The following is an 81,210-nucleotide window of genomic DNA, read 5'->3' on the forward strand; positions in this document are numbered from 1 at the left end:
TGTCGGAATCGCTGTCGGAATCGCTGTCGGAATCGCTGTCGGAATCGCTGTCGGAGTCGCTGTCGGAGTCGCTGTCGGAGTCGTTGGGGCCTACTATTGTGTCGTCACCGCTTCCCAGTGCCAGGGCACCCAGCGCTGCGCCGCCAACGGCCGCACCAACGCCTGCGGCACTGCTGCCGCCAGCCAACAAGCCCGCACCCACCAGGCCAGACATGGTGCCCTCGTAGGGGGTCAGGATTGCAGAACTAACCTCGTTGTCGATGTCATAAAGTTCTACGCCTTCACTCAGGGCAACCACTTCAGTGCGCGTTGCACCATCGGCAACAGTGGAGGCAATCTGTTCAAGTTTCGCGGATGCATTTGGTGCCAACTGCAGCAAAGTATTGCCGTGACCGGCCGATACTGCGGGCATAAGCACTTCAACGTTTTGGGCACCAGTGTTGGTCACCACATCGTTCCACTTCAGCGCATCACCTTGGCCAAGTTCAATAATGTTGCCGCCACGCTCTACTTGTAGTGCAGCAGCCGATTTGATAATTCCCACATCGGGATTTGTAGTAACCATAATTCTGTTTCCTCGGGGCTAGAGTATTGTTCAGGTAAATCTACTGCTATACGGGTTTTACTCACGGTGGTTTCGAATGGATTCAGGGTTTATTCAATTATTTGGAGGATCGTCAAATTTTTGATTGATTGATTCTGTAAAAATGTTAAATAAAATTAAACATTTATTTTACGAATACCGTATTTGTTGGTTTTCATGGAAATGAGCCAGTTGAGGCGGGTTTTTTGTGCTGTCGATGTAAGTAGATTGAGAGTGGTTTTTCACCAGGTTTCAGCCTGATTTTGCAGTGGTATTTTCAGTGTTGGGGGGACCAATTTTGGTGGGGTAATTAAGTAATTGTTCTGGTAATGATTCTCGCGGCTGCCTTCCGCCGATTTTGCATGAATTGATCTGTGCGGTTGCAATGTCAATTTGTGCAGTTTTCTCGGCCTTTTGAATGAAAGTGAGGCTTGTGGTGCTCGATGGGTGTCAAAGTAGTATCTTGCTCCGTGGCGGCACGTGGCTTGAAAAGAAGACAAACTTATCTAAGGAATCATGACGAAGTTGTTGATCGCCCGTGAATTGCGGTTTTTGCCATGGCTGGTTGGTGTTGCGTGCTGGGTATTTACTTTCCAGTTTGGTGCTGCAAGTGCGCAAGACACGGTCATGGTGTTCGCCCCGCCCACGGTCAACTATCAAATGCCCGATCAGTTCCGCGATTTGATTGATCAATCCACACGGCAAATTCTGGCCACGGCCCAAGTCAATGACAATGGCGATGCTTGGCAATTGTTCAGGCGTTTGCGCCCAGCCATTCAAGATGCCTTGGGTACGCAGGGTTATTTTTCACCCACCATTTCGCGCGTTGTGAATGACCCGCTTCCGGAAGACCAGGCACCGGCGGTCAACATCACGGTTGACCCTGGCCCACAAAGCAAAGTGGTGTCGGTCGACATTCAGTTTGACGGAGAAATCAACAGCGATGAATTTGCCGCCCGAAGGGAACGGCTGAAAACGCTTTGGTTGCTGGGTACGAACGAACCTTTTAATCAGTCAGACTGGAGCGCGAGCAAAGACAGGTTGCTGCGTGAATTGCTCGACAAAGATTTCGCCGCGGCAACGCTGGCAGAGAGCCTGGCCGATGTGGATCCCGAGAAAAATACGGTGGCCCTGAGCGTGGTGTACGACAGCGGCCCGGTGTTTACATTTGGTGAGCTGAAAATTGAGGGTTTAAACAAATACCCCGCCGACCTGGTGTCGCGGTACAACACCATTGAACCGGGCGACCGCTACGAGCAGGAGCGTTTGTTGCGCTTGCTGGACGAGTTGCAGGGGACCACTTATTTTTCTTCGGTGGATGTGAAGATTGATGCCGATGATCGACAGCCCCGCAATGTGCCGATCGAAGTCACGGTTCTGGAAAGCGACAGCAAGCGTTTGGGCTTGGGTGCGGGTTACAGTTCCAACACAGGTTTTCGTACAGAAGCCACCTATCAATACAACAATTTATTCGATCGTGCGTACTCGCTTGTCACCGGTGTGCGGATTGAGCAGAAGCGCCAGTCGGCCTATGCAGATGTATTTCTCCCCCCGTCCAAACGGGGCATTACAGATTCGGTGGGCGTGGCGGTCGACCACCAGGAAATTTCAAACCTGGAAGTAGATCGATCGTCTGTGGGTGCAATTCGGGCATTCAGCAAGGGTATCAATGCGTATCGCCTGGGTCTGAATTTTCAACTGGAAGAACGCCGGGCGCTTGGTGTTGATTTTGGCGCAACCCAGGCGCTGGTTGCCAGTTCCTCGTGGACACGCAATGCGGTGGATGATCGTTTGAATCCCACCGAGGGCTACATTGCATTTGGTCAGGTTGCGGTGGCTGTAGAGCAGTTGGCGTCAGACCAGGACTTCATCCGTTTGTATGGCCGTGTGCAGAAGTTCTGGTCGCCTTCCCGCGAGAATGTGTTCACGGCCCGGTTTGACCTGGGCACCGTGGTGGCCAGTGCACGGCGCGATATTCCCCAGGATTACCTGTTTCGGGCAGGTGGAACCAACAGCCTTCGGGGCTTTGACTTTCTGGACTTGGGGGTTATTGACCAAGGTGTGCTGGTGGGCGGCAGGCGGATCATGATTGGCAGCCTGGAATACACGCGCTGGTTTGACGGTGGGCCGTTGGGTGCAGCCGTGTTCACGGATGTGGGGGATGTGTCTGATAGCTGGGGCGATTTCGACCCCAAGCCGGCAATCGGCGTTGGCGTGCGGTACAAAACCCCGGCGGGTCCCATCGCTTTTGATGTGGCCAAAGCGGCGGATCAGGACAAAGTACGCATTCACTTTGCGCTGGGGGTGGCATTTTGAAGCGCGTTTTGCTTGCCCTGTTCATGCTCGTGTTTGTTGTGTTGCTCGCGCTGCTTGCAGGTGCGGCATGGTTGATCTACACGGAACAGGGGCTGCAATTTGCGGTGAATAAAACCCAACGCTGGATGGGCAACAACACCACGCAAGAACTTGAGGTGGGCAAGGTTCAAGGCACGTTCTGGCACGGTATTCAGCTTGAATCGGTGCGCTGGCAAAATGGTGAAACTGTGGTGCAGGCCGAGCAACTTCAATTTCAACCTGATTGGGTCGAATTGCTACAGCGCAACGTGGTGATCAGGAATTTGTCTGCGCAACTTGTTCGGGTGCAGGCTCCGCCTTCGGACGACGACGAACCTTTTGCCTTGCCCGATCAAATCAAGTTGCCTGTCGACATTGATCTTCAACAGTTGAAAGTGACGCAGGTGTTCTTCAACGGGCAAGAATTCAAATCGATTGAAGGCAGGGCACGGGTTAAGGGCGGTCGGCTTGATGTTGAACGTTTTGCCGTGAATGCCCAGGACATGCAACTGACGTCGTCGCTAGGTGTGCAGCTTGAAAAGCCATATCCGGTTGATGCGCTTGTGACTGCGCAGCGCAGTTTTGATGACATTGTTCTTGATGCAAAGCTGGTGGCAAGCGGGTCACTTGAGCGACTTGAATTGAACCTGGATGCAGCGGGGAAAAATGCTGCCCGTAGTGATCAATTCCAAACCGTGCAAGCCCATGCGATCGTGACACTTTTCAACCCCGCTTTGCTTGAAACAGTGACCTTGTACGCTGAAAGTTTTAACCCGGCGAACTGGATCAATGGCGCACCGCGCGCGTCTTTGACCATCAACGCGGTAGTTCAACCGAATGCGGACTTCTCGCGAAGTGTTGGAGAAGTTTCGGTGCGCAATGCGCAGCCCGCCACAGTGCAATCGGGTGGCTTGCCTGTGTCTGCCATGCGTGCAAGGTTTGAACTGGCCTTGAAGGAACAGCGACCGCAGCAACTTGACCTGCTGGTCAATGAACTGACCTTTGCCGATGGCAAACGCAAGGCCGGAGATGCCACGGCGACCCTGCAATGGCGTGTGCCTGCGTCCTTGAAAGATGGTGCGCCCAATCCGGATCTGATGGCGGGTGACGCAGACTTCACTATTCAAACCCGCAATGTGGATGCATCGGTGTTTGCCAACTTGCCCCAGCGCCTGGCTTTGACGTCGCGCATTGAAGGCAAGAAAACCGGGCAACAGTTGCGCGTGAATCGCTTGAATGTGCGGGACCGGCAAGCCGTGCTGAACGGAAAACTGCTTGCGGGCCTGACCGGAAAAATGCCGCTGGACGTTCAGTTTGATCTGAAACGCATCAACCCCGGAAACTACATTCCCGATTCGGGGCCCTTGTTGCAGGGCAATCTGAACGGCGATGCGTATTTCAAAGGCGAGCTGGCCCCTGGCGGGAACGGCAAAACCATTGATCCGTTTGGTCAGTTCAGGCTGAACCTGGACAATTCCTCACTGGCCAACGCGCCTTTGACATTGAAGGCGCAGGCCAACGGGGGTTTGTCGCGCTTGACCAATGTATTGCTTGACCTGAATGTGGTGGGCAACACAGCGCACGCTGCTGGAAGTTATGGCACACAAACTGATTTTGTTGAGCTCGATGTCAATCTCGATGAGCTGGCGCGTTTGGGAAAACTGATCAACATGAAGCTTGCGGGAACTGCGCGAATGCAAGGCAAGCTGCGCGGTATTCAAGGCGACTTTTCCGGTGATGGCAACATCGACATTCGTCAATTGAAACTGGACGACAGCGTTCAAATTGAAAAGGCATCTGGTCAATTCAAATTGGGTTCTTCGCCCACATCGCCTTGGGTGGGCGACATCGTGGTCAGCAAAGTCAAGGTGCCGGGAGCACTGGCCAATACGGTGGATGAACTGACCTTGACCCTGCGTGGCGTGCGCAGTCAACACGAATTGAAAGGCGCTTTCTCCAGTGGCTTGCAACCGTTCAGCCGTATTCGCCCCTTGAAAGGGGCGTTCGCACTCAAGGGCGGTGTGAAACCGATTCCTGCCTTGAAATCGGCGATTGGCTGGCAAGGGGCCATCACTGCGCTGAAAGTGGAGGGCATGTGGCTGCCCGCGCGCAGTTTTACATTGCAAGGGCCTGCACCGCTGATACTGGCTGGCGGGTATGTTGAATTGCTTGATTTGGTGATCAAGGGTGAAGACACCTCGCTGATTCGCAACAACACCTTGCGTGTGGCCAATCGGGAAATACGCATTGAAGGCGAAATGCCCCAGTTTGCCTTTCCCCGCATGTCGCCGATTTTTCGCAAACAACTTACCGTGGAACCCAAGGACTTGATTGCGAAAGTGCGCTGGAATTACCTGGCCAATCCGGACATGGTGGATGGTCATGTGGACATCACACACGTGTCTGGTGGTTTGCAGGTGCTTGAAGATTCGCAGGTGGATGTCGACATTCGAACGCTGACAGCCCGGCTTGATTTTGACCGCAAGGCCGCCAGCCTTGACCTGAATGTGTTGGCCGATGAGTTTGGTGCGGTCACTGCCAACTTGCGTGTGCCCGTGGAGCAAAACCCGCAAACCAAGACCTGGGGTATTGCAGGCAATCAAGCCATGGAGGGTGCTGTGGCGGCTGGTTTTACCAAGTTGAACTGGCTTGGCCCCCTGATCAGTGGCGGCATGCGCACAAGCGGCACTGGCCAGGTGGCCATGGCGATTGGTGGCACTGCCAACAACCCGGATGTGCAGGGGCGCCTGTTTGGCATGGATCTGGATGTGTTTCAGCTGGATCAGGGCGTTCGCCTTGAAGACGGCAATGTGGTGGTGGATTTCACAACCGACAAAGCCAGCATCGACACCTTTGAATTCACTGTGTACAACCGCCAGCCACCACGCCGTTACATTGAAGAATTGGGTCCGCTTATTCAGGGCAATGGCAAGATCAACGCCGAAGGGGTGTGGAACCTGACCGGGCTGGATGGTGAAATTCGCCTGAACATGGACAGGGTGCCACTGTTGCAACGCGCGGATCGATGGATGATGATCAATTCCAGCGTGTTGGTGCAACAGCCAAAAAAGGATGGGGATCCCTTGAAAATTCGAGGTGAGCTTGACACCCTGGGTGCGTACTTTGAAATGCCGGAAAGCGGACCGCAAACCCTGGGCGATGATGTATTCATCCGGGGCCGAAGCGAGGTGTCAGGCCCGGGCTTGCCCATCGACCTGCAGATCAGGGCCAATCTGGGCGATCGTTTTTATGTGAATGCTGAAGGCCTGAAAGCGCGTCTTGAAGGTGGTTTGCGTCTGGTCATGCTCGAAGGCGTGGGCGGCAGCGGTCAACGCCGTTCAGGCAGGCGCCTCAGTGCCACAGGCACCATTCAAGCTGTGGATGGCACCTACCGCGCATATGGGCAAGACCTGTCAATTGAACGGGGGGTTGTGAATTTTCAGGGGCCACTGGACAATCCCGGTTTGAACGTTCGCGCAGTGAGAAAGGGCGTGGCCGTGGAAGCCGGGGTGGCCATTACCGGCACTGCACAGCGACCCAAAGTGACATTGGTCAGTGAACCGGCTGTGCCCGATTCTGAAAAATTGTCGTGGATGATCCTTGGCCGGGGCAGTGGTTCCGCAGATCGGGATTCCACTTTGTTGTTGACTGCAGCCGCAGCAATTTTTGGCGACGAAGATGAAAGCACCACCCGAAAAATTGCCAAATCAATTGGCATTGATGAATTGAGTTTGAGCACTGGTTCGCTAACCGCCGCTGATTCCCGTGCCGTGGGCAGCAAGGTGGCCATTGCACCGGGAGCAGACGCGTCTGCCAACATTGTGGGGTCAGACGACCCCTTGCTCTCGCAGCGGATTGTGTCGTTGGGCAAACGTTTCAGTGATCGCGTGTACCTTAGCTTTGACCAGTCTGTCACCACGGCAGCCAGTATTTTGAAACTGAATTATCAGTATTCCCGGAAGCTTAGTTTTATCGCAAGAACGGGGGCTGACAATGCAGTGGATGTGCTTTATCAATTCTCTTTTGATTGAAGTCAAGAAACATGCCAATTGCCAACAGACTTGAATCGATTCGTGCATATTTTGAGCGGTCGAATGCGACAGCCGCACCGTGTGTGCTCATGCTGTCGCATTCGGATGGCAGTACACGCGCGGTGGTACACACTTTTCGCGCAGCCACTTTTGATCAGGCCTGGCCTTTGCTGCATGAATTTGCCGCTCAGGCATTCGCGGAACCTGTTGCTGAGCCTGAACATTTGCGCGTTGATCGTGTGTGCAATATTGAACCGGCCAGCTGGGCAGAACTGACGAATCGGCTTTCAACAAGCAAGCGGAATTATTTCACCCGTGGCATTGCCCTGGATGCGCAATTCGAACACAGCTTTTTGTGGGGCGAACTTAATGGAAACGCCATGTTGTATGGCGGTGCCGATGTTGAATTTGCCCAATTGAATGTGGGGAATTTCGAAAAATATGCACGGAAAAAATACGGCAAAAAATTCACGCTGAACCACGCAGGGCAACAGCCTGTTTGGCTGTTTGATGCACAAGGGGCTTACTGCAGTGAAGATGCAGTGTTGTATCCACTTGAACAGGAAGGTGTTGCCACAGGGTGCCGTGTGTTGCCACCGCTGGATGCGGCGTTTTGTGTCGATCTTGTTACCACTGCCAGCGAATTTCTGGCCAGGCAAGTCAAGGAAAGTGGTCTGTTTGTGTATGGTTTGTTTCCTTGTTTCAACCGGGAAATTCCAAGCTACAACACCTTGCGGCACGCCAGTTCCACGTACGCCATGATCGAAGCCTGGGAACTGACACAAAGCGAATTTCTGAAAGCATCCATTGACCGTTCTTTGTTGTGCCTGACCAGCGAGCTGATCAAGAAAGTCACCTTGCCCGGTGGAATCGAAGCCGCATTTCTGGTCGATACCAACAATGAAATCAAGTTGGGTGGTAACGCAGTGTGTATTCTGGCCCTGGCCAAATACACCGAGTTGACGGGCAATACCCAATACATTGGGTTGATGGAACTGCTTGCGCAAGGCGTTGTGGCCATGCTGAATCCTTCCACGCGGCAATTTGTGCATGTGCTGAATTTTCCTGACCTGTCGGTGAAAGAACAATTCAGGATCATTTACTACGATGGCGAAGCCGCATTCGCGCTGATGCGCCTGTACAAAATTACACGCAGGGCACGCTGGCTTCAAGCGGTAGAACTGGCTTTTGAATACTTCATTGAAGCGCAGCACTGGAAAGCAAACGACCACTGGCTAAGCTACTGTGTGAACGAGCTGACCCAGTACCGGCCCCGGCGGGAGTATTTTGAATTTGGCATTCGCAACTTTGCAAATCACCTTGATTTTGTGCTGACGCGAATCACCACCTTCCCAACCCTGCTTGAATTGATGATGGCTGCCGAGCAAATGCTGACACGCTTGCAAAGCCTGCCCGAATTTGCAGACCTGTATGCACAAGTGGATCGGGAAAAGTTTGACCGGGCTTTGCACTGGCGTGCCAACTACCTGTTGACCGGTTACTTCTGGCCAGAATGGGCCATGTATTTCGCAAAACCTGATTCTGTAGTTGGTGCGTTTTTCATTCGCCACCACGCATACCGCGTGCGAATTGACGACGTGGAACACTATGTATCGGGCTTGGTGGCGTATCGCAAGTTGCTGCAGCGAATGCCTGCGCCGGTGCTGCTGTCAGGGCCAGTCCGCTTGAATGCAAGGTTGACAGAAGTCACCGTGTGGTTTTTGAACCAGAACATGGCGTTTCAGCGCAGCGGGGTTGAAAATGCAGCCTTGCTGCGCAACCAGATTTTTACCCGTGAATTGCAGGTGCAACCTGTGTTGCTGACCTGCCGTTACAACCCGCGTTTAAGCGAGTCGATTCAACGTTTGGTGGCAGACGGTGTGCTGCCAGCTACGCAAAAATATCAATCCGTTTATGATTTTTTGCAAAATGCCGAACACATTCCTGCTGTGTTGAACACGGGCGAATCCATCTTGAGCAACCCTGCGTTTCATGCGCAGCCCGTTGCGAACAGGCGCGATGTACGGGTTGGTGACAGGCACGGCCACCTGTTGATGTACCTGGTGCGCAACCCTGACAATGATGCGCTTGAACACATCAACCATTTTTGCAATGGTGTGAAGTTTAGAAAAGATCACTACGACGCACGGGGCTTTTTAAGTCGCATTCAATACCTGCACGAAACCATGGCTTTGCCTGCCTATGAACATTATTTGCGCCTGGATGGCAGCTTGGCCATTGCCAAGTTTTATCGCTGTGTTGAAGGCAAAATGGTGTTGCAGAATATTCGCCTGCACAATGCAAAGGGCGATGTGCTGGAATCTTTTTCAAGCGAGCAGGCGTTGATCACCCACGCGCTGATTGCCATGCTGAACAGGCAGGGTGGAAAACATGTGCTGATCGTCGACAAAAACCGCTTGCTGTACAAACCCGCAATTGCTGCCCAAGACCACATTCACCGCAACACGCCCAATCATGTGGCGGTGGTGCCCGTCATTCACGCGCTGCACACGCAGACCGCCAGCGACATGGACAGCAGCCCGACAAACTCCAATTTTCGGGACATCTTGCATGGCATTGAACGACCCGATGCAATTGTCACGTTAACTGAACAGCAAAAAGCAGACATCCAGGCGCGTTACGGACCGGGGCGCGTATTTTGCATCGGTCATTCCTACGAAACGGATGTGCCCACAACGCCGTTTGCCCAGCGGAATCGTTTTCGAATCGTGTCAATGGCGCGGTACAGCAGCGAGAAAAACCAGCATCTGGCCATTGAGGCATTTGCGCAGGTGCTGCAGAAATATCCCCAGGCCACCCTTGATTTTTACGGGTTCGCCGTGGCGGGCGACCCATTCTTGGCTGCCTTGAACACCCGCATTGAATCTTTGGGTTTGCAAGGCAAGGTGCGCTTGAATGGTTGGGCAGACAAGCCGGCGTTGCACTATGAGTCAGCGGGACTGTCCTTGTTGACCAGCCAGGGTGAGGCCTTTTCGCTGGCCATCATGGAAAGCCTTTGCCATGCCTGCCCCCCGGTGGCTTTTGATGTCCCCTACGGGCCTTCGCATTTGATTGAACAGGGGCAAACCGGTTTGCTGGTGCCTTTCGGCGATGTAAATGCTTTGGCGGGCGCAATTCTTTCCGTGTTGGACAACCCCGCCTGGCACCAGCAGTTAAGCGAACAAGCCCGCGCAAATTCTTCGCGTTTCAGGCATTCTGAACATGCGCAACAGTGGCGTGCCCTGTGTTCCTCGGTGGGCGTGTCGTAATGCGTGCTTTAACCGTCCCAACTTTCACAACAAGACAAACAACATGACCGCATTTCAAACAGCCTTTTCCTTGTTGACCGTTTTCGATTGGCTCGCCGTGGCATTTTTCGTCATTTGTTTTCGCGGGTACAACTATGTGTTTGATGGCTCACGGCGGTTTGGCCGTCGCGGCCTTGCCCAGAAAACCCATGAATTCCGAAAGCTGTGGGCGCGTGAACTGATCAAGCGAAGCAACCGCGTGGGCGACACCGCCCTGATCGGCAACCTGGTCAACAGTGTCACCTTCTACGCCAACACCACCATTTACATCATTGCAGGCCTGTTTGCCTTGTTGGGAACGCTCGACCAATTGGTGAACATCACGTCCGATTTGCCGTTCAGCAGAGAGGTCAGCCGTGGTTTGATGGAAATCAAAGTGCTGCTGGTGCTGGCTGTATTTGTGGTCGCGTACTTCAAGTTCACCTGGAGCTTGCGTCAGTTCAATTTGCTGACCATTTTGGTGGGCGCTGCGCCCGATGGAAATCCCGATCAGGATTACAACGAAGCCTATGTGTCGCGCATGGCGCGCATCAATAGCCTGGCTGGTGATGAATTCAACCGGGGCTTGCGCAGTTATTACTTTGGAATTGCATCGGTGACCTGGATGATTCACCCCGGTTTGTTGATGGCTTTCAGTGCGCTGATTGTTTTTGTATTGATCCGCAGGGACTTCTATTCAGAAGCCCTGGAGATCATGTCGAAGTAAAACGGAATGCGACTTACCAGCTACTGGTTTCGCGTTCGGGGCTTGCACTGATTTTGTGAATGGTCAGGTCGGCGCCGTTGAACTCTTCCTCGTCGCTCAAACGAATGCCCACGGTCAGCTTCAGCAGGCCATACACCACCAGTCCACCAGCCAGTGCAAACACCACGCCCGCCAGTGTGCCGATCAACTGGCTCATGAAGGAAACGCCACCCATGCCGCCGAAGGCCTGCTGGCCAAACACACCGGCCGCAATGCCGCCGAATGCACCGCAAATGCCGTGCAATGGCCACACACCCAGCACATCGTCAATTTTCAAACGGTTTTGGGTGAAAGTGAACATGTACACAAACAGCACGCCAGCCATCGACCCCACAGCCAGTGAACCCAGCGGGTGCATGATATTGCTGCCCGCACACACCGCCACCAAACCAGCCAACGGGCCGTTGTAGGCGAAGCCCGGGTCGTTGCGGCCTGCAAGCAAGGCACCCAGTGTGCCGCCCACCATGGCCATCAGGCTGTTCACGGCCACCAGGCCTGAAATGCCTTCAATTTTCTGGGCACTCATTACATTAAAACCAAACCAGCCCACTGCCAGCACCCAACTGCCCAGGGCCAGAAAGGGGATGGATGAGGGCGGGTGTGAACTGATGCGCCCGTCTTTCGTGTAGCGACCACGGCGCGAACCCAGCAACAACACTGCTGCCAAGGCGATCCATCCGCCCACTGCATGCACCACCACGCTGCCTGCGAAGTCCATGAACGGCGCGCCAAAGCTGGCAGTCAACCAGTCTTGAAAGCCGTAGTTGCCGTTCCAGACCATGCCTTCGAATACCGGATACACCAAGCCCACCAAAGCGGCTGTGGCCACGAGTTGGGGAACGAACCGTGCACGTTCGGCAATGCCGCCCGACACAATGGCCGGAATGGCTGCAGCGAAGGTCAGCAGGAAGAAGAACTTGGTCAACGCGTAGCCGCTGCCCTGGTTCAACACGGCAGCGGGTTCATAGAAACCTACGCCATAGGCAATCGCGTAGCCAATGAAAAAGTAGCTGATGGTGCTGACCGAGAAGTCGGCGAGAATTTTAACAAGCGCATTGACCTGGTTTTTGTGGCGCACTGTGCCCACTTCCAGGAATGCAAAACCAGCGTGCATTGCAAGCACCATGATGGCGCCTAGAAGCACAAAAAGAGTGTCCAGTGCGAGAGTAATTTGTTCCATTTTGGTGAATTTTCTGGGTTTTGGTTAAAAGTGGGGCATTAGCAGCAAAAACAATGCCCGCTTTTTGGTCCAGAAAATGCACGTTAATGGTGCGCCTGTTGGTCCGGTTAATGATGCCTGGACGGATGATTTCGCCGATTCTTTTCTTTTGAATCTTGCGGTGTCAGCGTGTGACCAAACCAGAAGCTGTTGATGTGGTGGTTGCGCAATGGTTGGTGCGCCACTTCGCCGCGAAGTTTTCCAACCCGTTCTATGGCCTGTTGCAGGCTGGGTGTGGGTTGGTTCAACACATGTTTCGGGTTGGCGTGGGGCGGCACCAGCCCAATGTCCTGAAATGCTTTCATGATGTGCAGTGCAAGGTTTTCTTGTGGTTTCAGGCGCACTTCGGTGTAGTCGTCATTGAACTCCAGGCACTGTTCCAGATCAATGCTTTGCCCGAACTCGGCTTGGATGGCGCGGCGCAGTGGTTCGGTTTTCAGCGCTGCCGCCGGAATGCCTTCGCGCAGCCCCGGTGCGGTTTGGCTGATCAATGCCTGCCCCAATTGTTCGGCCACATTGTTTGCCAATGCGGCCGGGGTAATGGTTTGCGCCAGCAGCGCACTGGCCATTTCCCCGGCCTGTGCCTGGTAACCGGACGTGGCGTATCGGTCTTCGCGTACGGCAAGGCCCCATTGACCGGCAACATGGTTTTTCAACGCCTGCACATGGTGAATTTCCAGGTCATTGGCCAGTTTGTTCGGCAAGTGCATGCCATCTTCGTGTTTGACCAGTTGCTGAAGGTACTGGTCGATCAGCTGGTTCTTGGTGTGCACCAAAAGCCCGACCAAGCCTTGTTGGCGGTTGCAAAGCTGCTGGGTGCTGTCAAGAATGTTCAGTGTTTCACCTTCCGTGCACACGCCCAGCCCTTTGCCCAGGTCAAGGGCCGCAACCAGTTTCTGGTCGGTGGCAATTGCGGGGTTGTTCAGTTGTTGTGCAAACACATACAGGTTTCGCCGGTTCTCGTTGATGGTCAATGCAGAAAGGTTGCCGGGCTGGCAATTGACTTTGGTATTCAGGTAATGCTGGAGATTGCTCAGCGCTTTTTGCTGTTCGGCACCCTGCTTGGCATGCGAGGCGATGAATTGATGAATGCCTTTGACGGACTGGTTGAGTTGTGCAATGTGCGGGGTGTGCTGGCTTGTATCGGTTTTGAACGTGGACCAGACTTTTCCGCCGGGTGCAATGGGCGGCAAAGGGTCGCCGCCGTGGTTTGCCGATTGCACATTTTCACTGGCTGCCAGTTCACCCAACGTATGCCAGGTCGCAGCATTTGAATACTGAACAGGTAGTGCCATGTGGTTAAGCGCGCTTGTTGATTAATATTGAGTGACATCAACAGTCGGCTGGTTCCATTTCAATTGGCTTTCAATGCCCCCCACAGAATGGCAAACAGGCCGTCGAACTGATCAATCAGGCGGTCTTGTTCTTTGCGCAGAAAATGCATTTGTGCCACCCGGCCGAACACGCCCATGAACACATCCAGCAACATTTTGCTGGACACGGTGTTGTTGAACACCCCTTTTTGCTGCCCCGCCTTCAGCATGCCCAGAAAGGCGCCCATCAGTTCCGGGCTTTCGTACACGGGCAGGTCCTGGTAGCGGCTTGCAGGAATGGCAACAGTCAGCAACAAAATCACCTTGGGGTGCTTGTCGAAATAATCCAGCATCACCCACAGCGTTTTGCGCAAGCGTTCGCGGTAGTCCTCAATGCCCTCCAGGTGGTCAATCATGCGGCTGGCCAGGCGGCGTAGTGTGGTGTCCAGCACATAGGCCACCAGTTGTTCTTTGCTGCCGAAATACTTGTAAATGGTTTGCAGGGAAACGTTTGCGCTGCGTGCCACCTCAATCAGCGCCACGTTATTGAAATCGCGGGTGGTAAACAGTTCAAGTACCGCATTCTCAATGCGGTCCAGCGTGGCTTTGCGCATGGTGGCGGGGTGTGCGTTTGCGTCAGGTTTTGCTGTGGTTGGTGTTTTTTTCATTGGCTTTGGTTTACCGGGTCAGGAGTGACCGGACCCTGTGTGATTTGTATCGGGTGCTTGCATCTAAAAGTGAATCAGATGGTGCTATTGTTGGTTCGACTAACCATTGGACCTGTGTATGAGAACCACTGTCAATCTGGATGATGAATTATTAAACAAAGCCCAGCAGCTTTCCGGGCTGGGCGAGCGAAATGAACTGCTTCGTGAAGCACTGCGTGCCCTGATTCAGCGGGAAAGCGCGCGCAGGCTGGCTTTATTGGGTGGAACACAGCCTGATTTGAAAGACATTCCACGCAGGCAATGGCAATTGTGAAAGTGCTTGTTGACACCTCCGTGTGGGTGGATCACTTTCACCAGTCCGAACCCCAGCTGGTGCGCCTGCTCAATGATGGCAGTGTGCTGGGGCATCCTTTCGTCCATGGCGAAATGGCACTGGCCAATCTGGCCCGGCCCGACGAGCGGGAACGGGTACTGACATGGATGGCCGATCTGGAGCCCACGGTACTCGCTTCGCCCAGCGAAGTGCTTGAACTGGTTGATCTTCGTCAGTTGCACGGGCAGGGCTTGGGGTACGTGGATACCCACCTGCTGGCCTCGGTATTGCTGTCGCCGGGTACCACGCTGTGGACCCGGGACATCCAGCTGCTGCGCGTGGTCAAAGAACTTGGTTTGCAGCCCCCCATTCAAGACCGTTTTTTCATGCACGACACCGGAGCATGCTATTCAACGGAAACCAAACGGTAAGCCAAATTACCATATGCATAGAGCTGCTACTCTAAAGTAACTTCTTGGGTTGATTGTGCGTTTGCACATCGCCATTCTGGACTGTGAAGAATTCACGAGACTTTCGGTAATTGCGGTTACCGAATCCAGAAAATCCAGGAGGCACAGATGCCATCGGCACTGATATTTGACGCAGTAAGAACCCCACGGGGCAAAGGTAAGAAAGACGGCAGCCTGCACCAGGCCACACCAGTGTGGTTGCTGAACAACCTGCTGACTGCTTTGCAGCAGCGCAATGATCTCGACACAAGTTTGGTCGACGACGTGGTGCTGGGTTGCGTAACCCCGGTGGGCGAACAAGGCGCTGACATTGCACGCACCGCGGTGCTGGACGCAGGTTGGGCCGAAACAGTGGCCGGTGTTACGCAGTCGCGTTTCTGTGCTTCCGGTTTGGAATCGGTGAACCTGGCTGCTGCCAAGGTGGGTAGTGGTCTGGAAGACATGGTGGTTGCCGGTGGCGTGGAAAGCATGAGCCGCTGGACCATGGGCAGTGATGGCGGCGCGTGGTTCATGGACCCCCGCATCAATGACAAACTGGGCTTCATTCCCCAAGGTATTTCTGCCGACTTGATCGGTACGCTGGAAGGCTTCAGCCGCACTGACGTAGATACTTACGCTGTTGAAAGCCAGCGCCGCGCCGCCAAAGCGCAAGCCGAAGGCCGTTTCAACAAAAGCCGTGTGCCGGTAAAAGACCTGAACGGTTTGATCATGCTGGACCACGATGAATTCATTCGCGGCAACGCCACTGTGGAAAGCCTGGCCACGTTGCAGCCCTCGTTTGCGATGATGGGCAGCATGGGCTTTAACGCCACAGCGCTTCGCAAGTACACCACCGTTGAAAGTATCAACCACATTCACCACGCCGGTAATTCGTCTGGCATCGTGGACGGTGCGGCCTTGGTGTTGGTGGGTTCCGAAGAAGCAGGCCGCAAAGCTGGCTTGAAGCCTCGTGCGCGCATTCGCGCCGCGGCCGTAATCGGTTCCGAGCCCACCATCATGCTGACTGGTCCTACAGCCGCCTGCTTGAAGGCGCTTCAAAAAGCAGGCTTGAAAGCTTCCGACATTGATTTGTGGGAAATCAACGAAGCCTTTGCGGTGGTACCCATGCAAACCGCACGCAACCTGGGCGTGAGCCTGGACCGTGTGAACGTGAACGGCGGATCGATCGCCATGGGGCACCCACTGGGTGCAACCGGTGCAATTATTTTGGGCACTTTGCTCGATGAGCTTGAGCGGCAAGACAAAACCCTGGGCCTGGCCACACTGTGTGTGGGCGGCGGCATGGGTATTGCCACCATCATCGAACGCATTTAATTGGCCGAAGGAGAAACAACAATGAGTGCAGTGAAATTTGAACTCGGTCAGGATGGGATTGCAGTGGTAACACTGGATATGCCCGGCCGTTCCATGAACGTATTGAACGAAGAACTGATGGGCCCCTTCGCGGAAGCCCTGGCATGCATTGAAACCGATGCAACTGTAAAAGGTGTGGTGCTGACTTCTGGGAAGCCGGAATTTTTGGCTGGCGCTGATCTGGACACGGTTTACAAAATCACCGACCCACAGCAAGCCTTTGATTTGGCAGAAGCCTTCAAAACCTTGTTGCGCCGCATGGAAAAATGCGAGAAACCAATTGTGTGTGCCTTGAATGGCACGGCATTGGGTGGCGGCCTTGAACTGGCCATGGCCTGTAACCACCGCATCGCATTGAACAATCCCAAAGCCAAGTTCGGTTTGCCCGAAGTGAAGCTGGGCCTGTTGCCCGGTGGCGGTGGTACACAGCGTTTGCCCCGCATGATCGGCATTCAAGGCGCGCTGGAAATGATGACCCAGGGTTCAGAACTGCGCGTAGAGCAGGCGGTGAAAAAAGGCATTGTTCAAGACACAGCCGACAGCACTGAAGACATGATCTCCAAGGCCCGTGCCTGGTGTGTGGCCAATCCAAAAGCTTTGCAGCCTTGGGATGTGAAAGGTTTCAAATTCCCCGGTGGCGATTCCAAGCACCCAGCCATTGCACAAATTTGGGCGATTGCACCTTCCATGGCCAACGCCAAGGCATTCGGCAACTACCCGGCGCTGACCCACATTGCAAGCTGCGTGTTTGAAGGCGGTATTACCGACATCGACACTGGCCTGAAAGTGGAAAGCCGTTACTTCGCGGCTTGTGTGTTGTCGCAAGAAAGCAAGAACATGATGAACACGCTGTGGTACCAGCTCAACAGCATCAAGAAAGGCCAAAGCCGCCCAAGCGCACCTGCAAAAGGCAAGGTCAAGAAAATTGGCGTGCTGGGTGCAGGCATGATGGGCGCCGGCATTGCTTATGTAAGCGCGAAAGTGGGTATTGAGGTGGTGTTGATCGACGCTACGCAAGAAGGCGCTGACAAAGGCAAGGCCTACAGCATCAACCTGCTGGACAAAGCCATTGCCAAGAAGCGCAGCACACCTGAAAAGAAAGAAGCACTGCTGCGTTTGATCACCGCCACCACCGACTATTCCAAACTGGAAGGTGCGGATTTGGTGATCGAAGCCGTGTTCGAAGACCGTGCCGTGAAGGCCGATGTAACGGCCAAAGCAGAAGCTGTAATTCCAGCCACTGCGGTGTACGCATCCAACACCTCCACCTTGCCTATTACTGGCTTGGCGCAAGCGTCCAAGCGCCCCAACCAGTTCATCGGTTTGCACTTCTTTTCACCCGTGGACAAAATGCCGCTGGTTGAAATCATCATGGGTGAACAAACCGACGATGAAACACTGGCCAAGGGCTTTGACTACGTTCAACAAATCGGCAAAACACCGATTGTGGTGAACGACAGCCGTGGCTTCTTCACCAGCCGTGTGTTTGGCACCTTCCTGATGGAAGCCGCCGCCATGGTGGGCGAGGGCGTACACCCTCGCTCCATCGAAATGGCAGGACTGGAAGCTGGCATGCCCATGCCACCTTTGGCGCTGTACGACGAAGTGTCACTCAGCCTGAGTTTGCTGATCATGAAGCAAACCAAAAAAGACATGGAAGCCGCGGGTCAAACCTTCCCTGACCACCCCGGTTACAAAACGCTGATTACGGTTGCTGAAAAGCACGGTCGAATTGGCAAAAAAGACGGCAAAGGTTTCTACGATTACACCCCCGCAGGCAAAACACTGTGGAAGGGTTTGAGCGAAGAATTCCCGCTGGCCAAAGAGCAGCCCAGCTCACAGGAAATTCAGGATCGTTTGATGTTCATTCAGGCCAATGAAGCCGCACGCTGCTTGCAGGAAAAAGTGCTGCGTTCTGTGGCCGACGGCAACATCGGTTCCATTTTCGGTTTGGGTTTTTCGCCATTCACCGGCGGCATGTTGCAGTTCATCAACGCCATGGGTTTGCCCCAGTTTGTAAAGCGTTGTGAAGAACTGGCCACCAAGTATGGCGAACGTTTCAAGCCTGCCAGCATGCTGGTGGAAATGGCCGCACAAGGCAAAAAGCTTGAAGACAATTTGAACTAATTCATTTGAATCACAGGAGCAGTACCATGGTATTCAAAGCAATCATGAATGGCTTGATCAAAGCCAAAGCCATGCCGCAAATTTCCGCCACCGAGCGCCAGGCGCTTGAAGCGGGCACGGTGTGGATTGACGGGCAGGTGTTTTCCGGTAAGCCCGATTTTGCAAAAATGTTTGCCGAACCGTATTCGAAACTGAATCAGCGCGAGCGCGATTTTATCGACGGCCCCGTGCAGCAGTTGTGTGAAATGTGCGATCCGCATGAAATTGCGACCACGCGCATTATTCCGAAACAGGCAGTCGACTTTTTGGCATCCTCAGGTTTTTATTCCTTCCTGATCCCACAAAAGTTTGGTGGCCTGGAATTCTCGGCCAATGCCATTTCCACCATCATGTCGGTGATTACGGCGCACAGCCCCTTGCTGTCAACTTTGGTGGTCATTCCCAACAGTTTGGGTGCAGCAGAATTGATCAAGCATTACGGCACACAGGCGCAGAAAGAACACTACCTGCCCCGTTTGGCAACAGGTGAATACCTGCCGTGTTTTGGGTTGACCGAACCCACAGCGGGTTCCGATGCGGCCTCTATTTTGGCGCGTGGCTTGGTGTTTAAGAACGCAGAAGGCAAGGTTCAAATCAAGCTGAACTTCCGCAAGCGCTATATCACTTTGGCACCTGTGGCCAACCTGATTTCGCTGGCATTCAAACTGCACGATCCAGAAAACCTGTTGGGCAAAGGTGCCGAGCCCGGTATAACTGTGGCACTGGTACACCGTGGCACACCCGGCCTGCAAATGGGCAAGCACCATCAGCCCATTGGCGATGCGTTTTACAATGGCCCCATTCTTGGTCAGGATGTTGTGATCGACGCCGACGAAATTATTGGCGGCGCTGACTGCGCGGGCCAAGGCTGGCGCATGTTGATGGAACAACTGGCCGGTGGTCGTGCCGTTTCATTGCCTGCCGGCGCAGTCGGTGGTGTGCGCGCTGCGGCGGCAGCATCGGGCGCATATGCCCGTGTGCGCCAGCAGTTCGGCATGCCCATTGCTGAAATGGAAGGCATTCAGGAAAAGCTGGCTGAAATTGCAGCCATGGCTTACCTCAGCGAAGCTGCGCGTGTGTACGCGCTGAGCGCGCTGGACAACGGCGAGCAGCCCCCCGTGGTGTCGGCTGTGTGGAAGGCCTACCTTACCGAGCTTTCACGCGAACAGGCGAAAAATGCCATGGACGTGATGGCTGGTGCTGGCGTAATGCAAGGCCCCAACAACGTGATTGGTCGTGGCTATTGTTCAGCCCCGGTGGCCATCACGGTTGAGGGCGCCAACATCATGACCCGTTCGCTGATCGTTTTTGGCCAGGGTGCTGTGCGCTGCCACCCCTATGCCTTCAAAATTGCGAATGCACTGGAGGCCAACGACCTGCCCACATTCAGCAGCGCGTTGAAAGGCTGGATTGGTCACATGGTGGTGAACACCAGCCGTTTGGTTGGTCTTACATTGACACGTGGCCACATGGCCAGCACACCGAAAATTGATGGCGTAACACCTTACCTGCGCAAGCTGGCTTGGGCGTCTTCACGCTATTCATTCCTGACCGACATGGCACTGATTACGGTGGGTGGCAAGCTGAAAGCACGTCAGCAGCTTACTGGTCATTTCGCCGATGCCTTGGGTTGGCAGTTGTTGGCTATTTCCACCATTCGCCGTTATGTGGCCGAAGGTGAGATCAAGGAAGACCTGCCACTGGTGCAGTACGCCTGTGAATACGCCTTGGCGAAAGTTCAAAAGGCTTTCGAATCCATTTACGCAAACTTTGGTAACAACGCTGTGGGCTTTGTACTGCGCACTGTGGGTTACTTCAGCCTGCGTGTGAATCCGATTGTGGGTTCGGGCCTTGATCGCTTGGTGCCCACCGTGGCCAAAACAATCACCAAGAGTGGCGCACAGTTGGGTCGCATTACTGGTGACCTGTACATGCCCAAGTTCAACCTGGCCGATCTGGACAGCGACGAAGTGCTGGCCAACACCACAGGCGTGAAGCGCTTGATGGCAGCCTTCCAGGCCGTACAAGAAGCCGAAGTGGTGCAAATGAAAGTCATGCAGGCACGCCGGTCCAAGCTGGTTGACAAGGGTTCTGTGCAGGAAATGTCCGAAGCTGCGTTGGCCAAAGGCATCATTACAGTGGCTGACAAAAAGCTGTTGGACCGTGCCAACCGTTTGGGTCTGGAAGCGATTATGGTGGACGAGTTCACGCCGCAGGAATTCTTCGGTGACAGCTCGGTAACCTACGCACCAGGCTTTGAATGTGCCAACGTACCGAATGTTGGCCATGGCGCTGCGCCACAGGGCGAGCGTTTGCGAGTGGTCAACTCGTAAGGCGCAGATATCCTGGTCGTAGCCAAGGATCGTGAAGGCATTGCTGCCTTTGCGGTCCCCGGTAATTTTCCTTAACGCTCAACGACAATAAATTCTTCGAGGCCATTACCCATGTCTCCCATTCAAGACCCCAGCTTGCTCGAAGGCATCACCGTGCTGGATTTGTCGCGCAACCTGCCGGGGCCAGCCACGTCACTGGTCTTGCAGCAAATGGGTGCAACAGTGATCAAGATGGAACCGCCACATGGCGACGATGCCAAAAGCATGCCCATGCTTTACGCCGCCTTGAACAGCAGCAAACGAATTGTGACCGCCGATTTTCGCACAGCCGAGGGCATTCAGGCGCTGAAAGACCATGCAGCCAAAGCCGATGTGCTGATCGACGGTTTTCGCCCTGGCGTGATGGCCGACATGGGATGTGGTTACAACACCCTGAAAGCATTGAACCCGAAATTGGTGGTGTGTTGCATTACAGGCTATGGACAAAAAGGCGCACTGGCTGAAAAGGCTGGGCATGACATCAATTACATGGCACTCAGTGGTGTTCTTGATGGGCTGCAAACGGCAAGTGGCGACATTCCGGTGCCAGCCGTTCAGTTTGGTGATTTGTTTGGTGGCACCTCTGCGGCCGTGCAGGGCATTTTGGCCGCCTTGCTGAAAGCGCAGCGCACAGGGCAGGGTACTTTTGTCGATGTGTCCATGACCCACAACCTGTGGAAGCAAAACATCATGCCTGAGAGCATGGAGCAAATGTGGGTCATGTTGAGTGGCAAACCAGCCCGCCACCAGGACGATTTGCTCAGCGGCGGTTTGGCCTGTTACAACGTGTATCGAACTTCTGACAATCGCCACCTCGCTGTGGGTTCGCTGGAACACAAATTCTGGAAAGTGGCCTGCGAAGCCATGGGCAAACCGGAATGGATCAACATTCACTGGAGCCGTGGTGCCATGCCCGGCACGCCGGCGGCTGTTCAAATGCGAAGTGTCATGGTGCAATTTATTGCATCACAGTCCTTAAGCCACTGGGAACAGGTGTTTGGAAACGTAGACGCCTGTATTACGCCGGTGCTGACCCGGGCAGAAGTGAAGGCCAGAAAAATACTGGAAGGGTGAATGTCATCCCCTACAGGTCATTGTCGTTAGCATTGGTGGTACCCACTTTTACAGGCTGAGTTTGTTGGCCTGCATAATCAATGACCTATTCGGTAATTATCCGCGCACATGAAGCAACGCCTTTGGTTTTTCGTGCGGTTCAGTGCCTGCGTGCGCAATCTCTGCCCCCTTTGGAAATCATTGTTGTCGATTCTTCCCGCAAGCCGGAGGCTCAGGTTGCATTGCGCGCATTGGCAGATGTTCATGTGCCCTACGGTGAGAGCGAATTCAATTATTCACGTGCTATTCACCTGGGCGTTGCAGCAGCTCAGGGCGAGCATGTGCTCATTCACAGTTCACATGTTGCCTTGTTGGGTACGCAGTTAATTGAGCAGGCGTTTAAACAGGCAAAGGCCATGCAATGCGATGTGTTCTACTGCCGCAAAGGCACTGAATTGGCATGCGACAGAATTGAAGAAAATACATTTGATGGGCGCAATGGATTGGCGAATTCGTGCGCCATGATTCCGCGAAGTTTGCTGTTGCAACGTGGATTTCGCGAAGACGTGTTTTCAGCAGAAGATCAGGAATGGGCAGCATGGTTTATCCGAGAACGGCAAGGCAGCGTGTTGCGTGTTACCTCGCCTTTTTGTTCCTATGAAAATCCACACTTGAATATTCAGAAAAAGGTTAACGAAGATTTGGCTGTTGCATATTTTGTGAATCGGCGCGAACGCTGGCCACACAATATTGTTGCAAGGCTTGGGCGTGCGGCGCTTGCGTTTGTTCGGCGCAGGCCCGACCGTGCTCGCCTGCATTGGTTGGTGGCCACGGGCTTGCTTGCCAGTTATGTCAGTTCGCCACAGCGAAAGTCGAAGTACTTTTAAAGGGCAGTGGCACATTCAAGGGCGCATGCAACACTCTTGAATCAGCCAGCGCGCTAAGTGGTTGATTCAGGTTGAAAACTTACATGTTCCTTACCCAAATCGAGTGAAGAATGATATCGTTACGACTGTCTGAAGACTTATACAACACTTATAAAAAAGTCAGGGCTATACGCTTGGTCAGGGAGGCAGCACCAAAACCCGGCACCATTGCGCGTCAGCTTTGATTTGCATGGAGATTAGCCACATGTCAGCACGTCCCGATGAGGCCGCCCCCAAGGTGTCGCCCGATCAATTCAATGGTTTTGTCAGTAAAGAAGCACAAGAACTTTTCGAGTCCCATTACTGGACCAAAAGCTATCCCCCCGGTGTATCTGGCGACATGCCTCCCCTGCGTTATAACAGCATGCTCGAACTTGTTCAGGAAAGCTTGATCAAGTATGCGGATCGCCCCGCATTTGTATCTGCAGGTACGGAATTTACTTACAAGCAGGTTGATGATCTGGCTGACCAGTTCGCCGGGTATTTGAAGTCAATTGGCGTAAAAGCTGGTGATGTGGTTGCCATCATGTTGCCCAACTGCGTGCAGTTTCCGGCGTGTTTTGTTGGTGCCATGAAGTTGGGTTGTACATTGACCAACGTCAATCCCTTGTACACCGTGCGTGAACTGAACCACCAGTTGAAAGATTCAGGTGCAACAACCATCGTGGTGTTCGAGAACTTTGCCAATACCTTGCAACAGTCGCTTGATGGAACCAAGGTCAAGAACATCGTGATCACGCAGCTGGGCGACTTGCTGGGCGGCTTGAAGGGCCTGATCGTCAACTTTGTGATGCGCAAGGTCAAAAAAATGGTGCCCGCGTACAACCTGCCTCAGGCGATGCCTTTGAAAAAAGCGCTGGCTGTGGGCAATGGCGTGGCTTACCCCAAGCCAAGTCCAACGCTGGATGATGTTGCTTTGCTGCAATACACGGGGGGTACCACCGGTGTGTCGAAGGGTGCCATGCTGACCCAGCGCAACCTGATGAGCAACATGGAACAAGGCCTTGCCTGGATGAGCGAAGCCATCGGCAAAGATCCGATTTGCGTGGTTACCATGCTGCCGCTTTACCACATCTATGCCTTGGCCGTGAACTGCATGTTGTTCATGACATTTGGCGCGCGCAACATTCTGATTGCCAACCCGCGTGATGTAGGCACTGTGATGAAAGTGCTGCGCAAGGAAAAATTCCATGTGATCACTGCGGTGAACACCCTGTTCAATGCATTCCTGAACAACGAAGAGTTTTGCGGTCGTGATTTTGCCGACATGAAATTTGCGATGAGTGGTGGCATGGCTTTGCAACAGCCCATCGCCGAGCGCTGGTACAAGGTTACTGGTTGCGCCATATCTGAAGGGTTTGGCATGACCGAAACCTCTCCCGTGGTCACGGTACCGCCATTGCACGGCGGTGAACGCCCGGCATTCCGCGCCAACGTGGGCTTGCCCATCCCCGGCACGGAAGTGCGCTTGAAGCGTGACGATGGGTTGTGGGCTGGCTTGAATGAACCCGGCGAAATTTGTGTGCGTGGCCCGCAGGTCATGTTGGGTTATCTGAACCGCCCCGAAGAAACCGCAAAGACCATCGACAAAGATGGCTGGTTGGCCACAGGCGACATCGGTACGATGGACGAAAATGGTTTTGTGAAAATTGTGGATCGCAAGAAAGACATGATTATCGTCAGCGGCTTCAACGTGTTCCCCAACGAAATTGAAGACGTGGTGGCCCAGCACCCAGGCGTGCTGGAATGTGGTGTCGTGGGTGTGCCCGACCCCGTGACAGGCGAGAAAGTGAAGTTGGTGGTGGTGAAAAAAGACGCCAGCGTAACCAAGGAAGACTTGATTGCACATTGCCGCCAAAACCTGACCGGCTACAAAATTCCATCGTTTGTGGAATTCCGTGACGACCTGCCCAAAACACCGGTGGGCAAAATTCTGCGTCGCGAGTTACGCGACAAGCCGAAAGAAACGGCGTAAGTATTCAAGCCACAAAAAAGCCACCTCGCAAGGTGGCTTTTTTTATGCTGCAAACATTTAGTTGCGGACGTACATTTCAACACGGCGGTTTTGTGTGCGGCCTGTCTCGGTGTCGTTGGTCGCAACCGGGAAGCGTTCACCCAGACCGGCGGCCGTCAATCGACCACCGTTAATGCCCTTGTTGGTCAGAAAGCTGGTGACTGATTGCGCACGGCGAACCGACAAATCCTGATTGTATTCGTCACTGCCAGTGCTGTCGGTGTAGCCGATCACGCACACAATGGTGTTGGGGTTGTCGCGCAGTGTGGCGGCGATTTGGTCCAGCGTGCCGGCAAATTGGGATTTGATTGCGGTTTTGTTGGTGTCAAACAAAGCTGCGCCGGGAATGTCCAGCATCACTGACCCATCGCGCTGTTCACGCACCGCAATCTGGCTGCCCACCAAATAGCCGAACAGGCCACCCAAGGCAGCACCACGCACAGTGTCCTTGCCGTCAATCGTGTTGCCAACAATCGCACCACCTATTGCACCCACCGCAGTACCAATTGCGGTTTTGGTGTTGTCGACCTTGCGTTCAGGTGCAATTGGGCAGCCCGCCACTGCAACCGGGGAACCTGGTGCGGGCTGTGACGGCGCTTGTGGTTGCTGGATCACGTTTGCGCAGCCTGCGGCAAACAAGGCCAATGCAACTGCAGTTAATTTGAATGTATTCATCTTGTATTCCCCTTGGATTTATTCTTCAAAGCTTACTTTTAAGGTTCCATTCTAACGCCTGAGCCACTTTCAGGTTGACTATAAAAAAATCATGGGGCTACACTGCCACATGCTTAAATCATTGACGATACTTCTTGCTTTTCAGGCCTTGGGCGAGTTGCTCAGCTTTGCGCTGTTTCCCTCCATCCCCGGCCCAGTGTTGGGGTTAATCTCGCTGTTGGCATTCTTTTTTGCCAAAGGAGGGGTGCCAGTTGACATTCAAACCACGGCCAATGTATTCACGGCCAATCTGGGCTTGCTGTTCATTCCGGCGGCGGTGGGTGTGGTGGTTTTTTGGCCTGTGTTGGCTGAATTCGGCGTGGTTATTCTGCTCACCTTGCTGGTCAGCGTGGTTGTAACCCTGGTGGGCACGGCCTTGGTGTTGGACCGTTTGGCGGCCCGCTTCATGCCGGGAGATGTTAGCGAGGCACCGAAAAATGACTGATACCACCCGCCGTTTGGTTGAACTGCCAGAAATCTGGGTTTACCTCAGCGGCAACCCCTTGAGTGCCTTGTTTCTCACCTTGCTGGCCTATCAAATTGGCCTTTGGTGTTACAGAAAAAGCGGGCAACATCCATTCACCAACCCGGTGATGATCGCGGTGCTGTTGCTGGCCATTTTTTTGCAGCTTACCGGTTTAAGTTATCAGCAGTATTTTGAAGGCGCGCAGTTTGTGCACTTTTTGCTGGGTACCGCCACTGTGGCACTGGCCGTGCCAATTTATCAAGGGTTGACGGCGGTGAAAGGCCAAACCATCCGCACCCTGGTGTTGTTAAGCGTGGCCTTACTGGTGGGGGGCGCGCTTTCCATTTCAAGTGCATTGGGTGTGGCGTACCTGCTGGGTGCCAATATGGACATTGTGCAAAGCCTGTGGGCAAAATCCGTTACGGCGCCGATCGCCATGGGCGTGAGCGAACGCATTGGCGCGTCACCTACGCTTACAGCCTTGTTCGCGATTGTGACCGGAATTTTGGGGGCGGCGGTGGGCACTGTGCTGTTCAATTCAATGGGCATGAAGCGCTGGTGGGTGCGTGGCTTCACGATGGGGTTGGCCGCGCATGGCATTGGCACTGCACGTGCGTTTTCAGTGCACCCTGAGGCTGGGCGCTACGCCAGCCTGGGCATGGGGCTGCATGGCATATTTGGCGCGCTGTTAATACCGTGGATGTTCGCGCTACTCGCGTAGCTGTGTCAAAAACAAGCTGCCCATGCGGCCACATACACCGCCCGCATGTCCGGGCTGGCGTAACCCAGCGTGATCAGCAGGGCGACTACCAGCAGGGCCACTTTGGCCCAGCGTGGCATCAAACGATTAACGCTTTCAAGCGGTTTGTGTTGCGGGTTCATTGTGTTGTGCGCTTTTTTCCTCAATAGGCCAGTTTACCGCAGCCGCAATCACACTCAAAGCCACGCAAAGCCACCACACCAGTTGGTAGCTGCCTGTGGCATCAAACAACAACCCGCCCAGCCAGCCGCCCACGAAAGCACCAATTTGATGGAACATGAACACCAGGCCACCCAGCATGGACAGGTTTTTCACGCCGAACATGGCTGACACCGTACCCGTGGTCAAGGGCACAGTGGAAAGCCACAGCACGCCCATGCACGCCGCAAACAAATACACGCTCCAGGTGGTGAGTGGCAACAAAACAAATGCCACGATCAGCAAACCCCTCAAGCCATAAATGCCGCTGAGCAACATGGGCTTGCGAAACTGCCCACCCCAAAGCCCAGCCAGGTAACTTCCCAGAATGTTGAATAAGCCAATCAGCGCCAATGCATTGCTGCCCGCACTGGCGGGTATGCCGCTGTCTTGCAGGTAGCTGGGCAGGTGCACGCTGATAAACAGAATCTGAAAGCCGCACACGAAATAACCCACACTCAGCATGATGAAAGCCTTGTGTTGCATGGCTTGCGCAAGCGATGCCCACATGCCCAATTCTTTCTGGGGGGGCATGGGCAATATTTCGTGGTGGGAAGCGGTATTCGGGCATTCCGCACTGCAGGGTGTTTCGTCCACCAGTACGGTTTTTGCTTTTTTTTCTACCAGCGGCCAGGCCAGTGCCAAAATCACCACAGCGATACAACTCAGCACGGTGAGGGCCGATGACCAGCCAAATTCATTGATCAAAAAAAGACCGCCGGGCAGAAAAGCAAATTGCCCAAGCGAACCGAGTGCCATGGAAATGCCCATGGCCATGCTGCGTTTTTCTGGTGGCATGGCACGGCTGACCGCGCCGAACACCACCGGGAAGGTGGTGCCGCTCAAACCCAAACCGATCAAAATGCCAGCACTCAAAGTCAACATGCCGGGGCTGTCAACCGTACTCATCAAGAACAGGCCCAGTGCATACAGCATGCCACCCAGAATCATGGTGATGGCTGAACCCAGCCGGTCGGCCATTCGGCCAACAAAGGGTTGGGCCACGCCCCACACCAGGTTTTGCATGGCAATGGAAAAAGCGAATATTTCTCGCCCCCACTCATTGCTCAAGCTGACTGGTTGCAAAAACAGGCCAAACGAATGGCGGATTCCCAATGAGATGGTCATGATGAAAGCCCCACACCACAACACGGTGAGGGGCGATACAGACTTGTTTGAATTCAAGTACATGGCAAATTGATATTAAGGTTTGAGGTAGGCAAAGCCCTGTTGGGTTTGTAAATCGGCAATGCGCACCACTCCCGAGGGTGTGAACTCTGCTTCCATCACAAACTGGTCTTTTTTCAGGTTACGGTTCTTCAATGTGATTTCACACACCTCGAACCGCACTCCACGGGCTGTTAGTGCACTCACCAATGGCGCGTATGCGGTGCCGGTTTTCTCATGTTTGGCGCCTTCCATCAGGAAATCCACGCCAGTGGCATGGCTAACCACAATGATGGTGGTTTTGGGAGACACATCCAGGTGATTGCGCAAGTTTCTCAATGCCCCCAAGGCTTGGGTGTCGGCATCATTGATGTGATACACCACTTTGGAGGTGATGTCTTGCGTGTTCATTCGTTTCTCGGGTTCCGCGCTTTGGGTGCTGGCAGTACCTGCCAACATAATGCCCGCAATCAGGGCCAGCGCGGCTTTCTTGGGAAAAATCAGCTTCATAAGTGTCTCCTTGGTTTCTTGGTGGATTCCGGGTTATCCCACGAAAAGGTGGGGTCGACGAGGTGACTCCTTAGAGGGATGTTTAACCCACCCCACATCCGGATACTCAACTGTACCGATTTAACAGGATGAGCAACAGTATGAAATCCAACACCGCATTAAACACCGCTTTAACGGTGAGTAAAATTGGTGTTTACGCGGCTGTCGCCCTGGGCGCAGTGGCTTGCTCATCCTTAAGACCATTTGGGCAGGAAGACGAGTTTCGTGCCAAGTTGAAGGCGCCGGAAATTACCGGGGCCAGTCAGGCGGCACCCCAGATGACCTTGCCTATTGAGCGCTTGCCTTCCGATACCTTCTGGGTTCGTCCACAAATTTCCGAAGGCGAGTTGCCAAACCGCATGGTCGAGAACTTGTCGGTGACAGAGCGCGGTTTGTTTGATGTGCTGCAGCTGATTTTCGCCAGCACCAATATGCCATTGAGTTTTGAGGGTGGGGCGGATGCAGCGTCCCGGTATGGGGTGGTCACGCTGAACAATCTCAGTGGCACTTTGCCGCAGGTGATGAACAAGCTGGGCGAGATCATGGGGTTTTTCTGGACAGTGACTGAGTCGGGCGTGTTGAGGATCATGCCTGAACAACAGTTTGTCGTCACAATGCCGCCGGTGCTGAATGAGGACAGCATGGCAGGCATTACCAATACCATGCAGTACCTGGGCGCGCGTGATGTGTATCTGGACCGCATTAACCGGTCGCTGGTGTTTCGCGCCAACCGCCGCGCATTGGGTGACATTCAAAATTATCTGGAGAGGGCGCGGGCCACGCGATCGTTGATTGTGTACGACATGAATGTGTTGCAAGTTGACTTGAATGACTCCAACAACATGGGTGTGCGTTGGGAGCTGTACAAGACGGGCGGCGGCATTAACACAGCACCTGATTCATCCATTGCTGGTGCATCCAGCACAGCAGACCGAATTACGCAATTGACTCGCACAGCCTCGGGCATTGAAACCCTGATTTTTGGTGAAAACTTTTCCACCAATTTTCTGATTGATTTTTTAAAGTCGCAAGGCGATGTCAAAACATTGAGCCAGCCAAAAATTGGTTTGATGAATGGCACCAATGGCAACATTCGCGTGGGTCAGTCCACCACATTTGTCTCGCGTGTGGGCTCGCAAATTGTGAATGGTGTAGCGCAATCCACCGCTGATACGCAAAACCTTCGTACGGGTCTGGAGGTTTCGCTGACTGGCGAGGCGCACGATTCAACAATCTACACCCGCATCAATATTTCAATCACCGAGCTGTTGGCGCTAAAGCGTTTCACCGCCTTGGGCGTGGACTTGAATTTGCCTGAGGTGGCTGACCGTGAATTGAAAACCCAGGTGCGTTGCCGCCCTGGCGACACGATTTTGCTGGGCGGCATTACGGTTTCGCGGGCGCAAGATGATTTTCAAAGCGGATTGGGTACACGTAGCCGCACCGAGAGCACCAAGCAAACCGAACTGGTTGTGACCATTCGCCCGCGCCTGTTGTTGTTCGGGGAAGTGGCCAAGCTGCAGCAACCTGCAGAGCAGTTGCCCGTGTCGGAAACACCCGCCCCAATCAAACGCAGAGTTGAACCAAAGGCACCCAGTGTGCTCGAGCCAGTGGCGGCAGTAGGCGGCCCCTTGCGTTTGTCTACAAGGCTGGGTTTTGTGCCGTCGCAGATTCAAATGATCTCGAAACTGACCCCGTTTCAGGAGCAGTGAGTCATGCAAACTTTCCAACAACGACTCCTGACGCAAGGCTTGGTTGCGACTCTTGTGGTGTGGTCGGGTGGGGTTTTGTCGCAGCAAACAATTGCAAACCCATTGGTTCGCCCAGCCATGTTGCAGGGTACGCCTGCGGCCAGTGGGTCAGAGTCTGCAGAGGCCTCCCAGCGCCAGGCAGCCACCGGCGATGCTGCCGAGCTGCGTCGGCAGGCGGAGCGGCGAATTACCCAGGAAGACTTGAACATTCGACAACAGGCCTTGAATTCTCCTGTGTTGCCGGTTCCGCTCATCAACCTGTTTGCCAACATGCAGGTCACGGCCTATTTTCAGGGCGCAATTGTAATGCGCCGGGTTGAAAACGATTTTACGCCCCAGCAAGTTAGTCAGCCTGTCGCTGTTCAGCAATCGGGTAACAGCCGTGGCGAAACCCCCACTGCCGTTGTTGTGCCTCGCCCCGTGTCGCGCTCATCGGGGGCACTTCGTTTGCGGGTGGGTAAAACAGAAAATGTCAGTGGTTATCCCCTGCGGGCCATGGTCAATGGCCAGGACATCACAGTCGATTGGCGGAGTGAAAACGGTACTTGGGTCAATGTGTTTTATGGTGCGCTTGAGTCGAGTGCTGGTGGCCTGCCACAAGTACCCAGCGATTCACAGTTGTTGAAGGTGGAAACCAATCAGTTTGATCATTTGGTGCCGGTGTTGCGAACACAAACATTTTCGCCTTCCGGCGCTTTGGGTGGCCAGCAAGGCGGCAACTTTGGCTCCGGGTTTGGCGGTGGCAATGGCGGTTTCGGTGGTAACCAGGGTGGCAACAATCAACCAGGTTTTGGCACGGGCTTTCCCAACTGAAGGAAACATGCAGCATGAAATCACTTGAAGCGGATTTGGTGCAAGCCGGGCTGGATGACCACCAGCTCAATCTGCTTCGCCAGCAGCATAGTCACCTTCGTGGAGAAGGACGGTCTGCCGAGCTTGGCAGTCTGGCATTGCGCTCCCGGTTTATTAACCTGGATGACCTGTTAGATCAGGGCTCTCCGGAAGACTCCAATGTGATTGGCGATCATTTCACATTGCAAACCATTTTGCCGCTGGAATTTTGTCGTCGCTTTGTGTGTGTGCCCACCGAGTTTTCAAAGGGTGTGCTTACTCTGCGTTGTGCCCAACCGTTGAAGGCAGCGCAACAGGATCGCATCCGCCAAATTTTGCGTGCCCCGGTTTCTGCATTGAAATTTTTGCCATCCAGTCGCCAAGAGGTGTGTGACTTGTTGTTGCGAATTGAGCAGTCGGGCTCAGTCAACGGCTTGATCACGGTTCTTCGGCATGAAGGGCTGGAGGCCGGGCGCTTGCGCAGCCTGGTTTACGCGGTGCTGAAAGAGGCCTTGTCCTTGCGTGCCAGCGACATACACCTGAGCCGCAAAGGCGACCCGGATGCCTGGATCGCCTACCGGGTTGATTCGGTGATGCGGCAAACCCATTTGTTGCCCGAGCTGCTGATGCAATCGCTGGTAGCCCGTATCAAAATTGAAGCAGGCATGGATGCATCCAATAGCCGTACGGCCCAGGATGGTCGCCTGACCGTGGAGCATGAAGGGCGCGTGGTGGACTTTCGTATTTCCACGCAACCGTTGGTGGATGGTGAGTCGGTGGTGCTGCGTGCATTGGACGCCTCGCTATTGCCCAGTCTGGGTGCCTTGTTTCCGGGGCAACCGAAAATGATTGAGTTGATCAAAAGTATCACCAACCAAACCGGAAAAACGGGGGGCTTGGTGTTTATTTCGGGTGCAACAGGCTCGGGTAAAAGTACCACGCAATACACCGTGGCTTGTGGTTTTCGGCGTGATGCCATGAATGTGATTACCGTAGAAGATCCGGTTGAATACATTTTGCCGTTTGCCAAACAAATTCAGTTGCAGGCCTTGGTCAAGCAAAAGGCGATTGAGCTTGAGCGTTCAATTTTGCGCCAAGACCCGGATATTTTAATTTTTGGCGAGGTGCGCGATGCTGACTCCGCCCGCGCCGCGTTGGCTTTTGCCGAGAGTGGTCACTTGGTCATTTCCACCATTCACGCCAACAGCGTGTTGCAGGTCAGCGAACGTTTCTTGTCCATGATCGACCCGTCCCACCGCGCCGATTCTGAATTTTTGCTTGCACATTTCTTGCGCGTGGTGATTCACCAGCGTTTAGTGCGTCGCCTGTGTTCTTGTGCCTCGTCCGTACAAGGCGAAATCCTTGAGCAGTTTCAGTCACAGGCGTTTCGACTTACGGGTGGCTTGATTCAACCGCGCGCCGGTTTGCGTCACAAGGTGGGCTGCACACGCTGCGCTGGCTTGGGGTATTCAGGCCGGGTTGCCGCACATGAAACCATGCATGTGCCGGCTGATGAATCCATGCGTGGCCGTTTTGTGAAGGCTTTTAAAAGCCAAAACCTGGAGCTTCCCGTTGATTTGCGTGAAGAGAACGGGGTTGATTACACCAGCCGGCTTCAAACCCTGCAAACCCTGCTGGATCAAGGGCTGGTGGATTGGCCCAGTGTTCTTCAGGTTCTTGGTGTGGCGGGGGGCTAAGCATGCCGATTTCAAACTTTCGTGTGGATTACCTGGCCCCACAAATGCTGGATGCCACTGCTCGGCCTGATGAAAGGTTGAGTGGTTACTTTCGCCACCAGCTGGTGATTACCGCATCCAGAAAACGCGAGGCGATTCAGCAAGTGATCGACCGTGGGGGCGTGGTGCTGGATGTGTTTGAATTGCAAGCCAAGGGTAGATTGTCTCGCCTGTTTGGCTCGAAAGTAAGTCGAAGTTACAAACAAAAATTCTTGCAGGCGCTTGCGTTCAATGTGCGTTCAGGTTTGTCGCCCGAAAAGTCGCTGGAGCAGGTGATACTGGGCGAACTTGGCGAGCCTCGTTTAATTCTGAACCAGGCCTTGAATGCGCTGCGACAGGGTTTTGGTTTTGTGGCAGCAGTGGAGCTGCTGAACTGGTTTGATGATTCCACACTCGCGGTGTTAAGCGCTGGCGAGGCAGCCGGTCAATTGAGCGAAGCCCTTGAAACAGCCGTGAGTTTTTATGAAAAAGGCTCTGACACCCTGAAGCTGATGTTTGGCGCGGTCACCTGGACTGCACTTGATTTGATCATGGCCGTGTCCACCGTAATTGGCATGCGTTTTGGTTTGATTGAACAGTTGAAAGCAACGCCACTGATGAGCGAAGACCCCACCAAGGTTGCCCAGTACAACAGTTCGCTTGCTTTGGCAGAGTGGGTCAACAACGGCTTGCTTGTTTTCTCGTTCGTGTTTTTTCTGATCCTGATTTATTTCACCATGCTGGTGCTGTCACCCGATCAAAAAACCCGCACACAGGCTTTCAGGATTCTTGAAAAAGTACCAGTGATTGGTGAACTGCTCATTTGCTCCGGCATTGCGGCAACCACCCGCGTTCTAGGCTCCTTGTTGACCGGTGGTGTGGCATTTTTGAATGCGGTACAAATTGCGCGCAAGGGCACCATTACGCCCACCGTGTCCCTGTTCTGGCAAACCATCACCGACCGCAGCGAAATCGGTGAGCAGCCCGCTGTGGCATTCAATCACCCTTTGCTTGACAGCAGTGAACGCTTGCTGATCCGCGCCCACAAAGACCAGGCACAACTGGCCGAGTGTTTGGCCTCCATTTCTCAAACCCGCGACGACAAAGCCACCAGCGCCGCGCGCAAATTCGCAGTGATCGCATTTGTTGCTTCGCTTACTTATTCAGGAATTGCGGTGTTGTTCAGCCTGGCCGTGGTGTATTTGCAAAACGAAGTTGTGTTGTCTGGAGCCTAAGCCGTGGAAGCCATCAATTTAAAAAGCATTTACTCCAACCTGATTGCAGGGCGCTTGCCTGTGGGTACAGGCAGCGCACAAAAAGTGGTCATGAATCAGGCCTATGCCATTTTGGGTACCAACCGCCTGCACGCATACCTTATCGAACGCGCAGGCCATGTGTACTACTTCGCCATTGAAAGTGCATGGCTCAGTTCGGCACCCGGTTTTAATTTGCCCTTTGTGGATGTACTGCCTGACGGGCCTTTGCATGTGGGCGAGGCGATCTACCTGATGCACGGTGCTGATTACTCGGTCGCCTTGGTCATTGAAGGCGGTAGCGTGCGTCTGTTGTGCAACGACCACGACGTGCTGAAAGACTATTTGATTGGCCTGGACCTGCACATTGTCGAGATTGAGCACAAGGGCGGCAAACCGCTCAGAAGTATTCCGCAGGCCATTCAAAGCATTACCGAGCGTTTTAGTTCTTTGATGATGAAAGGGTCTATTGGTGTGTTGATCTCGGCATCCATGGTTTTCCTGGGTTCACAGGCGGCAAGTGCGTACACCAACAGCCAAGCCGCAAGCGGGCTTAACGCGCAAGCTGTCGAGAATGACTTGAATGCCACCTTGGTCAAGCTCAGCGTGCAGCAGCCCCTTGCGCGCCAAATTTCCAGAATACAAAAAGTATCAGCCACCGTGGTGCGATCGGGTGGCTGGATTGAGAAATACAAAATGAAGGGTGAGGACGATGAGTCTTTTGAATTGGTCCTGCCCAGTTGGGTGAGTCAGGACTACCTCGATTCGTTGGGGCGCGACGTGGTCACCGATCTAAGGGATATGGAAGGGCTTCTAAGTGTACGTAAACAAGGTAAGAAGGAGTCAGTCAAGTGAAACTGGATTTAAAAAACAACAGCACCTTGTGGGTTACCGAGGCCAGTCGCCTGATGGGGCTTGCACCCGTGTTCGCAATGATGTGCGCGGTGATGATGGTGATTCTTGCCGCCTTTTCGGTGAACGATTTCTTGCGTGCCTCCGAGCTTGAAAGAAAAAGCCAGGAGTTGCCTGAGTTCACCTTGAAACGTGTGCCGGTTGGGAAAGTGGTTTATGAAGATTACGCCCGCGTGTTGGCCAGGTTGAGTCCAGATGTTCAAGTGGTTGCCGATCGCGACAGTATCAAGATTAATATTGCCGACCCTTCCAAGTACGCAGAGTTCATGTATGTATTGAACAGCGTGCAGGGTATGTCGAAAGATGTGGTGTGGCATGCCGAGGAAATTTGTTTGGCGGGTTGTGCGGGGCAGGCCTCGTTGGCCATTGTCAAAGGTATGACAGAAAAAGTGGAAGTTAAATTGAGGGGGCAGGGCGATGAGTGAATCAGACAACAAAGTTGGCGTACCGTTTGCCAAACAAAAGGTAACCCTGGGGGTTGCAGCATTGGGCCTGGCGGGTTTGTTGTCTTGGGCGGGTTGGGCTGCTTTTCAGAGCCCTTCCAGCACGGGTGTTTCACCCGTGGCCAGCGCATTCGCTGCAGGTGATTCGGCAGGCAAATCCGACCGGGAAGTGGCCAGCATCAATGGCATGAAAATTACCGAAATGGAACTGGGCGGCATGCTGCAATCGGGCGTGGACCGCGCCATTGTGATCGACCGCTATATCAACAAAGTGGTGGCCGCAGAACGCGGTCGCGAGATGTACGTGGAAGAAGCCAAAGCGGCCCTTCGCGCAGCTGAACGGGAAGTGCTTTCCACTTTGTACACCACCAAACGAATGGAAGAGCTGCGCAAAGCTGTGAGCGACGATGACGTGAAGGCTTACTACGACGCCAACGTGCTTGACCAGAATTTTCAGCAATGGAAGGTCAGTTATTACCTGAGCAATGATCAAAACGATGTGCAGCAAACCGTCGACAAATTAAAGAAGGGTGAGAAGGAGGCGCTTGAGCAGTTAAAGCCACTGGTGGCGCAGGGTGACGGTTATGCCCTGGCTCAGGCACTGCCCTACAACCTTGGGCGTGTGGTATCAAAAATGAGAAAGGGTGAATTCAGTGAGGTGCTCAGGTTACGCAACGGCCTCTTGGTGTTGAAGATTGAAGACAGCAAACAACTGAAAAAGCCCACCATGGAAGAATTGAAGCAAGACATTGTTCAGGCACTTGCTTTAGAGAAATTCAATGCCGAACTTGAGCAGGCCCGCAGGCAGGCCAAGGTGGAGTTGGGTTAATTAAACAAGGCTTGAGCAACACAGGTAATCAAGGAGAAAGTCATGAAGTCTATTTCCAGTCCCGCAGTCAGTTTGCGAAAGCAAAAACAGGCGGGTTTTATTCAGGCGGCCCTGCTGTTCGGCATTGCCTTGATGACAGCAGTGCTGGGTGGCTTTGCATTGGCCAACCGAAGTCCAACGTCACAAACCGATGTGGAACAGGCGAAAGTCAATGCTTCGGTTATATTGAAACAGGCCAGTGATCTGCGCGATGGTGTGGCCAGGTACTCCAGTGATTTTGGTTCTTCGGCTGTGCAATCCACACTCGATTTCTCCAACACCACCAATCAGGGTCTGTTCGATCCAGTTGCCCGGTACGCTTCACCGCAAATTATGCCAACCACGACTTTTGCCAGCGGCGAGGACACGACCATCAAGGCGCCCACAGCGGCGTCAGCAGGACATTGGTATATAAACAAGGTAACGCCAGGTAAAGGATTGGCCACTGTTGCGGTAGACCCCATGGTCATACTGCCGGGGCTGAGGTCAGATGTGTGTGGACGCGTCAATACGCTGTTGTATGGAATCTCAACCATTCCGCTCGCGGGCACTGCTTTGTCTGTTTGGACCACTGGCACCACAGACGCGGGAATCTCTGCAATAAGTACTGCGCCAGATCCCGCGGGTTGGCCCGAAGGCTGTATTGTCACGAGTGACACGAAGTACGTGTACTTCAAGGTGATCCAGGAAAATTAAACCCCGAGACTTCACCAAGCCCGCAGCCGCGGGCTTTTTTTACATCGCGTTTCACCAATGCAAGGGATGCGGGCTTGCATGAGTTCACCCGTTAACCCGGTATGCACGGAATTCCGCGCAAGAAACCGAGGTGAAAAAAATCGTGAACTTGAAAGCCATTCAGCGACAAAGCGGATTTATCGCTTCCTACATTTTGTACGGCATTGGTTTGCTGGCAATTGTCGGTGCTGCTTATGCGCGCCTGAATACCAGTAGCCAGCAGGGCCAGTCGGTTCAAGACACAGTCAGTGAGGTTGCTGTACAACTTGAAGTTATCAAGGGAAAGATCATGTTGTGTGCAGCGGTGTATCCCGATGGTGATCATGGCCAGTTCGACACGCGGCATGCGTACCCGGCCCCCGCGACAGTAGGCAATGTCGCTGTTATTTCAACGGTGGCCTGCCCCACGCCCAATGGCCCGCTGTCCCTTGGCTTAATGCCCGATGGAATTCCTTTGCCTGTTAGCCCACCCGATTTCGATGAGTGGGTGTATGAGCACACCGAGGCCGGTGGAATACGGCTTCGATTAATACCGCGGGTTAGCGGTGGGGCGGCAGCAACCCGAGAGCGCCTGCTTCGTCAGTATGAGGGTTCAGTCGTTACCGACGGCGATGAGCTAGTCTTCGCGGTATTGAACTAGAGGTACACATGAAGAAGAACAATTCCAAAGTCAACGCCGCCAGTTTTAAACCCAAACCACGCGTGCTTGCCGTGCAACATGCGATGCCGTACCTCGTTGCACTTGGTTTGGGCGCTGCTGTCATTTCGCCTGCGGTTGGGCGGTCGGGCGATTCCGCCGCGGCCTTCACGGCAACGCAACTGATTCGGCAGTTCACGCTGAAGAACACAGTTGCGCAGGTTAGCCAAGGAATGCAAGGCTATGTGGCCGAGGTCAACGGTGTGTTGCGGGCCAGTGAAATGGGTGGCGTGGTGAGTGGTTATCCTGTTGACATGGGGTCAGTACCCTCATCGGTTAACTTGCCTCAGCGAGATGGTGCTGGCAGACCCTTGGGTTACTGTGCCTGGGACAACAACTCGTCCACATCCAACAGCAGTTTTCTGGCTGGGCAGGGTGTTGTAAATCCTCTGGTGTATGCCGTTGTATCGCCTGGTTTGAATGGCAGTATGGAAACCAGTTGTACTTACGTTCTCGCCAATCGCAGGGGCTTGGGCGATGATTACGTGCAGGTCACAGCGCCGTCTCAAACATCTTCCAGGCAGTTCAAAAGTGCTGTCGGTACCTACGCAGAATTGACTGCGATGCCCGGTGAGGAAGGCGATATTCGCCTGGTGCTGGAAAGCAATAAACTGTATAGCTACGTGGGTGGCGCATGGCAGCCCGTAGATGCAAGTAAGTTCAGCGATGATTCAGTGGTCAACGGCCCAGGTGCAATCACCTACACCACTGGCAAAGTCACAGTGGCAGATTTTCAGGCCGCAAGCGCAACAATGACCGGCGCACTGACCGGAAGCACAGCCACATTTTCAGGCAGCGTAACCGCCAACAGTTTTATCGGGAACGGCGCAGCATTAACCGACCTGAATGCAAGCAACGTCAGCAGCGGTGTTTTGGGTGCAGCATTTGGCGGTACCGGCGTTGATTCAAGCGCTGCCGCGCAGGGCAGTTTGCTGATTGGCACAGGCGCTGGTTTTGCTTTGGGCGCAATCACCGCAGGCGACGGAATCGGTGTGCTCAACGGTGCTGGCAGCATCACCATTTCAAACACAGGTGTGCTTAGTATTGCAGGCACGAGCAACCAGGTAATCGCAAGCGCCATGAATGGCGATGTAGTGCTCAGTTTGCCGCAAGACATTGCCACCACCAGCACACCCACATTTGCAGGCGCACTCTTCAGCGGCAATATTGACGTGGCCTCAATTAGCCAGGCGGGTGTACCCGCCACACTGGCCTTTCAGTATGCCAGCGACACCGGTTCTGCTTTTTATGCTGAACCCAATTTGGGGCTTGGCAGCGGCGCATTGGCTGGTCGGAAAAATGCAGGTAACGTGGCGGTAGGCGACGGTGTACTTGGCCAAATGGCCACGACAGTTTACGGCAGCCGATCCGGCACCAGGAACACGGGTGTGGGTTATCAAACGCTGTATACAAATGACTATGGCGATGAAAACACCGCACTTGGCTACAAAAGCTTGTATGGCAACACCACAGGCTACGACAACGTTGCAGTTGGCGCACATACGCTGAGTAGCAATACAACGGGTTATTACAACGTGGCGTTGGGTAGCAATGCGCTTGATCAGAGCTCAACTGGCTTTTACAACACAGCGTTGGGTCACTACGCAATGCCTGCGTTAACTACTGGTAATGCGAACATTGCAATAGGCCACCGTTCTGGCAACACCATCACAACCGGTAGTCAGAATATTTTGATTGGCGACCTGGCCGGCAATGGCACCTTGACCAGTAACAGCAACATTGCTTTGGGCAACAGCACTGTGATTGGCAATGCACTTTCTTATGCCGTCACAATTGGTAGTGATTCTTCGGTAAGTACATCCAATACAGTAGTATTGGGCCGCACCACAGACAACACAGTAATTGGTGCAACCGGCGACGATGGCAGTGGCAACAAGTTGCAAGTCACTGGCGGTTTGCGTGCATCGGGCAATGTGTTTCTGAATACAGGTAGTGCTGCCAACTACACGCAGTTGCGAGATCTTCGGGTGATGTCTTCAACCAATGACGATGGCTGGGATCACCTACGCATTCAATCGAGCTCAACCACTACCACCATTGATGCGGGCGGTGCAGAAAACGGGCTTGTTTTTCGTGTGGGCCAAGGCGGGTCGGGGGGAGTAGGCGATCAAACCTACAACACAGTGCTTACGCTGAACCCCGATCAGTCTGCCGTGTTTGCAGGCCGGGTCGATGTTCAAAGCCTGTATGTCAACGGCGAACAAATAGCGCCGGTCAACAAGGCAAACATTGATGCGGCACTTACCTTCACTAGCACCGTGGGTGCGTCCTTTCCTCAAAGCAGTTTGGCCCTGGGCATTAATGCCCTGGACGCAGACCCACGCGCAGGCAACGTTGCAATTGGCGAGGGCGTACTCACCAGCCTGTCATCCAGTGCCGTTACTACTGAGGGAATTTTCAATACCGGTGTGGGCTTCAATGTGCTTGTCTTGAACAGCACCGGTTCTTACAACACAGCAATAGGCACTTATACGCTGAATTCCAACACCACGGGCTCTAACAATACAGCGGTGGGTGTGTACGCCATGGCGAATACCACCACCGGTTTCGACAACACTGGCGTGGGTCGCAATGCACTGAACCTGAATACCACTGGTAACTTCAACAATGCCGTGGGTGTGAATGCGCTTTTCAGCAACACCACCGGTGCACAAAACAATGCGATCGGTAACAATGCCATGTTTTCAAACACCGCGGGGTATCAAAACGTGGCAGTGGGCGATAACGCGATGTACACCAACTCGGTGGGTTATCAAAACGTGGCGATTGGACCCGATGCCCTACGCAACAACAGCACTGGGTATCAGAATATTGCAATTGGCTACAATGCGCTGCGCAATACAAATACGGGTTATCGCAACACATCAGTGGGTGCGAATTCCCTGTTGAATAACACCGACGGTTTCGATAACAGCGCGTTTGGTGTGAATGCATTACAGGCCAACACCAGTGGCGACTACAACAGTGCTTTTGGCGTGAGTAGCATGCTGAGCAATACACTGGGCGAGCGAAATGTCGGCATGGGTTTTAATACCCTGCTCAGCAACACCACTGGCTCAAATAACGTTGCAGTGGGCGCCAATGCGATGATCAACAACACCACCGGCAATGAAAACACCGCAGTGGGTGACAACGCACTTTTGCAGAATACAACTGGTTATTCAAACGTTGCAGTGGGGCGTGGTTCTTTGCTTGGCAACACAACGGGTTATTACAACATTGCCATCGGGCGCAACTCCTTGCTCACCAACAGCACCGGCTACAACAACAGCGCTTTGGGATTTAGCAGCCTTATTTTCAACACCACTGGTTTGAACAACACCGCCTTGGGTACTTCCTCCATGTTCAACAGTACAACAGGCTTGGATAACACCGCAGTTGGCCTGGCTTCCCTGTACTCCAACACCACGGGTAACTCCAATGTGTCTTTGGGCATGAATGCCTTGTTTGGCAATGCAACAGGCAGTTACAACACGGGCCTGGGCACGTCGAGTGATGTGTTGTCGAACAACTTGAACTACGCCTCTGCAATTGGTGCCTTTGCCCGTGTCACAACATCGAATACTTTGGTATTGGGTGCTTTGGGTGTGGGCAAAGACGGCGTGGTGTCTTCAACCGATGATCAGGTTGTTATTGGTGCAACATCGCGCAATGACACAATCTCCAACACCATTTTCCATGTGGCCGGTGTATCCAACTTTTCATCGATGCTGTATGCAACTGGCGGAGCCCAGGTGTCTTCTAATCAGTTGTTGCGTTTCGGTGGCAATCATGAGGGAACGGACACCCTCGCGATTTATCGAATCAACACCGCATCCGATGAATCCCTGCTGCGCATTGGTATTGGCGACAATGCAAATACTTTTGGAACTGGAGCCGCCGATGAGTTTCAAGTGGGTCGTCTTAACCCGGACAATTCCTTTGATCCGGTATTCCGCATAGCAGGCAATGGCGATGTAATCGCAAGCGGGTACATGCAGGCCACCGCATTCAACGTCAGTTCTGATCGCAGGCTGAAAACCAATATTCAGGCACAAGATTCCGGTTCGGTTTTAAGCCGGCTTGAACAACTGCAAACCTACAGCTATGAGTACCTGGCCAACCCCAACCTGGGGCGGCGCATTGGTGTAATTGCGCAAGAAATTCAAAACCTGTTTCCCGAAGCGGTGGCAACCCGCGCCGACGGCATGATGTCAGTGGACTACAGTGCCTTGGGCGCTATGGCGGCCATGGGTGTTGGGCAGCTGAGCAAACAAGTCAAAGTGCTCGACAAAACAGTGGGCGAACATGGGCAGCGAATCACCGTGCTGGACGACCGTGTGAATCAACACGACACGCGCATTACTTCGCTTGAAAGCTGGAGAACCGATGCCAGCCAACGCATGAACGGCATGCAGAATGCGATTGATTTGAATGTCCAGAAAATTGCGGAAAACGCAGTGACCATTCAAACCAATTCAATGGCCATTGAGCGTTTGGACGACGCCTTGTTCACGCTAGATGGGCACGTGAAAAACAATTCAGATTTAATCAACAACATCAATTCACGCTGGGCAAAAAACTTCAGCGAGTCAGCAGATGGTTCGCTGCTCACCGTGACTGCTGTGGAGTTGAAAGTCAGCAATTTCACGGCACAGCAGGTGCGCGCAAATTCAGTGTATTCGCAACGCCTGGAAGCTGAAATGGCAAGAATCGCAGACCTTGAAGTCAACAACCTGAGGGCCAATTCAGCCGTGGCCAATACTGTGCAGGCCGAGCAAGTGAACACCGGGTCGGTCCAGGTTTACGCCGGTGTGGGTTTGCCTGCCGTGCTGTTTGCTGCCAAATCAGACGGTCACTACACCGTCAGCACCAGCGCACTCGATGGCAGCTATGCCACTGCAACCGTGATTGTGAACGCGGGGCAAGCCAAAGTGGTGTCGGTGGCCAGCGAGGGCATTGAACTGTATGCCGAAGGCAACCAGGTGAAGGTGATTGCCGCAGGCAAATCGATTAAAGCCAGCTGGATCAAAATGGGGTAGTCGCGAAGGGTGAAGGCGAAACCCCTAGGCTCGAATAATCTCGTGCTGCTCCTGTCAGTCTTCAAACGAAGGTGCGACAGTGCAAAACCAGCTTGTTCCGTCAGCCAACCCTTCAGCGCACACGCAGGTGCATTGTGACCCCGAGTGGGTGCAGCCCCGTACACAGATTCAAGCGGATGAACACAGTGTTTCTGAATGCCTTTTTCGTCTTCTTGGAATGCTCGGACCCGTGTTGAAAAGGCAAGCCACGGATTGACAATCAATCGCTTTCGGGTAAGGTTAGGTTCCTCGACCCTGCGCGCAGAAACAATATGGGAATAAAAATGGAGGCCTTGCCGGCCCCTGATCAGCTTAAAAATGCAGTGCCAAAAACAGAAGAGCTGCAAACTAAAGAGCTGGCCGAACTTGAAGCGGTTGGCCCCAATCTGATCAAGAAGGCCCGTCAAAAGCAAACCGTGTTGGTAACCGGACATGCAGGCTTTATCGGTTTCCACACCGCCAAGGCACTGCTTGAGCGCGGCGACAAGGTAATTGGTTTTGATTCCCTGAACAGCCACTACGACACCCGGCTAAAGCGGGAGCGTTTAAGCATGCTGGACGAAATTGCCAAGGTAACCGGATCGAGATACCACACGGTGAGGGCCGATTTGTGCGACCGCACCGAACTGCATGATTGCCTTGAGGCCTACAAAGTGCAGCGAGTGATTCACCTGGCCGGGCAAACCGACAAGTTTTTGTCGAATGAAAACCCGACCGAATGCGTGCAGAACAACATCAATAGTTTTGTGTCGCTTCTGGAAGCCTGCCGCCATTTCAAGATTCATCATTTGACGTATGCCAGCAGCCATGCTGTATACGGCGCGGGGTTTCAAAAACCCATGAGCGAACGCGACAGCGCCAGCCACCCGCAGCGGTTGGACGCTGCCACGCAGCGCGCTTGTGAATTGATGGCACACTCTTACAGCCATCAGTTCAATTTGCCCACCACGGGCTTGCGGTTCTTCTCGGTGTATGGCCCATGGGGCAGACCCGATTCCGTGTTGTTTGCATTCACCAAACGCATTCTGGAAGGCAAGCCCATTCAAATTTACAACGACGGCAGCAACACCCGTGATTACACCTACGTGGCCGATTTGGTGGAAGCCATTTTGCGCGCCAGTGACACCCCGGCCGAGCCCAATCCGTTCTGGCTGGTTGAAGCACCTGACCAAGCCAGCAGTAGTGCGCCATGGCGAATTTTGAATGTTGGCAACAGCAAACCTGTTTCCATTGAAGAACTGATTGCTGCTTTGGAAAAAGCGTTGGAATGTACCGCAGTGAAGGAATTCATCACCGGGCCAATTCTTGAGCGAAGCGAAAGTTGCGCCGATGTGTCGGCCCTGGTGCTGGCCACCCAGTTTCAGCCTGGCACGCCAATTGAGCAAGGAATTGCTGAATTTGTGGCGTGGTACCGCAGTTATTTTCAAATGTAGTTGAGGCTTCAGCTTTCCAGTGTCGTAAACCCGACACTATCGACACATCCATTTCCTGTCACATCCCGGTAACAAAAGGATACAAAACCAATACCGAGGCAGGAGACAACACAATGACAGCAGTGCCTTTTTCCAGGTTGTTTAGTGCAACCTTGCTGGCCGCCGCCACTTTGGCCCTTGCTGGCTGTGGTGCCGAGGATCAAACGACCAGCTTTGGCAGCACAAGCAGCACGGGCAATTCAACCAGCCCGGCCGAACAGGCCGAACCGCCCGTCGCGTTGTTTGCAAATGCTGCAAATCCCGATTTCAGCGCAAGCCCACGAGAATTTGAAGCGCCCGCCTGCGAAAACGCAGACCAGCCCCGAGCAGGCGGTGGTGTGTACAGCGTCAATTTGCAATCAGCCAGCGGGCAGAACATTGCTTTTTCTGTGTTCGAGCCTGCAAATATAGATTGTGCCAATGGTAACCCCTTGGTATTGCATGGCCACGGCTATGGTGGTTCGCGCTCACAATCACCCAGTGGAATTCTCAAGCGCTTGGTTGACAACGGCGCGGGCGTGATCAGCATTGACCAACGTGGTTTTGGTGAAAGCGGCGGTTCGGTCCGCGTGCTGGATCCAGATTTCGAAGGGCAAGACCTGTTGCAAATTCTGGACTGGGCCGAAGCCAATCTTGACTGGCTGCGCTACAGCAACAAAAAGCCGGTGGGTGGTAAAAAATTCAACATGGTGCTCGGCGCTACGGGTGGCAGTTATGGCGGTGGCTATCAGCTCCTGATTCACAACATTGACCCCAAGAAGCGCCTGGACGTGTTGACGCCCGACATCGCCTGGAACGACTTGCGTTACAGTTTGAACCCCGGCGGTGCCTACGGCATTGAAAACTTCCAGCCGGTGGAGGGCGCAGTCAAGCCCATTGGTACTGTTAAATCTGGCTGGGCCTTGTTGCTTGTTGCAGGTGGTGAATCGGGTTCATCCCAAAACAGCGGGCAAGACAACCTGATCCGTGAAACGCTGTTGCGTGGCGCAAGCGCCAACCGCTTCCCTGAGGGCGCACTGGAATTCTTCCGCTACCACAGCCCAAGCTATTGGTGCGATTCCGAAGCTGCAGGCGCACAAACCTTCCTGCAAAGTGATGTAACCCCCGGCCTGGCACAAAAAACGCCCGACCCCGTGGACATTCTGTTTACCCAAGGCTTTCGCGACACCCTGTTCAATTTCAACGACGCACTGCACAACTTCAGCTGCTACCGCGCACTTGAAGACAAGAAAGGCAAGAAAGCCGATGTACGTTTGATTACCCATCAAAGCGGCCACATCCTGCCCTTGTCCGCATCCACTGTGCCCGGTTTGGCCGACCTGACCGAACAAGGTGTTTTGAACGAAATGGAGTTTCAGAAACCCGGCGGGCCTTTCGCCTGTGGTGAGCTGGGCATTGCAGATGCGCAGTTTGCATTCTTGGTCGACAAATTGTTCACACCCGCCGAGGCTGAAGCCATCAAGGCAGCCGACGCATCCAATGCATTCGGTCTGCTGGCGGCCAACAAAGGCAAAGTGTGCCTAAGCTTGAACGACGATGTGGGGCAGGGCACTGCATCTGAAAATGCAGCAGTGTGGGTCAACGAAAATACACTATTGAACAGCCTTGCACCCAAAGCCAAAGGTCAGGCCACGCAGTCTGCAGTAGGGCCAATTGCAATTGACTTCACCCCAGGCGCTGAACCCACTGCTGTATTAACCAGTGCAGCCACCGGGATTTTGCGTTATCCATTTGCGCCGGCGGTCATGCCGATTGAATTGCCTGCGGGCGTGAACACTATTGCAGGCATTCCAACTGCAACCCTGGAAATTGCGCCACCTGCAGACATGCTCATGAACCCCGTGTGCAGTGAAATTTATGCCGTCACGACCATGTCGCCCGTTGGCTTGGTGGGGTTGGAACCAGGTTGTGACCCCATGTTGTTCGTGGGTCTGGGTGTAAACCGCAACGGCGCCTGGCGCTTGATCGACGATCAGGTTACTCTCATTCGCGGTTTCGGCAAACGCCATGTTGAATTGACTGGTGTTGCTGAAAAACTGGGCCAAGGCGAATCGTTGGGCCTGCTCGTCTACGGGTACCACCCGCAATACCCGGTGACCTCCTCGCGCGACCTTCTCACGCCAATCGTTGCGCTACGCGGAACTTTGAATTTGCCCGCACTGCAAAATTTAATGCCATAATCCGCCTGTTAATTGATTCCATGCAGCGCCCACTTCACGTGGGCGCGCTTATTTCCATTGAAAACACAGGCCAAAGCAGAAGCAGTTGAAAATACTCAGGGTGTGCGTCCTGCCATGCAGGCGCGCAGTTTGAAAAAGAGGCACGACTTGCTGAAAGCCGGTCGCAAACTGTTGCACACCCGTGTGCTTGAAGAAATTTCCATCAAAGACATTTGTGCTGAAGCCAGTTGCACCGTTGGTTCTTTCTACAGCCGCTTCGAAGACAAGGAAAGCTACTTCGATGCGCTGATCGCAGAAAGTTGCCAGGAACTGCTGATGAGTGCGGCCAGCCAGTTTGACGACCGCAACTGGGTAGGGGTGGACGGCAAGTTGATTTGCGATGAAGTGGTCAGCTTTCTTGTCAGTATTTTTCAGGGCGAATACAGTTCTATCCTGACAGAGGCCTTCATCCGCGAATCCAAGGGTTTTATTGAATCAACCCCCATGCGAGACGTCGGTTTCGGTTTCATCACCACCGTGTCCAAGCCACTGCTTCCACACATCGACAGCGCTGTTCACCCAGACCCCATGCGGGCCTTGGCCTTTGTTGTTCAGGTGGCGTACGGCGCCCTGCACAATGCGCGCCTGCGCGACGCCGGGCCAGTGAAGTTCCGAACAGCAGAATTCGAAACAAGGCTTCAGGATTTGGTTAGTCGTTACCTTGGAATCAAGCCGTAGTAATCCTTGTAGTGAAATTACTACTAAATTGCATTGATTGACAAATCGCGCAACATTTCATGTTACTCCGGTGGTACATTTTTAGATAAGGCGCTCTAATTTACTAAAACTGTAATTATGGTTTTATTTTTATTGGCGCTGCTTTACACTAATCAAAAAATGAATACATAGCATCAATCAAGGTGCACTACTGGAGGTGACATGTCTTATTTCTCAACAGGTTCCCGAAGTTCCCCATGATGGTTGTGCCGCGCCTTTTGCAGGCCGGAACAACTATTCGATTTTTCAGTTGATTTTCGGACATTCTCTATGAAGGAGCATGTTCGGCAATAGCAGGTGCTTCCCGCATCTGCCTACTCGATAATTACCTGGGGGCTACATGAACACACATCTTTTTAAAAAAACAAAAACAAGCACAGCAGTGCGCAACATGATCGCAGTGGGGCTTTTTGCAGCGGCTGTAATGCCTGCAAGCGCAGCTGAATTTCAAATTGGTGACTTCGACCTGAGCGTGAACTCTACCGTTTCAGCAGGTACCAGCTTCCGTATTGAGGGGCAGGACCTTGCATTGGTCGGCCGCAACAATACGACGGCCAGCGGTGAACGAGGCACAGGTTTGTCCAATACTGGCGATGATGGCAATTTGAACTTCCAAAAAGGAGACACCTTTTCTACGATTGTGAAGGGTGTCCACGACTTTGACTTGAAGAAAGACAACTACGGTTTCTTTTCCCGCGTGAAGTGGTTCTACGACTACACCTTGAGTAAGAAAGACGTGTTCCACGGCCATGAGCCAACAGGAAACGCCCGCAACCAGCGTTTGGAAGACAGTGGTTTTCATCCCTATGCGCGCTTTGATGGCATCGATTTGCTGGATGCGTTTGCTTACATCAACACCGATGTTGGTGGAAAACCACTTGACTTGCGTTTGGGCAAACAAGTCATCAGCTGGGGTGAAAGCACATTCATTCTTAGCCCCATTGCGGGCTTGAACACGATTGACGTGTCCGCTTTTCGCCGACCTGGTGCAGAACTGAAAGAGGGTTTCACACCCTCAGAAATGCTGTATGCCAATTACGGTTTGACCGACAACACCAGCCTTGAGGGTTTTGTGCAATTGAAGTGGCGTAAAACTGTGCCCGAGGGTTGTGGTACATATTTTTCGACGTCAGATTTTGTTGCTGATGGATGCGACCGTTTGGCGTTTAATGCAAACCCTGTGGCGCCCGGCGTTTTCTTGCCAGATCAAACACAACTTGGCGCTGGCGTTTTCGTGAAGCGTGTTGAAGATCGCCAGCCTGATGACGGCGGTCAGTTTGGTTTGGCTTTACGTAGCTATTTTGAATCGCTGGATGCTGAACTGGGCGCCTATGCCATGCAGTACCACAGCCGCTTGCCGTTGGCCAGCTTGAGTAAAGGTAATTTGGGAACTACTCCAACGGCTCCAACAGCTGGAACAACATTTGGACCCACTGCAAGTTCTGGTTACGTGATCGACTATCCCGAGGATCTTCAGGTATTTGGTGCCAGCTTTGCGACCAACGTGGGTGGCTGGGCTTGGTCTGGCGAGGTGTCAATGGCCAAAGACCTGCCTATCCAGATCAACGCCAACGATTTGCTTGCAGCGGGATTGACCAACGGCGCGCCCGGTAGTGCACCATCTGCGGTAGCAACTCGAATTAATAGCGCACCCGATAATACGATCGTCAATGGTTTTGATCGTTTTGATGTAACCCAGATTCAAAACACATTTATTAAGACCTTTGACCGTGCCTTGGGTTCAAGCCAGGTGGTATTTGTCGGTGAAGTGGCCGCAATATTTGTAGAGGATCTGCCTGAAGTAACTGCAAGCAACGCAACGTCCGGCACGCGTTACGGCCGAGCAGCAGTATTCGGTTCCGCTCCTGCAAGTGGCGATAAAAATGGTTTCGTGACCGAGTTTGCATGGGGCTACCGCCTTCGCACACAAGCCACTTACCGCGATGTGTTTTTGGGCACCGATTTGATTCCAAGCATTGTTTGGTCTCATGACGTGGATGGTTATTCACCAGAACCCGGCCAAGCCTTCAATGAAGGCCGCCAGTCGGTTGGTTTGGGCTTGGGTTTTGAATTTGATGCCAATACAAGGGCTTCAATCAACTACACCACGTTCACCAATGCTGCTGACTATGATGTGCTTCGCGACCGCGATTTCATCACGCTCAGCGCATCTTACTCATTCTAAGAACAGAGACACACTGGAGGAATTTTTATGTTGAAGTTTCAAACAAAACTCACAACACTGGCTCTGGCAAGCCTGTTTGCTGTTGGCACCGCGCAGGCGGCGGTCAGCGCGCAAGAAGCTGCAAAGCTGGGCACAACCCTGACTGAATTCGGTGCGGAAAAAGCGGGCAACGCTGCCGGTACCATTCCGGCCTACACAGGCGGCCTGACCAAGGCCCCGGCTGGTTACAAAACAGGCCAGCACCTGGTTGATCCGTTTGCCAATGAAAAGCCTTTGTTCACCATCACCGGTGCCAATGCCGATCAGTACAAGGCGAACCTGTCTCCAGGCCAGCTGGAAATGCTGAAAAAGTACCCCACATTCAAAATGAATGTGTACCCCACACACCGCAGCACGGCCTATCCGAAGAAAGTGCTGGACGCAGCCAAGAAAAACGGGGCCAATGCCAAAACCGAGAATGGTGGCAACAGCGTGGTGGGTTTCGAGCAGGCCATTCCTTTCCCCATTCCCCAGAATGGCGTTGAGGTGATCTGGAACCACTTGACCCGTTACCGTGGCGGCGCAGCGAAACGCGATTTCGTGCAAGTGCCTGTTGAACGCGATGGCAGCTACATCATCAACCGCATTGAAGACACGCTGGTGTTTCCGCGCAACCTGCCCAATTTTTACAAGGCCGGTGAAGATGAAAACATCAACTTCTACTTCTATCAAATCCTGAAAAGCCCGGTTTCCGTATCAGGTAACGTGCTGTTGGTACACGACACGCTTGACCAGGTAAAAGAGGGGCGCCGCGCATGGGCCTACAACGCAGGTCAGCGTCGTGTACGCCGCGCACCCCAGGTGGCTTACGACTCACCAGGAACTGCAGCAGACGGCTTGCGCACCACCGACAACTACGACCTGTACAACGGCGCACCCGACCGTTACGAGTGGAAGTTGAAAGGCAAGAAGGAAATGTACATCCCTTACAACAGCTACAAGCTGGCCAGCAACAAGCTGACTTACAAGGAAATTCATCAGCCGCTGCACATGAATCCTGAAGTGCTTCGCTATGAGTTGCACCGTGTTTGGGAAGTGGAAGCCACATTGAAAAGCGATGCACGGCATATCTACGCCAAGCGTGTGTTCTTCATTGATGAAGACAACTGGCAAGCTTCCGTGATCGACCATTACGATGGCAAGAATGCACTGTGGCGCGTGGCGGAAGCGCATAACCTGCAGTACTACAACGAGATGGTTCCTTTCTATGCGTGCGAAGCACTGTACGACCTTCAGGCCGGGCGTTATCTCACCATTGGTTTGACCAACGAGGCAGCTCAGCCCTTCGTGTTCGACTTCACACCCGACCGCGCAAACTACACACCAGCCGGCCTGCGTCGACTCGGCGTTCAGTAACAGCAAGGTGTATCAGGCTACAGGGGGCACATGCCCCTTGTGGCCTTTTTCAATTTCAAAGGATAGTCCATGTTTCTTCGGAATCGTTTTTCCAGCAAAACGGCCCCCACGTTCTTGCTTGGCGCGATGCTGTGCGCAGGCTTCATCACTTATGGCGGCATGTCCACAGCCCAGGTCGATTTGCTGCAAATCCCCGCCATCCCCAGTGTGCATGCCACAAGGTCTTTGTTGCTTGATGTTGAACGAGTTGGTAACAAATTGTTCGCAGTGGGCGAGTTTGGTCAAATCCTGAAAAGTGAAGACAACGGAAAAACCTGGGTGGCCGGCAAGGTGCCGGTATCCGTTACCCTGACCTCGGTTTACTTTGCCAATGAAGCACTGGGTTATGCAGTGGGTCACGATGGTGTGGTGTTGAAAACCGAAGACGGCGGCGCGAACTGGATCAAACTGATCGACGGTGCCGTGATCAACCAGTTTGTGTTGAATGCTTTGCAAGCCAAGGCGGACAAGTTGCAGGAGCAGGTCGATAACCTGCCTGAAAATGCAAACCCCGAAACCCGCGAAGCACTGGAAGTGGCTGCTGAAGAAGCGATGTTTCTGGTGGATACCGCGCAGGGTGATTTGGAAGTGGGACCATCCAAGCCCTTGCTGGACGTGATTGTGAATGGCAACGGAACATTGTTTGTTGCTGGTGCTTACGGCCAATTGCTGAAAAGCACCGACCAGGGCGTCAACTGGGTGTATTTGGGCGAACGTACCAACAACCCGAACAACTACCACCTGAACACCATGATGCTGAGCAAAACCGGTGAAATCTGGGTGGCAGGCGAACAAGGCACTGTGCTGCTCAGCGCCGATGAGGGTGAAACCTGGGCCAGTAGAAAGATTGATTACGACGGTTCAATTTTCGCAGTGGTGGAAGCACCGGAAACCCGAACAGTGGTGGCGGTGGGCTTGCGCGGCAATGCCTTCCGCTTGCCCTTTGGCGCAGATCAGTGGGAAGCGGTAAACACCAGCCTGCGCGAAACGTTCAGCGGGGCAACAGCGCTGGCAGATGGTTCTTTGATCGTTGTTGGGTCGCGCGGCATTCTGGCGCGCAGCACTGACGACTTCCGAACCATTCAAGTGGTGCGTCGTACCGACAAACTGCCCTCGGCAAGTGTTGTGCAGTTGAACGACCAGGAAATTTTGTTGGCAGGCCTGCGTGGTTTCAAAACCCTGTCCTTGTCTGAATTCAAATAAACGGACCCCATCAAACAATGACTTCCTCTGATTCAAAAACAAAAGCACCGCTGGCTGAGCGGCTTGTGTTCAGCAAGCGCCCGGTTGTGATGATCCTCATGCTGCTGGCCACCTTGGTGTTGGCCTGGCAGGCCACGCAACTGAAGGTAGCGGCCAGTTTCGAGAACATGATCCCGACCAAGCACGAGTACGTGGTCAATTTTCTGGAAAACCGGGCTGACCTGACCGGCTTGGGCAATGTGGTGCGCGTCACCGTGCAAGCCAAGGAAGGCGATATTTTCAGCGCCGATTACCTGGAAACACTGAAGCAGGTCACCGACAAAGCCTTTTACATTCCGGGTGTGAACAGGCCGGAAATGGCCTCGCTTTGGACCGCCAACGTGCGCTGGACATCTGTTACCGAGGAAGGCCTTGAAGGTGGACAGGTTATTCCGGCTACCTACAATGGCGACACGGAAAGCATTGCGCAGGTCAGGCAAAACGTAGAATTGTCCGGCCAAATTGGTCGCCTGGTGGGCAACGACTTCAAAAGCACCATCGTGTATTTGCCCTTGCTGGAAATCAATCCGGAAACCGGAAAACGGCTGGATTACAAAGAGTTTTCCGAGCGAATTGAAACCGAGCTGCGCGATCAATTCAACTCTGAAAAAATTGAAATTCGCGTCACTGGTTTTGCAAAAATTGTGGGCGACCTGATCGACGGTGCAACCCAGGTTGTGTTGTTCTTCGGCGTGGCGGTACTCATTACCCTGGTCATGCTGTTCCTGTATTCACGTAGCGTAAAAAGTACCGTGGCCACGTTGGCTTGCTCTATAACCGCAGTAATTTGGCAGTTGGGCTTGCTCAATGCATTGGGCATGGGGCTTGACCCGTATTCCATGCTGGTGCCTTTCCTTGTGTTCGCCATCGGCGTTAGCCACGGTGTGCAAATTGTGAATGCCATTGCGCACAAGCAGGGCGAGGGGCACAACAGGCTCGATTCTGCCCGCTTGGCTTTTCGTGGCCTGTACATCGCAGGCCTTACCGCCTTGCTGTCTGATGGCTTCGGTTTTGCCACCTTGATGGTGATCGACATCCCGGTTATTCGCGACCTGGCCATTGCTGCATCAGTGGGCGTGGCCGTCATTATTTTGACCAACCTGGTGTTGTTGCCCTTGATCATGAGCTACACGGGCGTGGATGACAAAGCGGTCAAGGCATTGCAGGACGCGGAATCTGGCAACAACAAGGTGTGGCACTTTCTGGCCGGTTTTGCACAGGCCAAAATGGCCAAAGGTGCTTTGGCCGTTGGTTTGGCTTTGCTGGCTTTGGGCTTGTGGGGCAATGCGAATGTTCAGATTGGCGACCTGGACAAAGGTGCGCCTGAATTGCGTGCTGATTCCCGCTACAACCTGGACAATGCGTATGTGACAAACAACTATTCCACCAGCACCGATGTGTTTGTGGTCATGGTTGAAACCAAACTCGACGGTTGCATCAAATACAACACACTTGCTGCGGTGGACTTGTTTCAGTGGACCATTGAACAGGTGCCTGGCGTGCAAAGCAGCGTTTCACTGGCCGACCGTTCCAAGTTTGTGATCAGTGCCTACAGCGAAGGCGATTTGAAGTGGATGTCCTTGAACCGGAACCAGTTTGTGTTGAACGGCACCATCAGCGGCATGAACTTGTCCGATGGCCTGTTCAGCTCAGATTGCTCATTCATGCCCATCATTGTTTTCCTTGAAGACCACAAAGCCGACACCCTGAAGCGCGTGGTGGCAGCCGCAGAAGACTTCATCGCCAAGAACGACACAGGGGATGCCGTATTCAAGCTTGCGGCAGGCAATGCAGGCATTGAAGCGGCCACCAATGAAGTGGTGGAGCGCGCGCAGGTTGAAATGCTGATTTGGGTGTATGCAGTGGTTGCTTTACTCGTGTGGCTGGCCTTCCGTTCCGTGCGCACCGTCATTTGCATCATCGCGCCTTTGGCACTTACTTCCTTGCTGTGTTCTGCACTCATGGTGGTGTTGGGCATTGGTGTCAAAGTGGCCACCTTGCCCGTGATCGCCTTGGGCGTGGGGATTGGTGTGGACTACGGCATTTACATCTATGGCAAGCTGGAAGAGTATTTGAAACAGGGCATGCCCTTTGCCGATGCATACTTTGAAACCCTGAAGTCCACCGGCAAGGCAGTCGTATTCACCGGGCTTACCCTGGGCATTGGTGTGGCCACCTGGGCGTTCTCGCCCATCAAGTTTCAGGCCGACATGGGCTTGCTGCTGACCTTCATGTTCCTGTGGAACATGGTGGGTGCGGTGGTGTTCCTGCCGGCTTTGGCTTACTTTCTGGATCGCCGTGGCGAGAAGGTGTAAGGCAGATTAAGGAAAAGTGCGCTTATCGGCTCATTTTTCCTTGTCCACACAGTTCATTTGAGGGGGTTGTGCACGGCACAACCGCCCTCCACAATCAAGGCACAATATAGCGGAGACTTGGTTGTTGGATCGTGTCGATAATATTCAACTGGTCAGTGGGCGATTGCGGGATGTGTTCGATTGCCAGAAGCGAACCTACCGAGCAAACCCAAACCCCAGTAAACAAGAACGCATTAGTAATCTCGAATTGCTGGAAGAAATCATTCTTCGCAACGAATCGGACTTGCTCGATGCGATGTCGGCCGACTTTGGCCATCGCTCACGCCATGAATCCACCATGCTTGACATTGTCAGCAGCCTGGCTGTGGTGCGCCACAGCCGCAAGAATGTGGCTGCCTGGATGAAAGCCCGCCGGGTGCCCACACCCTTGCAGTTGCGTCCGTCTGTGTCTTACATCAAGCCCCAACCACTTGGCATGATCGGCATCATCACACCGTGGAATTTTCCGGTCTATCTCGGCTTTGCGGGTTTGGCCTCGGCGCTTGCGGCTGGAAACTGTTGCATGCTTAAACCCAGTGAATACAGTCCCATCACCTCGGCCTTGCTGGCGCGCCTGCTGGAAGGCAACTTTGGTGAAGAACATGTGGCAGTTATCGAGGGCGACAACACCGTGGCACAGGCCTTTTCGCGGCTGCCGTTTGATCACCTGTTGTTCACAGGTTCCCAGCGGGTGGGGCGTTTGGTGGCCAAAGCTGCGGCCGAAAATTTAACCCCTGTTACGCTGGAAATGGGGGGTAAGTCGCCACTGATTGTGGCGCCCAGTGGAAATATTGTAAAAGCCGCCGCCTGCGCCGCGCACGGCAAAATGATCAACGCCGGGCAGGTGTGTGTGTCGCCCGACTACGCCATGGTGCCCGAGAAACAATTGCGCCGCTTTGTCACCGAGGTCAAGCGGGCATCCCAAAAACAGTACCCCACCGTCCGCAACAATCCCGATGTGTCTTGCGTTATCAATTCAAGGCACATGACCCGCCTTCGGGAATTGGTCGATGATGCGCGTTGCAAGGGGGCCGAGATCATTGAGGTGAATCCCGCGCACGAGGTTTTTCATCCGGACAGCAAAAAATTCCCGTTGACCCTGATCGTCAACCCCACCCCGGAAATGCGCGTCATGCAGGAAGAAGTGTTCGGCTCTATTTTGCCTATCCTGCCTTATCGAACGCTGGAGCAGGCCGTTGAGCAGATTCAATCGCGGGAGCGGCCCATTGCCCTTTACCTGTTTGCATCGAAACAATCCGAAAAGGAACTGGTGTTAAGTCAAACAGTGTCCGGTGGTGTTACCGTGAACGATGCAATGTGGCATGTCTTGAACAACAACATGCCCTTTGGTGGCGTGGGTGCCAGCGGTATGGGGGCTTATCATGGTTTGGTGGGTTTTAATGCAATGTCCCAGCTTAAACCCGTCCTGGAGCAATCCAGGTTCAATGCAGCGCCCCTGCTGCGCGCACCTTATGGCACAGTGTTCGAAAAAGTTGTTAAAGTATTGAAAAAAATCGTCTAAGGGGAATTGCGCATGCGTCGGGTGGTCTTCAATCAAAAAGGGGGGGTTGGCAAATCCACCATCACCAGCAACCTGGTCGCCATTTCCGCGCATCAGGGCTTAAAAACACTGCTGATCGATCTGGATCCACAGGGCAACAGTACCCAATACATCATGGGCAGGGGCACCGAGCCGCTTGAATATTCCCTGGCTGATTTTTTTGATCAGGCACTGAATTTCAAGATTCGTCCCAAGAAAAGTGCTGAATTCGTGGTGGAAACCCCATACGAAAACCTGGATCTGCTTGGCAGTCACCCTGCACTGGAAGAGCTTCAGGTGAAGCTGGAGTCGCGCTACAAAATTTTCAAGCTGCGTGAAGCGCTCGATGAATTGCAGGGTCAATATGACCGAATTTACATTGACACGCCCCCCGCACTGAATTTCTTCTCGCGTTCGGCCTTGATCGCTGCAGATTCTGTACTGATCCCTTTTGATTGTGACGAGTTTTCCCGCCGCGCACTGTACAACCTGATGGACGCCCTCAATGAAATTCGCGCGGATCACAACCCCGCGCTGGAAGTTGAAGGCATTGTGGTGAACCAGTTCCAGCCCCGCGCAAGCCTGCCGCAAAAGCTGGTGGCCGAATTGGTGGCAGAAGGGCATCCGGTACTGAACACCTGTTTGTCTTCTTCAGTAAAAATCAGGGAAAGCCACGAAGCCGCCAAACCCATGATCCATTTCATGCCCGCACACAAGCTAAGCCAGGAATTTGTGGCCATGCTTGCTGAAATTGAAGCGGCAGCCAGCAAACGGAAAAAGAAAGTGGCGTAAGCCCCTTTCCATTTGTTGTCACATTCCTGAAACGCACGCAGCGCACACTCACAACTTGATTCAATAACAAGAGAGTGTGCAATGCGCCAAGCCATGGTTTGGGTTCACAAGCTGGGTGGCCAGTTCAAAGCGGCCCGCCAGCAGCGGCTTCAGAAAAAATTCCAGAAACGTTTGGGCAAACTGGTGTCATACGGACTATCCTGACCCTGCCTTGCCTGACCCGTTTTGCTCAAAGCCTTCGGCCCCTCACAGAACCCCGTTCTGCGCAAACTGGCGCGGGGGTTGGCCCGCCTGTCCAGCGCCATGGGCTGGCTTTCCATTCGCTACCCCACCTACACCCTTGAAGACCGCCTGAAACAGTTCAAGTCGCTTGATCTACCCTTTCAGCCCGGAACATCCGTACGGTTCAATGATTTTTTTGTACCCTACATTGTTGCCAATTCCGACAAGGATGGCGCCTTTGCCCTTGGCACCATCACCGAATTCCAGCGCGGCCCCCAACTGCAATTCCTGAAGCGTTTGGCGCAAGGTCGCCTGTCGGAAATGGGCGGTGGTGGTTTTGTGGACATGGACCATCTGATCCGTCTGCTCGATTTTGGTCGCGCTGCGCATGAAATCTGGGAACGAATGCCCCTCAGCAGCAAGGAATGGGTGGAAGGTTTCGTGGCTGGCCTGAATTGTGTGCAGAAGCAACGCAAGCGCGGCGTGGACGAAAAGTTTCTGGGTATTCAGCCCGAACCCTACACGCCGCAGGACATTTTGCTGTTTGGTCGCCTGGCTGGGGCCGATGTGAACTGGCCCATCTACTTTTCCCTGATCGAGCACCGCCTGTCTGGCGACTTCATTGAATGGTGGAACCGCCTTCGCCGCGTGGGGGCAGGTGTGTCCACCAGCTTTGACAGCCCCAATTCAGCCAAACCCGGCACCGCGCAGCAAATTGGCGAATTCCTGAACAGTCTGTCACGTTCGGGCAGCAATTCAATTGTGTTGCACGGCACGCGCACGCAAAGTGGCGCCCCCTTGATGGTGAACGACCCGCATCTGGGTCAGCATTTGCCCAATGTGTGGATGATGGTCGGGCTGCGAACACCTTCTTGGCAATGCGTGGGCCTGATGTTTCCCGGTGTGCCCATTCTGGGGTTGGGTCGAAACGTGAACCTGGCCTGGGGTGGTACCAACTTGCGCGCTGCATCGTCGGACCTGGTTCGTCTGGATGAAGGCACCGCAGCGGAAAGAACCTCGGTTCAAACCACCGGCATTCGGGTCCGGTTTTCCTGGGCCCGAAAACGAAAACTTCGTTATTCCCCGCATGGGCCCGTGTTGACCGACTGCCCGGCTTTGGGGCGTTTGTGCGGCAAAGACACCCTTGCCCTGCGCTGGGCCGGGCATTGGCCCACCGATGAAATCACCAGTTTTCTCAATGGCATGAAGGCGCAAACCGTGTCGCAGTTGCACGACGCCATGCACGGCGTGGGTGTTACGCCACTCAACGTACTGGGGGCCGATACACAAGGAAATATTGGCCATGTGCTTGCCGCCACCTTGCCCAAACGCCCAGGCTTTCCTGAAAATGACTGGGTGCTGGCCGAAGACAAGGCTCTTGAGCATTGGTCGGTACAAGTCTGCGCCCGTGATTTTCCCAGTGTCATCAACCCCGCCACCGGGTTTATTGTGTCAGCCAACAACAGGCCTTCGGAGGTCACTGGCCTTGGTTTTCTGTTCAATGGCGACGACAGGGTAATGCGCGCCCGTGCCTTGTTCAACACGAAAAAACGGTTCAGTCCAAAGGCTTTGCTTGATTTGCAGCTTGATGTGACATCGCCGTTGGCGGAGCAACTGTCCAGCCAGTTGGCTGAATATTGCCGGCCCCATTTGCAGCGAAATGAACAACTGGTATTTTGCAATTCAATTGATTTGTGGAATGGCGCGTACTCGGCAGACAGTTTTGCAGCCCTGCAATTTGAGTTTCTTCTTACCGCTTTGGTGCGCGAGTTGTCGGTTTTGCGCCACGCTGGTCGAATGCCTGGTTTGATGGATCAATGGGCCTACCTCACGGCCTGTCTGCTTGAAGATCTTGAAAGCCTGAGCGATTTTGACCGGATGAGAATTGTTCCCCTGTGCGTGGACGAAGCCAATCGCAAGGCCCAGCATTGGCAATTGTGGGGAAGTCTGCACAAAATCCGTCTTCGCCACGTGCTTGGGCATGTGCCACTTCTGGGCAAGCTTTTTTCATCCAAATCCTTTCCTGCTGCGGGTTCCAGGGAAACGTTGATGAAGAATGCACACAACCTGGTTCGCGGGTTTGATGAAACCAGCTATGGCTCGCAAAGCAGGCACCTGTCGGACCTGTCGGATCCCGACGAGAATTATTTTGTTTTGCTGGGTGGGCAAGACGGCTGGGTGGGCAGTCACCTCATGACCGATCAGATCCCGTTGTGGCAGACCCGGCAAAACATTCAAATGCCGTTGCGCTTGAACCGCATTGAACAACTTTTTCCCCACTGCATTGGCAGGTTAGAATAAATTCTCGATATTGTTTTAATTTCCCACTGCACAGGATATTCACCCATGAAGACCATCATCGTGAGCAGCCGCAAGGGCGGGGCTGGCAAAACAACTTTGTCCTTGAATCTGGCCGCTTACGCCAGCCAGCAGGGTAGAAAAAAGGTGGCACTGCTTGATCTGGATCCGCAGGGCTCAAGCCGTTTCTGGGATTCTTTGCGTGAGGCCGATTACCCGGACGTACGCAAAGTGGGTTTCAACGACATCGTGATCGAGCTCTCCGAACTCGAAGACGAGCAATACGACTATGTTTTCATTGACATGCCACCTTCCGATAAAAAATCGGTGAAAGATGCCATGGAGCATGCGGACCTGGTACTTATCCCCACCAAGGCCAGTCCGTTGGACATTCACAGTTCAAGCAACACCCTTGAATGGGCGTCTGATGCCGGCAGCAAGGTCACCTGGGTGATCAACGGCGCATCGGTGTTCAGCAACACACCAGAAATTGTTTTTGAACAACTCAAGTCCACAGCCAAGGTTTGCCGCACCATTGTGCACGAGCGAAATGACTTCGTAATCAGCGTTGGTTTGGGTAAATCTGCCAATGAGTTTGCCCCGAATTCCAAGGCCGCAGCGGAAATCGACAGCCTGTGGCGTGAAGTTCGTGCCTTGCTTGGGCGTGCCTAAGTCAGCCAAATAAACCAGCCTTGCGCTGGCACCCAACTTGCTTCATAAGTGCAATGCACAAAGGGAGGGTGGCATGACAGCGGTGCTGATAATCGACTCAGACAAGGACACGCGCCTTGCCCTGGAAACACAATTGTCGGATTGCAATCAGTTTGATCGGGTGTTGTCATTTCCCGATATTCAATCCGCCTTGTCCTTGCTGTACAGTGGCGAAATCAGGGTGTTGCTGATCGATGCCGCGCAAGCGGGTCGATCATCCTTGATCCACGACATCAAAGCCTGCAACCCCGCGCTTGGCGTTGTGCTTCTTCGCGACAATGGCCGGTTGCTGGATGAGCAAACATTGCAGGCATTGGGTGGGCATGCTCAAACCACCCGCTTGGCCTCACCCATGGAAATCATTGCATCTGTGGCCAAAGCGCTTGTGCTGGGTTTGAAGCCGGGCAAGCGAATATTGCAAAAATTTATCAAAGACAAAAAACAACCTTGATCGAATTGTCGATCTGGATGCGCAAAAGCCTTCAGCTTCGCATATCAAAGTCACCCGAATTGGTGCAGAATCAGGCTTGTTTGTACCAAGCACCAACATCATGCTTATGTCAATCCAGTCGCTCAGTTCAGGTCGAGTCCGCCAGCGCGGCGCCGTGACCATCCTGACCGTGTTCATCGTGCTGATGGCTTTGGGCGCATTTGGTGTGTTGGGTTTGGGGCAGGTGGTTTGGGAGCGGGAAGAAGTTCAACGAATTGCCGACCTTGCGGCCAAAGCGGCTGCCAGCGACATTGACAATGCGCCGCAAGGCTTCCAGGCCGCCAGGGATTACGCCGAACGCAACGGGCTGGACACCGCCACCGACGACATCACCATCAATTGCAATGTGCGTGGCACCGACACCTTGTTGCCAGCCAATGCCTGTGGCCGCTCGGTGTTGGTTCGCGTGGACCGCAATGTGTCCGCAGCCTTTTTGGGCTCCAAACCTGTTTTCGCTGTGGCAGAGGCCACGGTAACACCTGTCATCACTGGTTTGGTTGGCACCAATTTGTTGTCTGTTAATTTGAATGGTGGTGCCTTGTCGCCTTTGCTCGCCGAGATTGGCGTCAAATTAAATCTCAATCTGATTGGTTTTCCAGAATTGCTGGGTTCTGACCTGCAGGTCGACCTGCAGCAACTTGCCCAAAGCTTGGGTGTTGTGGGCAGTGACAGCGGGCTTGATCTGAATGCCTTGTTGAATGAATCCGTTTCAGCGCGTGAACTGTTAACCGCAGCCATTGACACTGCGGGGTACAACGGCCCGGGTCTTGGCAGCATGAACGATCCGGTGCTCAATCAGGAATTCTCACTGGGCGATATTTTTTCAGCTGATCAGGCCATTGAGGCCGATATTCCCGGGGCATCCGTGCGCTTGGGCAACCTTGCGTTTGCTGCCACGTTGTCGGCGGCTTCCTTGTTGCCGGAAGGTACTTTGCAAATCAATCTGGGCGACACGGTCAGGGTCAGCATTTTGGAGCCACCCCAGTTGTTTGTTGCCGTGAAAAGCGATGACGCAGGAGCAATTCTGGCATCTGCCAAAAGCGAACAGGTTCGTGTCACCACAAAACTCAACGGGGTGGTTGATCTGTCAGTCACCATCGGCGGAGGCGAGGTGGACATTCGCGACATTGAATGCCGCCTGCCACAGTCCAGTTCAGCCGTGCTGTCAGACGTTCGCTCTTCGGCCGTGAACGTCCTTCTCGACATTCCTTCCCTTCCGTCCCTGGGTGGTTTGTTGGGGCCTGTGACCGACCCTGCGCCCATTCCGGCTTCACTGTCGGTGCAAAGCGCCTCAAACATACGTTTTGAGGGGTATCCCGATCCTACGCTGGAAGGGCGTTACAGTTTTGAAGCGCAGCAAGGCTTGCCCAATTTGCTCAGTCAAATCAACCTGGGGGTCAGCGTGCTCAACCCCATTCTGACTGTGCTTGGCGTCAATTCACCTGTGAATATTGCGCTTGGCCTGGTGGGTGGGGGGCTGGACAGCGTGCTGGACTTGCTGGGGCTGGGCGTGAATGAAGTGGTTATTCAGGTTGATAACATGGATTGCTTCAACACCGCCGTACTGACACGCTAAGCGCTCTGCGCGCAAGTTCGCACACTCAGGTAAACTTCCATACATTCAAAAAATTTGAGGGTAAACATGGGCGAGCAGCGCATTTGGTACGCACTACAGGCGGGTTTGGTGGTGTTCTGGTTGTTGGTGCCCCTGGTCGGGCTGTTGGGTTTTCATGTGCCTTTGCTCACCCTGTTGGCAGGCATTATTTTGCTGGCACACGTACTGGAAATTCCGTTGGCTTTGAATCGCCTGCGCGCTAAAAACATACCGGCTGGCAAGGTGGTTTTGAAAACACTGGTGTTTGGTTTTACCTGGTGGCTGCCCCTGAGCAAGGGTTATACACAAGAATGAAGCGCATAAGCGCCACCAGCGCTTATTTGATCTTGATGATTTTCAACCCGTCGGGCAGCTTTGGTTTCGTTCCGGAAGGTATCCACAGATAACCGATGCCATCGGGTTGCTGTTTCAGGATTGTGAACAACTCGGCCGTGCTTTCAACTTCTTTGGGCGGCGTGCCTTGGCCCGAATAGCGGCGCACATGCCAGTAGCCGGTGTAGTCCAGTTCATTCAGTTCCATCATGCTGGCCAGGAACTGATTGCGTTCCACGCTGCCTGGCACCGCATTTAAGGGTGTCAATTGCTTGCCGTTTATCGAGGTTAGGCGGCCCTTGTACAGGCTTCGCACCTGGCGCGTCTCCAGTTCGTCAATCGGGTTGTTCGATGCGGCAACCAGCACCACATCGGCCGACGCGGCATTGCTTCCAGCGCCCAGCATGAACAGCAGGATGCACATCAATCCGAGTTTGTTCAACGGGTGCGCGATCATTGCCACACCCAGTTGTAAGACACGCTCAGGAAATTGAACGTCGTGTTGGGAATCCGGTTGTCGGATAACTGCTGGCGGTTGCTTTTTTCGACAACATGCTGCAATTCAATCTTGATCGAATCCGATGGGCTTAAGTTGTACTTGCCACCCACCGCAAAAGAATACTGATCATCAAACTCGGAGATAAAGCGTCCATAGCTGCCGTAAACAGCATGCTGCTCAAAGACCTTCCTGATCAGGGTCAGGTTGGCGCCGTGCTCTTCGAACTCCGGGGAACTGACGGTAACACGTGGCGGGCCCAGTGGTGCAATGATGCCGCTCAATGCGCTTGCCAGTTCAGTCTGGCTTACTTCGCCGCGCAGCGTGTAGTTGACCCAGCGGTACTCGGCCCCCAAATTGGTAAAGCGCGCGGAGGCATCCAGCCGTCCGTCTATCAGCGCAATGCCATTGACTTGTGTCAGTTCGCGATCTACTTCAGCGTTGTGGTGCGCCAGCTGGATTCGGTAATTTTCGCCATTCACGCTGAGAACAATGCCGCCCAACTCGAAGCTGTTCAGGGGGAATTCACCGCTGAAGCCCGCCAGTCTTTGCACAATATCGCGATTGCCGGTAATGGCCTGGATTCCCCAATATCGGCCAGCGGAATCTTCAAAATTGTAGTTGGCTGAAAACCCGTCAACAGCCAAAACCCCGGCGTTGTAATACACCTCCGGGCTCAGGTTGGCCGGCACATAGGTGTGGCCCACATCCAGGTTTTCTGAATCCAGATAGAAGTTCAGGCGTTGACGCCCAAGTTTGAAATGCCAGTTGTCGTTGGGTTTGTATTTCAGGAATGCCCAGCGATTGTCCAGTTCAACGCCTTCGTCACGACGCTGTTTGGGCGCGACAACATACTGAATCGTGGCACTGAATTCCTGATTTAGTTGAACATCGAGCTGACCACCCAAGATGGAGTTCACCTTGAAGGTGCCATCTTCGTTCACGAAGCGGAGGTATTTTTGTTCGTTGTCGCCTAGGGTGTATTGAACCGTGCCAAACCCGCTAAGTGAATAGTCCACAGCGAACGCCGGCACGCAGAAAAGCGCCACCAGTGCAGCTAGCACCATGGTCTTCAAGCGTCTGGGCAAATTCAGGAGCATGTTTGGCAAGGGTGTGATGGGTGGTGGCCGAGGACAGAATCGAACTGCCGACACAAGGATTTTCAATCCTCTGCTCTACCGACTGAGCTACTCGGCCACGCGTTTTCAGTGGCGTTCACCACCGAAGCCCGCAAGTTTATCCGAAAGTTTCACGTTGCGCAAACAAGAAATGCAAAATCGCTGTAGCATGATCAATTATTCAACAAACTCCGTGCACAGCTATCTCATGAGCAATCTCTCTCCTCCGCATTCCGTGCCCACCGCGTCGTATGATGCGGCCATTGTTGGCTGTGGCGTGGTGGGTTTGGTGGCCGCTTTGGTGTTGGCAACATCCGGGTTCAAGGTGTTGGTGGTGGGCACAAGGCCCCCACAATTTTTGCCAAACGGCAAACAACGTTTTGATCCCCGTGTGTTCGCGCTTTCCCATCGCAGCCAGCGGGTTCTTGATCGGCTGCGGGTCTGGGACAACATCCCCAGCGAGAAAGTGCAGCCCGTCACCGAAATGCAGGTTTGGGGCGATTCCTCAGGCGAAGACCAAGGCCAGCTGCGTTTCAGTGCCAGCGACACCGGGGTTGATTACCTGACATGGATCATTGAACAGAGCTGTCTGTTTGATGCCCTTTTTTCCGCCATGCGCTATCAGCCTGGTATTGATTGGCTTGATGCCAAGGTTGAGGGTCTTTCACGCGAAAAAGCGGGTTGGGCTGTCGTTACAAATTTGAAGACCATTCCTGTACCGCTGGTGATTGCAGCCGATGGCGCGCAAAGCCAAACGCGCAAACAGGCTGGTCTTGATTTCGTGCTCGACGACTACAGCGCCGAAGGCGTGGTGACCACCTTTGCCATTGAAAAGCCGCATCATGGCGCTGCGCGTCAATGGTTCGCGGGTGACTCCGTTTTGGCCATGCTGCCTTTGCCAGGTCCCCATGTGTCGATGGTGTGGTCCATGCCCTTGTCACAGTCACAGGCTTTTTTACAACTCAAGCCCGCTGAAATGATTGAGCGTGTGAAAAACGTGTCTGGTGGCGCAGTGCAGGAAATTTACGGCAATCTGGTGCCCGTGGGCGACACTTACGCATTTCCCTTGAAGCATGGCGTGGCCCCCGTGTGGTTTGACAACGGGGTTGTGTTGATGGGCGATGCTGCCCACGTAATACATCCCCTGGCTGGGCAGGGTTTGAATCTGGGCCTTGAAGATGCAGCGGAATTGGCCAATTTGCTGGCGTCCCGCAAGCGCCTTTTGTCCGTGCAGCGCCTGGGGTTGGCCGACGAGCAGTTGTGGCGTGCCTGGGAGCGCCGCCGCAAGGCCGCCTGCAAGCCCATGCATTTCCTCACCGATGGTTTGCACACCTTGTTCCGGTTGGATCTGCCCGGTGCGTCGTGGGCGCGCAACAAAGGCATGCAGCTTGTCAACCAGCTGCCCATGCTCAAGCGTTGGTTGTCTCAGCAAGCCATGCGCTAAATTGCAGAAGCAATGAACAAATTGCATTCGTGCGTGTCCTAACTACCATTCACTCTTTTTCCTCAAGCAGGCTTATGAAATTCAATCTACCTTTGTCCTTTCAAAAGCGCACTGGCGCTGCACTGTTGTCGCTCGCTGTTTTGTCGGCTGGTGTGTGGGGGTTGTCCCATTCAATCCAGCCTGCGCAGGCTGCGGCAAGCAAGTCGCAGGTCGAGCGCATCACTGCCGCTGTGAATGATTCACTGGGTGCCTCGGGCGTCAAGGTTATTTCAGTCACCGACATTGAATTCGTTGAGGGCTTGTTTGAAGTGGTGGTCAGTCACAATGGTGGCAAGAAAATTATTTACACGAATGCCAGTGGCAGCCACATGATTCTGGGCGAATTGATGGAAAGCAAATCCATGGCCAATTTGACCGAGGCACGTCTGGACAAATTGAATGCCATTAATTTTGACAAAGACCTGCCAATGGGCTTGGCCTTGAAATCGGTCTATGGTACAGGCAGTCGAAAAATTGCCGTGTTCGAAGACCCCAACTGCGGGTACTGCAAGCGTTTCCGCAAGGAAACACTGAGCAAGTTGCAAGACACCACCGTGTACACCTATGTGTACCCCGTGCTGGGCAAGGACTCAATAGACAAAGCCCAAAAAGTGATGTGCGCCAGTGACAAAGCCAAAATGTGGGACGACTGGATGCTGAAAGACCAATCCCCCAAAGGCGATGGAAACTGCAACCCGCCAATCAATGAATTGGTTAACCTGGGGCGCACCATGGGAGTAACAGGTACACCCACCGTGTTTTTCCAGGATGGAACCCGCGCCAGTGGCGCCATTCCCGCTGCCGACCTGAACCGTCGCATTGCGGCGGCAGCGCGCGCTAAATAAGTTATTAGCTTCCGCTTTCCGGCAGGGGCGTGCCCTTGGGCCAAATCAGCCACATTGTCAGGGGTTGGCGGGTGACTCCCGCCGCCTCGCCAGCCTTGCCACCTGTTCCCCAAAAGTAGTCTGCACGTACCCGCCCGCGAATTGCGCCGCCGGTGTCTTGCGCCAGTGTGCCCTGTGTCATGGGTTTGTTGGTTAACGGATCAGTGGAGGCAATCCAGATCGGGCTGCCGTAGGGTATTTTTTCGCGGTCAATTGCCAGGCTCAGGCCTGCGGTCAACGGCACGCCCATTGCACCAACAGGGCCTTCTTGTGGCCGAAGCACCTTGTTTTCCTTGAAAAACACCACGCTGGGGTTGGCGTTCAGCAGATCTTCCAGTTTGCCCGGGTTGGCTTTTGCCCAGTTTCGAATGCCAGGAATGGTGGCCTGTGCTGCCGTCAACTCGCCGCGGTCCACCAGAACCTTGCCGATTGATTTGTAAGGGTGGCCGTTCTGGTCTGCGTAGCTTAAGCGGATCACGTTGCCGTCTTGCAACTCCACCCGGCCAGAACCCTGCACTTGCAGCAAAAATGCATCCAGTTTGTCGTTTACCCACACCACCGGTTTTTCGCGGTCCGGTCCCAGGCGTTCCCATTCTGCCCGGTTAAAAAAAGGCACCAGCGCATCGCCCTGCAGGCGGCCTCGCAGGCGTTTGCCTTTCAGTTCCGGGTAAACTTCGTCCAGTTTTACGCTGATCAAATCGCTGGGAACGCCAAAAAGCGGCACATTGTAAGCCCCTTGGGCCTTGCGTGAGCCTTTCAGCAGTGGTTCAAAGTAACCAGTCAGCAACCCTTCCTTTCGGCCGTCTTCCTGCTGCAATTGCCATACGTCAAAATTGGCTTCCATCCAGATTTGAGCAGGCAAAAGCGCATTGCCTGTCAGGTTGTGGCGGGCTTTGCGGCATGCATCCAGAAGGCCGCTTGGGGTCGCCTTGCGTTTGGCCAGGGCATTGCCATTTGCAGAACATTGCTCTGCAAATGCTTCAAGAAGTTTTGAATGATTCGAACTGGACCAACCTGGTAATTCTGAAAAATCAGATTTCACGAACATCGGTTGAGCGGGGCGCTCGTCCTTGCTGTCTGTTTTTTTATCAATTTTGGCGGGTGTATCCCCTGCCGGGCATACACAATCAGCGGTTTTTGGGGCTGGGCTGCTGGCGCATCCAGATAAAATAGCGGAGACCAGTGCAACACTGGCCCACCAACAAGGGAGTGGTTTGAACATGTGGTTACTCATTGCAGAAATGGTTTTGGCCTTGGGCCTGATTGTGTTCATCATGTGGTGGACGCTTCGGGCCCGGGTCGATCACCCGGTCCACAAAAACAAGGTGGAAGGTGAACAAGCCGAAGACACATCAAAAAATGAATAGGGGATTCAGTGCAATACCCGTGGCATGGACAAAAGAAATTCCGGCACGGGCACGTCAAATTGTTCGCCACCTTCACCCACAAACGTATAGGTGCCTTTCATCGTGCCCACAGGGGTGGGTAAGGGGCAGCCGCTGGTGTACTCAAAACGCTCACCTGGGCGCAACGTGGGTTGTTCGCCCACCACGCCATCGCCTTTGACTTCCTGCACAATGTTGTGTGCGTCGGTAATAATCCAGTGGCGGCTTAATAACTGCGCGGTTCGTTCGCCCACGTTTTCAATTTCAATGGTGTAGGCGAACACATAAGGGCCTTTGTCCTTGTCGCTTTGCTCATCCAGAAACTGGGTGCTGACTCGAACTTCAAACTGATAGGGTAGGGGGCTGCTCATGCTACGTGGCTTTAGGCTGTTGCTCTGGGTTTCAAGTATGACTTCAAACCCTCATTTTCACAAATCCGAAGCCGCTTTCAAAGCCATTTGACTGGGTCAACTTCGTTTAAACTCTTGCTTTGACTCTGAATTCTTCATCGAAGGCTTGCCATGAACCCGTTTGTTATCGCTCCCAGTATTCTTTCTGCTGACTTTGCCCGCCTGGGCGAGGAAGTGAAAAACGTGATCGCAGCCGGTGCAGACTGGGTCCATTTCGACGTCATGGACAATCACTATGTCCCCAACCTGACCATTGGCCCGCTTGTGTGCGAGGCATTGCGCCCTCACACCGATGCGGTGATTGATGTGCACTTGATGGTGCGACCCGTGGATCGAATCATCCCCGATTTCGCCAAGGCAGGTGCAAACGTGATCAGCGTACACCCCGAGGGCACCGATCACCTTGATCGCACTTTGGGCTTGATCCGTGATTCAGGCTGCCAAGCCGGCCTTGTATTGAATCCGGGTACGCCTATTTCGTGGATCGACCACGTAATGGACAAGCTTGACCTCATTTTGGTGATGTCCGTGAACCCCGGTTTTGGCGGGCAAAGTTTCATTCCGCAAGCCTTGGTGAAGCTGGCCGCACTGCGCAAGCGCATCGATGCGCACATGGCCAATGGCGGGCAAAATATTCGGCTTGAAGTAGACGGTGGTGTGAAACCCGACAACATTGCCCAAATCGCAAAAGCTGGTGCCGATACATTTGTTGCGGGCTCCGCGATTTTTGGAAAGCCCGACTACAAAGCCGTGATCGACCAAATGCGTGCTGAACTGGCCACCACGAGATAAAAAAATGACCAAGAAAGCCGTATTGTTTGACCTTGATGGCACCCTGCTGCACACCGCGCCTGACCTTGCTGCCGCCGTGAACGCCATGCTGGCTGATTTGGGAAAACCCGCTTTGCCCGAAGAAACCGTCGCGGTGTACGTGGGCAAGGGGGCTGAAAACCTGGTGAACCGCAGCCTGACCGGCAGCATGACTGAAAAAGCATCGCCAGAACTGTATGCGCAGGCCATGGCCAATTGGCAACACCATTACGCCGGCATCAACGGCAATCATTCCGTGTTTTATTCGGGTGTGAAAGAAGGTCTTGAATTGCTGAAGCAGGCGGGCATAAAAATGGCGGTTGTCACCAACAAACCCGAACGTTTTACCAGGCCTTTGCTGGAGCGCACCGGTATTGCTCATTATTTTGAAGTGATGGTCGGTGGCGACACTTGCCCGGTGAAAAAACCCGACCCCATGCCCGTGAGGCACGCCTGCAAATTGCTCGGTGTTGAACCGTCACAGGCATTGATGATCGGCGATTCCGTGAACGATGCGCTTGCCGCCAATGCTGCGGGCGTTGAGTGTTGGCTGTTACCCTATGGTTACAACGAAGGGCGACCGGTATCTGAAACCAAGTGCGATGGCCTTGTGAACACGATCGAAGAAGCCGCACAACGCCTTCTGGGCACACGGGTACCTCAATGATTACTCAAACCGAATTTGATCAGTTTGCCGCACAGGGTTACAACCGCATTCCACTGATTGCACGTTGTTACGCTGATCTGGATACGCCCTTGTCGGTGTATTTCAAGCTGGCCAATCAGCCCAACACCTTTCTGTTGGAATCGGTGGTGGGTGGCGAACGGTCAGGGCGCTATTCTTTTGTGGGGCTGCCCTCCAGCATCACCGTCAAGGTGGTTGAGCACCGCGTGCTTGTCCAACAGCAAAGCGCCGATGGAATACTGGAAACTCTGGAAGAATTCAACGGCGATCCACTGCAATTCATCGAGCAATACCACGCCCGTTTCAAAGTGCCGCCAGTGCAAGGCGCACCGCGTTTTTTTGGTGGCCTTGCAGGTTATTTTGGTTACGACACCGTGCGCTACATCGAGCCGCGCCTGGAGGCCACACGCAAAGCCGACGATCTTGGAATTCCAGATATTTTGTTGATGTTTACCGACCGCATGGCGGTGGTGGACAACATTCAGGGCACTATCCAGCTGATTGTATTTGTCGACCCGGCCCAAGCCAATGCTTACGAAAACGGGGTGAATGAAGTCAAGCGGCTGATGACCCAACTTCGCCAGCCGATTGTCATTCCGGTGTCGGGCAGCAGTGAAAGTACACCGATTGAACGCAGCATGTCGAAAGATTACTTTTTCGACATGGTGGCCAAGTCCAAAGAATACATTGCTGCAGGCGACGTGATGCAGGTCGTTCTTGGGCAACGCCTCAGCAAGCGCTTCACGCAAGACGCGCTGATGCTTTACCGTGCGTTGCGCTCGCTCAACCCTTCGCCCTACTTGTTTTATTACAACTTTGGCAGTTTCCAGGTGGTGGGTTCTTCGCCTGAAATTCTGGTTCGGCAAGACCAAACCGAGGGCAAAGATCCGCTGGTTACACTGCGCCCAATTGCGGGTACGCGCCCGCGTGGAAAAACCCACCAGGAAGATGTGGCCCTTGCAGAAGAACTGTTGGCCGACCCCAAGGAAATTGCAGAGCATGTCATGTTGATTGACCTGGCCCGCAACGATGTAGGCCGCATTGCGCAAGTCGGTTCAGTGCAGGTTACCGAGAAAATGATCATTGAGCGGTATTCCCATGTCATGCACATTGTCAGCAATGTGCAAGGCGACTTGAAGCCGGGCATGGGTGCCATGGATGTGCTGCGCGCCACATTCCCTGCTGGCACGCTGTCTGGTGCGCCCAAAGTGCGGGCCATGGAAATTATTGATGAACTGGAGCCCACCAAGCGCGGCGTGTATGGCGGTGCCTGTGGTTACCTCAGCTTCACTGGCACCATGGATGTGGCCATTGCCATTCGAACCGGTGTTGTAAAGGATCAAACCCTTTATGTTCAGGCTGGTGCGGGTGTGGTGGCCGATTCCGTGGCTGAAAGCGAATGGCTTGAAACCGAGAACAAAGCCCGCGCGGTGATGCGCGCAGCCGAGCTGGTGCAAGCTGGCCTGGATGGCGAACTGACCTGATCACTTCCAAAGCAAGCCAGAACGAACCCTTCCCCCAGCCGGGTAGCTATTATTTTTGCTGCTACTTCATACCCTTAGCCATGAATTTAATTCTTGCTCGGGGTGTATATGCGATTGCTGGTGGTAGATCATGAGGCGTCCACTGAAAACAAATGGATTGAGGCGATTCAGCCCCATTGGCCAGGAGTAATCGAGCGGCTGGAAAACAATCAGAAAGCGCTTGAGCGTTTGAGAAGCCCTTATTTTTTTCCACTCATGGTGTGTCGTGCCGATCGAGATACCATTCTTTGCGCCCGATCCCGGGGGGTTCAACGTTTTGTCATCACACCGTGTGAAACGGTTCAGGTCCTCGAAGAAATTAATGCCAATATTCTGGGGCTTGCAAACCCGCAAGGCCGGGATGACCAAGTGCAGTTGCATGTCATGCACAACACCCTGAACAGTTTGTGCCATGGTCCGGTGACCCACAGGCAGTTGCAGTGGTTAAAACAGCGCTGCACCGGCACCCACATGCAACTGGCCTGTGCAGCAATCGATCAGGTTCTGCGCTACATGGATGAACCCAATCACAAAGCAGCGGAAATCAAAAATGCGCTTCTCGAGTTGTCGCAGCAAGTCCAGTTTCGTGTCGATCGTGTGTTGCTGACCCAATACGCCTGAGCTGCGGTAAGGTCCGCCGGGCGCGTGTGCTAAAATTTGGGCAAATCAGGCACAATCACTTATACCCACCCAAAGCGCAGGCCGACCATGCTGCTGATGATCGACAACTACGACAGTTTCACCTTTAACCTGGTCCAATATTTTGGCGAACTGGGTCAGCAGGTTCACGTGGTTCGAAACGACGCCATCACGGTCGATCAGGCCTTGGCCTTAAACCCCAGTGCGGTTTGCGTTTCACCAGGCCCATGTGACCCAGCCCAAGCCGGCATTTCGATTGCCCTCATCAAGGCAGCCGCTGGCAAAATTCCTGTGTTGGGAGTGTGCTTGGGGCATCAGGCCATTGGTGAAGCGTTTGGCGGCAAAGTGATTCGCGCCAAAACCATCATGCATGGCAAAACATCGCCGGTTCATCATCAAAACCTGGGTGTGTTTGAAGGCCTGCCGAATCCGCTCACCTGCATTCGCTATCATTCCCTTGCTATCGAGCGTGAAAGCCTGCCCAATTGTCTGGAAGTAACGGCAGAAACCGCCGATGGCGAAATCATGGGCGTGCGCCACAAAACACTGGACGTCGAAGGCGTTCAGTTTCACCCTGAATCCATTTTGAGCGATCGCGGGCATGACCTGCTCAAGAATTTCCTGAAACGCGTGAAGTCGCCACAAGCGGCCTAGTCGCTCAAATTTACCCCACCACATACCATGTCGCAGCCCTTTAATTATTCCGCCACACTGAATCAACTGCTCGCTGGTCAAAACCTGTCGCATGATCTAACCCGGCAGGCTTTCGAGCAATTGCTCAGCGGTGGTTTGACCACTGCACAAATTGCCGGTTTGCTGGTGGGCTTGCGTGTCAAGGGGGAAACCGTAGACGAGGTGGCCGCTGCCGCCCAGGTAATGCGAGACCTGGTAACACCGGTCAGCTTGCCCGCGGAAACTGAAGTGGTTGATTTGTGTGGAACCGGCGGTGATGGCGCGCAAACCTTCAATATTTCCACAGCTTGCATGTTTGTGTTGGCGGCGGCTGGTGCCAAAGTGGGCAAGCATGGCGGGCGCAGCGTGTCGTCCAATTCTGGCAGCGCCGATGTGCTTGAACTGTTGGGCGTCAATATCAACCTCAAGCCTGAACAGGTGGCTGATTCAATCGCCCAGGTGGGTATTGGTTTCATGTTTGCGCCGAATCACCACAGCGCCATGCGTTTTGCCGGCCCTGTCCGCAAAGAATTGGGTGTGCGCACAGTCTTCAATATTCTGGGGCCGCTCACCAACCCAGCCAACGCCAAGCGGCAGGTCATGGGGGTATACAGCGCCAATCTGCTCGATCTGCAGGCACAAGTGCTCAAGCGTTTGGGCTCGGTGCAGGCACTGATTGTTCACGGCGAAAACGGCATGGATGAACTGTGCATTGAATGCGACTCGAAAATCGCAGAATTGCGCGACGGGCAAATCAGCCACTACAGCATCAAACCCGAAGACTTCGGCCTTACCCGTGCCTCCCACAGCAGCCTGCATGCAGGTTCGGTGCAAGAATCACGCGACAAAATTTTCCACGCCTTGAATAGCAAGGGTGGTGCCGTTGGCGACATCGTGTTGATCAACAGTGCAGCTGGCTTGTACACCGCTGGTTTGGTGCCCAATTTGAAAGCAGGCGTTGAACTGGCTCGCGCCACCATTGCCAGTGGCTCGGCATTTCGCAAACTCAATGAGTTCGTCGACTTCACCCGGTCGGTCGGGCAATAAGGCACATCGCATCATGAGCGACATACTCGACAAAATTCTGGCCACCAAACGCGAAGAAATTGCACAGGGTAAACAAGTGCTGTCCGAAGTGCAGTGGCTGGCCAAGGCTGCTCGCCTTGAGCCCACGCGCGGCTTTGCCATGGCCATGAAAACTGCGCTGGCCAAAGGGCTGCCCGCGGTGATCGCCGAAGTGAAACGTGCCAGCCCCAGCAAGGGCATTCTGCGCGAACCATTCGACCCGGTTGAAATTGCAACAAGTTATGCCAAGCATGGAGCCACCTGTTTGTCCGTACTCACCGACATCCAGTATTTCAAAGGCGCACCTCAATACCTGGATATGGCGCGTCAGGCCAGTGGTCTTCCCTGCATTCGCAAGGATTTCATCATTGACACGTATCAAGTGGTTCAGGCACGCGGGCTGGGTGCTGACGCCATCTTGTTGATCGTGTCAGCACTCGAATTGCCCCAGCTGCTTGAACTGGAACAGTGCGCAAATGAATTGGGCATGGATGTGTTGGTGGAAGTGCACGACGCCGCTGAAATGGATGTCGCGCTTCAATTGAAAACCCCCTTGATCGGCGTAAACAACCGCAACTTGCGCACCTTTGAAACATCCCTTCAAACCACCATCGACCTGAAAAACCGGGTCGGTGCTGATCGCCTGCTGATCACTGAAAGTGGCATTGCAACGCGTGAAGATGTTGCCTTGATGCGTTCGAACGACATTCACGCATTTCTCGTCGGCGAAGCGTTCATGCGTGCCCCGTCACCGGGGCAGGCCTTGGCTGATTTGTTTGGCTGATATTCATCCGTTCAGCCAGGGGCAGGGCACCACCTTGTGTCCTGGCTTATCCAGTTTTTCAATCAGCCATTCATTTGACGCAGCTTCGCCCGCACGCACGGCAAATTCCATCAAGCGCTCAGCCCGAAAGCCGGTTACACCAAAAGTCTCACCAGGTCGTGCGCTGGCCAACAGCCGCTTGTAATTGGTTTCCGTCAGCCGCTTGCCACCCATGGCCACCAATACATCGCCGGCCGATACACCCGCCAAGTGTGCCGGGCCACCATTGATGACCTGTTTCACCAGCATGCCCTCAGGTTTAAATTGCCCGTTTAACCCCAGATAAACCGCCTCTTCATTTGGGTTTTGTGCAAGCGAAAAACCATAGGTTTTCAGCGCATCGCTCAGCGGCAGTTCAGCCGTGCTGTCTGTCCATTGTTGTAGTTGTTGTTGAAGGTCAATGCCGGTGGCTTGTTCCACCAGCGTTGCAAACTCGTCTTCGCGCAAACCTTCGCCAGTCAAGCCTTTGCGCTGCCACATCAGGCGCATCACATCGTCCAGGCTTTTCTTGCCCGCTGTGCGCTGTCGAATGGCAGAATCCAGACACAGAGCCACCAAAGCACCTTTGGTGTAGTAACTCACGATTGAATTTGGCGCGTTTTCATCCTGCCGATAATATTTGGTCCACGCGTCAAACGAACTGTCCCCCACGCTTTGGTTCAAGCGGCCCGGGCCTTTCATCACTTGTGCAATGGTTCTGCCCACCGATTTCAAATACGCGGTTTCGTCCAGTTTTCCTGCACGCGCCAACATCAAATCATCGTAATACGAAGTGAATCCCTCGAAAATCCACAGCAACCGTGTGTAGTTTTCCTGTGTCAGATCGTAGGGAACAAACGCTGCGGGTTTCATCCGCTTCACGTTCCAGGAATGAAAATATTCATGGCTGCACAGGCCCAGAAACCCCTCATAACCCTTGGGTGCCTTCTCTACGCCTCGTTGCGGAAGTTCGGCGTTGTTGAACAGCAGTGCCGTGCTGTTTCGGTGCTCCAGGCCGCCATATCCATTGTCCGTTGCATGCAGCATGAACCAATAGGTATCGAAAGGCGCGCGTTTGCGTTCCGGTTCAAACAAGGCAATCTGTGCCTCGCACACCGGCTTGATGTCATTGCAAAGGCGTTGAAGGTCAAGGTCCCTGTCGGCCCCGTATACGGCAAACACATGTTTCACGCCCAAGGCATCGAAACTTTCAACCTGTAATGTACCCATTTCCACCGGGTGGTCAATCAAGCTGTCGTAATCGGGGGCTGTAAATTTGACCTGCCCGCCTGCCTTCAGGACCGGGCAACCATGTGCATCTTTCAACGTGCCGGGCTGGCTTGGCAAACCGCAGGCCACCACCCAGTCAGCAAGGTTTTCACCGGGGCGCGAGACAATCAACTCAACGTGCGAGTTTTCAAATCCCGTTGGGCACAGAAAAAGGCTGGTGCCATTGAAAAATCCGTGCGTATCGTCCAAGTGCGCGCCGCGCACCGACAAATCCCACGCATACACACGCCAGTGGCACAACAACAGCACCGATGAATGGGCAGAGTTCACCACGGCGGCGTCCACAGGCACGCGCCAGTGGTCCTTGCCCACTTTGGCACACACCGCGTCCGCACCATTCACCGTGCTTTTTAGGCGCAGAATATTTCGGGCAAATTCACGAATCAAATAGCTGCCGGGAATCCAGGCGGGCAGGGTCAAATCAACCCAGCGATCTGCCTGTGCGCCTTGAAGTTTTGCAAGTGGAATTTCCACTTGCAACTGCACATCGAAATAGTGGCCCTTCGGGTCGGCCACCTCAACCAGATAATGCAACATAGTTCGCTTCAAATGGGTACATCACATTTTGATCACGACGCGTCCAGTATTCGCGCCAGCCATAATTTGTCCCGCCGCCTCAATTGCGCCCTGCAGTGGCAGTACGCGCGACAAACTGGACAACTTGTTCAAATCCAGGTCTTTGGCCAGTCTGCGCCACGCCTCTTCGCGAATGGCCAGCGGAGCCATCACGGAATCCACACCTTTCAGTGTGACACCGCGCAAAATAAAAGGCGCCACGGAAGAGGGCAAGTCCATGCCTTGCGCCAAGCCGCATGCCGTCACGGTGCCGCCATATTTTGTTTGTGCGCAGGCATTGGCCAGCGTGTGTGAACCGACGCAGTCCACCACGCCTGCCCACCGCTCACGCTGCAGTGGCTTGCCGGGTTCGCTCAGTGTTTTTCTATCCAGCACCTCAGCGGCCCCCAGATTTTTCAAGAACTGGCTTTGCTCGGGTTTGCCGCTGGTGGCCACCACGGTAAAGCCCAGCTTGCTCAGCAAGGCAATCGCAACCGTGCCCACGCCACCAGTGGCACCGGTTACCAAAATCTCACCTTGCTCGGGTTTTACGCCGTGCGCTTCAAGGCCCATCACGCACAACATGGCAGTATAGCCAGCAGTGCCAATTGCCATGGCATGTTCAGCACTTAAGCCGGCGGGGCGTTTAATCAGCCAGTCGCCCTTCAGTTTGGCTTTTTCAGCCAGACAACCCCAATGGGTTTCCCCCACACCAAAGCCATTCAGAATCACTTCGTCACCAGCTTTGAACTTTGGGTGCGCACTTTCCAGCACCGTACCGGCACCATCAATGCCGGCAACCATCGGCCATTGTCGAACCACAGGCGATTTGTTACAAATCGCCAGACCGTCTTTGAAGTTCAGTGTGGAATGGGAAATTTCAACCAGTACATCGCCTGTCCCAGGCAATTGCGATTCATCCAGTTGCGCCAAGCTTGCGCTGAATTCAGCCTGTTCGTTTTTTTGAAGAAAAATTGCCTTGAACATAATGGCTCCGTCTATGCGTGTTGTTGTCCCGGAAACAAGACTACACCAATTACGCGAAGCAGGCAGTTACCCCCAAGCCAAGCACGGCACCAAAAGTCAGACGTGTGCGAAGCTTCAAATAGTGGTCAAATGCCTTCATGGGTTTCAGAAAACGCCGATCAACAAACCACACAAGCAGCAAAACAAAGGTCAGTATCCACAGCGCCTGTTGTGTGGGGGCAAATGCGCTTGCCAGCCAGGCCAGCAGGGAAGGGGTGACGCCCCAAATGAAGCTTCTTGCCTCAAATGCGTCCTGATCCATATCTGCCAGATACACAGGGGTTTCCTGAGCACTCAGGGCAATCACCAAGCCCCAATGTACTGCACCCAGAAATGAAATAACAGCCAACCCGTACAGCAGGTTGTAGTTGGCCAAGGTTGTTGCCATGTCCGTGTCGCCGCACAATGCGGTCAATGCCGCAAAGCCCAAAAACGGGATCAACCCCGCGTACCCCAAAACATCCATCCAGTTTGTTTTTAGTGCGGTGGTCATGTATCACTCCATCAAAATATCGCCATGAACAGCTTCCGGCAAGCTTCCCGCCATGTGCGTGGTCTCTCGGTAAAAGCGCGAAAAGCTTTGCTGAAAGCGCACGGGGTTTGGCAGCAAGCGTTCCTCAGCCAGCCACCCTACCGGTAGACAGCGTGGCATCAATGAATAGCCGGGGTTCAGGGTCTCCCGCATTTCAAATCCGGGATTGGTTTGCATAAAAAAGGGCAACATTGTTGCGCAATGTGCAATGTCGTCCGTGTCGACAATCCACAACTGTTCACAACCTTGTTCCAGTGCCCCCAGCACAAATTCCCAGCGCGCCTTGTCCCACCGATACTCATCATGAAATGCCACATCGACAATGCCCACGCGCAGTTCATTTTCCTGTTTCAACTCAAAACAGCTGCGCAAATCCCAAGGGTGAATCAGACGGACCTTTCTGAAATTGCCAATAATATTTACTGCGGCTTCAAGGCCCTCCTGGTCACGAAGGTCAATGGTATTGTGTCGCAGGCCGGTGCTGGGTAACTGCGTTTCGAATGCAAAAACAGCGGGTTCACACATGCCGTGTATCGGCGCACCGGGTTCAGCGCCAGCATCCTGCCGGCTTCGGGCAATGTTCTCCAGATCCTCGTAAGTCGTGTCGATGGCCGTGCCCAAACAGTCCCAGTGCTGAGCATACTTTTGAACATTCCCGGCATTGAATACATAGGGTTTGTGACTGAACGTACCAGCCACCCACTGCCAGCTTAGGTGGTTGGACGCCAAATCCCCATCCAGCAAATGTGAATACATCCAGTCAGCACCCACTTTCCAGTGCACTTTGCGAATGTGCACCACATAAGAAGCGATCCACATGCGGACATGGTTGTGCAGGTAGCCTGTTTCGTACAACAGGCGAACACCTTCATCAATCGCCTGAATACCCGTGCGGCCTTCCCGAATGTCATTGGGTAGCGCCTGTTGATAACGCCCTGGCCAAACAGGCTGGCGAATATCAGAAAAAATCCCGTCGTCCAATTCACCGTGGACATGTTTGAAAAACTCGCGCCATGCAAACTCGAAGATCAGTTTGTCTTCAAAGGATAATCGGTGCTTTTCCATCAGTAGCCGGGCTGCCTCGCGTACGCTCAGAAATCCGTGTGTGATCCACGGCGACAATCCAGTCACTGCGCCGTCCAGAAAGTTGCGCGACTTGCTGTACACCGCCGGATCCACCTTGGTCAGTGCATCCAGCGCAGCCTGCCGGTTCGGCTTGTGCGTGAATGAAGTGTGAAGTTGCATGGCGTACTTACTTCACCAGCGGGCGAATGTTGCGAAACCCGCCATCCACGTTCAAAATTGTGCCTGTCATTCGGCGTGCACCGTCGCCAAGCAACCAATGCATGCCATGCGCAACCTCAATGGGTTCGTTTACACCTTGCAATGGGTACTGTTTGCTGCTGGCTGCGCGCATCACATCGCTTTTCAGGAAAGCCGATGCAATGGGTGAATCCGTTAATCCGGGTGCCACCACATTGACTCGAATATTGTCAGCAGCATGTGTGGCCGCTGCCGATTTCGCCAAACCTTCAATGCCTGCCTTGGCGGCGGCAATTGCCTCATGGTTGGGTACACCAATTCCAGTTGCGCAAGTAGACACCAGCACCGCAGCACCACCTTGCCCCTGGCTTTTGGCCTGCTTTAAAAAGGCGCGCAAACCATACATGGCGGAAATCAAATTCACCTGCATCACATTGTCAATTTGCGCATCCGTTGTTTTGGTCAGCGGTGCCACCAATATAGAGCCCACGCAATGGGCATATCCATCCACGGGCGTGCCTGAATTTGCCAGTGATTCAAATGCGGCATCCACCGAAGCAGAATCGCAGGCTTGCACCTCTATTATATGTACACCTGTCGTTTGGCCATAAAGCGCCTCCAGCACAGACGCATCGCGGCCCGCAGCAATTACTTCCTGCCCCGACTTCACACACAAACCCACCAGTGCCTGGGCGATTGCACTGTTGGCACCCATCACAAACACACGCTTTGTCATTGTTAACTACCTGTTTTGTACAAAGTAAATTCATTTTGTCCTAGACAGAAAATAAAGTCACGCGTTCAATCAAAACTTCCCGGCATCACAAGAAAGCCCAAATAGTCCGGTTAGACTTTCTTCATCCCCATTACAAAGCAGGAGACTCACCACATGACTTATGAAACCATTCTTGTTGAAACCCTTGGCAAGGTCGGCTTGATCCGCCTGAACCGCCCCCAGGTGTTGAACGCCCTGAACGACCAGCTGATGACCGAACTTGGTCAGGCGCTTGTTGCCTTTGACTCAGATGAAAACATCGGCGCCATGGTGGTTACCGGCAGCGACAAAGCGTTCGCCGCAGGTGCTGACATCGGCGCCATGGCCTCCTTTACATATATGGATGTGTACAAAAGCGAGTACATCACCCGCAACTGGGAAACAATCCGCAATGTTCGCAAGCCAGTAATCGCCGCTGTGCGCGGGTTCGCCTTGGGCGGTGGCTGTGAGCTTGCCATGATGACCGACTTCATTATTTGTGCAGACACCGCCAAGTTTGGTCAGCCCGAAATCAAACTGGGCATCATTCCCGGTGCCGGTGGAACCCAGCGCCTGCCCCGTGCTGTCAGCAAAGCCAAGGCCATGGACCTTTGTTTGACCGGCCGTATGATGGACGCCGCCGAAGCCGAGCGCGCTGGCTTGGTCTCCCGCGTGGTTCCCGCAGATCGCTGCCTTGATGAAGCCATTGAAGCAGCCACAGTGATCGCGGCTTATTCAACACCTTCTGTCATGATGGCCAAAGAAAGTATTAATCGTGCATTTGAAGGGGCATTGTCTGAAGGAATGCTGTTTGAACGCCGCATGTTCCACAGTTTGTTTGCCACGGATGACCAAAAAGAGGGCATGGCAGCCTTTGTTGAGAAGCGAAAACCCGATTTCACCAACAAATAAGGTGCTTAATTCCCAATTAATTGGGAATTAAATCGAATTAAATTCGAATTGTTCAGGTCTCGTACCTTTCAAACAGACAGTTTCAGTAAAAAATTTGAAATATTTTAAAGGCTCCAAACGGAGCCTTTTTTTTAAGCAATTCGTCAAAAAATCCTTGTGCGTCAGTGGCTTGTTTTTGCCGGGTTGTGGGGTAGTTGGCACAGACTTTTGGCGCGGCGCAGGAAAATACAAATTTCTTCGCAAAAGTGTTTGACAGGTTTTGAATTGATGTGCATAATCTCGTTTCTCTGCTGCA

The 81,210-nt window shown here is 53.7% G+C and carries 68 protein-coding genes and 1 tRNA gene; 50 read left to right on the forward strand and 19 right to left on the reverse strand.

Annotation, left to right across the window (positions count from 1 at the left end):
- Window positions 1-565: hypothetical protein (locus V7028_RS01595; protein WP_334118354.1), on the reverse strand; the 565-nt coding region annotated here is incomplete at its 3' end.
- Window positions 566-1,099: 534 nt separating this feature from the next.
- Here V7028_RS01595 and V7028_RS01600 point away from each other — a divergent pair.
- From V7028_RS01600 to V7028_RS01615, 4 genes are read left to right on the forward strand one after another with little or no spacing between them, the layout of a single operon-like run.
- Window positions 1,100-2,899 (forward strand): autotransporter assembly complex protein TamA, encoded by a 1,800-nt coding sequence (locus V7028_RS01600; protein WP_334118355.1) that lies wholly within the window; start codon window positions 1,100-1,102, stop codon window positions 2,897-2,899.
- A complete protein-coding gene (locus V7028_RS01605) occupies window positions 2,896-6,948 on the forward strand; it encodes a translocation/assembly module TamB domain-containing protein (protein ID WP_334118356.1) in 4,053 nt (1,350 codons plus the stop codon). Before V7028_RS01600 ends, V7028_RS01605 begins: the two co-directional genes overlap by 4 nt.
- 11 nt (window positions 6,949-6,959) lie before the next feature.
- Window positions 6,960-10,217 (forward strand): glycosyltransferase, encoded by a 3,258-nt coding sequence (locus V7028_RS01610; RefSeq protein WP_334118357.1) that lies wholly within the window; start codon window positions 6,960-6,962, stop codon window positions 10,215-10,217.
- A 43-nt stretch (window positions 10,218-10,260) separates the two neighbouring features.
- Window positions 10,261-10,962, forward strand: a complete 702-nt coding sequence (locus V7028_RS01615) for a DUF599 domain-containing protein (RefSeq protein WP_334118358.1) — start codon at window positions 10,261-10,263, stop codon at window positions 10,960-10,962.
- Between the two features lie 13 nt (window positions 10,963-10,975).
- Here the strand turns inward: V7028_RS01615 and V7028_RS01620 are convergent, their stop codons facing one another.
- From V7028_RS01620 to V7028_RS01630, 3 genes are all read right to left on the reverse strand, one after another.
- On the reverse strand, window positions 10,976-12,181 hold the full coding sequence (locus V7028_RS01620; RefSeq protein WP_334118359.1) for an ammonium transporter: 1,206 nt from the start codon (window positions 12,179-12,181) through the stop codon (window positions 10,976-10,978).
- Between the two features lie 107 nt (window positions 12,182-12,288).
- The gene (locus V7028_RS01625) at window positions 12,289-13,515 is read right to left on the reverse strand and encodes a hypothetical protein (RefSeq protein WP_334118360.1); all 1,227 of its coding nucleotides are present in this window, start codon (window positions 13,513-13,515) and stop codon (window positions 12,289-12,291) included.
- A 59-nt stretch (window positions 13,516-13,574) separates the two neighbouring features.
- The gene (locus tag V7028_RS01630; RefSeq protein ID WP_334118361.1) at window positions 13,575-14,201 is read right to left on the reverse strand and encodes a TetR/AcrR family transcriptional regulator; all 627 of its coding nucleotides are present in this window, start codon (window positions 14,199-14,201) and stop codon (window positions 13,575-13,577) included.
- Window positions 14,202-14,319: 118 nt separating this feature from the next.
- On the opposite strand from V7028_RS01630, the gene V7028_RS01635 reads away from it, so the two are divergent.
- The 8 genes from V7028_RS01635 (at window position 14,320) to V7028_RS01670 (ending at window position 24,829) form a co-directional block, all read left to right on the forward strand.
- Window positions 14,320-14,514 (forward strand): type II toxin-antitoxin system VapB family antitoxin, encoded by a 195-nt coding sequence (locus V7028_RS01635; protein WP_334118362.1) that lies wholly within the window; start codon window positions 14,320-14,322, stop codon window positions 14,512-14,514.
- The gene (locus tag V7028_RS01640) at window positions 14,502-14,945 is read left to right on the forward strand and encodes a type II toxin-antitoxin system VapC family toxin (protein WP_334118363.1); all 444 of its coding nucleotides are present in this window, start codon (window positions 14,502-14,504) and stop codon (window positions 14,943-14,945) included. The genes V7028_RS01635 and V7028_RS01640 overlap by 13 nt, the downstream gene beginning before the upstream one ends.
- Before the next feature lie 147 nt (window positions 14,946-15,092).
- On the forward strand, window positions 15,093-16,298 hold the full coding sequence (locus tag V7028_RS01645) for an acetyl-CoA C-acetyltransferase (protein ID WP_334118364.1): 1,206 nt from the start codon (window positions 15,093-15,095) through the stop codon (window positions 16,296-16,298).
- A 21-nt stretch (window positions 16,299-16,319) separates the two neighbouring features.
- Window positions 16,320-18,464 carry a 3-hydroxyacyl-CoA dehydrogenase NAD-binding domain-containing protein gene (locus V7028_RS01650; protein ID WP_334118365.1) on the forward strand — a complete coding sequence of 715 codons (2,145 nt, stop codon included), beginning with the start codon at window positions 16,320-16,322 and terminating at the stop codon, window positions 18,462-18,464.
- 26 nt (window positions 18,465-18,490) lie between these two features.
- Complete coding sequence (locus tag V7028_RS01655) at window positions 18,491-20,836, forward strand: acyl-CoA dehydrogenase (protein ID WP_334118366.1); 2,346 nt, start codon at window positions 18,491-18,493, stop codon at window positions 20,834-20,836.
- A gap of 111 nt (window positions 20,837-20,947) precedes the next feature.
- Window positions 20,948-21,949 (forward strand): CaiB/BaiF CoA transferase family protein, encoded by a 1,002-nt coding sequence (locus tag V7028_RS01660; protein WP_334118367.1) that lies wholly within the window; start codon window positions 20,948-20,950, stop codon window positions 21,947-21,949.
- A gap of 80 nt (window positions 21,950-22,029) precedes the next feature.
- A complete protein-coding gene (locus V7028_RS01665; protein WP_334118368.1) occupies window positions 22,030-22,815 on the forward strand; it encodes a glycosyltransferase family A protein in 786 nt (261 codons plus the stop codon).
- A gap of 244 nt (window positions 22,816-23,059) precedes the next feature.
- On the forward strand, window positions 23,060-24,829 hold the full coding sequence (locus V7028_RS01670; RefSeq protein ID WP_334118369.1) for an AMP-binding protein: 1,770 nt from the start codon (window positions 23,060-23,062) through the stop codon (window positions 24,827-24,829).
- A gap of 57 nt (window positions 24,830-24,886) precedes the next feature.
- Here V7028_RS01670 and V7028_RS01675 read toward each other — a convergent pair whose 3' ends face one another.
- Window positions 24,887-25,543: an OmpA family protein gene (locus V7028_RS01675; RefSeq protein ID WP_334118370.1), complete on the reverse strand. Its 657-nt coding sequence runs from the start codon at window positions 25,541-25,543 to the stop codon at window positions 24,887-24,889.
- A 109-nt stretch (window positions 25,544-25,652) separates the two neighbouring features.
- Between V7028_RS01675 and V7028_RS01680 the strand changes: the two genes are divergently transcribed.
- Window positions 25,653-26,027, forward strand: a complete 375-nt coding sequence (locus tag V7028_RS01680; RefSeq protein WP_334118371.1) for a CidA/LrgA family protein — start codon at window positions 25,653-25,655, stop codon at window positions 26,025-26,027.
- Complete coding sequence (locus tag V7028_RS01685) at window positions 26,020-26,769, forward strand: LrgB family protein (protein ID WP_334118372.1); 750 nt, start codon at window positions 26,020-26,022, stop codon at window positions 26,767-26,769. Before V7028_RS01680 ends, V7028_RS01685 begins: the two co-directional genes overlap by 8 nt.
- Before the next feature lie 5 nt (window positions 26,770-26,774).
- On the opposite strand, the gene V7028_RS01690 is transcribed toward V7028_RS01685, so the two are convergent.
- Genes V7028_RS01690 through V7028_RS01700 form a run of 3 tightly spaced genes read right to left on the reverse strand, consistent with a single transcriptional unit; the run spans window position 26,775 to window position 28,683 of the window.
- A complete protein-coding gene (locus V7028_RS01690) occupies window positions 26,775-26,930 on the reverse strand; it encodes a hypothetical protein (protein ID WP_334118373.1) in 156 nt (51 codons plus the stop codon).
- Complete coding sequence (locus tag V7028_RS01695; protein WP_334118374.1) at window positions 26,905-28,197, reverse strand: MFS transporter; 1,293 nt, start codon at window positions 28,195-28,197, stop codon at window positions 26,905-26,907. The genes V7028_RS01690 and V7028_RS01695 overlap by 26 nt, the downstream gene beginning before the upstream one ends.
- A 12-nt stretch (window positions 28,198-28,209) precedes the next feature.
- The gene (locus V7028_RS01700) at window positions 28,210-28,683 is read right to left on the reverse strand and encodes a DsrE family protein (protein ID WP_334118375.1); all 474 of its coding nucleotides are present in this window, start codon (window positions 28,681-28,683) and stop codon (window positions 28,210-28,212) included.
- A 140-nt stretch (window positions 28,684-28,823) separates the two neighbouring features.
- On the opposite strand from V7028_RS01700, the gene V7028_RS01705 reads away from it, so the two are divergent.
- The 25 genes from V7028_RS01705 (at window position 28,824) to V7028_RS01825 (ending at window position 62,593) form a co-directional block, all read left to right on the forward strand.
- Entirely contained in the window at window positions 28,824-30,434 is a 1,611-nt protein-coding gene (locus tag V7028_RS01705; RefSeq protein ID WP_334118376.1) for a type II secretion system protein GspD, read from the forward strand.
- A gap of 3 nt (window positions 30,435-30,437) precedes the next feature.
- Entirely contained in the window at window positions 30,438-31,286 is an 849-nt protein-coding gene (locus V7028_RS01710; RefSeq protein WP_334118377.1) for a hypothetical protein, read from the forward strand.
- A gap of 14 nt (window positions 31,287-31,300) precedes the next feature.
- Window positions 31,301-33,001 (forward strand): GspE/PulE family protein, encoded by a 1,701-nt coding sequence (locus tag V7028_RS01715; RefSeq protein WP_334118378.1) that lies wholly within the window; start codon window positions 31,301-31,303, stop codon window positions 32,999-33,001.
- A 2-nt stretch (window positions 33,002-33,003) separates the two neighbouring features.
- Window positions 33,004-34,254, forward strand: coding sequence for a type II secretion system F family protein (locus tag V7028_RS01720; protein WP_334118379.1), 1,251 nt, complete (start codon window positions 33,004-33,006; stop codon window positions 34,252-34,254).
- 3 nt (window positions 34,255-34,257) lie between these two features.
- Window positions 34,258-35,127: a hypothetical protein gene (locus V7028_RS01725; RefSeq protein WP_334118380.1), complete on the forward strand. Its 870-nt coding sequence runs from the start codon at window positions 34,258-34,260 to the stop codon at window positions 35,125-35,127.
- On the forward strand, window positions 35,124-35,609 hold the full coding sequence (locus V7028_RS01730) for a hypothetical protein (protein ID WP_334118381.1): 486 nt from the start codon (window positions 35,124-35,126) through the stop codon (window positions 35,607-35,609). The genes V7028_RS01725 and V7028_RS01730 overlap by 4 nt, the downstream gene beginning before the upstream one ends.
- Window positions 35,602-36,456, forward strand: coding sequence for a peptidylprolyl isomerase (locus V7028_RS01735; protein ID WP_334118382.1), 855 nt, complete (start codon window positions 35,602-35,604; stop codon window positions 36,454-36,456). The genes V7028_RS01730 and V7028_RS01735 overlap by 8 nt, the downstream gene beginning before the upstream one ends.
- A gap of 42 nt (window positions 36,457-36,498) precedes the next feature.
- Window positions 36,499-37,191, forward strand: coding sequence for a hypothetical protein (locus V7028_RS01740; RefSeq protein ID WP_334118383.1), 693 nt, complete (start codon window positions 36,499-36,501; stop codon window positions 37,189-37,191).
- Between the two features lie 142 nt (window positions 37,192-37,333).
- Window positions 37,334-37,870, forward strand: coding sequence for a hypothetical protein (locus V7028_RS01745; protein ID WP_334118384.1), 537 nt, complete (start codon window positions 37,334-37,336; stop codon window positions 37,868-37,870).
- A gap of 8 nt (window positions 37,871-37,878) precedes the next feature.
- A complete protein-coding gene (locus V7028_RS01750; RefSeq protein WP_334118385.1) occupies window positions 37,879-42,969 on the forward strand; it encodes a tail fiber domain-containing protein in 5,091 nt (1,696 codons plus the stop codon).
- A gap of 311 nt (window positions 42,970-43,280) precedes the next feature.
- Window positions 43,281-44,441 carry an NAD-dependent epimerase/dehydratase family protein gene (locus V7028_RS01755; protein ID WP_334118386.1) on the forward strand — a complete coding sequence of 387 codons (1,161 nt, stop codon included), beginning with the start codon at window positions 43,281-43,283 and terminating at the stop codon, window positions 44,439-44,441.
- Between the two features lie 113 nt (window positions 44,442-44,554).
- A complete protein-coding gene (locus tag V7028_RS01760; protein WP_334118387.1) occupies window positions 44,555-46,660 on the forward strand; it encodes a CocE/NonD family hydrolase in 2,106 nt (701 codons plus the stop codon).
- A 57-nt stretch (window positions 46,661-46,717) separates the two neighbouring features.
- Entirely contained in the window at window positions 46,718-47,377 is a 660-nt protein-coding gene (locus V7028_RS01765) for a TetR/AcrR family transcriptional regulator (RefSeq protein WP_334118388.1), read from the forward strand.
- A gap of 379 nt (window positions 47,378-47,756) precedes the next feature.
- Window positions 47,757-49,601, forward strand: coding sequence for a DUF1302 domain-containing protein (locus V7028_RS01770; protein WP_334118389.1), 1,845 nt, complete (start codon window positions 47,757-47,759; stop codon window positions 49,599-49,601).
- Between the two features lie 27 nt (window positions 49,602-49,628).
- Complete coding sequence (locus V7028_RS01775) at window positions 49,629-50,996, forward strand: DUF1329 domain-containing protein (RefSeq protein ID WP_334118390.1); 1,368 nt, start codon at window positions 49,629-49,631, stop codon at window positions 50,994-50,996.
- A gap of 69 nt (window positions 50,997-51,065) precedes the next feature.
- Complete coding sequence (locus V7028_RS01780) at window positions 51,066-52,238, forward strand: WD40/YVTN/BNR-like repeat-containing protein (RefSeq protein WP_334118391.1); 1,173 nt, start codon at window positions 51,066-51,068, stop codon at window positions 52,236-52,238.
- A gap of 17 nt (window positions 52,239-52,255) precedes the next feature.
- Window positions 52,256-54,592: an efflux RND transporter permease subunit gene (locus V7028_RS01785; RefSeq protein ID WP_334118392.1), complete on the forward strand. Its 2,337-nt coding sequence runs from the start codon at window positions 52,256-52,258 to the stop codon at window positions 54,590-54,592.
- A 124-nt stretch (window positions 54,593-54,716) separates the two neighbouring features.
- Window positions 54,717-56,153, forward strand: coding sequence for a coniferyl aldehyde dehydrogenase (locus tag V7028_RS01790; RefSeq protein ID WP_334118393.1), 1,437 nt, complete (start codon window positions 54,717-54,719; stop codon window positions 56,151-56,153).
- A 12-nt stretch (window positions 56,154-56,165) separates the two neighbouring features.
- Window positions 56,166-56,963 (forward strand): ParA family protein, encoded by a 798-nt coding sequence (locus V7028_RS01795; protein WP_334118394.1) that lies wholly within the window; start codon window positions 56,166-56,168, stop codon window positions 56,961-56,963.
- A gap of 81 nt (window positions 56,964-57,044) precedes the next feature.
- A complete protein-coding gene (locus V7028_RS01800; RefSeq protein WP_334118395.1) occupies window positions 57,045-57,167 on the forward strand; it encodes a hypothetical protein in 123 nt (40 codons plus the stop codon).
- A 21-nt stretch (window positions 57,168-57,188) separates the two neighbouring features.
- Window positions 57,189-59,486, forward strand: a complete 2,298-nt coding sequence (locus V7028_RS01805) for a penicillin acylase family protein (protein ID WP_334118396.1) — start codon at window positions 57,189-57,191, stop codon at window positions 59,484-59,486.
- A gap of 45 nt (window positions 59,487-59,531) precedes the next feature.
- Window positions 59,532-60,155 carry a ParA family protein gene (locus V7028_RS01810; protein ID WP_334118397.1) on the forward strand — a complete coding sequence of 208 codons (624 nt, stop codon included), beginning with the start codon at window positions 59,532-59,534 and terminating at the stop codon, window positions 60,153-60,155.
- 73 nt (window positions 60,156-60,228) lie between these two features.
- Window positions 60,229-60,645, forward strand: coding sequence for a hypothetical protein (locus V7028_RS01815; protein ID WP_334118398.1), 417 nt, complete (start codon window positions 60,229-60,231; stop codon window positions 60,643-60,645).
- 100 nt (window positions 60,646-60,745) lie between these two features.
- Entirely contained in the window at window positions 60,746-62,260 is a 1,515-nt protein-coding gene (locus V7028_RS01820; protein WP_334118399.1) for a pilus assembly protein TadG-related protein, read from the forward strand.
- 66 nt (window positions 62,261-62,326) lie between these two features.
- A complete protein-coding gene (locus V7028_RS01825) occupies window positions 62,327-62,593 on the forward strand; it encodes a hypothetical protein (RefSeq protein WP_334118400.1) in 267 nt (88 codons plus the stop codon).
- Window positions 62,594-62,615: 22 nt separating this feature from the next.
- On the opposite strand, the gene V7028_RS01830 is transcribed toward V7028_RS01825, so the two are convergent.
- The 3 genes from V7028_RS01830 to V7028_RS01840 all read right to left on the reverse strand — a co-directional run bounded on the left by V7028_RS01830 (window position 62,616) and on the right by V7028_RS01840 (window position 64,304).
- The gene (locus tag V7028_RS01830; RefSeq protein ID WP_334118401.1) at window positions 62,616-63,068 is read right to left on the reverse strand and encodes a hypothetical protein; all 453 of its coding nucleotides are present in this window, start codon (window positions 63,066-63,068) and stop codon (window positions 62,616-62,618) included.
- Window positions 63,065-64,174, reverse strand: a complete 1,110-nt coding sequence (locus tag V7028_RS01835) for a hypothetical protein (RefSeq protein WP_334118402.1) — start codon at window positions 64,172-64,174, stop codon at window positions 63,065-63,067. The genes V7028_RS01830 and V7028_RS01835 overlap by 4 nt, the downstream gene beginning before the upstream one ends.
- A 54-nt stretch (window positions 64,175-64,228) precedes the next feature.
- Window positions 64,229-64,304, reverse strand: a tRNA-Phe gene (locus V7028_RS01840).
- A gap of 129 nt (window positions 64,305-64,433) precedes the next feature.
- On the opposite strand from V7028_RS01840, the gene V7028_RS01845 reads away from it, so the two are divergent.
- Window positions 64,434-65,669, forward strand: coding sequence for an FAD-dependent monooxygenase (locus V7028_RS01845; protein WP_334118403.1), 1,236 nt, complete (start codon window positions 64,434-64,436; stop codon window positions 65,667-65,669).
- A 74-nt stretch (window positions 65,670-65,743) separates the two neighbouring features.
- Window positions 65,744-66,553, forward strand: coding sequence for a DsbC family protein (locus V7028_RS01850; RefSeq protein ID WP_334118404.1), 810 nt, complete (start codon window positions 65,744-65,746; stop codon window positions 66,551-66,553).
- Window positions 66,554-66,557: 4 nt separating this feature from the next.
- On the opposite strand, the gene mltA is transcribed toward V7028_RS01850, so the two are convergent.
- The gene (gene mltA / locus V7028_RS01855; protein ID WP_334118405.1) at window positions 66,558-67,814 is read right to left on the reverse strand and encodes a murein transglycosylase A; all 1,257 of its coding nucleotides are present in this window, start codon (window positions 67,812-67,814) and stop codon (window positions 66,558-66,560) included.
- Between mltA and V7028_RS01860 the strand changes: the two genes are divergently transcribed.
- A complete protein-coding gene (locus tag V7028_RS01860) occupies window positions 67,813-67,959 on the forward strand; it encodes a hypothetical protein (RefSeq protein WP_334118406.1) in 147 nt (48 codons plus the stop codon). The two genes, mltA and V7028_RS01860, sit on opposite strands and share 2 nt — an antisense overlap.
- Before the next feature lie 5 nt (window positions 67,960-67,964).
- Here V7028_RS01860 and apaG read toward each other — a convergent pair whose 3' ends face one another.
- Window positions 67,965-68,348, reverse strand: coding sequence for a Co2+/Mg2+ efflux protein ApaG (gene apaG, locus V7028_RS01865; protein ID WP_305562031.1), 384 nt, complete (start codon window positions 68,346-68,348; stop codon window positions 67,965-67,967).
- 150 nt (window positions 68,349-68,498) lie between these two features.
- Between apaG and rpe the strand changes: the two genes are divergently transcribed.
- From rpe to trpC, 7 genes are all read left to right on the forward strand, one after another.
- Window positions 68,499-69,179: a ribulose-phosphate 3-epimerase gene (rpe, locus tag V7028_RS01870; RefSeq protein ID WP_334118407.1), complete on the forward strand. Its 681-nt coding sequence runs from the start codon at window positions 68,499-68,501 to the stop codon at window positions 69,177-69,179.
- A 4-nt stretch (window positions 69,180-69,183) separates the two neighbouring features.
- The gene (locus V7028_RS01875; protein WP_334118408.1) at window positions 69,184-69,864 is read left to right on the forward strand and encodes a phosphoglycolate phosphatase; all 681 of its coding nucleotides are present in this window, start codon (window positions 69,184-69,186) and stop codon (window positions 69,862-69,864) included.
- Window positions 69,864-71,366 carry an anthranilate synthase component I gene (gene trpE, locus V7028_RS01880; protein ID WP_334118425.1) on the forward strand — a complete coding sequence of 501 codons (1,503 nt, stop codon included), beginning with the start codon at window positions 69,864-69,866 and terminating at the stop codon, window positions 71,364-71,366. Before V7028_RS01875 ends, trpE begins: the two co-directional genes overlap by 1 nt.
- A 108-nt stretch (window positions 71,367-71,474) precedes the next feature.
- Window positions 71,475-72,026 carry a hypothetical protein gene (locus tag V7028_RS01885; RefSeq protein WP_334118409.1) on the forward strand — a complete coding sequence of 184 codons (552 nt, stop codon included), beginning with the start codon at window positions 71,475-71,477 and terminating at the stop codon, window positions 72,024-72,026.
- Window positions 72,027-72,113: 87 nt separating this feature from the next.
- Entirely contained in the window at window positions 72,114-72,698 is a 585-nt protein-coding gene (locus tag V7028_RS01890) for an anthranilate synthase component II (protein ID WP_334118410.1), read from the forward strand.
- 27 nt (window positions 72,699-72,725) lie between these two features.
- On the forward strand, window positions 72,726-73,763 hold the full coding sequence (gene trpD, locus V7028_RS01895; protein ID WP_334118411.1) for an anthranilate phosphoribosyltransferase: 1,038 nt from the start codon (window positions 72,726-72,728) through the stop codon (window positions 73,761-73,763).
- Between the two features lie 13 nt (window positions 73,764-73,776).
- Window positions 73,777-74,565, forward strand: a complete 789-nt coding sequence (gene trpC, locus V7028_RS01900; protein WP_334118412.1) for an indole-3-glycerol phosphate synthase TrpC — start codon at window positions 73,777-73,779, stop codon at window positions 74,563-74,565.
- 3 nt (window positions 74,566-74,568) lie between these two features.
- On the opposite strand, the gene V7028_RS01905 is transcribed toward trpC, so the two are convergent.
- Genes V7028_RS01905 through V7028_RS01925 form a run of 5 tightly spaced genes read right to left on the reverse strand, consistent with a single transcriptional unit; the run spans window position 74,569 to window position 79,985 of the window.
- Window positions 74,569-76,410: a M61 family metallopeptidase gene (locus V7028_RS01905; RefSeq protein WP_334118413.1), complete on the reverse strand. Its 1,842-nt coding sequence runs from the start codon at window positions 76,408-76,410 to the stop codon at window positions 74,569-74,571.
- Window positions 76,411-76,431: 21 nt separating this feature from the next.
- Entirely contained in the window at window positions 76,432-77,415 is a 984-nt protein-coding gene (acuI, locus tag V7028_RS01910) for an acrylyl-CoA reductase (NADPH) (protein WP_334118414.1), read from the reverse strand.
- A gap of 49 nt (window positions 77,416-77,464) precedes the next feature.
- Complete coding sequence (locus V7028_RS01915) at window positions 77,465-77,947, reverse strand: DUF3429 domain-containing protein (RefSeq protein ID WP_334118415.1); 483 nt, start codon at window positions 77,945-77,947, stop codon at window positions 77,465-77,467.
- A gap of 3 nt (window positions 77,948-77,950) precedes the next feature.
- Window positions 77,951-79,231 (reverse strand): FAD-binding domain-containing protein, encoded by a 1,281-nt coding sequence (locus tag V7028_RS01920; RefSeq protein ID WP_334118416.1) that lies wholly within the window; start codon window positions 79,229-79,231, stop codon window positions 77,951-77,953.
- 7 nt (window positions 79,232-79,238) lie between these two features.
- Window positions 79,239-79,985: an SDR family NAD(P)-dependent oxidoreductase gene (locus V7028_RS01925; RefSeq protein WP_334118417.1), complete on the reverse strand. Its 747-nt coding sequence runs from the start codon at window positions 79,983-79,985 to the stop codon at window positions 79,239-79,241.
- A gap of 153 nt (window positions 79,986-80,138) precedes the next feature.
- Between V7028_RS01925 and V7028_RS01930 the strand changes: the two genes are divergently transcribed.
- A complete protein-coding gene (locus V7028_RS01930) occupies window positions 80,139-80,915 on the forward strand; it encodes an enoyl-CoA hydratase (RefSeq protein WP_334118418.1) in 777 nt (258 codons plus the stop codon).
- 82 nt (window positions 80,916-80,997) lie between these two features.
- On the opposite strand, the gene V7028_RS01935 is transcribed toward V7028_RS01930, so the two are convergent.
- A partial coding sequence (locus tag V7028_RS01935) for a hypothetical protein (RefSeq protein ID WP_334118419.1) occupies window positions 80,998-81,210 on the reverse strand: 213 nt, incomplete at its 5' end.

Source organism: Limnobacter sp., from assembly GCF_036846585.1.
GTDB lineage: Bacteria > Pseudomonadota > Gammaproteobacteria > Burkholderiales > Burkholderiaceae_B > Limnobacter.

Bases quoted from the DNA above. Each gene is read 5' to 3' on its own strand.
- V7028_RS01815 (WP_334118398.1), top strand. From the start codon at position 60,229: ATGACAGCGGTGCTGATAATCGACTCAGACAAGGACACGCGCCTTGCC.
- V7028_RS01640 (WP_334118363.1), top strand. From the start codon at position 14,502: ATGGCAATTGTGAAAGTGCTTGTTGACACCTCCGTGTGGGTGGATCAC.
- V7028_RS01930 (WP_334118418.1), top strand. From the start codon at position 80,139: ATGACTTATGAAACCATTCTTGTTGAAACCCTTGGCAAGGTCGGCTTG.
- apaG (WP_305562031.1), bottom strand. From the start codon at position 68,348: ATGAGCAGCCCCCTACCCTATCAGTTTGAAGTTCGAGTCAGCACCCAG.
- V7028_RS01695 (WP_334118374.1), bottom strand. From the start codon at position 28,197: ATGTACTTGAATTCAAACAAGTCTGTATCGCCCCTCACCGTGTTGTGG.
- trpC (WP_334118412.1), top strand. From the start codon at position 73,777: ATGAGCGACATACTCGACAAAATTCTGGCCACCAAACGCGAAGAAATT.
- rpe (WP_334118407.1), top strand. From the start codon at position 68,499: ATGAACCCGTTTGTTATCGCTCCCAGTATTCTTTCTGCTGACTTTGCC.
- V7028_RS01800 (WP_334118395.1), top strand. From the start codon at position 57,045: ATGCGCCAAGCCATGGTTTGGGTTCACAAGCTGGGTGGCCAGTTCAAA.
- V7028_RS01890 (WP_334118410.1), top strand. From the start codon at position 72,114: ATGCTGCTGATGATCGACAACTACGACAGTTTCACCTTTAACCTGGTC.
- mltA (WP_334118405.1), bottom strand. From the start codon at position 67,814: ATGTTCAAACCACTCCCTTGTTGGTGGGCCAGTGTTGCACTGGTCTCC.
- V7028_RS01665 (WP_334118368.1), top strand. From the start codon at position 22,030: ATGACCTATTCGGTAATTATCCGCGCACATGAAGCAACGCCTTTGGTT.
- V7028_RS01755 (WP_334118386.1), top strand. From the start codon at position 43,281: ATGGGAATAAAAATGGAGGCCTTGCCGGCCCCTGATCAGCTTAAAAAT.
- V7028_RS01740 (WP_334118383.1), top strand. From the start codon at position 36,499: ATGAAGTCTATTTCCAGTCCCGCAGTCAGTTTGCGAAAGCAAAAACAG.
- V7028_RS01600 (WP_334118355.1), top strand. From the start codon at position 1,100: ATGACGAAGTTGTTGATCGCCCGTGAATTGCGGTTTTTGCCATGGCTG.
- V7028_RS01710 (WP_334118377.1), top strand. From the start codon at position 30,438: ATGCAAACTTTCCAACAACGACTCCTGACGCAAGGCTTGGTTGCGACT.
- V7028_RS01650 (WP_334118365.1), top strand. From the start codon at position 16,320: ATGAGTGCAGTGAAATTTGAACTCGGTCAGGATGGGATTGCAGTGGTA.
- V7028_RS01700 (WP_334118375.1), bottom strand. From the start codon at position 28,683: ATGAAGCTGATTTTTCCCAAGAAAGCCGCGCTGGCCCTGATTGCGGGC.
- V7028_RS01920 (WP_334118416.1), bottom strand. From the start codon at position 79,231: ATGCAACTTCACACTTCATTCACGCACAAGCCGAACCGGCAGGCTGCG.
- V7028_RS01735 (WP_334118382.1), top strand. From the start codon at position 35,602: ATGAGTGAATCAGACAACAAAGTTGGCGTACCGTTTGCCAAACAAAAG.
- V7028_RS01630 (WP_334118361.1), bottom strand. From the start codon at position 14,201: ATGAAAAAAACACCAACCACAGCAAAACCTGACGCAAACGCACACCCC.
- V7028_RS01670 (WP_334118369.1), top strand. From the start codon at position 23,060: ATGTCAGCACGTCCCGATGAGGCCGCCCCCAAGGTGTCGCCCGATCAA.
- V7028_RS01795 (WP_334118394.1), top strand. From the start codon at position 56,166: ATGCGTCGGGTGGTCTTCAATCAAAAAGGGGGGGTTGGCAAATCCACC.
- V7028_RS01750 (WP_334118385.1), top strand. From the start codon at position 37,879: ATGAAGAAGAACAATTCCAAAGTCAACGCCGCCAGTTTTAAACCCAAA.
- V7028_RS01835 (WP_334118402.1), bottom strand. From the start codon at position 64,174: ATGGTGCTAGCTGCACTGGTGGCGCTTTTCTGCGTGCCGGCGTTCGCT.
- V7028_RS01785 (WP_334118392.1), top strand. From the start codon at position 52,256: ATGACTTCCTCTGATTCAAAAACAAAAGCACCGCTGGCTGAGCGGCTT.
- V7028_RS01925 (WP_334118417.1), bottom strand. From the start codon at position 79,985: ATGACAAAGCGTGTGTTTGTGATGGGTGCCAACAGTGCAATCGCCCAG.
- V7028_RS01760 (WP_334118387.1), top strand. From the start codon at position 44,555: ATGACAGCAGTGCCTTTTTCCAGGTTGTTTAGTGCAACCTTGCTGGCC.
- V7028_RS01825 (WP_334118400.1), top strand. From the start codon at position 62,327: ATGGGCGAGCAGCGCATTTGGTACGCACTACAGGCGGGTTTGGTGGTG.
- V7028_RS01885 (WP_334118409.1), top strand. From the start codon at position 71,475: ATGCGATTGCTGGTGGTAGATCATGAGGCGTCCACTGAAAACAAATGG.
- V7028_RS01820 (WP_334118399.1), top strand. From the start codon at position 60,746: ATGCTTATGTCAATCCAGTCGCTCAGTTCAGGTCGAGTCCGCCAGCGC.
- V7028_RS01875 (WP_334118408.1), top strand. From the start codon at position 69,184: ATGACCAAGAAAGCCGTATTGTTTGACCTTGATGGCACCCTGCTGCAC.
- V7028_RS01715 (WP_334118378.1), top strand. From the start codon at position 31,301: ATGAAATCACTTGAAGCGGATTTGGTGCAAGCCGGGCTGGATGACCAC.
- V7028_RS01705 (WP_334118376.1), top strand. From the start codon at position 28,824: ATGAAATCCAACACCGCATTAAACACCGCTTTAACGGTGAGTAAAATT.
- V7028_RS01770 (WP_334118389.1), top strand. From the start codon at position 47,757: ATGAACACACATCTTTTTAAAAAAACAAAAACAAGCACAGCAGTGCGC.
- V7028_RS01690 (WP_334118373.1), bottom strand. From the start codon at position 26,930: ATGAACCCGCAACACAAACCGCTTGAAAGCGTTAATCGTTTGATGCCA.
- V7028_RS01905 (WP_334118413.1), bottom strand. From the start codon at position 76,410: ATGTTGCATTATCTGGTTGAGGTGGCCGACCCGAAGGGCCACTATTTC.
- V7028_RS01675 (WP_334118370.1), bottom strand. From the start codon at position 25,543: ATGAATACATTCAAATTAACTGCAGTTGCATTGGCCTTGTTTGCCGCA.
- V7028_RS01610 (WP_334118357.1), top strand. From the start codon at position 6,960: ATGCCAATTGCCAACAGACTTGAATCGATTCGTGCATATTTTGAGCGG.
- V7028_RS01830 (WP_334118401.1), bottom strand. From the start codon at position 63,068: ATGATCGCGCACCCGTTGAACAAACTCGGATTGATGTGCATCCTGCTG.
- V7028_RS01810 (WP_334118397.1), top strand. From the start codon at position 59,532: ATGAAGACCATCATCGTGAGCAGCCGCAAGGGCGGGGCTGGCAAAACA.
- V7028_RS01915 (WP_334118415.1), bottom strand. From the start codon at position 77,947: ATGACCACCGCACTAAAAACAAACTGGATGGATGTTTTGGGGTACGCG.
- V7028_RS01655 (WP_334118366.1), top strand. From the start codon at position 18,491: ATGGTATTCAAAGCAATCATGAATGGCTTGATCAAAGCCAAAGCCATG.
- V7028_RS01635 (WP_334118362.1), top strand. From the start codon at position 14,320: ATGAGAACCACTGTCAATCTGGATGATGAATTATTAAACAAAGCCCAG.
- V7028_RS01645 (WP_334118364.1), top strand. From the start codon at position 15,093: ATGCCATCGGCACTGATATTTGACGCAGTAAGAACCCCACGGGGCAAA.
- trpD (WP_334118411.1), top strand. From the start codon at position 72,726: ATGTCGCAGCCCTTTAATTATTCCGCCACACTGAATCAACTGCTCGCT.
- V7028_RS01780 (WP_334118391.1), top strand. From the start codon at position 51,066: ATGTTTCTTCGGAATCGTTTTTCCAGCAAAACGGCCCCCACGTTCTTG.
- V7028_RS01685 (WP_334118372.1), top strand. From the start codon at position 26,020: ATGACTGATACCACCCGCCGTTTGGTTGAACTGCCAGAAATCTGGGTT.
- acuI (WP_334118414.1), bottom strand. From the start codon at position 77,415: ATGTTCAAGGCAATTTTTCTTCAAAAAAACGAACAGGCTGAATTCAGC.
- V7028_RS01775 (WP_334118390.1), top strand. From the start codon at position 49,629: ATGTTGAAGTTTCAAACAAAACTCACAACACTGGCTCTGGCAAGCCTG.
- V7028_RS01720 (WP_334118379.1), top strand. From the start codon at position 33,004: ATGCCGATTTCAAACTTTCGTGTGGATTACCTGGCCCCACAAATGCTG.
- V7028_RS01845 (WP_334118403.1), top strand. From the start codon at position 64,434: ATGAGCAATCTCTCTCCTCCGCATTCCGTGCCCACCGCGTCGTATGAT.
- V7028_RS01660 (WP_334118367.1), top strand. From the start codon at position 20,948: ATGTCTCCCATTCAAGACCCCAGCTTGCTCGAAGGCATCACCGTGCTG.
- V7028_RS01615 (WP_334118358.1), top strand. From the start codon at position 10,261: ATGACCGCATTTCAAACAGCCTTTTCCTTGTTGACCGTTTTCGATTGG.
- V7028_RS01680 (WP_334118371.1), top strand. From the start codon at position 25,653: ATGCTTAAATCATTGACGATACTTCTTGCTTTTCAGGCCTTGGGCGAG.
- V7028_RS01625 (WP_334118360.1), bottom strand. From the start codon at position 13,515: ATGGCACTACCTGTTCAGTATTCAAATGCTGCGACCTGGCATACGTTG.
- V7028_RS01850 (WP_334118404.1), top strand. From the start codon at position 65,744: ATGAAATTCAATCTACCTTTGTCCTTTCAAAAGCGCACTGGCGCTGCA.
- V7028_RS01860 (WP_334118406.1), top strand. From the start codon at position 67,813: ATGTGGTTACTCATTGCAGAAATGGTTTTGGCCTTGGGCCTGATTGTG.
- V7028_RS01620 (WP_334118359.1), bottom strand. From the start codon at position 12,181: ATGGAACAAATTACTCTCGCACTGGACACTCTTTTTGTGCTTCTAGGC.